This is a genomic window from Pelorhabdus rhamnosifermentans, from assembly GCF_018835585.1.
Classification (GTDB): domain Bacteria; phylum Bacillota; class Negativicutes; order UMGS1260; family UMGS1260; genus Pelorhabdus; species Pelorhabdus rhamnosifermentans.
This window is the reverse complement of the sequence record NZ_JAHGVE010000022.1, coordinates 1-81,764: the sequence shown is the minus strand read 5'-3', so window position 1 is coordinate 81,764 and position 81,764 is coordinate 1. Positions and strand designations below refer to the sequence as shown.

At 41.2% G+C, this 81,764-nt stretch carries 84 protein-coding genes and 1 riboswitch; of the genes, 75 read left to right on the top strand and 9 right to left on the bottom strand.

Going from position 1 to position 81,764, the window contains the following annotated elements; genetic code table 11:
* Positions 1 to 218 precede the first annotated feature (218 nt).
* Genes Ga0466249_RS20270 through Ga0466249_RS20260 form a run of 3 tightly spaced genes read right to left on the bottom strand, consistent with a single transcriptional unit; the run spans position 219 to position 1,558 of the window.
* Positions 219 to 899: a hypothetical protein gene (locus Ga0466249_RS20270; RefSeq protein ID WP_215831306.1), complete on the bottom strand. Its 681-nt coding sequence runs from the start codon at positions 897 to 899 to the stop codon at positions 219 to 221.
* A gap of 49 nt (positions 900 to 948) precedes the next feature.
* Positions 949 to 1,083, bottom strand: a complete 135-nt coding sequence (locus tag Ga0466249_RS20265) for a DUF1737 domain-containing protein (RefSeq protein ID WP_215831305.1) — start codon at positions 1,081 to 1,083, stop codon at positions 949 to 951.
* A gap of 34 nt (positions 1,084 to 1,117) precedes the next feature.
* A complete protein-coding gene (locus Ga0466249_RS20260) occupies positions 1,118 to 1,558 on the bottom strand; it encodes an aminoacyl-tRNA deacylase (protein WP_215831304.1) in 441 nt (146 codons plus the stop codon).
* Positions 1,559 to 2,336: 778 nt separating this feature from the next.
* Here Ga0466249_RS20260 and Ga0466249_RS20255 point away from each other — a divergent pair.
* The 26 genes from Ga0466249_RS20255 to Ga0466249_RS20130 all read left to right on the top strand — a co-directional run bounded on the left by Ga0466249_RS20255 (position 2,337) and on the right by Ga0466249_RS20130 (position 27,484).
* A complete protein-coding gene (locus tag Ga0466249_RS20255) occupies positions 2,337 to 3,872 on the top strand; it encodes a GspE/PulE family protein (protein WP_215831303.1) in 1,536 nt (511 codons plus the stop codon).
* Positions 3,873 to 3,895: 23 nt separating this feature from the next.
* Positions 3,896 to 4,951, top strand: coding sequence for a type IV pilus twitching motility protein PilT (locus tag Ga0466249_RS20250; RefSeq protein WP_215831302.1), 1,056 nt, complete (start codon positions 3,896 to 3,898; stop codon positions 4,949 to 4,951).
* A 38-nt stretch (positions 4,952 to 4,989) separates the two neighbouring features.
* The gene (locus Ga0466249_RS20245) at positions 4,990 to 6,213 is read left to right on the top strand and encodes a type II secretion system F family protein (protein WP_215831301.1); all 1,224 of its coding nucleotides are present in this window, start codon (positions 4,990 to 4,992) and stop codon (positions 6,211 to 6,213) included.
* Between the two features lie 15 nt (positions 6,214 to 6,228).
* Positions 6,229 to 6,633 carry a type II secretion system protein gene (locus tag Ga0466249_RS27295; RefSeq protein WP_215831300.1) on the top strand — a complete coding sequence of 135 codons (405 nt, stop codon included), beginning with the start codon at positions 6,229 to 6,231 and terminating at the stop codon, positions 6,631 to 6,633.
* A gap of 44 nt (positions 6,634 to 6,677) precedes the next feature.
* The gene (locus tag Ga0466249_RS20235; RefSeq protein WP_312889811.1) at positions 6,678 to 7,430 is read left to right on the top strand and encodes a prepilin peptidase; all 753 of its coding nucleotides are present in this window, start codon (positions 6,678 to 6,680) and stop codon (positions 7,428 to 7,430) included.
* 11 nt (positions 7,431 to 7,441) lie between these two features.
* Complete coding sequence (locus Ga0466249_RS20230; RefSeq protein WP_215831299.1) at positions 7,442 to 7,894, top strand: type IV pilin protein; 453 nt, start codon at positions 7,442 to 7,444, stop codon at positions 7,892 to 7,894.
* Positions 7,891 to 8,280, top strand: coding sequence for a type IV pilus modification PilV family protein (locus Ga0466249_RS20225; RefSeq protein ID WP_215831298.1), 390 nt, complete (start codon positions 7,891 to 7,893; stop codon positions 8,278 to 8,280). Before Ga0466249_RS20230 ends, Ga0466249_RS20225 begins: the two co-directional genes overlap by 4 nt.
* Positions 8,281 to 8,332: 52 nt before the next feature.
* Positions 8,333 to 8,776, top strand: coding sequence for a hypothetical protein (locus Ga0466249_RS20220; RefSeq protein ID WP_215831297.1), 444 nt, complete (start codon positions 8,333 to 8,335; stop codon positions 8,774 to 8,776).
* 23 nt (positions 8,777 to 8,799) lie between these two features.
* The gene (locus Ga0466249_RS20215) at positions 8,800 to 9,213 is read left to right on the top strand and encodes a hypothetical protein (RefSeq protein ID WP_215831296.1); all 414 of its coding nucleotides are present in this window, start codon (positions 8,800 to 8,802) and stop codon (positions 9,211 to 9,213) included.
* Between the two features lie 22 nt (positions 9,214 to 9,235).
* Positions 9,236 to 9,505, top strand: a complete 270-nt coding sequence (locus tag Ga0466249_RS20210) for a late competence development ComFB family protein (RefSeq protein ID WP_215831295.1) — start codon at positions 9,236 to 9,238, stop codon at positions 9,503 to 9,505.
* Positions 9,474 to 10,616, top strand: coding sequence for a type IV pilus assembly protein PilM (gene pilM / locus Ga0466249_RS20205; RefSeq protein WP_215831294.1), 1,143 nt, complete (start codon positions 9,474 to 9,476; stop codon positions 10,614 to 10,616). The genes Ga0466249_RS20210 and pilM overlap by 32 nt, the downstream gene beginning before the upstream one ends.
* On the top strand, positions 10,613 to 11,143 hold the full coding sequence (locus tag Ga0466249_RS20200) for a PilN domain-containing protein (protein ID WP_215831293.1): 531 nt from the start codon (positions 10,613 to 10,615) through the stop codon (positions 11,141 to 11,143). The genes pilM and Ga0466249_RS20200 overlap by 4 nt, the downstream gene beginning before the upstream one ends.
* 3 nt (positions 11,144 to 11,146) lie before the next feature.
* Positions 11,147 to 11,722, top strand: coding sequence for a type IV pilus inner membrane component PilO (locus tag Ga0466249_RS20195; RefSeq protein ID WP_215831292.1), 576 nt, complete (start codon positions 11,147 to 11,149; stop codon positions 11,720 to 11,722).
* A gap of 168 nt (positions 11,723 to 11,890) precedes the next feature.
* Positions 11,891 to 12,334, top strand: a complete 444-nt coding sequence (locus Ga0466249_RS20190; RefSeq protein ID WP_215831291.1) for a hypothetical protein — start codon at positions 11,891 to 11,893, stop codon at positions 12,332 to 12,334.
* 191 nt (positions 12,335 to 12,525) lie between these two features.
* A complete protein-coding gene (gene larE, locus Ga0466249_RS20185) occupies positions 12,526 to 13,353 on the top strand; it encodes an ATP-dependent sacrificial sulfur transferase LarE (protein WP_312889810.1) in 828 nt (275 codons plus the stop codon).
* Positions 13,353 to 14,102: a nickel pincer cofactor biosynthesis protein LarB gene (larB, locus tag Ga0466249_RS20180; RefSeq protein ID WP_215831289.1), complete on the top strand. Its 750-nt coding sequence runs from the start codon at positions 13,353 to 13,355 to the stop codon at positions 14,100 to 14,102. Before larE ends, larB begins: the two co-directional genes overlap by 1 nt.
* Before the next feature lie 4 nt (positions 14,103 to 14,106).
* Positions 14,107 to 15,312, top strand: coding sequence for a nickel pincer cofactor biosynthesis protein LarC (gene larC / locus Ga0466249_RS20175; RefSeq protein ID WP_215831288.1), 1,206 nt, complete (start codon positions 14,107 to 14,109; stop codon positions 15,310 to 15,312).
* Positions 15,313 to 15,424: 112 nt separating this feature from the next.
* Positions 15,425 to 16,552 carry an efflux RND transporter periplasmic adaptor subunit gene (locus tag Ga0466249_RS20170; protein ID WP_215831287.1) on the top strand — a complete coding sequence of 376 codons (1,128 nt, stop codon included), beginning with the start codon at positions 15,425 to 15,427 and terminating at the stop codon, positions 16,550 to 16,552.
* The gene (locus Ga0466249_RS20165) at positions 16,549 to 19,677 is read left to right on the top strand and encodes an efflux RND transporter permease subunit (RefSeq protein ID WP_215831286.1); all 3,129 of its coding nucleotides are present in this window, start codon (positions 16,549 to 16,551) and stop codon (positions 19,675 to 19,677) included. The genes Ga0466249_RS20170 and Ga0466249_RS20165 overlap by 4 nt, the downstream gene beginning before the upstream one ends.
* 324 nt (positions 19,678 to 20,001) lie before the next feature.
* Positions 20,002 to 20,685 carry a 7-cyano-7-deazaguanine synthase QueC gene (gene queC, locus Ga0466249_RS20160; RefSeq protein ID WP_215831285.1) on the top strand — a complete coding sequence of 228 codons (684 nt, stop codon included), beginning with the start codon at positions 20,002 to 20,004 and terminating at the stop codon, positions 20,683 to 20,685.
* A gap of 2 nt (positions 20,686 to 20,687) precedes the next feature.
* A complete protein-coding gene (folE2, locus tag Ga0466249_RS20155) occupies positions 20,688 to 21,476 on the top strand; it encodes a GTP cyclohydrolase FolE2 (protein WP_215831284.1) in 789 nt (262 codons plus the stop codon).
* Positions 21,477 to 21,548: 72 nt separating this feature from the next.
* Positions 21,549 to 22,421 carry a ChbG/HpnK family deacetylase gene (locus Ga0466249_RS20150; protein WP_215831283.1) on the top strand — a complete coding sequence of 291 codons (873 nt, stop codon included), beginning with the start codon at positions 21,549 to 21,551 and terminating at the stop codon, positions 22,419 to 22,421.
* On the top strand, positions 22,414 to 23,397 hold the full coding sequence (locus Ga0466249_RS20145) for a lysylphosphatidylglycerol synthase transmembrane domain-containing protein (RefSeq protein ID WP_215831282.1): 984 nt from the start codon (positions 22,414 to 22,416) through the stop codon (positions 23,395 to 23,397). Before Ga0466249_RS20150 ends, Ga0466249_RS20145 begins: the two co-directional genes overlap by 8 nt.
* Positions 23,398 to 23,409: 12 nt before the next feature.
* Positions 23,410 to 24,336, top strand: coding sequence for an NAD-dependent epimerase/dehydratase family protein (locus tag Ga0466249_RS20140; RefSeq protein ID WP_215831281.1), 927 nt, complete (start codon positions 23,410 to 23,412; stop codon positions 24,334 to 24,336).
* 1 nt (position 24,337) lies between these two features.
* Positions 24,338 to 25,873 (top strand): ArnT family glycosyltransferase, encoded by a 1,536-nt coding sequence (locus Ga0466249_RS20135; protein WP_215831280.1) that lies wholly within the window; start codon positions 24,338 to 24,340, stop codon positions 25,871 to 25,873.
* Positions 25,874 to 25,885: 12 nt separating this feature from the next.
* Positions 25,886 to 27,484, top strand: coding sequence for an ArnT family glycosyltransferase (locus tag Ga0466249_RS20130; protein WP_215831279.1), 1,599 nt, complete (start codon positions 25,886 to 25,888; stop codon positions 27,482 to 27,484).
* A gap of 66 nt (positions 27,485 to 27,550) precedes the next feature.
* On the opposite strand, the gene Ga0466249_RS20125 is transcribed toward Ga0466249_RS20130, so the two are convergent.
* Both Ga0466249_RS20125 and Ga0466249_RS20120 read right to left on the bottom strand, forming a co-directional pair.
* Positions 27,551 to 27,919: a hypothetical protein gene (locus Ga0466249_RS20125; protein ID WP_312889809.1), complete on the bottom strand. Its 369-nt coding sequence runs from the start codon at positions 27,917 to 27,919 to the stop codon at positions 27,551 to 27,553.
* Positions 27,920 to 28,041: 122 nt separating this feature from the next.
* The gene (locus tag Ga0466249_RS20120) at positions 28,042 to 29,181 is read right to left on the bottom strand and encodes a S1 family peptidase (RefSeq protein ID WP_215831278.1); all 1,140 of its coding nucleotides are present in this window, start codon (positions 29,179 to 29,181) and stop codon (positions 28,042 to 28,044) included.
* Between the two features lie 374 nt (positions 29,182 to 29,555).
* A riboswitch (cobalamin riboswitch) is annotated at positions 29,556 to 29,731 on the top strand.
* Between the two features lie 89 nt (positions 29,732 to 29,820).
* Here Ga0466249_RS20120 and cbiD point away from each other — a divergent pair.
* The 19 genes from cbiD (at position 29,821) to Ga0466249_RS20025 (ending at position 47,127) form a co-directional block, all read left to right on the top strand.
* On the top strand, positions 29,821 to 30,930 hold the full coding sequence (gene cbiD, locus Ga0466249_RS20115; RefSeq protein ID WP_215831277.1) for a cobalt-precorrin-5B (C(1))-methyltransferase CbiD: 1,110 nt from the start codon (positions 29,821 to 29,823) through the stop codon (positions 30,928 to 30,930).
* The gene (cbiE, locus tag Ga0466249_RS20110) at positions 30,909 to 31,535 is read left to right on the top strand and encodes a precorrin-6y C5,15-methyltransferase (decarboxylating) subunit CbiE (RefSeq protein ID WP_215831276.1); all 627 of its coding nucleotides are present in this window, start codon (positions 30,909 to 30,911) and stop codon (positions 31,533 to 31,535) included. The genes cbiD and cbiE overlap by 22 nt, the downstream gene beginning before the upstream one ends.
* Entirely contained in the window at positions 31,532 to 32,110 is a 579-nt protein-coding gene (gene cbiT / locus Ga0466249_RS20105) for a precorrin-6Y C5,15-methyltransferase (decarboxylating) subunit CbiT (protein ID WP_215831275.1), read from the top strand. The genes cbiE and cbiT overlap by 4 nt, the downstream gene beginning before the upstream one ends.
* 12 nt (positions 32,111 to 32,122) lie before the next feature.
* A complete protein-coding gene (cobI, locus tag Ga0466249_RS20100) occupies positions 32,123 to 32,830 on the top strand; it encodes a precorrin-2 C(20)-methyltransferase (RefSeq protein ID WP_215831274.1) in 708 nt (235 codons plus the stop codon).
* A gap of 1 nt (position 32,831) precedes the next feature.
* Positions 32,832 to 33,590, top strand: coding sequence for a precorrin-4 C(11)-methyltransferase (gene cobM / locus Ga0466249_RS20095; RefSeq protein ID WP_215831273.1), 759 nt, complete (start codon positions 32,832 to 32,834; stop codon positions 33,588 to 33,590).
* Positions 33,587 to 34,660 carry a cobalt-precorrin 5A hydrolase gene (locus Ga0466249_RS20090; RefSeq protein ID WP_215831272.1) on the top strand — a complete coding sequence of 358 codons (1,074 nt, stop codon included), beginning with the start codon at positions 33,587 to 33,589 and terminating at the stop codon, positions 34,658 to 34,660. The genes cobM and Ga0466249_RS20090 overlap by 4 nt, the downstream gene beginning before the upstream one ends.
* The gene (gene cobJ / locus Ga0466249_RS20085; RefSeq protein WP_215831271.1) at positions 34,546 to 35,370 is read left to right on the top strand and encodes a precorrin-3B C(17)-methyltransferase; all 825 of its coding nucleotides are present in this window, start codon (positions 34,546 to 34,548) and stop codon (positions 35,368 to 35,370) included. The genes Ga0466249_RS20090 and cobJ overlap by 115 nt, the downstream gene beginning before the upstream one ends.
* Positions 35,367 to 36,146, top strand: coding sequence for a precorrin-6A reductase (gene cobK, locus Ga0466249_RS20080; protein WP_215831270.1), 780 nt, complete (start codon positions 35,367 to 35,369; stop codon positions 36,144 to 36,146). Before cobJ ends, cobK begins: the two co-directional genes overlap by 4 nt.
* Before the next feature lie 78 nt (positions 36,147 to 36,224).
* A complete protein-coding gene (locus Ga0466249_RS20075) occupies positions 36,225 to 36,845 on the top strand; it encodes a precorrin-8X methylmutase (protein WP_215831269.1) in 621 nt (206 codons plus the stop codon).
* A gap of 9 nt (positions 36,846 to 36,854) precedes the next feature.
* A complete protein-coding gene (locus Ga0466249_RS20070; RefSeq protein ID WP_215831268.1) occupies positions 36,855 to 37,427 on the top strand; it encodes a cob(I)yrinic acid a,c-diamide adenosyltransferase in 573 nt (190 codons plus the stop codon).
* A 27-nt stretch (positions 37,428 to 37,454) separates the two neighbouring features.
* On the top strand, positions 37,455 to 38,837 hold the full coding sequence (locus tag Ga0466249_RS20065) for a cobyrinic acid a,c-diamide synthase CobB (RefSeq protein ID WP_215831267.1): 1,383 nt from the start codon (positions 37,455 to 37,457) through the stop codon (positions 38,835 to 38,837).
* A 1-nt stretch (position 38,838) separates the two neighbouring features.
* Positions 38,839 to 39,426 (top strand): bifunctional adenosylcobinamide kinase/adenosylcobinamide-phosphate guanylyltransferase, encoded by a 588-nt coding sequence (gene cobU, locus Ga0466249_RS20060; RefSeq protein ID WP_215831266.1) that lies wholly within the window; start codon positions 38,839 to 38,841, stop codon positions 39,424 to 39,426.
* 14 nt (positions 39,427 to 39,440) lie between these two features.
* A complete protein-coding gene (locus tag Ga0466249_RS20055; protein ID WP_215831265.1) occupies positions 39,441 to 40,964 on the top strand; it encodes a cobyric acid synthase in 1,524 nt (507 codons plus the stop codon).
* Positions 40,961 to 41,962, top strand: coding sequence for an adenosylcobinamide-phosphate synthase CbiB (gene cbiB / locus Ga0466249_RS20050; protein ID WP_246588917.1), 1,002 nt, complete (start codon positions 40,961 to 40,963; stop codon positions 41,960 to 41,962). The genes Ga0466249_RS20055 and cbiB overlap by 4 nt, the downstream gene beginning before the upstream one ends.
* Positions 41,963 to 42,010: 48 nt before the next feature.
* Positions 42,011 to 42,742 carry an adenosylcobinamide-GDP ribazoletransferase gene (gene cobS / locus Ga0466249_RS20045; protein WP_215831264.1) on the top strand — a complete coding sequence of 244 codons (732 nt, stop codon included), beginning with the start codon at positions 42,011 to 42,013 and terminating at the stop codon, positions 42,740 to 42,742.
* Positions 42,743 to 42,778: 36 nt separating this feature from the next.
* A complete protein-coding gene (locus Ga0466249_RS20040) occupies positions 42,779 to 43,681 on the top strand; it encodes a GHMP family kinase ATP-binding protein (protein WP_215831263.1) in 903 nt (300 codons plus the stop codon).
* Positions 43,671 to 44,765, top strand: a complete 1,095-nt coding sequence (gene cobD / locus Ga0466249_RS20035; protein ID WP_246588916.1) for a threonine-phosphate decarboxylase CobD — start codon at positions 43,671 to 43,673, stop codon at positions 44,763 to 44,765. Before Ga0466249_RS20040 ends, cobD begins: the two co-directional genes overlap by 11 nt.
* Positions 44,762 to 45,370 carry an alpha-ribazole phosphatase gene (gene cobC / locus Ga0466249_RS20030; protein ID WP_215831261.1) on the top strand — a complete coding sequence of 203 codons (609 nt, stop codon included), beginning with the start codon at positions 44,762 to 44,764 and terminating at the stop codon, positions 45,368 to 45,370. Before cobD ends, cobC begins: the two co-directional genes overlap by 4 nt.
* 200 nt (positions 45,371 to 45,570) lie before the next feature.
* Positions 45,571 to 47,127 carry an ATP-binding protein gene (locus Ga0466249_RS20025; protein WP_215831260.1) on the top strand — a complete coding sequence of 519 codons (1,557 nt, stop codon included), beginning with the start codon at positions 45,571 to 45,573 and terminating at the stop codon, positions 47,125 to 47,127.
* Positions 47,128 to 47,245: 118 nt separating this feature from the next.
* Here the strand turns inward: Ga0466249_RS20025 and Ga0466249_RS20020 are convergent, their stop codons facing one another.
* Entirely contained in the window at positions 47,246 to 47,494 is a 249-nt protein-coding gene (locus Ga0466249_RS20020) for a TIGR03905 family TSCPD domain-containing protein (protein ID WP_215831259.1), read from the bottom strand.
* Positions 47,495 to 47,657: 163 nt separating this feature from the next.
* On the opposite strand from Ga0466249_RS20020, the gene Ga0466249_RS20015 reads away from it, so the two are divergent.
* The 3 genes from Ga0466249_RS20015 (at position 47,658) to Ga0466249_RS20005 (ending at position 50,631) form a co-directional block, all read left to right on the top strand.
* Positions 47,658 to 48,329: a C40 family peptidase gene (locus tag Ga0466249_RS20015; RefSeq protein WP_215831258.1), complete on the top strand. Its 672-nt coding sequence runs from the start codon at positions 47,658 to 47,660 to the stop codon at positions 48,327 to 48,329.
* A 115-nt stretch (positions 48,330 to 48,444) separates the two neighbouring features.
* The gene (gene feoB / locus Ga0466249_RS20010) at positions 48,445 to 50,385 is read left to right on the top strand and encodes a ferrous iron transport protein B (protein ID WP_215831257.1); all 1,941 of its coding nucleotides are present in this window, start codon (positions 48,445 to 48,447) and stop codon (positions 50,383 to 50,385) included.
* 15 nt (positions 50,386 to 50,400) lie between these two features.
* Positions 50,401 to 50,631 carry a FeoA family protein gene (locus Ga0466249_RS20005; RefSeq protein ID WP_215831256.1) on the top strand — a complete coding sequence of 77 codons (231 nt, stop codon included), beginning with the start codon at positions 50,401 to 50,403 and terminating at the stop codon, positions 50,629 to 50,631.
* A 55-nt stretch (positions 50,632 to 50,686) separates the two neighbouring features.
* On the opposite strand, the gene Ga0466249_RS20000 is transcribed toward Ga0466249_RS20005, so the two are convergent.
* The gene (locus Ga0466249_RS20000; protein WP_215831255.1) at positions 50,687 to 50,878 is read right to left on the bottom strand and encodes a DUF1858 domain-containing protein; all 192 of its coding nucleotides are present in this window, start codon (positions 50,876 to 50,878) and stop codon (positions 50,687 to 50,689) included.
* A gap of 229 nt (positions 50,879 to 51,107) precedes the next feature.
* Between Ga0466249_RS20000 and lgt the strand changes: the two genes are divergently transcribed.
* The 18 genes from lgt to Ga0466249_RS19910 all read left to right on the top strand — a co-directional run bounded on the left by lgt (position 51,108) and on the right by Ga0466249_RS19910 (position 70,132).
* Positions 51,108 to 51,902, top strand: a complete 795-nt coding sequence (lgt, locus tag Ga0466249_RS19995; protein WP_215831254.1) for a prolipoprotein diacylglyceryl transferase — start codon at positions 51,108 to 51,110, stop codon at positions 51,900 to 51,902.
* A gap of 79 nt (positions 51,903 to 51,981) precedes the next feature.
* On the top strand, positions 51,982 to 52,800 hold the full coding sequence (locus Ga0466249_RS19990) for a polysaccharide deacetylase family protein (protein ID WP_215831310.1): 819 nt from the start codon (positions 51,982 to 51,984) through the stop codon (positions 52,798 to 52,800).
* 140 nt (positions 52,801 to 52,940) lie between these two features.
* Positions 52,941 to 53,372, top strand: coding sequence for a division/cell wall cluster transcriptional repressor MraZ (mraZ, locus tag Ga0466249_RS19985; protein ID WP_215831253.1), 432 nt, complete (start codon positions 52,941 to 52,943; stop codon positions 53,370 to 53,372).
* 13 nt (positions 53,373 to 53,385) lie between these two features.
* On the top strand, positions 53,386 to 54,333 hold the full coding sequence (gene rsmH / locus Ga0466249_RS19980; RefSeq protein WP_215831252.1) for a 16S rRNA (cytosine(1402)-N(4))-methyltransferase RsmH: 948 nt from the start codon (positions 53,386 to 53,388) through the stop codon (positions 54,331 to 54,333).
* 21 nt (positions 54,334 to 54,354) lie between these two features.
* A complete protein-coding gene (gene ftsL / locus Ga0466249_RS19975; protein ID WP_215831251.1) occupies positions 54,355 to 54,786 on the top strand; it encodes a cell division protein FtsL in 432 nt (143 codons plus the stop codon).
* A gap of 59 nt (positions 54,787 to 54,845) precedes the next feature.
* The gene (locus tag Ga0466249_RS19970) at positions 54,846 to 56,930 is read left to right on the top strand and encodes a stage V sporulation protein D (protein WP_215831250.1); all 2,085 of its coding nucleotides are present in this window, start codon (positions 54,846 to 54,848) and stop codon (positions 56,928 to 56,930) included.
* Positions 56,931 to 57,044: 114 nt separating this feature from the next.
* Entirely contained in the window at positions 57,045 to 58,535 is a 1,491-nt protein-coding gene (locus tag Ga0466249_RS19965) for a UDP-N-acetylmuramoyl-L-alanyl-D-glutamate--2,6-diaminopimelate ligase (RefSeq protein ID WP_215831249.1), read from the top strand.
* Positions 58,535 to 59,893 carry a UDP-N-acetylmuramoyl-tripeptide--D-alanyl-D-alanine ligase gene (locus Ga0466249_RS19960; RefSeq protein ID WP_215831248.1) on the top strand — a complete coding sequence of 453 codons (1,359 nt, stop codon included), beginning with the start codon at positions 58,535 to 58,537 and terminating at the stop codon, positions 59,891 to 59,893. Before Ga0466249_RS19965 ends, Ga0466249_RS19960 begins: the two co-directional genes overlap by 1 nt.
* 31 nt (positions 59,894 to 59,924) lie before the next feature.
* Positions 59,925 to 60,908 (top strand): phospho-N-acetylmuramoyl-pentapeptide-transferase, encoded by a 984-nt coding sequence (gene mraY, locus Ga0466249_RS19955; RefSeq protein WP_215831247.1) that lies wholly within the window; start codon positions 59,925 to 59,927, stop codon positions 60,906 to 60,908.
* 2 nt (positions 60,909 to 60,910) lie between these two features.
* Positions 60,911 to 62,266: a UDP-N-acetylmuramoyl-L-alanine--D-glutamate ligase gene (murD, locus tag Ga0466249_RS19950; protein ID WP_215831246.1), complete on the top strand. Its 1,356-nt coding sequence runs from the start codon at positions 60,911 to 60,913 to the stop codon at positions 62,264 to 62,266.
* A 16-nt stretch (positions 62,267 to 62,282) separates the two neighbouring features.
* The gene (gene spoVE / locus Ga0466249_RS19945; protein ID WP_246588914.1) at positions 62,283 to 63,383 is read left to right on the top strand and encodes a stage V sporulation protein E; all 1,101 of its coding nucleotides are present in this window, start codon (positions 62,283 to 62,285) and stop codon (positions 63,381 to 63,383) included.
* A gap of 15 nt (positions 63,384 to 63,398) precedes the next feature.
* Entirely contained in the window at positions 63,399 to 64,529 is a 1,131-nt protein-coding gene (gene murG / locus Ga0466249_RS19940; protein ID WP_215831244.1) for an undecaprenyldiphospho-muramoylpentapeptide beta-N-acetylglucosaminyltransferase, read from the top strand.
* A 74-nt stretch (positions 64,530 to 64,603) separates the two neighbouring features.
* On the top strand, positions 64,604 to 65,977 hold the full coding sequence (gene murC / locus Ga0466249_RS19935; protein WP_215831243.1) for a UDP-N-acetylmuramate--L-alanine ligase: 1,374 nt from the start codon (positions 64,604 to 64,606) through the stop codon (positions 65,975 to 65,977).
* Positions 65,978 to 66,015: 38 nt separating this feature from the next.
* On the top strand, positions 66,016 to 67,263 hold the full coding sequence (murA, locus tag Ga0466249_RS19930; protein WP_215831242.1) for a UDP-N-acetylglucosamine 1-carboxyvinyltransferase: 1,248 nt from the start codon (positions 66,016 to 66,018) through the stop codon (positions 67,261 to 67,263).
* A gap of 39 nt (positions 67,264 to 67,302) precedes the next feature.
* Positions 67,303 to 68,235: a D-alanine--D-alanine ligase gene (locus Ga0466249_RS19925; RefSeq protein WP_215831241.1), complete on the top strand. Its 933-nt coding sequence runs from the start codon at positions 67,303 to 67,305 to the stop codon at positions 68,233 to 68,235.
* Positions 68,236 to 68,323: 88 nt separating this feature from the next.
* Positions 68,324 to 69,082: a cell division protein FtsQ/DivIB gene (locus tag Ga0466249_RS19920; RefSeq protein WP_215831240.1), complete on the top strand. Its 759-nt coding sequence runs from the start codon at positions 68,324 to 68,326 to the stop codon at positions 69,080 to 69,082.
* Positions 69,083 to 69,110: 28 nt separating this feature from the next.
* Positions 69,111 to 69,806, top strand: a complete 696-nt coding sequence (locus tag Ga0466249_RS19915; RefSeq protein ID WP_215831239.1) for a DUF881 domain-containing protein — start codon at positions 69,111 to 69,113, stop codon at positions 69,804 to 69,806.
* Complete coding sequence (locus Ga0466249_RS19910; protein ID WP_215831238.1) at positions 69,803 to 70,132, top strand: small basic family protein; 330 nt, start codon at positions 69,803 to 69,805, stop codon at positions 70,130 to 70,132. Before Ga0466249_RS19915 ends, Ga0466249_RS19910 begins: the two co-directional genes overlap by 4 nt.
* Positions 70,133 to 70,205: 73 nt before the next feature.
* Here the strand turns inward: Ga0466249_RS19910 and Ga0466249_RS19905 are convergent, their stop codons facing one another.
* Complete coding sequence (locus Ga0466249_RS19905; protein ID WP_215831237.1) at positions 70,206 to 70,367, bottom strand: hypothetical protein; 162 nt, start codon at positions 70,365 to 70,367, stop codon at positions 70,206 to 70,208.
* A 218-nt stretch (positions 70,368 to 70,585) separates the two neighbouring features.
* Between Ga0466249_RS19905 and Ga0466249_RS19900 the strand changes: the two genes are divergently transcribed.
* The 5 genes from Ga0466249_RS19900 to aroB all read left to right on the top strand — a co-directional run bounded on the left by Ga0466249_RS19900 (position 70,586) and on the right by aroB (position 76,922).
* Entirely contained in the window at positions 70,586 to 71,782 is a 1,197-nt protein-coding gene (locus Ga0466249_RS19900) for a cell division FtsA domain-containing protein (RefSeq protein WP_215831236.1), read from the top strand.
* Between the two features lie 31 nt (positions 71,783 to 71,813).
* Positions 71,814 to 72,860, top strand: a complete 1,047-nt coding sequence (gene ftsZ / locus Ga0466249_RS19895) for a cell division protein FtsZ (RefSeq protein WP_215831235.1) — start codon at positions 71,814 to 71,816, stop codon at positions 72,858 to 72,860.
* 316 nt (positions 72,861 to 73,176) lie between these two features.
* Positions 73,177 to 74,313 carry an MFS transporter gene (locus Ga0466249_RS19890; protein WP_215831234.1) on the top strand — a complete coding sequence of 379 codons (1,137 nt, stop codon included), beginning with the start codon at positions 73,177 to 73,179 and terminating at the stop codon, positions 74,311 to 74,313.
* A 468-nt stretch (positions 74,314 to 74,781) separates the two neighbouring features.
* The gene (gene aroF / locus Ga0466249_RS19885; protein WP_215831233.1) at positions 74,782 to 75,783 is read left to right on the top strand and encodes a 3-deoxy-7-phosphoheptulonate synthase; all 1,002 of its coding nucleotides are present in this window, start codon (positions 74,782 to 74,784) and stop codon (positions 75,781 to 75,783) included.
* Between the two features lie 77 nt (positions 75,784 to 75,860).
* Positions 75,861 to 76,922, top strand: a complete 1,062-nt coding sequence (aroB, locus tag Ga0466249_RS19880) for a 3-dehydroquinate synthase (RefSeq protein ID WP_215831232.1) — start codon at positions 75,861 to 75,863, stop codon at positions 76,920 to 76,922.
* Between the two features lie 84 nt (positions 76,923 to 77,006).
* On the opposite strand, the gene Ga0466249_RS19875 is transcribed toward aroB, so the two are convergent.
* Positions 77,007 to 77,540 (bottom strand): nitroreductase family protein, encoded by a 534-nt coding sequence (locus tag Ga0466249_RS19875; RefSeq protein WP_246588913.1) that lies wholly within the window; start codon positions 77,538 to 77,540, stop codon positions 77,007 to 77,009.
* A gap of 217 nt (positions 77,541 to 77,757) precedes the next feature.
* Between Ga0466249_RS19875 and Ga0466249_RS19870 the strand changes: the two genes are divergently transcribed.
* The 4 genes from Ga0466249_RS19870 to Ga0466249_RS19855 form a co-directional block, all read left to right on the top strand.
* On the top strand, positions 77,758 to 78,660 hold the full coding sequence (locus Ga0466249_RS19870) for a LysR family transcriptional regulator (RefSeq protein ID WP_215831231.1): 903 nt from the start codon (positions 77,758 to 77,760) through the stop codon (positions 78,658 to 78,660).
* A gap of 377 nt (positions 78,661 to 79,037) precedes the next feature.
* Entirely contained in the window at positions 79,038 to 80,456 is a 1,419-nt protein-coding gene (locus Ga0466249_RS19865) for an aldehyde dehydrogenase family protein (RefSeq protein WP_215831230.1), read from the top strand.
* Between the two features lie 251 nt (positions 80,457 to 80,707).
* Complete coding sequence (locus tag Ga0466249_RS19860; RefSeq protein ID WP_246588912.1) at positions 80,708 to 81,625, top strand: hydroxymethylglutaryl-CoA lyase; 918 nt, start codon at positions 80,708 to 80,710, stop codon at positions 81,623 to 81,625.
* Positions 81,626 to 81,636: 11 nt separating this feature from the next.
* The coding region (locus Ga0466249_RS19855) for a 4Fe-4S dicluster domain-containing protein (protein ID WP_376769315.1) at positions 81,637 to 81,764 on the top strand (128 nt) is incomplete at its 3' end.

Here is an 81,764-nt window from a genome sequence, read left to right as displayed (position 1 = left end):
GCCTGTCATTCCGCCTTTGCTAAAACCGAATAGAACTCTTTTGGCACGACTAGTTCAACTTCTTATTGCAATTTAGGTCTTTTTCTTTTTCATGCATAACGTAACATCTCCTTTGTGGAGATTATTACCATTTACACACTTCTTTAGATATCCTCACTTATAGCTTTTTTATCCGTCAGTACTGAATCTGTACTTTCTAAAGTTCGCTTTAATTGGAGCTAGCGGGCAATAGATAACATCTTATTACCTCCTTTTTGGAATTCATAATCTACCAGTATTTCTGAGACTTTTAGGTGTTTATTTTGAAAGTGTTGAACTGTAGGACTATAATATTTTGAAGTAGTTAAGTTCAAATCAAGAATAGGAAATACTCTTACTTCATTCGCAATTCTCAACATTTCTTCAATGCTTTGGATATGAAAATCCAAACTTAAATTGTCGGAATATAAAAATAAAAAATGGGAGCAAAGTGCAATATCAAATTGTAAATTTTTAAAATTTAAGAACGGTAACTCACCTGGTATATATCTTTTTTCGCGAAATCCCTTATCAAAGTCATCTAAAAATAATTGCATTGCTTCCATTCTTAAATTACCTAAAGTATCAATATCTTTGATACTTTTCCAAACAAAATATTCTTTATGTATAGATGTCTCTTTGAGAACAATTTCATATGTTTCAATAATTCTTTTATGAATCTGTTCTTTTGTAAAAAAGTAAATTGGATCTATGGAGGTGACTGAATACCCCTTTTTAGTTGCCTCAAAGTTAAAACTCGCGGGGCCATCTCCGCAACTAATTATGGTTTTTTTAAAATCACTTTCTGTTAAGTCAAACATTTGGCAATATTCATCAAACTTTCTTCCCCATGGAACTACATTTTTATATTCTATTGGCATACTTCTTCCCCTTTCTAAGCCCCTAATCGTTAATTACATGTGCTAACGATCACGATTTCCCATTAAATATACAGGTATGAGAGCCGTATAATTTATAACTATCATCAAGAAATTTAGGAATTCTCTCACAAAAAATTGCATCATCTTTTCCAGGAATTAACCGATATCTAAGTTTATTTTTCATCTCAATAGCCCAATAAATTATAGTTACTACCCCTTTAATCAAATTTAGCAATTACTTGATTTACCATTTTTAAAACAGCAGGTGCAATTTTTAACGTCTTATCAACCTCACCTGTCCCTCCATAAACAAAATCATATTCAAATAACTGTTTATCTAAAATATACGGTAAGGAAAGTCCCACCAACGGTATAGTACCAACTTTATACCCCGTAATTTTTTTTACTTTATTAGGTTTTGCTAGTTTTACCTTATGACAGCCTAGTACCCTCGCCATTTCTTCCATATCTAAGCCATTGCGCCTGCCAGACACAATAACCGCAAAGTACTTATTATCCCCTTCTAATATGAGCGTAGGTGCAGTCTGCCCTATTTCAATCTGAAAATACGTTGCTCCATCTTGTGCCGAACGAATAGGCTTATCATTAAGAATAATTTCAAAATCTTGATAAGGCGCTAAAATTTCTAATAAATTCATATTGACCTCCATTTTTAAAAAAACTAGTTAATCCGCTCTAATGACAATACTTACCCCTCTACTTTGTAATTCAAAGATAATTCGTCTCCTGGCATACCTCGTATGCCCCAATTAGATTTTGGAGTCTCAAAAATAGTGATTTCTATATCTTGCGTCGAAATTTTTAATTCATGGCGAACTCTAGTGAGTAGCGTAACGGAGAATTCTTTCTCCGCTGTGGGGAACTTATACTCTTGAAAAAAGCACAATTGAGAAAATGATTCAAGAGTCGAACTTTTTAAGCCACCCATTTGCAACAAAATTTAAATATTATCCTGAAATAACTATCAAATTCTTAAAATAGCTCAGATCCAGCTAGCGGCGGGGCGCTTGTTTCACCACACGGGCAGATAATAACGTATGGGCTCAGAGCCTAAAAACTGCGGTTTTTAATGACAGGTAATGGAACAATAAAGTGGCGACGAAGCCAGTAATTATAAGAATTTTCACTTGTTACGAGACACGGACTCACTCCTGTCGTTGTTATTTTGTTGTGGTGACTTAAATTCATACCACAGTTGTGAGTCTTTTGTCTCTATTTATTTGTCTTTGGAATTGAATGGGTTTAAATTTAATTATTTTGAGCTAATCGTATAGTGTTCCGAAAAAAATAATGTCTATTTCGCTATAAATTTAGCATCTTAGATAGGAAATTGGATTAATTAATAGAATAATAGAAATAAATAGAAAATTAATTATTGTTATCGATTGCGTTTGCTGTAACACGAGAGGTGAATCTATGGATAATAATAGAAAATGCTTAGGCGATTTATTGCTTGAGGTGCCTCATATAAATTTATCTTCTATTGATGTACCGCTTGAAGTAGCGAGTCTAATTCCTATTTCTCTAGCTGAACGTTATCACGTTGTCCCCATCCGAAAAGAGGGCAAGCGGCTTACACTTGCTATGGTTGATCCGACCAATATGTTTGCTGTTGATGATGTGAGGCTAGCATCAGGTTGCCATGTGGATGTTGTTATGGCTAGTGAGTGCGATATTAAGCGGACTATTGAACAATCCTATGGTGTGCATGAACTTGTAAAAAAAGCAGTAAAGCAAGTGATCAAAGAAGATAGCGTTTCTTTGGTTGAAGTGGAAACTTCTGATGATACGCCTGTGATTAGTATTGTCAATTCTATTATTAGTGAAGCAGTCAAGGATTTGGCCAGTGATATACATATTGAACCCTTGAAAAATCATGTTCGTGTTCGTTATCGTATTGATGGTATTTTGCGTCAAGTTCTTGAGCTTCCTTTATATCTACATGCAGCGCTTATTTCGCGTATCAAAATTATGAGCGAGATGGACATTGCGGAAAAACGTATTCCTCAAGATGGTCGGATTACAATGATAGAGCCGGATAGGCAGGTTGATTTGCGTGTTTCTACCTTGCCAACCATTTGTGGTGAAAAAGTGGCTATAAGAATATTAGATAAAGCAGCGATTCGGCTAGCTATTCAGGAATTGGGTTTTTCAAAAAAAAATTTTTTCTATTATGAAAAAATTTATCGCCAGCCTTATGGGATAATTCTCATTACCGGACCAACTGGTTCAGGAAAAACAACGACCCTTTATTCTACACTCACTGAACTGAGTGTTCCAGGTAAAAATGTCATTACAGTAGAAGATCCTGTGGAGTATCAGCTCGATGGCGTTAATCAAGTGCAGGTAAATCCTAAAGCGGGATTGTCCTTTGCATCTGGCTTGCGGTCGATCTTGCGGCAAGATCCTAATATTGTCATGGTGGGAGAAATTCGTGATGCTGAAACAGCCGAACTTGCCATTCGAGCTGCTTTGACAGGTCATTTGGTTTTGAGTACACTTCATACAAATGATGCGCCGGGTGCTATTACTCGCTTGATCGATATGGGGGTTGAACCTTTTCTAATTACGGCCTCGGTTCTGGGGGTTGTAGCCCAACGACTTGTGCGTTCTATTTGTCCGGGTTGTAAAAAGACTTATGCCTTAAAGTCTGGTTTGCGAGAAGGACTTTTTCCTGATAGAAACCTTGAGGAAAATACAATACTTTATAAAGGGGAAGGCTGTGTTCGCTGTGGGCATACAGGCTATAAAGGCCGCATTGCCGTGCATGAAGTAATGATGATCTCACAGGAAATGAGAGAGGCCATTCATCGTCGAGCGTCTACGGATGAATTGGCGATGATTGCTGTAAGTCAGGGGATGATCCGGATACGTGAGGATGGCATGAGCAAAGCTCTTGCGGGCTTTACGACAGTAGAGGAAGTGATGCGTCTTACTTTTTCTGAATCCTAGGGCTGATCAAAGGAGTGATCAACATGTGTATCGATGATTTGCTAAAGGCGGCAGTAGTTAAAAAAGCTTCTGATTTACATTTGACAGAGGGAATTTCTCCGATGATTCGACTTCATGGGCAATTGATGAAATTGGAGTTTTCTGTATTGACAGCTGCCGATACAGAAAAATTTGTCGCAGATCTTATTTCTGAAGAACAACTCAAATTATTCAAAAAGCAGGGGGAGCTTGATTTTTCCTATGTCATTGAGGGCCTTAGTCGGTTTCGAGTCCATGTTTTTCAACAACGAGGAACAATAGCGCTGGCGATTCGGACAATTGATGAAAATGTTCCGACATTACATGAGCTGGGTCTTCCTGTTAGTCTGGCTAATCTAACACGACTGTCACGGGGCCTTGTGCTTGTCACGGGGCCTACTGGAAGTGGAAAATCAACGACACTTGCTGCACTTATCCATTTTATTAATACTGAGCGAGCTGTTCATATTATTACACTAGAAGATCCCATAGAATATCTTCATAAACCTTGTAGAAGTATTGTACATCAAAGGCAAATTTATCGTGATACGCCTTCGTTTCCTAGAGCTCTACGTGCTGCATTGCGTGAAGATCCCGATGTAATTTCTGTTGGTGAAATGCGTGATATGGAAACAATGACCACAGTTATGACGGCTGCGGAAACAGGTCATCTTGTATTTGCTACGCTACATACAAGTGATACATCTCAAACGCTTGATCGGATGATTGATGGGTTTCCTCCTTATCAGCAACAACAGATTCGTAACCAACTATCGCTTGTCTTGCAGGCCGTCATTTCTCAACAGTTGTTGCCGACGATTGACAAGAATGGCCGGGTGGTTGCACTGGAAATTTTATTGGCTACACCCGCTGTACGCAGTTTGATTCGTGAAGGTAAGACGCATCAAATTCTTTCGGTTATTCAGACAAGTGGCAAAACAGGGATGCAGTCTATGGATATGGATTTGGCAAGACTCTATCGCAGCGGTGTTGTGACTCTCGATGAAGTAAAAGCTAGGGCCAGTGATCCCGAAACATGGGTACGTATGTTCAACAGATAATATTCTCCTAAAGAATAATGACGAATGGAGATGTAATTTTGTCTACAAAGTTTCTTTATCGGGCGAGAGACGCACAGGGACTTGTTATTACGGGGCAGGTTATTGCTGAAACGCAAGGGGCTGCGGCGGGAACTGTTCGTGCAAAGGGTTATTATGTAACCAAAATTGTGACTGAGAAGAAATTCATTATAGTAGATAGTTTATTAAAAAATTATCATAAAGTAGGTCTCAAGGAATTGGCACTCTTTTGCCGACAGTTTTCTACTATGATTAATGCAGGACTGTCGCTTATGACGAGCCTTCAGATCTTAATGGAACAGTCGCAAAACGAGAAGTTAAAAACAGCTCTTGCCGCAATTTATCAATCTGTACAAGAAGGGGAATCCCTTTCAAGATCTATGGCTTTGCATGACCGAATTTTTCCGATTATTATGACAACTATGGTAGAAGTGGGCGAAGTCGGCGGAGTGCTTGATCAAGTTCTTGCACGTCTGGCTGTGCAGTTTGACAAGGAATATAAACTGAATGAAAAAATCAAGTCAGCCATGGTTTACCCAGTTGTTGTTCTAACTATGGCGGGGTTATCTGTCACCTTTATTTTGACCTTTGTACTGCCAACGTTTATGCGCATGTTTGATGAAATGCATATGGAATTGCCTATTTTGACAAAGGTTTTACTTGTCTTTAGCAACTTTTTATATCATGATGGAGTAGCAGTGCTGTTAGGATTTTTTATGGGGGCGATTTTACTTAGGATTTTTCTTGATATACCCCAAATTCATCTCTTCTTTGATGAATGGATGATGAAAATACCTGTATTTGGTTCATTGTGGCGTAAAGTTGCTATTGCACGTTTTACTCGTACATTAAGTACCTTGCTTAAAGGCGGTGTTCCTTTAATTACAGCTTTGGAGGTGGCAAAAAAGACGGTTCATCATGCGAGTATGCTGAGGGCTTTAAGTGATGCTCAGGTAGGAATTCGTGACGGAGTCAGTTTATCTCGGACTCTTCGTGCAAGTAAAGTTTTTATGGCCATGGAGGTGGAAATGGTTGCTGTGGGTGAAGAAACGGGAGCGCTGGACAGCTTACTGGAAAAAGTCGCTGATTTTTATGATAGTGATGTTGAGGATATGACAAATCGGTTAAGTACACTGTTGGAACCCCTCATAATTGGAGTAATTGGAGTAGTTATTGGTATGACAGTACTGGCAATTATGATTCCCATGCTTGATGTGATAACAGGTATGGGAAGTATTCATTAAAAAGGGGAAATTGTTATGCTGTTTTCATTGCGAAAAAAACAGAAAAATCAAAAAGGCTTTACCTTAATTGAATTACTTGTTGTCATTGCTATTATTGGGATATTAGCCACTATTGCAGTGCCGAAATTTGAAGCCGCTTCGAAATCAGCCAGTGTTGCAAAGATTCAGGCTGATTTATGTACTTTAGATAGTGCGAGTGTCATGTATACGGCCAATCACCCGGGTGCTATTGCCGCTGATCCGACTGTTTTGGAAACAGAGGATTTTATTGCTAAAACTCCTGTTTCTCCTACAGCATCGGCAGGTTGGACAACACCTGCCGGTACTGTTTTACCTCAGGATAACTATTCCATTGACCAATCGGGATCAACAAAAGGGCGCGCTGCATTGGGGACTTTACATGCTGAAGATATAAAATAGTTGATTCTGGTTTTTATCTTTTATGTTTCAGGTGGTGAATTTTTGTGGCAGACTATTTATGCATTTCTATTTTTGGTTTGATCATGGGGAGTTTCCTTAATGTTTGTATAGATCGACTGCCTTTGGGTCAATCCATAATTGTTCCTCCGTCGCACTGTTTTGTTTGTGGGACGCGGCTAGGGGTGTTTGATTTAGTTCCTGTGTTTAGCTATATTTTCTTGCGAGGGCGTTGTCGTGTTTGCGGCGCAGCTATCTCTATGCGCTATCCCTTGTTGGAACTTTTGACGAGCAGCTTATTTTGCCTGTGTTTCGTTATTTATGGTTGGACCGTGGAACTAACCAGTGCGTGGGTATTTACGGCTTTTTTGCTTATGATTGCTTTTATTGATTATGATTATAAACTTATTTTTGATAAGCTACTGATTCCTTTTGCTGCTGTTGCTTTAGTAGTTACTTTATTGCAGTTTTCTATTAGCAACTGGCAGGACAAGCTGCTTGGAGCTCTTTTCAGTGGTGTATTACTGTTTCTGATTGTACTTGTTACTCGGGGGGGGATGGGTATGGGGGATGCTAAATTTGCGACAGTACTAGGCCTTTGGCTGGGAATTACAGGTATGGCAGAAACGTTGTTGCTATCTTTTGTTCTCGGTGGTATTGTTGGGGCATTTTTGCTTGTTACAGGCAAAAAAAAGCCAAAAGATCCGATTCCGTTTGGTCCGTTTATTTGCCTGGCAGCACTGACGAGTTATTTGTATGGTCAGGAACTTTTGCAATGGTACATAAATTGTATTTTATGAGGTGAACGGAAGTGCGTTGCGGCTTTACTTTTATAGAGCTGATCGTCGTTTTAGCTGTTGTAGCTATTCTAGCTTCCATTTGTATTCCTTCCTATTCTCAGCAAGGCGACCTTCAACTTACTCTTATGGTTCATCAATTGGTTAGCGAAATCTATCATCTTCAATGCCTTTCTGAATGCTATGGAGTGGCGGTTTTAAACTTTTGGGATGATGAGGAAAGCGGACATTATGTAGTTTTTGTCAATAATGAACTCGTCAAAATAGTGCATTTGCCGCGTAATATATTTTTTGGCAGTGATTTAGGTGAGATTAGATATGACAATGGCTGGCCCATGACAGGCTATACGATCGCGTTGACAGGCCATAAAAGAACCCATTATATCGAATATATTATTATTGCCTTATCTACTGGACGTATTCGCACTGAGCGACAGCCATCTTTTCAGGAAGGGGCGATCCCATGATTTCGAATGAAAGAGGGTTCCTTTTCATCGATGTCATTGTAGCCATGACTATTCTTACAGTCACTGTCGCTGCGATTGGTCAATGTTTTGTTACCTTATTTCAGGTTACAAAATATTCACGATCTGCACTCATTGAAAAGTTCTTTGTCCAGCAAAAATTGGAACAAATGAAAAGCGCAACTCTGACAGCAGAAACGAATGAGTTTGATGAAATGCTTTTGCTTGATCAGCAAATTTTTGTGAGACATACGAAAATTTCTGTTCATCCGGCTTATCCGTCACTCTTTCGCGTTACTGTGACTGTTAGACAGCCAGGTTCACCAAATAGTCCCTCTGTAACCTGTTTCACTGATGTTCTCAATAAGGGCAGTGATCTTCATCCGTAAAATAGGGGGGGAATGGAGAAAAGGGCTTAAGATTGGCAGGGGCTTGACTTTGGTGGAACTTGTTGTTTATATGGCACTGATGACGGTTATTTTATCTGGAGTATTGTCCTTTGTTTATGTTTCCGTTCAAAATTATCATATGGCAAAGACGCGTCTTGATCTTGAACAGCAGGCCGTTTATGCTTTACAGTTGGTTACACGGGATTTGCGTGTGGCTGATCCGCAAACCGTGCAGATTAGTAGCAGTGATACAATTACTTTTCAGTCACGAAATTTTGTTATGACTTATATGCGCGGGTATTTGCCAGTGCTTTATCGCGATTTACATAACGGAGCAGGAGCTCAGCCTGTAACAGATCCGATCAGTGCTTCTTTACAGGAACTTCAATTCTTTTATCATCATGACACTCATCTTGTTGATGTTATGATAACTGTTACAGATCAGAACTATAGCCAATTTCTTACGCTTTCAACAAGTGTTTATCTAGAAAATTGAAGCTCTTGCAGAAAGAGGTTCGTGTGATTTCAATACAAAAATCCCGAGGATCTGTTACTTTATTTATCTTAATTGTGATCTTTTTTCTCACTTTGCTAGCAACTGGGCTGGCAGGTAAAATTCAGATTGAGATGAATCATCTCGCCTTATCAGAGCAAGAAGAGGTGGCTCATTATGCCGCAGAAGCAGGAATTAATGTCGCTCTTGCGGAAATAATGGTACATTCTCAGAATTTTCAACAGACGTTAGTAGAAAATTTGGATGATTCTGGTCAGTGCTATGCAATAGTTAAAATTGATAAACCAAGTAGTACTTATTGCATTACATCTGATGGAATTTATCACGGAATACATCAAAAACTTACTGCAACAGTCGAAAATTATCCTGGATCTCAGGCAAAAGTATGGATTAGGAATAGCTTTGCCAATGTACAGTAATGATTAAGAAAGGATTGATGGGATGATTGTTAAAAATTATATGGAAGATTTAGTTTGGCAGACTTTGGATGAAATTTTAGTCTGCTATCCGCAAGTTTGTCAGTGTGAACACTGCCGATATGATATTGCGGCCATTGCATTAAATGCGCTGCCACCACAGTATGTTGTCAGTCGTAAGGGGGAAGCATTTACGCACATTCAGATGCTTGATTCTCAATTTAAAACAGATATTGTTGCTGCGCTCAGCCGGGGCATTGCTATTGTCGAAAACAATCCAAATCATTTTAAATAGTTTGATGAAACTTTTTGATGTGATGGTAAGACAACTTGAGCATGTATTCATTCGTAAATCAGACGAAATGATTGGTTTGGACATTGGCACAGGCTTTGTGAAAGTTGCGCAAGTAAACCGCAAGGGTGGGCAACCTGTTTTGACGAATTTAGGCAGAGTGGCGATTCCCACTGGAATTATGGATGATGGCTATATTATTGATGTGAATGGGATGACACAAACTATTCGAGAGTGCCTGGCCTTGAGTTATGCTGTTGGCAAAGAGGTTGTTGTGGGACTGAGTGGATGTCACGTGTTTTCTCGTGAAATAACGATGCCCGTTATGCCGAAGCAGGAGTTAGCGGAAGCTGTAAAATGGGGCTTAGAGGAATACGTTCCTTATCCTGTCGACAGTTTTTATTATGATTTTGATATTATTGGGTCCAATGAAGATGGAAAGACGTTTGAACTGTTGCTTGTAGCTGCGCCTTATGAAATTGTTAATCCATTGATTGCAGCAGTGACAGCCGCCGGACTTGAATTGGTCGCCATTGAAACAGAAGCTCTGGCCAGCGTTCGAGTACTGCAAAAATCAAAAGATTCGGGTGCGTCAAGTGGTCATTTTTTTGTCATAGATATCGGTGCGAAGCTTTCTCAATTGACGATTTTTCAAAAAGGAGTGCCTTTTTATACGCGCATTGTTCCGGTTGGCGGGATGCACTTTACTCAAGTGATTATGCAGGTTACAGGACTTGATTTTAATGAGGCTGATATGTTAAAAAGTAAAAAAAACGCTTTTTTGCAATCCGCTGATTTTATAGGAGAATTGTCGAAAGTTAATCAAGAATTAAAGTTGCTTATTGTGCAATTGGCTTTTGAAGGAAGGCAAACACTTGATTCCTATATTACACAAAATCATCAAGTAATGATTGACCAAGTTTTTTTAATGGGTGGCGGGGCTTGTCTTAAAAATTTATTGCCTGAGCTTAGGCATCAAATGGATTTAACGATAGAGATGGTTAATCCTTTGGCATTTATGTCTGCTTCCACTGCTTTTGATCCACAGTTTTTGGAGCGTGTTATTCCGCAAATGGCTGTCGCCATTGGGTTAGCTTTGCGAGGTGACGCATGATGATTCGTATAAATTTACTGCCCTTGGCTCAACGTAAACCGACTTTTCGATTCGAATTATTTTATATAGTTATTACTTGCTGGCTGATGGTGGTTTTTGGTTTTATTTATACCTATTATGCCGTTAGGGTATTTACTGTTGAAAACGAGATTGATAAAATGCACAGACAGCTTGCATTAGAACAGCCTATACAGGAAAAAATGATATTAGCGGAACAAAAATTACAGCAAATTTCAGTAAAAAACAATGTTCTCATTTGTTTATCAACAGAACGAAGTTCTTGGGCAGCTATTTTATCTCATATAGCTGGTGTAACTGTACCTGAAGTGTGGTTTACTGAGATTACAGGGGAAAAAAATCTCCTTCACATTAAGGGCGATTCGCTAGATTATGCTTCGATTGCTCAATTTATAAAGCAATTAGATCAAGATGTGTTTGTTTCAGAACCATCCCTTGTAAATGCTGAACAAGATGACAAAGATCCTACCACAAAATTTGAAATAACAGTGAAAATAAAGGGGCTGTAATGGTTGATTGCGTTGTTGAATAAATTCAATGTTTTAACTGCGAAAAAGCAGCTGTTGATTGTAGCACTTGTGGTTACTTTGGTCAGCTATTTTTTTTATGTTTTATTTATTGTACCTCAGCGTCAACAATTGATAGAGCTTGAAGTACAACATAGTAGCGACATGCAAAAGCTGAAGCAAATCGATGAGTTTGTACTTGAGCATCCTAACCAGGAGGATTATCTAGCTGAATTAGATGAACGTATTGTTCAGATGAATGCACTTTTACCAAGTAATCCTGATATAGGGGATTTTCTAATTGAGCTTCAGCAGGCTGCGTACAGCAGTCACGTAGAAGTATTTCATGTTTCTCCTAAAACTTATCTCAATAAAAATGGTTATTATGAAATTCCCATTGAAGTGGGAGTACGAGGCTATTTTTTTAATATCGTAGAATTTATTAAGCGTTTGGAATCTTTGGCACGCTTTATGAGTATGACGACAGTGAATATTCAGGTGAAGCAAGGGTTACTGGAATGTAAAATCCCTATGGTTATTTATACTTTTGGTACCTTGCCGGAACAAGGGAGTTTCAATTAGCCGTCAGAGATAGGGTGCACGGTCATCTCTTAATAAAAGCAAGTCAATTCCTCTTCTTTTATTATAGGGATTGACTCGCTTTTTGTAATTTATCCTATCTCATGTAACCATCGCAGACAGCAGATGAATAAGATAGAATAAGCGTACACGGGGGTGATATAAGCGGAGATGCAGCAATTTAGTCAAGTTGTCAAGTTAATACAATTACAAAGTAATTATGTAGAACAAATAAATAATAGTATGCTTCTTTTGTGGTGCCAACTAAATAAGGGTACAAGTGTGCACTTTTTACACTTTGTCAATCACTTTTCTTCATTTATTCATTTTCAAGCTGGAAGTGAGGGCTATAGCCGAGCCTTAGAATTGATTCAAATTTATCATTCCATGTTTATTGAGCAATTATTAGATGGTTTTGTTGTGACAGGAGCGGAACAGTTGGAGCTGGCTATTGTGAATCTTGACGGAGTTCTTGCTGAACCAGCAGGGATGTTAAATGCTGATTTGGCTGTTCTCAATCAACATTTAGCTGCTTTAGAAGAAACAGAGTTAAAAATTATTGAAGTGCTAGAACAACTGCTTGCGCAATGTAAAACAGCTGAATTTTTAAATTAGTGGTTTGTAAAATGTTTCACTCGCAGCAGGAAGATGGCTTTAGAGAGTGAATTATACTTAGGTAATGTTATACAAGATGATAGCATGAAAATGCAGGCCGAAGCCTGGCGTGAATAATTTGTCTGAAGGCATCATATTCCAGCAGGAAGAAGATGTCTTCCTTTGTTTTTTAATATTTTTAGTGAGGGTTGGTGAATGTTACGGATAGGATTGAGCAAAAACTAACGAAGTTAAAAAATTTGCTATCAAATTATGAAAAGGCAGTAATTGCCTTTTCAGGTGGTGTGGATAGTACTTTTCTTGCTGCGGCAGCACGCGATACAATGTCTGATGTATTGCTTGTTACTGCTCGGTCGGAAAGTCTGACAAAAGAGGAGCAACAAGATTGTGTAACAATTGCCCAAAGCCTGGGGTTGCGTCATGTTTTCCTTGAAGCAGGTGAATTTGAGGACAAACATTTTGTTGCGAATACTGCAGAGCGCTGTTATTTTTGCAAGAAAAGTCGATTTTCAGCTTTAGCTGACTGGGCGAAGAGCCGGGGGTATTCGGTCATTTTTGATGGTACCAATGTGGATGATCAAGGAGATTATCGGCCCGGTTTAAAAGCTTTGGCTGAAATTGCGATGGTCAAAAGTCCTTTGCTAGAGGCAGGGTTTTACAAAAAAGATATTCGTTTTCTGTCCGAGAAGTGGCAGCTGCCTACGTGGGACAAGCCAAGTGCAGCCTGCTTAGTATCACGTCTTACATATGGGGTTCCTATTACAAAGGAACATCTAAAACAGGTGGAGCAAGCGGAAAGGATTGTCCGTCCTTTTGTGACAGGGCAGCTTCGTGTTCGTCATCATGGCAATTTAGCCCGTATTGAAGTAGAGAGTGATCAAGTGGATTTATTGCTGAAAGAACCCGCCCGTACTGCGATTGTACAGGCCCTTAAAAAATTCGGTTTTACATATGTGACTGTTGAACTTGGCGGCTATCGTACCGGAAGTATGAATGAAATGCTGGAGATGAAACCCTAATGGCAAGTCGTGAGAGAATCAGTAATATTTTAGATGAATATAAGCAGGGAGCGTTGTCGCGTGAGCAAGTGATTGCTGAGCTCAATCCTTATGAAGAATTGGGGTTCGCGAAAATTGATCATCAGCGTGCTAATCGACAGGGCTTTCCTGAAGTCGTTTATGCTGAGGGAAAGACAGTTGAACAAGTTGTCGCCATTGTCCAAACTTTGGTGCGTCGTAATAACAGTGTCCTTGCAACACGAGCTACCAAAGCCATGTATGATGCTGTTCGTGAGAGTATTTCTGAGGCTGTTTATCATGAATTAGCGCGACTTATTGTTGTAGAAAAAACACCGTTGCCGAAAGATGAGGAACGGTTTGTCTTGGTTTTAACAGCTGGAACAAGTGATTTACCTGTTGCCGAAGAAGCGGCTATTACGGCAGAAGTGATGGGCAATAAGGTAAAACGAATTTATGATGTGGGTGTGGCCGGTATTCAGCGGCTTCTTGCACAGCAAGAATGGATTGAGACAGCAAATGTTATTATTGTTGCGGCAGGCATGGAAGGGGCCTTGGCTAGTGTTGTTGGTGGGATGGCTGCCAAGCCAGTTGTAGCTGTACCGACAAGTGTCGGTTATGGTGCTAATTTTGGTGGGTTATCGGCTTTGCTTGGTATGTTAAATAGCTGTGCCGCAGGGGTAGCAGTTGTAAATATTGATAATGGATTTGGTGCGGGGCGCTTAGCGAGTTTGATTAATCATATGAGGTGATAGTATGAAAGTTCTTTATTTAGATTGTTTTGCCGGTATTAGCGGTAATATGTTACTTGGTGCTTTGATTCAAGCTGGACTCCCTGAACTGGAACTAAGAGCTGCTTGGAAGAAATTGCCCCTTTCAAATTACGAGATTGATATTCATTCCGTCAATAAGTGTGGTATCCAAGCGATTTATGTTGATGTCAAACCTGGCGAGGGACATCATCACAGGCATTTGCCGGATATTTTTCGGATTATTGATGATTCAACGTTGTCCGTACAGGTCAAACAGCAAAGTAAGCGAGTTTTTACCATCCTTGCTGAAGCAGAAGCTAAAGTTCATGGCACGACAAGCGATCATGTTCATTTTCATGAAGTGGGTGCAGTAGACTCGATTATTGATATTGTGGGGATTGTATTTGCGCTGGATTATCTGGGTATTGGGCATATTTATGCTTCTAAGGTTCAGGTGGGGAGTGGATTTGTGCGCTGCAGCCATGGTTTGATGCCTGTTCCGGCTCCGGCGACAGCAGAATTATTGAAAAGTATTCCAACTTATCAAGGGGATATCAAAAAAGAACTTACCACACCGACAGGGGCGGCTATTTTAGCTGCTTACGGACGTTCTTATGGTGAAAAGCCAGCAGGCTTTATTACAGATACTCTTGGTTATGGCGCTGGAACGCATGAACTGGATATTCCGAATGTGCTGCGCCTTCATCTTGGACACGTCCATCAGGAGAAGTCTGATGTTCAGAGTGAGGACCTATGGATGGTAGAGACGAATATCGATGATTCCACTCCGCAAGTTTTGGCATATGCTATGGAGCGATTGTTTGAAATGGGTGTTAATGATGCCTGGCTTACGCCTATTGTGATGAAGAAAAATCGCGCTGCTGTTATGCTAAGTGTATTGACACCTTACAAGCTCAAACAAAAAGTTTGTGACTTTATATTTACCGAAACGTCATCAATTGGGCTGCGGTTTTATCCGGTACAACGCACGATGGCTGAGAGAAAGATGATCCGTGTTGCTCTGTCTGGTGGTAGTTCCGTTGCCGTGAAGGTCAGTTCTTATCAAGGCCAAGTGACACAAGTCATGCCGGAATATGAGGATTGTCAGATCATAGCACGTCAATCAAAAATACCCTTAAAATGGATTCAACAGCAAGCAAGTGAGAATGCTTGGAAGTTTGTTCATAATAACGTTGAAGTAAAGGACTAGTGTTTTTTGGCAACAGCAGGATTTCTATGGCCGCTTGGCAGGATTTTCTGACTCTGTGTGGAAAATGTCAAAAAATTGCCTTACTAATTCCTAATATGAGAGGACGTACAGAGTGAAAAATAAGCGAGTCATTTATAGTATCATTGCTGTGGCCATATTATTGTTTGGCATCATAGGTTATCGGATTTACAGCAATGTTCAATCAGCCAAAATTAAGGCGGCATCTATCACAAAGGGAAGAATTGCTACGGTGGAAGTGATGCCAGTGTTTACCAAATCGGTTACACCTGTTTTGACATTCACGGCATCATTGGAACCTGGCTGGTATTCTGATATTAGCCCGAAGGTGGATGGCCGTATTGCTGCCTTAAATACAGATGAAGGTCAGTTTGTTACAGCTGGACAAGTTGTGGCGACAGTGGAAAATGCAGAATTCGCTAATCAGGCATCACAAGCTGAGGGAAGTCTCTATGCTGCACGTGCTGATTTGGCTCAAGCCAGGGCCGATTTTGACCGGGCAGCGATGCTTTTTGAGCAGGGAGCCATGTCACGGCAGCAATATGAAGCAGCTAGTTCTAAAGTAGAAAATCTCGAAGGGCAGGTACGCTCCAGTCAGGGTAATTTAGGTTATATGCAAAATCGCTTAAATAATGCCGATGTTGTCACGCCTCATTCAGGTAAAGTCATGAAGCGTTATTTGCAAGCCGGTGATTATGCCAAGGCCGGAACAGCGATTTTTAATGTGGCTGATACGAGTGTTATGTTGGCTAAAGCAACGGTTGGTGAAGGCCAAGTTACGCAGGTTAAGTTAGGGGATATGGCTCAGGTCATTATCGAAGCTTTATCTGATCAACCTCTAATTGGTAGAATTACGAAGATTTCTCCATCTGCAGCTGTTCCAGCTCGAACATTTGTTGTTGAGGTTACTTTAGATAATGCTTCAGATACACTTTTATCCGGTCTGACAGCCAAAGTTATGGCGAATGGCCGTGAACATCCCGATGCTGTTGTTGTGCCTGAATCGTCTTTAGTACTATTTGAGGATCAGCAGACTGTTTTTGTACTTAATGACGATAAAGTCGTGCAGCGAAAAGTTAAAGTTGGCTACGTGGGAGATGGCTTAGCCGAAATTTTGTCGGGCTTAAATCCGGGTGATCTGATTGTTGTAGCGGGCCAAAATGCTATCCGTGACGGTTCAAAAGTTCAAGTGACAGCCACACGGGAGGCCGGTTCGCTATGAGTTTTCTACGCGTCTTCATTAAGCGACCTGTTTTTACGACGATGCTTGTTTTTGTCCTCGTTGTTTTCGGGCTATCTGCGTTGCCTCGTCTTGGTATTGATTTATTACCTGATGTGGATTTTCCTATTGTTGCTGTTGTTGTGACCTGGGATGGGGCATCGCCAGAGGAAATGGAGAATTTAGTCGCTAAACCGATTGAGAATGCCGTTAGTGCTGTTTCGGGTATTAAGACGATTAAGTCTACTTCGCGGCCAGGCTTGGCGCAGGTTGTTATTGAATTTGTTCTTGGCACTGATCCTCGTATGGCTGCGGCCGATGTGAGGGAAAAGGTGGGTGGTATTCGCAAAGCCTTGCCTGATCAAATTGATGAACCAACTACACAGCGGTACGATATGACAGCTTCGCCGATTGTTTATTACAGCTTATATTCTGACCAGCGTCCCCGTGGTGAAATCCGTAAAATGGCCAATGATATCGTCAAAGATCGTCTGCAACAGTTAGATGGAGTTGGGAATGTAGCTATTTTAGGTGGTAGTGATCGTGAAATTCAAGTACGCATCGATCCTCGTCGTCTTGATGCCTATGGGTTGACACTTGATCAGGTTATAAGCGTTGTCAATAGCGCGAATGCCAATACGCCTGGTGGCTATGTGAAAGAAAAAGGCTATGAAATGGTTGTACGGACACTGGGACAATTCCACAATGTAGACGAAATTGGCGGTATTGCTGTTACTAATATCAATAATCAAGTGGTTTTCCTGCGTGACGTCGCCTCAGTAGAGGATTCTTTTGCTGAAGAACGCACTTATGCCGAAACAAGCGGCAGTCCCTCTGTCGTAGTATCGGTACAAAAGCAGTCGGGTACCAATACGGTTGCTGTAGCTGATGCCGTAAAAAGCGAAATGGATAAAATCGAGCAGGAACTGCCAGGTGATGTTCATATGGCAGTTGTGCGCGATGGTTCCTTATATATTAAGAGTAATGTAGAAGATGTGGAAATGTCCCTCGTTTTGGGCGGACTTTTAGCAGTTCTTATTGTTTTCTTGTTCCTGCGCGATACAAGAGCAACTTTGATTGGGGCTCTGGCCATTCCAACATCTGTTATTGCTACTTTTTCACTGATGAAAGTTGGTGGATTTACGCTTAATAATATGTCTTTAATGGGCTTAAGTTTGGCTGTCGGTATCTTAATTGACGATGCCATTGTAGTTGTAGAAAATATTCACAGACATATTGAAGAAGGAGCTACGCCAGCTGAAGGGGCTGTAGCAGGTACAGCTGAAATTTCCCTTGCTGTGCTTGCGACGACATTGTCTATTTTAGCTGTGTTTATTCCTGTCGGTTCCATGGGTGAGATTATTGGCATGTTCTTCCGACAATTTGGCTTAACTGTCGCATTTGCTGTGGCTTTTTCATTGTTTGTTGCGTTCACGCTTACGCCGATGTTATCGGCTAGATGGCTGCGAGCTGCTGGTGAAGCTGCGCCTAAACGTCCTGCTTTTATTGAGGCCATCAGCCGTCAGGTGGAGCGATTGCTGAATAAATGGGAAAGTGGCTTTGAAGCACTGCGCGATTTTTATCGGAAATTTTTGCAGTGGTCCTTACGGCGGCCAGTACTTATTGTCAGTGTTGCCGTGGTTTCTTTACTTGTCAATTTCTTTTTTGTTCCTTTTTTAGGATTTGAATTTCAGCCTACATATGATTCAGGTGAATTTAATATTAATATTACAGCTCCGCCTGGTACGTCGATTGAGCAGATGCGTGAACTATCCAGGCCTATTGAACAGGAAGTTCTTGCCATGCCAGAAACACGGGTAGCTTTTTTAAATGTCGGCTATAGTCATAATCCCGTGAATAAGGCGTTAGTTGGCGTAAAACTTACGGATGCAAGTGACAGGCAGCGTACAATGATGGATATTATGGATCAATTGCGAATGAAATTCCGGAATTATACGGGGCTGAAGATTTCGATTATGTCGGCATCAAGCATGGGGGGCGGTGGCGATAATCGCCCCGTACAAGTGGGTTTTCAAGGCGATGATATGCACATTTTGCTAAATTTGTCGCAAGAATTGGCGGAAAGGTTGCGCCATGTCGAGGGAGCTACTGATGTGGATACGTCAGCAAATGATTTTGAACCGGAAGTACAGGTTATTCTCGACAGGGCAAAAGCTGGTCAGGCCGGTGTGAACGCCGATACAGTGGGCTATGTTGTTCAAACCGCTTTTGCTGGTAACACAACGGCCAACCGTTATCGTGTCGGTGATAAGGATTATGATATTCGCATTCGTCTGCACGATAATTTGAGATTAAAACCCGATGATGTTGCAAATATTCGTGTTACAACAAAAACCGGTAGTCAAGTGCGGCTTGGCGATATTGCTCATGTCAATTTCACATCAGGTCCGACAGAGATAGACCGAGAAGATCGTCAAAGAGAAGTGATTGTCTATGCCAATAATATTGGTGTTTCCGCAGGCGATATTATTAATGCGACTAAAAATGAAATTAGCCAAATGAATATTCCTTTTGGTTATCACTATAAGTTTGTTGGTCAGACGCGTACAATGAATGACTCATTTAAAGAAATAGGTCATGCTCTGATTCTTGCTGTTATTTTAATTTATATGGTTCTTGCGGCCCAGTTTGAGAGCTTTATTCATCCCTTAACAATCATGCTATCCTTACCATTCGCTTTGATTGGCGCAATTCTGGGATTGCTTGTGAGTGCTAAAACCATTAATATTATGAGTCTCATTGGGATTATTATGTTGATGGGCTTAGTCGCCAAGAATGCTATCTTACTTGTAGATTATACGAATACCTTAAGAGAGCGCGACGGACTATCACGTGAAGAAGCCTTGCTTGAAGCAGGTACCGTTCGGTTACGTCCGATTTTGATGACAACAGCAGCCATGATCTTGGGCATGATTCCTATTGCATTGGGCTGGGGAGCGGGTGCCGAACTGCGTTCTTCCATGGGCGTTGTTGTTGTGGGAGGACTTATTACATCGACTATTTTGACCTTAGTTGTTGTACCTCAAATGTATATATTTATGGATAAATTGCAGACTTGGTGGAAAAATCACGGTTCCCATAACCAATCGTCAGGGAAAACAATGTAACATTATCGTGTCCTAGCCGCCTTAGTAAAAGCAAACCTAAGGCGGTTTTGTTATGAAAATGTTGACTTTGGGCAGGAAGTGGACTTTTCTTGTACAATTATTAAAGAGGACTCAGTAGGACTCAGTTTTTATCTATTCACTAGAAGTTCTCATTGCCCAAATGAATGAATTGGTTCATAATAGTATAGCAAAGTGAGTTGATTCACTTTGTTATCAAGTTGCGTGTTATGTGCAGAACACATTATGATCAAGAATATTCGTATGTTTAATGTGTCAACGTGTAAAATAATAAGTGATTATGATTTATCATAGGGAGTTGGTAGAATGAAAGCAGTTATCTTATTGTCAGGTGGTTTAGATTCTACTGTTTGTATGTCAGTGGCAAAGAAAAAAGGTTATGAATTGTATCCCATGAGCTTTCGTTATGGGCAAAGGCATAGCAGGGAACTTACAAGTGCACAGCAAGTTGCGGATCATTATGGTGTGAAAAAGCATTTGATCATCGATACAAATATGCAAGATATTGGTGGCAGTGCTTTGACAGATGAACATATCGCTGTACCTGAGGGCGATGTACAGCGGACAGGCATTCCTATTACCTATGTGCCTGCGCGCAATCTGATTTTTTTAAGCTATGCCTTGGCTTATGCTGAAGTGGTAGGAGCCGAAAAAATTTTTATTGGCGTCAATGCCCTCGATTTTTCGGGATATCCCGATTGTCGACCAGAGTTTATCGAGAAGTTTCAGAAGTTGGCTGATTATTCTACGAAGGCTGTTACGCAGGACCAGCGTCATATTACGATTCAAACACCCTTGCAATATTTATCAAAGAAAGAAATCGTATTACTAGGTACTAAGAATGAAGCACCTCTTCATTTGACAACGAGTTGCTATAATGGCGGCGACGAGGCTTGTGGTGTATGTGATAGCTGCTTGTTAAGATTGAAAGGATTTGCTGAAGCAGGTTTAACTGATCCCATTGCTTATCAACACGGCAGGAGTGAATAAGATTGAAAGATGTCCAGAACCTCACAGATACGCGCGGTATTGCTATTCAAAAAGTGGGTGTTAGTGAAGTCCATTTGCCCTTTTTGATTCAAACCAAAGCAGGAGATTTTCAAAGTGTACTAGCTAAAATAAAATTGACAGTGAGTCTGCCTGAAGAGTTTAAGGGAACTCACATGAGCCGTTTCATTGAAATTTTAAGTGAATGGAGCCAGCATCCCCTCTCGAATGGCGAAATGGAAAGTATTTTACGTGATACTTTATCTAAACTCCATGCTCAAAGTGCGGAACTCGTTATTCGCTTTAAATATTTTTTAGAAAAAACGGCACCGGTCAGTGGATTGAAGAGTATGCTTGATTATGATTGCTCTTTTTGTGGGAGAATGCAGCTTGGTGGAAAGATGGAGTTTACCATGGGAATTGTTGTCCCTTTCACCTCTCTATGTCCATGCAGTAAGGAAATATCAGCTTATGGGGCACATAATCAACGCGGTATGATGCGCGTTCAAATTCGACAGCAAGGGGAAGCTTTTACATGGATTGAAGATTTAGCCGTTCTACTCGAACAGCAGGGAAGCTGCCCTGTCTATCCTTTGTTGAAACGGGAAGATGAAAAATTTGTTACTGAAAAGGCTTATGAAAATCCGAAATTTGTGGAAGATGTACTGCGTGATTTGGTGCTTGAGTTAAGAAAATTGCCGCAAATTGAGTGGTTCCAAGTAGAGTGTGAAAACTACGAATCCATACATAATCATAGTGCCTATGCATCTCATATTGAACAGATTGACGGGTAGGTTTGAACATGAAATGCAGCTTGACTTGGCATGGTAACATAGAATAAGTGACAGCAGTTTGGAGCGAAAAGAATGATAGCTACTCATTTAAGACAACTTATCGTTAATGCTGACGATTTTGGACTACATCCTCTCGTTAATGCGGGAATTCTCGAAGGGCATCGGCATGGTTGTATTTCAAGTACATCGCTGATGGCGAGTGGGGGAGCTTTTTTAGAGGCCGTATCACTTGCAAAGCAAACGCCCACGTTAGGCGTGGGGATTCATTTGACACTTGTTGGGGCAGAGCGTACGGTTTGCTTGCCGGAAAGTGTACCCACTCTTGTCAATGAGCAAGGAGAACTTGCCAAGAGCTATGGTCAGTTTTTATCACGATATGTAGCAGGTCGCATCTGTTTAACGGAAATTCGTCGTGAATTGACTGCTCAAATTGAAAAAGTATTGGAAACGGGTTTAGCGATTACTCATTTGGATAGCCATCAACATATGCATGTTGTGCCAGGCATTGATGAAATTGTCCTGGATTTGGCCCAAAATTATCATATTTCAGCTGTACGCATTCCGGCTGAACCTTATTTTTTTGTTGGTGGTTTTCCGGGAACTCTGCCACGATTTATTGGACGGGGTGGACTGACTTTTTTAGCAAAAAGGGCTAGACGAAAATTTGAGCGGGCAGGTCTTCGGACAACGGATCAGTTTTATGGGATGTTAGCTGGCGGCACCATGCTTCCTGAATATTTTTCTAAAATAATCCGAATGTTGCCTGTAGGAAGTTCAGAGATTATGGTTCATCCTGGTAAAGAAAATCAAGCATTAAATGTTCATTATCCTTGGTGTTATCACTGGCAGGATGAATTGGCGGCTGTCATGCAGCCTGACGTGAAGGAAGAAATGCTGCACCAGTCTATTGAGCTTATTTCTTTTAAGGAGTTGTCTTATGTCTAAACTGTACCAGCGTTTGGCCTTTTTGATCTTACTTGTTGCTATTATATCTGGCACAGTCATTTATTTTACAGTAGATATTCATACCTTAAGCAGCTTGAATTTTTTTAAACCTTGGGCTTTGTTACTTGTACTGATATGCTTAGCGGTTGGAATGTTTTTTGATGGGTCGCGGTTGATGCATCTTGTACGTATTTCAGGGGAGTCCATTAATTTTATGCAGGCTGTTCAAGTTGTTTTTGGAAATTATTTTCTAGCTCTTTTAACACCAGGGGCAGCTGGCGGCGCTTTTGCACAAGTAATGTTTTTACGACATGCAGGTGTGCCCATTGGCAAGGCTACGGTACTTGTCATTGTTCGGACTTTATTGTCGATCTTTTTTTTAGTGCTGTGTATGCCTGTTGTTTTTATGGCTGAAAGCGATCATTTGCCATGGGTTTCACCAGAAATGTTGCTCAGCATTTCAGCGGGGATGTTTATCTTGGCTGGTGTTACTTTATGGTTGATTCGGACGAATTTACTCATTGTTTTTCTTCGTCCCTTATTAAAGAATGCCAGTCATTCCATTCGACGCAAAGTATTTGCTTTATATAAAGATGTACGAGGCGGTGTCATTTTACTGTCTTCGGCGCCATTGAGTATGATCCGGGTATTTGGTGAGTCGGCGCTCAGTCTGCTTGCCTTATATAGTATGGTTCCTGTCCTGTTTTTAGGGCTAGGTGTTCCTGTTGACCTAGGACATGTGATGGGAAGAATGATTTTTTTGAATTTCTTGCTTTATTTTGCACCGACTCCAGGTGGTTCTGGTATCGCGGAGGGAACATTCGTGTTGCTATTTGCGAGCGATTTACCTTCCGGTACGGTGGGAATTCTTGCAGTTGCATGGCGGGCATTTGCTGAATATCTGCCTTTTATTGTTGGTATGTATTTTACCATTCGTACATTTGGTCAGGATTTTTTGGCTCATCATATCAAATAGGGGGGAGTTTTTGTGAAAGTATTTTTATCAGGTGGGGCAGGTTTTATTGGTTCCCATGTCGCAGAGGCATTAATTGCGCAAAGTCATGATGTCATGATTTTTGATAATTTAAGTACTGGTTTACGGGAAAATGTTCATCCCAAAGCGAGATTTATTGAAGGCGATATTCGGAATCAGAACGTTCAGCAGCTTTTTGAACAGGAACATTTCGATGCGGTTATTCATTTGGCTGCACAGACGGGCGTGCCAGCTTCTATTGATTCGCCTGGCTATGATTGTGATGTTAATATTCTAGGAACAGTCAATTTGCTTGAAGCTTGCCGGAAGACAAATGTTAGGCGCTTTGTTTTTGCTTCAACAGCAGCTGTCTATGGCAACACGAATGAAGTCCCTGTGACAGAGTTGTTTCAGCCTGGTCCTACTTCTTTTTATGGGTTGAGTAAATTAACGGTTGAAAAGTATTTAGCCTTATATCACACCCAATTTGGGATAGACTATGTAGTATTACGTTATGCCAATGTCTATGGCGAGCGTCAGGGCGAGGGTGGTGAAGGCGGTGTCGTAAGCATTTTTGTTCGCAAGATTTTTAACCATGAACCTGTAACTATTTTTGGCGATGGTGGGCAAACACGTGATTTTATTTATGTTGGCGATGTGGCTGCCGCTAATTGTCAGGCCATTGTAACTAAGCGGCCTAATCAGGTATATAATATTAGTACGCAAACAGAAATATCGGTCAATACTATGCTGAAGTTACTTGAAAAGATTAGTGGTGGAAGGGCAAATGTGACGTATGGGCCCGCTCGTCAAGGTGATATTTATCAGTCTTTTCTGTCCCATGCTAGGGCGAAAGAAAAATTACCCTGGCTGCCAGCCATCTCATTAGAAACAGGTCTTGCACGGACTTATCACTATTTAACAACCAAGAGGGGGAGCTAAAGTGAAACGACTTCTGCCTGGACTATGGGTGATTATTGTTATTAGCCTGTTTGTGGTCTTTTTTCAACTAGGCTATGTGCCGCTTATAGATCCTGATGAACCCGTATATGCAGAAACCCCATTGGAAATGTTACAGACGCACGATTGGATTTCACCACGTATTTATGGGGAGTTTTGGTATGATAAACCACCCCTTTATTATTGGTTCGTTGCAACAAGTTTTTCCATATTTGGCAGAAGTGACTTTGCTGCTCGTTTGCCATCAGCTCTGATGGCAACGTTCACGGCGATTCTCGTTTATCAAGCGGGAGTGAGGCTGTTTGACCGCCGGGTTGGATTATTTTCTGGCCTTATTCTTGTCACGTCTTTTGAGTTCTTTTATATAGCCAAGGGTGCCGTGACAGATATGACCTTAACTTTTTGTTTAACAGCGGCATTACTTGCTTTTTTGTTTAAACGCTATACTTGGATTTATGTATTTGCTGCCTTGGCCACTGTAGCCAAAGGCCCGATTGGGCTAGCCTTTCCCGGAATTATTATTCTATTGTATTTGGCGGCAGGCAAAAGATGGTCCTTTTTACGGGAGATGAAAGTGCCGCAGGGAATTGTTCTTTATCTCGTCATTGCGGCACCCTGGTACGGTATTATGACTTATTATCATGGCAGCGATTTTATTAATACCTTTATTGGCTTTCATAATATTACACGCTTTACAACACCAGAGCATCCTGAAGGAGTGCTGTGGTACTATTATCTGCCTGTCGTGATCATTGGCTTTTTTCCATGGACGGCAGTACTTGTACAGTCTGTCAAGGCTTCACTTTATACATATGGGCAAACTTTTGCTAAACTACAATTTTTAAATATTTGGGCTTTTTTTATCTTATTGTTTTTTACTATGTCGCAAACCAAATTGGTATCTTATATTTTGCCCATGTATCCGCCAATGGCATTGATTATTGGCTGGTATCTCAGTCGCCTATGGGAAAATCGCCTGAGGGGCAAATATTTATCCTGGCCTATTACTGCGACTTTATTATTTGGTGGTTTCATAAGTGCATTAGTCTGGGCGGGACAGAAGTATCCAGAAATTTCACTTGGCATAACGCTGGCGGTAGGATTGCTTTTGGTCTGCCTGATCGGTGTTTGGTATGCTTATCGTCACCGTGATGTGACTAGCATGATCTATGTTCAAGTCGCAGCTATGGTAGTATTCAGTGCCTTATTTGTCACGCTCCTTATTGGCCCTCTTGCTGCTAATTTGAGCTGCCTAGGGATTTCTAAGGAATTTGTTCAGCATTATGATGGGCAAACGCCTGTTTACGTAGCAAAATTTTTACGCCCCGGATTTGCCTATTATAGTCGTGTTTATGGAAAAGAATTGAAGACGCCGGCTGATATGAACGAAGCTTTTGTTCAGCCTAAAGCCTATTTAGTACTCAAACAAGATGATTTAGATATTTTGCCTATGGAATGCAAACAGCAACTGGTGCTTGTGGCACAATCAGCAGATAAATTGCTCATGTTAAAGCAATAGGAGAGAAGTCTATTGAAGAAAAATATGATGAGTGTAACGTTGTTTTTTGTGTCGCTCCTGTTCTATTTGGCGTTTAATCAACATGTGCCTATTACGGATCCTGTAGAGTCCAATTATGCTTTGACTGCCAAAGAAATGGTACTGTCAGGAAACTTTTTATCGCCGCAAATTTATGGCCAGTATTGGTATGATAAGCCGATTATGATTTATTGGCTTATTGCAGGTTCTTTTCAGTTGTTTGGTCTGACTGAATTTGCTGCACGGTTTCCGGCGGCACTATTTAGTGCATTGAGTGTGACTGTTCTTTACCGCTTTACATATAGTTTATCAGGACGCCGGCATGCCTTGTTAAGCGCACTTATTTTAGGCACATCGCTGGAATATTGGTTACTAGCCAGGTTCGTCATTACAGATAGCGTTCTGTTTTTTTTCTCCAGTCTGTCATTAGCTTGGTTGTATCAGGGCATGATAGGCAAAGGAATATTTTATTATTACGGTGCTTATGCGGCAGCAGGTCTGGCTGTTTTAACCAAAGGCCCAGTAGGTCTTGTTTTGCCTGGTTTGATTGTACTATTGTTTATTACTGTGCGGCGCGAATGGAGAATTTTAACTGAATTATGTTGGGGGCGGGGGCTGACCATTTTTTTCGGTGTTGCTGCTCCCTGGTATTATCTGATGTATCTTCAGCATGGCATGGACTTTATTAATACTTTTTTGGGTCTGCATAATTATTTGCGGGCCACTGTTTCTGAACATCCGAAAGATAATGTTTTTTATTATTATTTGGTGTTATTTCCATTTAGCTTGTTGCCTTGGACGGGCCTTTTGTTTCCAGCAGTTTGGCAGGCTGTCAAAAAAACGAGCAGGCTTCATTGTTATCTGTTGACTTGGTTTGTGACTATTCTTGTTTTTTATACACTGATGGCTACGAAATATCCGACTTACGTTTTTCCAGCAGCTTTTCCAGCGGCCATTTTGATGGGCGAGTATTTGGAAAAAATGCTTGCCGAGGGAAGTAAAAAGTTTGGTCTTATCATCACATTCCCGACTCTTTTGCTGTTGTTGCTATTTGCTGCAGCTGGGCGTTTTGTTCCGCACAGCTTAACAGTTACAGGGATGCAACTAATTTGTTTGTGTATGATAGGGTGTCTCATTTTTATTCATATAAAAACCAATCGGGCTTTTCTTGTGGTTTCTGTGATTGCCATGACGTTGTGCAGTAGTTTACTTCTTATGAATGCAGCCTTAGTACCACTTGCTCACTATCGGTCAGCTAAGGAAGTGATGCGCAGCATACCTGAAAATGGGGCACTTGTTGGCATGTATGGTGAATATATGACTTCCGCTGACTATTATAGCGGCTATGTTATACCGAGACTTACAGCGATGCCTGAGGTGCGTGCTACTGACAGTGTCTGGTCAGGAAAATATACCATGCCAATACAAACACTGGCCGATTTTTTGAGTCAGAAACAGCCGGGCCAGCGTGTATTTGTGTTGATGAAAAATCAGGAGGCAGTTGATTTTACGGCTTTGTCTGATGCGGTGAATTTTCTCAAAATAGATGAACAACAAGGAATGAGTCTGTATGAATGGATTCCCTCCAAATAGGCTAGTTGTTGTACAAAAGAGGCTGTCCTCCATTGGACAGCCTCTTTGTATTAAATATATATTCACTTAATTTTCCAAGCTAGGGTTTTCTAAAGTTTCATCTTTTAACATATGTGGTGGACTGGGATAAAAGAAATGACACATAGCAGGTGAAAAATTCAGCTGTGCAAGTTCCTTATGGAGCAAATTGGATAAGTCTGTTTCAAATGGAACAAGCTGATCGTCGCTGACGGCAGCGTCTTCGACAAGTACTAAGACATAAGAATCGACAACAGGCGCATTTTCAGGAACTTCTGATCGTTCCAGCGGCATTGTTGGCACAAGCTTTACTGTTGCAATAGGTTCATCAGCTGTATTAGTTATTTTGGCACGGTACGTATTGAACCAAAGCGTGCGGGCTAAAGTTAATTTTAATTTCATATCCGGTGAATACACAAGTATCAGACAACCTTTCTAAATAGTGAGATTGTTTTATTATAACATGGAAATTTATAATAGTGAAACACTGCTATGAATGGATAAGTTATTGATATTATGGATTTACAAATGTATTGATGTTATTTAACGACTATTTGTACTACCGAGTTTTTGGCAAGATCCATAATTTGGGCAGGCGTTAGGTTATTTTCAGTTTGTTTGACAGGTAATGGTATTTCATCTGGAAGTGTGCTAAGTAGATTATTTATATAATTAATTTTCATGGAAAAATTAACATTCTGCGGAAATGATCCACTTAGTGCAAGCGACTTGAGGGGGTCCATCGTGGAACAGACGACACCTAAAACTTGTCCTTTCGTATTAAATAACGGGCTGCCGCTGTTTCCTGGTTGAATGGGTATGCTAATTTGGTACATTCGTACATCGTCCTGAAAGCCTGTTGTACTGTTAATAATTCCTTCACTCAGTTTCGCTTTTGCGCCTAATACAGTGGGCATGGGAAATCCGACGGTATATACAGTGTCGCCATTTTTAGATTCTGAGACATTGCCTAGACTTAAGGGGGTCACGGAGCTTTCCGGTTCTTTAACTTTTAAAATGGCTAAATCGTTTGCAGGATCTTTTGCTACAACAGTGGCGGATGTCAATTGTTCATTTCGATCTTTAATTTCAATTGTTTTAGCTGTTTTGACAACATGATAATTTGTTACAATGAGATGCGGTGTAACGAAGAATCCTGTACCGGAACCACTAAAGGTATTGCTGTTATTCTTACTTGTTTCGCTTGTTGGATATATTCTTATAAACATTTTTCTTTCTTTTTTATTGTTAGTGTATTGCAGCATATTATTGCCCATGAGATGAAAGGAAGTTCCCAATACTTGTTTTTCAGTAAAAATTAAAAGCTGCTGTGAATATTCGTATAACGATCCGACAAATAATTTATCCATAGTTGTTTTTTTTAACGCCAGCTTTATTTCGCCGGGTTTCCAGTTATGTGGAGTTGCTTCGGTGATGAATCCAATATAATCATGTCCTGAACATACTGAAAAAGTATTTTTAACAATAGCAAGTTCATAACTGTCGTCGTCGGTCAGCCAAATTCCTTCAATAGGGTCAAGGGTTTTATCTTTAAAGAACGTATCTATGGCTTGCTGGCGATTGAACTGACTTGTTGGCAGGGGGGCGGCAAAACAGGAGGCGGCAATAACGAAAGATACCAGTAGTATAAAAATAAAAAATAACCATTTCTTAGACATAAAAATTCTCCTTTGGCATGAAAAAATATGCATTATATTTTTTTGCCCCAAAATAACAGATAAATCAATAAGATCATGAATAAGATCATGAATAAGACATCTTCATAGCTGAAGCAGCGCTAAAATAAGCTATTAGTTGTGATGTACATGTTTAAATATAATAATTGCTTTTATATAATGAATATTATTTGTTTACGATTAACATTCTTCATTGCAGGAAGAATTTCCTTTTTTATTGTGTATAGATTAGATTTTATTTTAACATGCCTCATTGTTTATTGAATTTAAATTTTGTTTCTATTTCGAATTAAGCAGGAATCTGGCGTTATTGATGGAATATAACGCAATATAAATAAATATGTAGTATAAATAAATATTGAATTTTGGGAATAGGTGCATTTTGCTTAATTGGGAAGTCCGGTGTAATCCCGGCGCGGTCCCGCCACTGTATTGGAGAGCTTGTCTAATGAAAGCCACTGGTTAAACACTGGGAAGGCCTAGGCAAGCAATGAACCAGAGTCAGGAGACCGACCTGTTCTAACACACGCCGTTATGACCTACGAGAGATGGGCAGGTGGGTAATTGAACAGGTTTTATTCTGTCGCTGTTACCCCCCTTGCTCGTGAAGGGGGTATTTTCATGTCTGGAGAGTTGTTAAGAGAAGGCTATACAACAGGATCCTGTGCGGCAGCCGCGGCAAAAGCCGCTGCGCGCGCAATACAAGGTGAAATGATTACGACTACCGTGATTTTATCCCCCCAGGGACAAGCTATTACTGTGCCGATTGATTCAGTCCAAGTCACGCCAGAAGGCGGCTATGCCTGCGTTATTAAAGACGGTGGCGATGATCCTGATATTACGCATGGTACGAAAATTATTGTTCATGTGAAATTAACCAATCAGATAGATATTTGTTTACAAGCAGGTAGTGGAGTGGGCATTGTTACTAAGCCTGGCTTATCTGTTCCGGTAGGTCAGCCTGCCATTAATCCGGGACCTCGTTTAATGATTGAACGTGCTCTGCGTGAAGTACTTCCACGAGATCAGGGAGCGATTGTGACGATTTCAGTACCTAATGGCAAAGAACTTGCCAAGAAAACGCTTAATCCTACGCTTGGTATTGAAGGCGGTATTTCCATTATTGGCACAACAGGCATTGTGAAACCTATGAGTGAAGAAGCTTTTAAAAATTCTCTGACGCCCCAAATTAGTGTTGTCAGAGCCCTTGGATATGAGGACATTGTTTTTGTACCCGGTCGGATTGGTCAGGATGTGGCCATAGAGAAATTGAAATTGCCTGCGGAGCTTGTTGTGCAGACAAGCAACTTTATTGGTCACATGCTGGAACAGGCTGTACGTTTAGGGATGAAGAGGGTTCTTTTGATTGGCCATTTAGGTAAACTCGCGAAAGTTGCCGCTGGTGTTTTTCATACCCATAATCGTGTGGCTGATGCCAGAATGGAAACGTTAGGCGCTTATGCGGCAGCTTGTGGCGCATCGCAAGCTGCCGTGAAAGCAATCTTGGCTTGTACTACGACAGAAGCGGCTATAACGATTATCGCGCAATATAAACTGCAGTCTGTTTATCAGGTTATCGCCAGCCGGGCCAGCATTCGGGCACAGCGCTATGTTTTTGGTGACCTCACTGTGGGCACAGTCGTTGTCACGCTAGCAGGTGAGATTTTGGCTGCCGATGAAATCGCGCAGGATATTGGGGGAGCATTAGGATGGAACATAAAATCATTGTAGTAGGGATTGGACCGGGGTCAGCCGATTATTTGCTGCCCATTGCGAAACGTAAAATCGAGCAAGCCCAGGTGTTAATTGGCAGTCGGCGCGCTCTTAACGATTATAGTCAAAGCGGTCAGATTATTCGGGTCATTGACAAGGAACTCGATTCTTTAATGGTGTTTATTCGAAATCAACTGGCCTTGTTTGATGTGATTGTACTTGTTTCAGGTGATCCTGGCTATTACAGTTTATTACCTGCACTGCGCCAGAATTTTGCGGACTGTGAATTTGAAGTCATTCCAGGTATTAGTTCTTTTCAATTGGCTTTTGCCAAAATCGGTGAGCCTTGGCAGAATGCCACGCTGCTCAGTATGCATGGCAGAGAAGTAACGGATGAAAGCCTTTTTTATCAACAAGGACGTGTAGTGTCTTTTTTAACAGATAGTTGTCATACGCCTCAAGTGATTGCTCAAAAATTGATTAAACAGGGGTGGCCCAACACTGTTCAGGCCTATTTAAGTGAAAAATTGTCTTATAATCAGGAAAAAACAGTATCTCTTTCTTTGGCTGAAGTTACGGCAACAGCGGGATTTGAGCATTCTGTGATGGTGGTGAAGGCATGAATCATTTTCCAGGAATTGATGATGACCAATTTATTCGCGGTCCGATTCCCATGACGAAACAGGAAATTCGGATGGTTGTGTTGTGTAAAGCTAAAATTGCCTCTCACGATATTGTCATTGATATTGGCGCAGGTACAGGCTCTCTTTCGATTGAAGCAGGATTGCTTGCACCTGAGGGGAAAGTATATGCCATTGAGCGAGAACCCGAAGGTATCGAGCTCATTAAGCAAAATGCCAGTAAATTTGGTATACATAATATTGAAATGATCAATCAGTCGGCGCCAGAGGCCCTTACTGATTTACCAAAGGCCAATGTCATTTTCGTGGGTGGCAGTGGCGGAAAGCTAGCGTCTATTTTGACGGTATGCAATGGGCTGCTAGAAGTAGGGGGTCGCTTGCTGATTACTGCCGTTACTGCTGAAACGCTAACAAATAGTCTTACAGTTGTTCAAGAACAAAACTATGTTGTTGATTGTTCGCAAATACAGGTCAGCCGTCTGAAAAAAGTGGGTAAAAGTCATATGTTTCAGGCCCTAAATCCCATATTTATTATTGCTTGTACGAAACAAGCCTGAGAGGAGAATAAGATGACAGGAAAATTTTATGGAATTGGCGTGGGGCCTGGAGCAGCTGATTTACTCACTGTTCGCGCAGTAAATATCCTTAAGGCAGTAGATGTAGTATGCATTCCTCGCTCAAGTGCCGAGAAGAAAAGTGTAGCTTTGACTGTGGCTCAGGCTTATATTGAAACAGCTGAAATTTTAGAAGTTTCAACACCTATGACTCGCGATGCAGCTGTCCTTGATGCAAGTTGGAACAAAGGGGCAGAGGAAATTGCCAATCTTTTGCGGCAGGGAAAGAATGTTGCTTTTATTACCATTGGTGACTCCATGCTGTATAGTACCTATACTTATCTTATGAAGAAAGTGCAGCGACTTGTGCCTGATGTAGATATTGTCAGTGTTCCTGGTATTACTTCTTATTCCGCAAGTGCCGCTTATCTTAACCTTCCCCTGGCAGAGGGGGCAGAAAAATTTGTGGTCATTCCAGCCTTAGATGATCCGAGTGAATTAAATACCATTTTGAAGATTTTCCCGAATGTGATTCTTATGAAAGTAGCGGGTCAATTTGACCAAATTGTTGATGTACTAGAAAAACTTGGGAAGATTGATAAGACAGTCTATATTAGTAGGCTTGGTTATGCAGAACAATTTGTAACCTATGATCTTCGTGCGTTAAAAAATAAAAAACTCGATTATTTATCATTAATTATCGTGAAACAGGGAGGTTTTTAAGGTGTCAGTATATATTGTAGGAGCCGGTCCAGGTGATCCGGAACTCATCACAGTCAAAGGGCAGAATTTATTACGTCAGGCCGATGTGATTATTTATGCGGGGTCATTGGTCAATCCGGCTTTATTGGAAGTGGCGAAGACGGGATCTGCTATTTATAATAGCGCTACCATGACGCTTGATGAAGTCATTGCTGTCATAGAACAGGCAGACAAAGAGGGCAAGCTTGTTGTGCGTCTTCATACGGGTGATCCGGCTATTTATGGTGCCATTCAAGAGCAACTGGATTGCCTCAAGACGAAAAATATTGCCGTTACCATTGTTCCTGGTGTAAGTTCTTTTTTGGCAACTGCTGCCGCTTTAAAACAGGAATATACTTTGCCAGGCGTATCACAAACCGTCATTATTACACGTCTGGAAGGGCGCACGCCTGTGCCTGATAAGGAAAAGTTAGCTGCTCTTGCGGCACATGAGGCAACAATGTGCATATTTTTAAGTGTTCATTTACTTGAAAATGTTGTGGCAGAACTTATCGCAGGCGGTTATGCACCGGATACGCCTGTAGCCATTGTTCAAAAGGCTTCTTGGCCGGAACAGAAAATTTTACGGGGCCGTTTAACAACAATTGCTCAGATTGTTGCGGCTGAAAAAATTGATCGTACAGCCATGATTGTTGTCGGTAAGGTGCTAGATAGTGATTATGATTTATCCTGCTTGTATTCGCCCAATTTTGCTCATATGTACAGAGACGTAAAGAAATGAGACTGGCCATTCTTTCGGTTACAAATAAAGGGGCCCTTTTGGCTGACAAGTTGGCTGACAAGTTAGACGAAGATGTCACTGTCTATGCGAAAGCAGGGCGTACAGTCAATGAATCACATCATACCTATGAGTCTCTCAGTGCTTTAGTAAACGATATTTTTTCTGTTTTTGACGGGCTGATCTTTATTATGGCTACAGGCATTGTCGTTCGAACGATTGCCCCACATATTGTGAGCAAGCAATTTGATCCGGCTGTTGTAGGTATCGATGATGGGGGTCATCATGCCATTAGTTTGTTATCCGGCCATTTAGGTGGCGCCAATGATTTGACACGGCGCGTGGCAACGGTTTTAGGGGCTGATCCTGTTATTACGACAGCAACGGATGTAGCGCACAAAGTGGCGGCTGATGTGATTGCTGTAAAACTTAATTTAGCTATTGAACCTTTTGACCAATTGAAGGCCGTCAATGCAGCCATTGTGAATGAAGAACGTGTGATTTTTTGTATTGATTCTGATTTATGTTATGTTGAATATTACATTGCTCAGGTCCGTGAGCTGGGGATTGAGCTTGAAAACATAGACAGGCTAAAAGAAACAGCTACTTATGACGTTGCTGTTGTGATTACCGATAAAGATCTTTACATGGTCAAGCCGCATTTGTATCTGCGTCCTTATACACTGGCCGTCGGCATTGGTTGCCGGCGCGATACACCGAGTACAATGATTTTTGAGGCGCTGAGTCTGGCTTGTAAAAAAATTGGTCGCAGTATGAAAAGCATTGCTGTCATGGCAAGCGCTGAAATAAAGAAAGATGAAATTGGTTTGCTTGCAGCAGGACAACAGCTTGTTGTACCTGTTTACTATTATGAGAATGAAGAGCTTCGACAGTGTATTTGTAAGCATCAACTAGCAGAATCTGATTTTGTAAAAAAACAAATAGGAGTGGGAAATGTATGCGAAGCAGCAGCACTACTGGCAGGGAAGAGTTACAAGCTTCTGTTGCCGAAAACGAAATATCCCCAAGTAACCATTGCCATAGCAGAGGCAAACTTTTTGTCGTTGGAATAGGTCCGGGCAGTTTTGATGATTTAACACCTAGGGCAAAAAATGCGATTATGAATGCTCAAGTCGTTGTGGGCTATAAAACTTATTTAAAGTTAATTACGGAGCTTATTGGGGACAAGGAAGCATTTGGCACGGGTATGATGCAGGAAGTGGATCGCTGTCAGGCAGCCGTTGATTTGGCAGCAGGCGGCAAAATGGTTGCTGTTGTGTCAAGCGGAGATCCGGGAATTTATGGTATGGCCGGATTGGTATTGGAATTGGCGATGAAACTGGATGACTCTTGTCGTCCTGAAGTGGAAGTTATTGCCGGAATTAGTGCAGTAGGGGCATCGGCAGCTGTGCTTGGCGCTCCTTTAATGCATGATTTTGCCGTGATTAGTTTAAGTGATTTGCTTACTCCCTGGCCACTGATTGAAAAACGGGCGGAAATGGCAGCTCAAGGAGACTTTGTCATTGCTTTGTACAACCCGCGCAGTACCAAGCGGGTGCAGCAAATCGAAATTGTTCGCGAAATTTTACTGAAGTATCGTCCGGCATCAACGCCTGTTGGCATTGTGCGGCAAGCCAGCCGCAATGGACAGAAGACGGCGATTTCTGATTTAGAACATTTTACACAGCAAGAAATCGATATGTTTTCTATGGTCATTATTGGGAATAGTCAAACCTATGTCGAAGCGGGACGCATGATTACACCGCGCGGGTACAAACTGTGATTTGGGTATTGGCAGGTACACAAGACGGGCGGGAAATTGCGTCGGTTTTGGCAACTGAACGGAAAGAAACGGTACTTGTGACGGTTGTCAGTGAATATGGAAAAAGACTGGCAGAACTACCTAACGTCAAAGTACTTGTGGGTTCCTTAGATGGAGCTGCTATGCGGGATGTTATAAAGCAGTATCAGATTACGCTTCTTGTAGATGCCAGTCATCCCTATGCTCGTCAAGTGACAGAGACGGTCCGACAGGTTTGTGTGGAACTTGCGACTACTTATGTTCGTTATGAACGGCCGCCTGTTCCTCTGCCTGATTATGATAAACTTGTTGTTGTTTCTTCAGCGGAGGCTGCAGCAAAGGCTGCTTCGACTTTAGGCAAGGTAGTGTTTCTAACGACAGGAAGCCGCACACTGGCGGCTTTTGCTCAATCACCGACATTAAGAAATCATCGACTTATTGCCCGTGTGCTGCCTGATGCTGCTGTGATAGGCCAATGTGAAGCCTTGGGGTTTACACCCAAAGACATTGTGGCACTGCAAGGTCCCTTTAGTGAAGAGTTAAATTGTGCTTTATTTCAGCAGTATGAAGCTGATGTGATTGTTATGAAAAACAGCGGTGTGATTGGCGGCAGCGACAGTAAGCTGGCAGCTGCCATGAAGCTTCAATTGGCTGTTGTCGTTATTGAACGGCAAATGACGTCTGTTAAGGAAAATTCATCCGTTTTCTCGGAAATAGAACCTTTAGTTGCCTATATAAATCAGTGTAAGAAAAATTAGGTTTTGCTGCTTTATGCCATGGTTGCAGATCAACGAATTGCTGATATTTTAGTTGAACGACTTAGGGAGGCTTTATAAATGGACTTTATTAGAAATCCTCAGGCCATTGAGAAAAAAAGTATGGAACTTATTGCGCCTTATCTTGAAAAATTCACATTAACTCCTGAGGCTGTGAAGGTTTATTCTCGTATGATTCATGCGTCAGGTGATGTGGATTATGCCAATCATATTATGATTCATGAAGGGGCCATTGCTGCGGCATCTGCCGCACTCAAAGCGGGTTGTGATATCTTTTGTGATGTGGAAATGGTTCGAACAGGTATAAATAAGAAGAAACTAGCATCCTTTGGCGGTCAGGTACATTGTCTCATTGCGGACGAACGCATTGCAGCGGAGGCTAAAAAGCAGGATATTACGCGTTCGATGGCTGCCATGCGTTCTTTTGGACATCAACTGGATGGGGCAATCATAGCTATTGGCAATGCGCCAACGGCTTTATTTGAAGTCATGAGACTTGTGAGAGAAGAAGCCTTGAAACCAGCTGTAATTATTGGCGTACCTGTAGGCTTTGTGGGTGCAAAAGAGTCCAAAGATGTTTTAGCAGCTCAGTCAACTGTGCCTTTTATTACAGTAAAAGGCAATAAAGGTGGCAGTCCTATTGCTGCTTCAGCTGTTAATGCACTGCTTTATATGTTGTAGGTGAAAGAAATGGAACATTCAAAGCTTTATGTAATTACTGGCAGTGGGAAGGGCAAAACGACAGCTGCTTTAGGTTATGCCTTGCGGGAGGTACTTCATGGAAATAAAGTGACTGTTATCCAATTTTTAAAAGGCGGCGGTTATACAGGGGAACTTTTTTCGACGGCAGCTTTTGGCGGCTTATTTACAATCAAACAGTTTGGCTATGGCTGTTTCATGGCTGATGATATTCGGTCAGGTCGACAGAAATGTACCAAATGCGGGGTGTGTTTTCGCGAAAACCGGAAAGCTTGTCATAATTTCGCCCCTAAGGCGCTTGCGTGTGCCTGGCAAGAGGTGACAAACGGAGCCAATAAGGTCGTTATACTTGATGAAATTAGTCATGCCCTGCGTCATGAATTGATTGATCTTGCTGAGATTGTTAAACTCGTCCAGAGTCGTCCGGCTGGGACAGATGTGGTGCTCACAGGACGGAATATGCCAGAAGAACTTATTCAGCTGGCACAGCTTGCAACAAGCTGTGAAGCAGTCAAACATCCCATGGCAAGTGGTATTGATGCCAGATGGGGCATTGAATATTAGGAAAGAGAACTAAAGGCGGGGAAGCATATGAATAAGGTTACCATACCACGCATTGTTATTGCAGGAACGCAAAGCGGCGTTGGCAAAACGACTATTGTGACAGGTCTGCTAGCTGCTTTAAAACAGCAAGGCCTTAAAGTGCAGTCGTATAAAGTGGGGCCCGATTATATTGATCCGGGCTATCATGCCCTGGCAAGTGGTCAGGCTGCTCATAATTTGGATACTTGGCTGATTCCGCCGGAGAAAATTCAGTCTGTATTTATTCAAACGGCTAGAGGGAACGATATCGCTCTGATTGAAGGTGTCATGGGGCTTTATGATGGCGGAAAAAACGGCATAAGCAGTACGGCGGCCATTGCGAAATTGCTTGATGCGCCTGTTATTCTGGTTATTGATGCCAAATCCATGGGTGAGAGTGCAGCAGCTCTTGTATTAGGTTTTAAACAGTATGATCCGGAACTGAAACTGGCAGGTGTGATTGTCAATCGCTTAGGTTCTGATTCGCACGGAATGATTGTGGAAGAAGCGCTCAATAGAATCGGTGTGCCTGTCTTAGGCAAGATTCGCCGGAGTGATGAACTGGTAACACCTGAACGGCATTTGGGGCTTACGCCTACTAGTGAAACAGACAGCATAGCGATTGTTGAAAAAATGGGCTTTCATATGAGAAGGCAGATTGAACTGCCGAAAATTTCGGCTATTGCCCGTTCGGCTGCACCACTTTGGTATGAGACTCCCAATAAAAATATCGACAAGGCGCGTACACGTATTGGCATAGCATTTGATGAGGCCTTTTCTTTTTATTACCCCGCAAGTTTGGCTGTATTGGAACGGTTGGGAGCGGAACTGGTCTATTTTAGCCCACTTCGTGATCGTTCGCTGCCTTTAGTAGATGGGCTGTTCTTTGGCGGCGGTTTTCCAGAAATGTTTGTACGTGAGCTAGCGGAAAATCAGACTATGCTTCAGCAAATCAGTGATGCAGGTCGGCAGGGCATGCCGATTGTGGCTGAATGCGGTGGTTTCATGTACCTCACGCGAGAGATGGTTGATTTTTCTGGGCAGTCCTTCCCGCTCGTGGGATTAATTCCTGGTGTATGTGCAATGGAACGGAAGCTCCAGACTGTGGGCTATGTGGAAGCCACAGCAAAGAGTGATAATGTTGTGTGTGCGAGAGGACAGACGCTCAGGGGACATGAATTTCATTTTTCAACTTTTATTCCAGATGCTGCTTATGATAAATACTGGGCCTTTCAATTTAAAAAGATGCGTACAGGTAAGTGTTATAACGGAGGTTTTGTCTGTGGCAATACTGTCGCGTCTTATTTGCATATGCATTTTTTAGGTTGTCCAACAGCGGCGCAGCGATTTGTTGATCGTTGTGCTACCTTTTGCGTAAGTAGAGGAGTATGATATGATAGAGAAGGCGAAGTTAATTTTAATTACAGGCGGAGCGCGAAGTGGTAAAAGTGAATTTGCCGAACGTCTTGCCCAAACGCTTGCAGGACAAAATTTGTCTGCGCCTTATTTGGCATATATTGCAACGGCGCAGATTCTTGATGATGAAATGGCTGATCGCGTTAAGCATCATCAGGCGCGGCGCTCCGAGATCTGGCTGACGAAGGAAGCGCCTTATGAGGCGCATTTAGCTATTGCTGAGGCAGCTCAAGAGGTCGATGTGATTTTATTTGACTGTTTGACTCTTTATTTAACAAATCTTTTGTTGGCAGCAGATGAATCGGCCTGTGATGAGGAGCAGTTAATGCACATATTCGATCAAATTGATAAACTTCTTGCTGCCTGTCGTGAAGGCAATAAGACGGTGATCCTAGTCACAAACGAAGTAGGCATGGGGATTGTTCCAGAGAATGCCTTGGCTCGTAAATACCGCGATTGGGCGGGCTGGGTCAATCAAAAAGTGGCTCAAGCGGCAGATGAAGTATATTTTGTTGTGAGTGGGATTCCCGTTGAAATAAAAAGTTTGGGGCGAAAACTGAATTAAGGAGAGAAGAGCAAATGGCAAAAACCATTATGTTGCAAGGGACAAGTTCTCATGTAGGAAAAAGTATTTTGACGACAGCCTTGTGCCGTATTTTTCTTCAGGACGGTAAAAAGGTTGTTCCCTTTAAGGCTCAAAATATGGCGCTCAATTCTTATGTAACGAAAGATGGCAAAGAAATGGGGCGGGCCCAAGTGGCTCAGGCTGAAGCAGCGGGTCTTGAGCCGCAGGTGGAGATGAATCCTGTACTATTAAAGCCTACAGGAAATGCTTGTTCGCAAGTTATTGTCATGGGGCAGTCTATAGGTAATCTGTCTGCAGCTGAATATCATTCAGGCTACAGTCTTAAAGCCTTAGGTGTTGTGAAAGATTGCTTGGAACGCTTAAATCATGACTATGATGTGATTGTTATTGAGGGAGCAGGCAGTCCTGCTGAAGTCAACTTAAAAGCCAATGATATTGTGAATATGCGTGTGGCGAAAATGCTTCAGGCTCCTGTACTTCTTGTTGCTGATATTGATCGTGGCGGTGCTCTGGCATCACTTGTAGGAACACTGGAATTACTCGATCCGGATGAACGTGCGCTTGTGAAGGGACTTGTGATTAATAAATTTCGTGGTGACATTGAGTTGCTTAAACCGGCGCTTACCTTTTTAGAAGAAAAGACAGGTAAACCGATTGTCGGTGTGGTACCTTATGTGACAGAAATGGGCATTGATGATGAAGATTCTGTCAGTTTAGATGACAAACAGGTTGATGCTGTTAAAGAACTGGATATTGCTGTTATGCGACTGCCTAAGATATCTAATTTTACCGATTTTGAGGCTTTGGCTGAAGAAGAGGATGTTTCACTTCGCTATATTCGCCAAGGTGAAGAACTGGGACAGCCTGATCTGATTATCTTGCCAGGCAGTAAAAATACGACAGAAGATATGCTTTATTTAATGGAACATGGTTATAAAGACAAAATTAAACATTTGGCAAAGTCAGGTGTTCCTGTCGTAGGTATTTGTGGTGGCTATCAGATGCTCGGGGAAATGCTTTATGATCCTCATCATACAGAATCACAGCTAGATAGTATGGAAGGTTTGGGACTTCTTCCCATTCACACGACATTTGAGCCTAATAAGGTTACCCATCAAGTCCAAGCAGTAGCGATGAAACCTGGTTTTTTAGGGATTACACCAGGCCAAGAAGTCTTGTCAGGCTATGAAATTCATATGGGTCGGACGAACTTTTTAACGAAAGTACAGTCTGCATTTACCCTTATCAAGCGTTCGGAACAGACGGTTTCGCTGACTGATGGAGTCATTCGCAGTGATGGACAGATTATGGGGACTTATTTGCATGGTATTTTTGATAATGATACCTTTCGTCGCCAAGTTCTTGACGCTTTAAGGGTAAAAAAAGGCCTGGAACCACTCGGGAAAATCATTAATCGTTCTAAGGCTAAGGAAGCGGCTTATGACCGTTTGGCTCAAATTGTGCGCAGCAGCCTTGATATGACACTGATTAAAAAACTCATGGAGAACAAGGCATGACCTATGCAATGCTTAATGCTTATAGTGTCTCTTTTTGCCTGCTTCCCCTTGGTGCGCTGTTATTTGATATCCTAATTGGTGATCCCCGTACATCTTTTCATCCAGTTGCACTCATCGGCCGCATGATTTCTTTATTTGAAAAATCACTGCTTAAACCGCATGCATCGTCTTTTATGAAAAAGACTTCAGGAGGTCTACTTGTTTTTTTAGTGTTAACATTGACTTATGAAATCATCTGGTATGTTTGCACTTGTTTAGATAAGCTGGATACTTGGGAGGCTGTAGTGGGACGGGCCCTGCTATTGTCACTGGCGATTAGTCCCCGCAGTTTGGCTGAAGCGGGTTTTGAAATTCGCCATTACTTGGTGAAAAAAAATATTAAAGAAGCTCGCCGCAAAGTTGGGTGGATTGTGGGACGTGACACAGGCCACCTTTCAGCAGGTGAAGTGACGCGTGCTACAGTGGAGACAGTGGCCGAAAATATTGTTGATGGAGTTATTGCACCCCTGTTTTTTGCAGCTTTAGGTGGTGTGCCATTGGCATTTCTTTATCGCGCAGTTAATACGCTTGATTCCATGGTTGGCTATAAGAATGAAAAATACAGTGATTTTGGCATGATAGCGGCTCGGACTGATGACATATTCAATTATATCCCGGCACGGATAACAGGCTTATTGCTACTTGGAGCGGTTTGCTTGCTGCGGTTAGACATTGTATCCGCCGTAAAAACGTTCTGGCATGATGCAAGTAAGCATCCTAGCCCCAATAGCGGTATTCCTGAGTCTATTGTGGCCGGAGCCCTTCATATTCAGTTAGGTGGGGTCAATTATTACGGTGGCATTCCATCTCATCGTGCCACGATGGGGCAAGCTGATGAGGCGCTTACAAGTGACCATATTAAAAAGACTGTTTGGCTCATGTATGTGACGACTTTATTGTTTGTACTTATTTATGCCGGGGGTTCTTTTTATTTATATTATTCATCTGGTTCATTTTAACAGCATGTCACGAGTTAAGGAGGCAGGCGGCTTAAACGTCTGATAGTTATGCGATATTTTGTTACGGCCCTGCAATTTTTGACAAGAATTCATCTATTCAAAGAATCGGAATGGTCAGCGAAGCGGTTTGGCCGGAGTGTCGTTTTTTTCCCATTAGTTGGTATGGTTATTGGCATTATACTCCTCATGATTAATCATTTTGTGGGAAGCTATCTATCTGCCCATTTGACAGCTATTTTACTTGTCATAACGAGCTTTATTGTGACAGGAGCCTTGCATTGTGATGGTTTAATGGATACGGCTGATGGGTTGCTATCGGGGCGGAGTCGGGAGCGCATGCTGGAAATTATGAAAGACAGTCGCGTGGGTTCGGCTGGTGTGACTACTTTTGTATTGCTTGTGGCAGTGAAATGGGCTTTGTTGGAAGATATTTCTGCTAATCTCTTGCCTTTAGCTTTAGTTGTTGCACCTGTTCTAGCGCGTCTTGTCATGGTGATGGCCATTACCCTATTTCCTTATGCCCGCCCGGAAGGGATTGGCAAGCTGTTTGCCCAATATACAGGGCGGCGTGATTTTGTTTATGCCAGTTGTCTTACCGCTTTTTTACTATTTCCCTTGGCATTTTATTCGTCTCGTGTCTTTGTTAGTTTATTTTCGGGGCTGTTGTTTGGCAGTTTATTTTGTCGTTATACAGTAACTAAACTGGGAGGTTTAACAGGGGATGTCTATGGTGCAGCAACGGAATTAACAGAAATCGTGGCTTTGATGGCTTTTTTATAAATAATGCATCAAGGGTGAATTAATAGGAGAAAAGATATGAGTTTGACAATTAAAAGTCCAGGGTCTTGTGGCGAACTTGTCCAGGGGACACTGGATGGACAGCCTTTTTTGATTACTTGTCCGATTGATCTATATTCGGAGATTCGGTATAAGCTACCCGGCTTTCGAACGAATTTGCGCGGCGACAAATCTCGGGAGATTTTGACGCGGACCCTTCATTATATACAATCGCAATATACGCTTGAAGAATATTTAGTGCACTTTCCTTTTCATCAGTATTCCACCTTGCCCATCGGCAAGGGCATGGCTTCTAGTAGTGCCGATTTGAGTTGTCTTTGCCAAGCAGTTGCATTATCGTTAGGCATGCAGCTTTCTGCTGATGAAGTGGCTGATTTATGTCTGTCCATTGAACCGACAGATGGCATTTTTTATTCAGGCATTATGCTTTTTGATCATGTGGGTGGAAAAATTCGTCGGAATCTGGGTCAGCCGCCTCAAATGATGATTGCTGTTTTTGATGCAGGCGGGGAAGTGGATACTTTGTCCTTTAATAAGCGCAGTGATCTGACTGCTCTCAATAAGGCCAAGGAAAAGCAGGTTCGTGAAGCCATGGAACTTGTCATGACAGGCATAGCCAAGCAGGATGTGTCACTGATTGGTCAGGGAGCAACGATAAGTGCTTTGGCCAATCAATTGATTTTAGCCAATTCCTGCTTAGAATCGATTATCAAATTAAGTAGCCAGTATGGTGCCTGCGGCGTGAATGCGGCGCATAGTGGTACTGTTCTTGGTGTGCTTTTTGCACCCCAGCATGTCCACAAAATTGGCGACTGTGTAACAGCTATAACAGAAAATTGTCCGAAAGTAAAATATCTACAAACGGTGCATTTAATTTCAGGTGGAATCAGGACTGACAGGGGGGATGAACATGAAAGCTGAACATGGCGGCAATATTTATGCAGCCAGCCGAGATTCTCAACAAAAAGAAGCAATCTGGCTGGATTACAGTGCAAATATTAACCCATTAGGATTAGCTCCTTCAGTAAAAGCAGCCATGCTGCAGGCAATCGATTCGGTCATTCATTATCCAGATGCAGATGCATATGATTTAAAGCGGGCTATTTGTCGTGCCTATGGTATTTCGTCTGAGCTTATTACAGTAGGAAACGGGGCAGTAGAACTTTTGTATGTGCTGTCTCATATTATTCAGCCCCACAAGGTTTTGGTTATGGCGCCGACTTTCAGTGAATATGAACGAGCAGCTTGTTCATCAGGAGCACAAGTTTCTTATTATGTTTTGCATGCTCATGACGATTTTAAGGTGAAGAGTACGGTTTTAATTAATCAAATCGAGATGAGTCAGCCCGAACTAGTATTTTTATGTAATCCTAATAATCCCACAGGCGTACTGATGCCGCCGGCGGAGATTGCGGAAGTAATTGCAGCTGCTGTGAAAATCAAGTCGTTTGTTGTTGTTGATGAGTCCTTTTTGGATTTTTTACACTGGAATGTTTGGACTTGTCAGCCTCTGCTATCGAAATTTCCCAACCTGATTATTGCGCATTCTCTAACTAAGTTCTATGCCATTCCCGGTCTCCGCCTCGGTTTTGTTCTTGCCAGTGAAATCATGACGAGAAAACTGCATTTAAGTAAAGATCCTTGGAATGTCAATTCTATTGCCCAAGCAGCAGGTGTTGCTGCCCTTGGCGATGAGGTGTATGCCGAGCAAAGTCGAACGTATATTACGCAGGAGAAAAAGTTTTTTTATCAGTCTTTGGGGAAAATTTCCGGCTTAAAACCTTATGAACCTGCTGCAAATTATATTCTTGTTGATATTCGTCAGTCCCCTTGGACAGCCAGTGCCTTACGTCAGAAAATGATGGAACAGAAGATTTTAATTCGTGACTGTAGCAATTACGAGGGACTGGGCGACGATTATATTCGCCTTGCAGTAAAAAGTCATGAACAAAATGAACAGGTGCTTCAAGTGCTACAGAATATCATGAAGGGAGAGTTGTTATGACAAAGATTATTTACGTACGTCACGGTCAAACAGCTTGGAATCTGGAAATGAAATATCAAGGTCAAACAGATATTTTTCTTAATTCCTTGGGTCTTGAACAAGCTGAAGCTGTGGCAATGCGGTTAGCATCTGAAGATATTCATGCTGTTTATGCCAGCGATTTAAAGCGGGCTTATGCGACAGCAGAGGCTATTGCTGATAAACATCATCTTACGGTTCAGTCCGAACCGGCTTTCCGTGAGATACACTTCGGTGAATGGGAAGGACTGACGTACGACAGTATTTGTAAACAATGGCCGGATGTGATGAATCATTTGTATTCACGTCCTGATGAGATTAGCATTCCAGGCGGTGAGTCTTTTCGCGATTTGAAAAAACGCGCCGTGGTTGCTATTGAACGATTGGTGAAAAAACATCCTGATGAAACCATCGTTGTGGCCTCGCACGGCGGGACGATACGTACGATTTTATGTGCAGCACTGAATATTCATCTCAATTATGTATGGAATATTAAACAAGATAATACGGCAGTGAATGTCGTCGAATATTATCCTGAACGTACCATTGTTTGTTTGATGAATGACACTTGTCATTTAGGACGATAAGAAGGTTTAAGACCCTTAACAGGGATTCTTAAATCCTTTTTTATTAGAATATTCCGTCGAAATATTTTCGCGGCATGCCTATAAAAAAATATATTTATTAGCAGGTATTTAATAGAGTAGTAGCGAAACTTATTAACTGAGATGTTAATATATGCCAATTATTCTCCGAATCTTCCGGAACTTTGGGAGGAGTACTGCAGATGACAAGTGAATTAAGCGCTTTTTTAGAAAGTATTCTCGATGCCTGCGTGCTTAGTGATTCAACTGGAAAGATTGTTCAAGTAAACAGCCAGGCTGAAAGATTATTTAAGCGCAGTCGTAATGAATTGGTTCAAGTAAAAGTTATTGATTTACTTCCAGCAAGTTTTCTTTGTGATTTTTTAGTACATTGGCAGAAGGTTGTTCATAGTGATCAGGCTTTTCAATTTCAAAAAGCTATTATGGCAGATGAATATTGGATAAAAATTTTTTTGTCACCTTATGATGAAGGTGTTGCTGTTTTTTTTCGTAATGTTACGACCGATGTCCTAAAATATAAGAATATAGAAAAAAATCAATGCAGATTACAAAAGATATTGGAGAAACAGACACTTCAATTAGCAGAAACAAATAAACAACTTATGCATAAAGAAAACGGTAATGATGCCATGAAACGTGAATTAAGGCAAGCCAATCATAAATTCTTTAAGACTTTTTATACGAGTCTTTGTATGATGACACTTCATAGCTTGGATGGGAAAATTATCAATGCGAATAGTCGGTTTTTAGCTGGGACTGGTTTTAACAGAGCTGAGGTACTTGGGCGGACTGTAACGGAGCTTCACCTCTGTTCTAGCCAATCTTTTCATAATCTTATATTAACGTTGCGCCAGAATCATGCAACAAATAAATTCAAGCTGTCTTTTTGCACCAAACAGGGTGAGCTGCGATTGGCATTTGTCTTTCTTGAAACCATCCGGCTTCATGGTCAGCGCGTCATATTAGCGCAAATTGAAGATATTACTGAGGATCGGCGGCTGCAAAGTGAAATGTATCGTTTGGATTGTTTAAGTCTCGTTGGTGAAATGGCCGCGGGAGTTAGTCATGAAGTTCGTAATCCCATGACAACTGTACGGGGCTTTTTACAAATGATGATGAAAAAGGAAGATTGTAGTCGTTATAAGGGATTTTACGAACTTATGATTCATGAGCTTGATCGAGCTAATTCTCTCATTAGCGAGTTCTTGACAATGGCGCGCAATAAGCCAACTCACTTTGTCCAGCAAGATTTAAATGCGGTTGTTGGTGCTTTAGAGCCTCTCCTTTATGCTCAGGCGTTGGGAATGGGAAAAAATATTAAATTTATTCCTGGTCCTTTGCCTATAGCCGAATTTGATGGTAAAGAAATTCGTCAATTAATCTTGAATTTAGTTGGTAATGCTTTGGACGCCATGTCGGCAGGGGGGACAGTTACGATTAAAACTTGCGCTACAGAGGAAACAATCCTGCTCGTTGTAGCGGATGAGGGAAGCGGCATTACGCCGGATGTATTGAAAAAGATGGGAACCCCTTTTTTTACGACGAAAGATAAAGGAACGGGCTTGGGACTTTCCGTATGTTATCGAATCGCCAAGCATCACGGAGCGACCATTGATGTAGCGACGAGTTCAGTAGGAACTACCTTTACAATTGCTTTCCCTTTGATAAACGAAATGCCAAGGCTTACCGTTTTGTCGGAGAACGAAAAGAATTTTGATGAGCAAATGTTATTAGGTTAGTGTAGTTCAAAATACTTATATAGGTGAGTAATTTCTTTGCTACGAAAACCAGGTGTCTTTCGCTTAGATAAACGAAAGACACCTGGTTCTTTATAAAAAGTAGTGTTGTTTTAGCAGGTTAAGATTTCTTTGTGAATTCTTCTAGTGCGGTAGCAAGCTGATCGGGACAGGACGTTGGTTTTGTCCCACACTGAATTCCTTTTAATCGTGCAATGACTTCATTTATAGGCAAACCTTCTACAAGTTTACTGATGCCTTGTAAATTGCCGCTGCATCCGCCATGAAATATCACATTTTTAACAATGCTGTTTTGTACATCAAAAGTAATTTGTTTTGAGCAAGTGCCTGAAGTGGCATAAGTATGCATGAGTCATTCCCCCTGAGATAGCAACAAACGTATTTAATAAGTATTCAACACTTTTAGGGAAAGTCCTTGATTGTTGTAAGGAAATAATGAATTTTAAGTAGAAAAGCAGGAAAATTTGTTCAAAGAGAGAAAATAATAGCAAAACTGTTTAGGAGTGATGACAATGGCCCGACTGTTTCGTGCTTTTCTGATTGGACTTTTGTTTACCGCTTGGACTTTTCCTGTTTTGGCTTCTGGCATGTATTATACTGTCGGTGATAAAGGCTCGAATGTATCACTGATTCAGACAAAATTAAAAGAGCGCGGTTACTATAGTGATGTTATTGATGGTGTGTTTAGTTACAAAATGAAAGCCGCTGTTCAGAAATTTCAGCGTAGTTATAAACTTCCTGATGATGGTATTGTCAATAGTGATACTTACTGTGAGCTTGTCGGGCGAGAAATGCCGAGTACTGCAGCAAGCAAGCAAGTGAAAGGCGTTTTGAATACAGCAAAAAGGTATTTGGGAGTGCCTTATGTATTTGGTGGAACAACGCCTAAAGGTTTTGACTGTTCCGGATTTACGCAGTATGTTTATAAACAACAAGGACATCAATTGCCAAGAATGGCTGACCAGCAATACTTATCAGGTAAACAGGTGACTTATAACGATTTGCAACCTGGCGATTTAGTTTTTTTTACGACCTATGCCAAAGGCGCTTCTCATGAAGGCATTTATTTGGGGGAAGGAAAATTTATTCATGCCTCAAGTAGTCGTGGTGTCATGATTAGTAAGTTAGCAGAACAATATTGGCATACCCGCTATATTGGTGCCAGACGTGTATTATATCGTTAACACATGTTTTTATTTAAAAAGCGTTAACAGCGCACGTTTTTTTATTTTCATAAATTAGCGTTTACTTGAATAAAAAATAACAACGATTGTGTCTGCTTGGGCAGGAGGCGTTGTTATGAGTGGTAGTGGTGGCAAACGGTTATTATTAATCGGTTCACCTAACGTGGGGAAGAGTGTGATTTTTAATGCCCTTACAGGGGCTTATGCCGCCGTTTCCAATTATCCTGGGACAACTGTTGAACTTGCTACAGGAACTTGCCAGATTGAAGGCCAGAACTATGAAGTGATTGATACACCCGGGGTATATTCTTTGCTACCAGTTACTGAAGAAGAGCGGGTTACAAGACGAATCTTGTTTACTCGAAAATCCACTCTGGTTTTGCATGTCCTTGATGCAAAAAATATTCGGCGAATGTTACCTCTGTCATTTGAATTACTTGACGGTGGCTTTCCTGTTATTTTAGTACTCAATATGATGGATGAAGCGTGGCGTCAAGGGCTAACTTTTGATATGAAGAAACTAGCAGCAGAGTTGGATGTGCCTGTTATTGCATTGTCAGCCATTAAGCAGCAAGGGATGGATCAATTAAAGCGATTGATTGGCAGTTATCATGTGAAGCAGAGTAAATTGATGTTGTTTTCCATTGAAGCGGAGGAAGCTTTAGCAAACATTGCTAGGATATTACCTGAGCATTCTGTCTTGAGTCGTCGGCTTATTGCCTATCTGCTATTGCAACAGGATAAAGAAATTCTCGGTGTTTACAGTTTTTCTAAACAGTTAAAATCAGTGTGGTCTGTTGTGCAGAATCAAAGGGAGTATTTACAAGGAAAAATGGGTTCTACCTTTAGTCAACAGCTTATGACACAGCGGCAACAGCATGCTGATCAACTGATTCATAAGGTTCTTTCTATTTCAAAGGTCAGGCATTCGCAGCGTATTGCCAGGGGATTAGGAAGAATGACCAGACAGCCCTTAACAGGTATTCCCATTTTATGCTTGGTGCTTTATTTTGGTTTGTATCAGCTTGTGGGTCACTTTGGAGCCGGATTTTTAGTCGACTATCTTGATGAAGCGGTTTTTCAACGTTATTTAATTCCCTTGGCGCAGGAAATCCTCAGGATTGTGAATGTTACGCCCCTTATTCAATCTTTATTTATTGGCGAATATGGATTTTTTACATTAGGAGTTCGCTATGCTGTTGTCATTGTGCTGCCTATTGTTAGTTCGTTTTTTTTTGTTTTTGCAATTTTAGAAGATTGTGGTTATCTGCCGCGGCTTGCTTTATTGACAGATGGACTGTTTCGACGCATGGGGTTGAATGGTCGGGCCGTTATTCCCATGATGCTAGGACTGGGCTGCGGAACCATGGCCGTTATGGCTACAAGAACATTAGAATCGAAGCGAGAACGACTACTTGCCACTTTCTTACTCGCTTTGACGATACCTTGTTCAGCGCAGCTTGGAATTGTTCTTGCCGTACTTTCACATCATGCAGGTTTTCTTAGCTTGTGGTGTGCCTATCTGTTTGGTATATTTATTGTTAGCGGTTATGTAAGCGACAAGGTTTTGCCGGGAAAACGCCGCCCCTTTTTTATGGAACTACCGCCCTTTCGCTGTCCGCATCTTTCTAATGTCGTGATGAAAGCCTATACACGCATGATATGGTATTTTAGTGAAATTTTGCCTGTTTTTCTGTTGATAAGCTTTTTGTTGTGGCTTAGTGATTTCATGGGGATATTACCGCGACTTATTACAGCATTTATACCTATTATGCATTTATTAGGACTGCCGCCAGAAGCTGCAAAGGCTTTTCTTATGGGATTTATTCGCCGCGATTATGGGGCTGCTGGCATGTATGACTTGTATTTAAACGGCCAGTTAAATGATTGTGAATTATTTGTGGCCTGTGTGACATTTACCTTGTTTATGCCTTGTTTGGCGCAGTTTATGGTGATGCTTAAAGAACGGGGAATTTTGGCAACAATGGCGATTGTTAGTATAATTATTGTAATTTCCTTTGGCTCAGGAGGATTCATCCATTGGCTTTTGTTATAAAGGAAGGCGATCACAATGAAAAAAGAGCAGCCTCTTACTTGTTTTTATGTAGGTAGTCATATTGTTGTGAGTAAAATCTGTACTTCACGTGATGATAGTCGTAAACTTATGATTTTTGGGTTAATTGTTGGGACAGCAGTTACCTTATTACAACTGCAACCTGTCGTAGTTCTACAAATTGACTATACGGAGGTTGCGCTTGATCGGGTTCTTGCTGGTAATATTTTAGGTGTGGCCAAAAACTAAAAGAGAGCAATCCTGTAAGGGATTACTCTCTTTTAGTTTTTAATGAGGGATTTCTTTATTTCGTGACTTTATTTAAATCGCTGATCAAGGCTTCAATGTTAATACCATGCGCAGCTGCACCTTGGTCAATGTTTTCAAAATGTGCAGCTGCACAACCTAAACAACCCATGCCGTGTTGTTGGAAAACAGCAGCTGTTTGAGGATATTTTTCAACCACTTCCATAATGCTCATTTCTTTGGTAATCATGGTTAGCGAGACCTCCTTTATGTACAAATGAAATAATTTATTTACTAATCATAACACTTTGTTTAAAACCTGACAAGCGAGAAGTGACAAAGAAACGTTTAATCGTATTAACTAGTCGGGGAGTGTTTATCATACAAATTTAGTCTAGACCTTTCGGTTATAGAGCAGTACAATAAAATAGTTATCATAGCACTTTATTCTACTAATTATTGTGATAAGGAGTTTATTTATGAATTATGGAAGTCTTGTTGTAGGTCCTTGGCATTTTCATTGGTATGGTCTGATTATGTCTGGTGCAATTTTATGTTGTATTCTTACTTGTTATTGTCAGATTTTGTATCGAAGATTACCTGTTCAGCCACTTCTGGATATGGCGGTGCTAGCCATTCCCGCTGGAATTTTGGGTGCTCGCTTATATTATGTGATCATTAATTGGCCTTATTATAGTTATCATTTGGGGGAAATTTTCTGTTTCAGTCAAGGCGGTTTTGCTATGCACGGGGCTATGCTGGGTGTCATTCTTGTGCTAGTTGGCTATGCCAAATATCATAGTCTGCCTTTTGGTCTGTATGCTGACGCGGTGGCACCAGGCTTAGCATTGGGGCAGTCCCTTGGTCAATGGGCGAATTTAGTTAATCAGGAAGCCATCGGTTACCCCACGTATTTATCATGGGGCATTTATATTGATTATGCTCATCGGCCTGTTGGGTATGAAGAGTATGACTTTTTCCATCCTGTTTTTATGTATCAGTCTGGTGCGGATTTTGGCGTATTTTTAATCCTCCTCGTTGTTGGCTGGCTGTTTCGCAATCGGTTTGGACTCAAATCGGGCTGGCTGTTTTTTCTTTATCTTATTTTACAGTCTATAGGACGCATCATAGTGGAATTTACTCGCTTAGATGGTGAAATCTTATATGGCGTCAATATAGCACAACTAGGAAGTCTTATTTTTATAGTTGTCGCGAGTATATTACTGATTTTACGCCAGAGAAACTATAGCAATTTGTGGAGGAAAAGACAATGAATGATTGGTTACAGACTGTCTATGGTTGTCTTTCTTGCATGAATGACAGAATTTGCAGGAAGGAGGTGGGAAACAATTGATGCATCGTTATCATAAGTCTGTTGTAGGCATTCTTTTAGTGTTCATGTTTTTATTTATTGCAACAACGATGGCTGGAACGAATGCCGTCGTAACAGAGGCTAATCTGGAGCCGCCTACAGTCTGTCCTGAAGTGCCTGTCTTAAATTATCATAAAATTGATACCATGCAAATTGCTTTGTCTGTGGCTCCGGAAGAATTTGATAAGCAAATGCGGTATCTTAGTGAAAACGGCTATCATACAGTTACACCTGATCAGCTTTTTAAGGCTCTCAAAAAGGGGATTCCGCTTCCGGACAAACCGATATTGATTACTTTTGATGATGGTTATGAAGACAATTATGTCAATGCCTATCCCATTTTAAAAAAATATAATTTCACAGCGACTTTCTTTGTGATTACAGATTTTATTAGTCATGATCCGCGGTTTATGACATGGGATCAAGTCAAAGAAATGGCGGAAAGCGGTTTTACCATTGGTTCCCATACGGTCAATCATGTACCGCTGACAGAGCTTAATGCCGATCAGATTACTACAGAACTGACTGTTTCCAGTCAGAAATTGGAGCAAGAACTCGGTGCAAGGCCGCGTTATTTTGCTTATCCAACAGGAACCTATAATGATGAGATTCGTCATTTAGTTCAGAAGGCTGGCTATAAGATGGCGTTTACTGTCCGTTATGGTCAAGCGGATTCAGACAGCAATTTCTATTCTATTGAAAGAATTCCTATTTTTCGAACACAGCATACTTTTCGCTCCTTTTTTATCAGAGTCAAGGCCGCTCCTATATTAGAACGTTTAGGTCTCATTCGGAACTAGGACTTTTATCTTAAATATTACTTTTTGAAAAATCCTTCAATTTTTTGAAGGATTTTTTTATTTTTATTCGAATTAGACTATAAAGTGGTGTAAAGTGGTGTAAAGTGGTGTAAAAATCCTATTTAGTGATGGTGAAAGCCGTGTTTATGGGTGAGTATAATCATACGATTGATGCCAAAGGACGGTTGATTTTGCCAGCAAGATTTCGTGAATTGCTTGGCTTTACGTTTATTGCTACAAAAGGATTGGAAAATTGTTTATTTGTGTATACCGTAGAAGAATGGGCCATACTAGAAAATAAATTGCGCCAGTTGCCCTTGTCTAAGCCGGAAGCCCGTGCTTTTGTGCGTTTTTTCTTTGCTGGAGCCGCTGAAGTAGGTTTTGATAAGCAGGGACGTGTATTGTTACCAGGTAATTTAAGAGATTATGCCCATCTTACGAAAGATGTCGTTGTTATCGGTGTTTCGAACCGAATTGAAATATGGAATCAAGAGAATTGGGATGAGTATAATACCACGATTGCCCCGACAGTTGCTCAAATTGCTGAGCATCTTGCGGATTTTGGTATTTGACGGAGTGAAACAGATGAATTTTGAACATAAAAGCGTTTTGCTTGAAGAAAGTGTGAATAACTTAGTAGTCAATCCAGCAGGCATTTACGTGGATTGCACACTAGGTGGAGCCGGACATGGACAAGCCATTGTGAGTAAACTTGCTGCTTCTGGCACTTATATTGGTTTAGATCAGGACCCAGCAGCCATTGCGGCTGGTAAAGAACGTTTGGCGAGTGCTAAATGCACCGTACATATTATTCGAAGTAATTTTGAACAACTTAAAGAGGTGTTACAGGACCTAGCTATTGATGCTGTTGATGGTGTACTTTATGATCTAGGCGTCTCATCTTATCAGCTTGATACAGCGGAGCGTGGATTTTCTTATATGCAAGATGCCCCGCTTGATATGCGCATGGATCCTAGAAATATCTTGTCAGCAAAAGAAGTTGTGAATGAATATAGTGCCGAGAAACTTACTAAAATCATGTATGATTATGGTGAAGAACGCTGGGCGAAGCGTATTGCTGATTTTATTGTAGCTGAGCGAAAAACGAAACCGATTATTTCAACAGGCAATTTGGTAGATATTGTTAAAAAAGCCATTCCCAAGGGAGCGCGTCAAGAAGGTCCTCATCCGGCGAAACGAACCTTTCAAGCCATTCGTATTGAAGTGAATCGTGAACTTGCGATTTTGCAACAATCTTTTTCTGATGCCATTGGGCTACTTAAGCCAGGCGGGCGGATTTGTATTATTACCTTTCATTCTTTAGAAGATCGTATAGCTAAACAAGTTTTGCAGGAACAATCAAAAGGTTGTATTTGTCCGCCACAGTTTCCTATTTGTACCTGCCATCATCAGCCAGTCATTAAGATCCTAGGTAAACCTCGTAAACCGTCAGTGGTTGAATTAGCAGAAAATCCACGAGCGAGAAGTGCTAAATTGCGGATCGGTCAAAAATTACCGGGTGAGTCGTTCTAGAATCCAAGGAGGGTCAGTAAGATGTTAGTGAGCAAAAAGCAAGAGTGGGAACTTATTGAACAACCAGATGAACAAATAGTCCCTTCTTTGCCGCGAACTCGACTTGATGTGCAGCGAAGAAGAAAATATTTCGTTTTTGTTACTGTTCTTGCATTGATGGCAGTGATATTGACTATGCAAAGTGAATTTGTAGTTCGTTCAGGCTATGAACTTGTGAAAATGAAAACACAAGTAGCATCTTTAGAGAAGGAAAATGAAGTTCTTCATCTTGATGTAGCCAAACTAAAATCGCCGGCAAGAATTGAGCGCATAGCAAAAAAGGAACTCGGCATGGTTTTACCCTCGGTCGTTTATCATGCACAAGCCTCATCAGAGGGCAATCTCAGTCAAACTAATATGACTGCTACTGCTGCTAAGAACAATAAGACTACTCCTGCGCTTGGAATGAATTAAGAAGAGTCTGGTGTGAGAGGGTCACTCTAGCTTCTTCTTAAGTGATGGGGGAATGCATAGTGGCTTCGGCTTCACATGGCACGATTCGAAAACGGGTCATTTTTTTGTTTCTCTTTATGGCAGTTGCTATGGGAGGATTAGTTGTGCGGTTAGGCTATTTACAGCTTTTTCACAGTACGTGGCTTGCGGAAAATGCGACAGATCAACGGATTCGCGATATTCCAGTAGAAGCGAAACGGGGGATTATTTTTGATCGGACAGGTAAAGAATTAGCTGTGAGTATGAGTACGGAGTCTATTTACGCAATTCCCGCTGAAATTAAAAATGTACAAGAGACAGCAGCCAAATTGGCTGCTATTTTGGCATTAAATGAGGAACATTTGTCCAAATTATTGCAACGACATCAGGCTTTTACTTGGGTGAAACGTAAAGTAGACAGTAATGTGGCGCGGCAAATTCAAGCGCTAGGCTTTGACGGTATTGGCATCACGCAAGAAAGTCGGCGCTATTATCCACAGGAAGATTTAGCTTCACATATTTTAGGCTTTACCGGGATTGATAGCCAAGGTCTAGATGGAGTAGAAATTACTTTTGACAGTTATTTGCGTGGTCGGCCAGGCAGCATTATGGTTGAATATGATGCAAGAGGGCGGGAAATACCTTATGCCAATCATCGTTTTGTACCACCTGTCGAAGGAAATGATATTTATTTGACTATTGATATGGTGATTCAGCAAGTTGCGGAACGTGAACTGGGGCGTGTCATGCAAGAAACACAAGCCAAGGGAGCTACGATTGTGGCTATGGACCCGAATACGGGTGAAATCTTGGCTCTTGCTAATCGCCCAGACTATAACCCGAATCATTTTGCTGATTATTCACCAAAGTTATGGCGTAATATTGCCGTATCCAATGCCTATGAACCAGGATCTACCTTTAAAATTATTACATCATCCGCTGCATTAAGTGAAAAAGTAGTGACGCTGACGGATCGGTTTTATGATCCGGGTTATATTGACGTACAGGGACGGAAAATTCATTGCTGGAAAAATGGCGGCCATGGCAGTGAAACATTTGAAGAAGTAGTGGAAAATTCCTGTAATGTCGGATTTGTCAATGTTGGACTTCGTCTAGGGCGAGATCCTTTTTATACCTATCTTGATAAACTGGGCTTCGGACGGCCTACAGGTATTGATTTACCTGGGGAGGCCAAGGGAATTGTCATTGACAAGCGACAAGTTAAGCCTATTAATATTGCTACGATGGCTATGGGGCAGGGAATTGCTGTAACGCCGATTCAACTTCTTACGGCAGTGAGTGCTGTTGTCAATGGCGGTACTTGGCTGAGACCGCAGATAGTTAAGACGATTCAAGATAAAAATGGTCAAACCATTCGCAGTTTTCAGCCTGATGTTGTTCAGGAAGCAATAAATTCTGAAACAAGTAATCAAGTAAGAGGAATTCTGGAAAAAGTTGTAGAAATCGGTACAGGTAAAAATGCTTTTATTGACGGCTTTAAAATTGGGGGGAAAACAGGAACTGCCCAAAAGGTTGGGGCAGGTGGTTATTTGCCTGATAAGTATGTTGCTTCCTTTATTGGCTTTGCGCCTAGCGATCATCCCAAGATTGTCATGCTTGTCATTGTTGACGAACCTGTGGGCATTTATTATGGCAGCCAGGTTGCAGCTCCCGTTTTTGCAGCAGTTATGAAGGATGTTTTGCCTTATTTACAAGTGACGAATGTTCCGACCAAGACGGCTGAAAATGTGCAGAGTCATGTGCTTGTGCCGAATTTACTTAATGAGTCTGTCTCAGATGCCATGAAAGATTTACAGGCGGCAGGTTTAGCTGCGCGAATTGAAGAAACAGGGGAGCGCATCGCAGATCAGATTCCGCGGCCAGGCAGTCGCGTTCCTGTTGGTTCACAGGTGCTACTTTATACCTTAACAACGGCCCGCCCAGGAACAGGTGAAGTGACTGTGCCTGATTGCAGTGGTCGTAGTGAAAAAGAAGTGATGGAGCTCTTGGGACAGCTAGGTCTAACTTATAAACAAGCAAATCAAGGGACGCAGGCTGTGAAACAAGATCCGCCAGCAGGCAGTCAAGTGTCGTCTGGAACAACCATTGAGGTATATTTTGAATAAAAAAGCCAAACATATCCTGTTTATTTGTGTAAGATACTAGTAAGTCGGCAATATTAGCAGTAAGATAAGAAATGGATTGGTTATTATTATGATAAGTTGGAGGATTTATTTTCTATGACAAAAAATTTGCAGGAACTACTTCATCTCATTCCACAGGCAAGTGTAACAGGCAATCAAGACTGTTTGATTGCCGATATGGCTTATGATTCAAGAAAAGTGAAACAAGGCAGTTTGTTTGTTTGTCTTCACGGCGCTCATGTCGATGGACATGACTATATTGATGAGGCCAAGCAAAAAGGGGCTATGGCTGTTCTTGTTGATCAAGCTATTCCGCCTTGTAGTAGTGATTTGACGGTCATTAAAGTAGCTGATACACGGGCAGCCATGCAAATTCTGGCACCCTTTTTCTATGACTATCCCGCACGAAAATTGCGGATGATTGGGATTACAGGCACAAATGGCAAGACAACAACGTCCTATCTTTTGGCAGGAATTTTAAAAGCAGCAGGATTTAAAGTCGGCATTAGCGGTACTATTCAGACGCTTGTGGGAGATAAAGTTCTGCCTGTCAAGAATACGACACCCGATGTCATTGATTTACAGCAAATTTTGGTACAAATGGTTGAGGCGGGCATGGATTATGTTGTGATGGAAGTGTCTTCGCATTCTCTTGCCATGCAGCGCATTGCTGGCTGTGAATTTGATGGTGCTATTTTTACAAACTTGACACAAGATCATTTAGATTATCATAAAACGCTGGAAAACTATCGTAATGCCAAATCCCTTTTATTTCAATCATTAGGAAAAGATGTAACGAAAAGCAATAAGTGGGCTGTAGTTAACAAAGATGACGAAGCAAGTCAAACGATGATTGATTGTGCGAGTGGTGATATTTATACCTATTCACTTCATGGTAAAGGCAATATTCAAGCTGACAATATTCATGTGGCGGCAAGAAATTCAGCATTTACTGTTCACAGTGAGGCAGGCGAACTGGCGCTTTCTTTAAAAATTACCGGACTATTTAATGTTTATAATTCTTTAGCCGCTATTGGGGCGGCTTTGGCGGAGAAGATTGCCCCCGCTGTCATTAAGGGGGCAATGGAAGAGTTTACGACTGTGCCTGGCCGCTTTGAGCTTGTGGACGCTGACCAGGATTTTACCGTTATTGTTGATTATGCTCATACGCCTGACGGTTTGGAAAATATTCTAAAGACAGCGCAAGAAGTGGCAAGTGGTCGAATTATTACAGTCTTTGGATGCGGAGGTGACCGTGATCGGACTAAACGGCCGATTATGGGGAAAATTGCGGCTTCTTATTCTGATGTCGTCATTGCTACTTCTGATAATCCACGCAGTGAAGATCCACTGATTATTTTAAAAGAAGTAGAAGTTGGTATTCTTGCGGCTTTGACGCCGAAGAAGCAGTATGAAATGATTCCGGATCGTCGTCAGGCCATTGCTGCGGCGCTCCGAATAGCTCAGCACGATGATATTGTTATGATTGCTGGAAAAGGTCATGAAACCTATCAGATTTTAAAGGATAAGACCATTGATTTTGATGATCGCCAAGTTGTGCGTGAAGTGATTGGAGAACTTAAATAATGGCTAAATTTACGTTAAATGAAATTTGTCTTGCCACAGGTGGTCAACTTGTTGCTGGAAGTGATTGCAATTTTTCTGGTATTTGTACCGATAGCAGGAAAATAAAATCGGGTCAGCTTTTTATTGCTCTTATGGGTGAAAATTTTGATGGTCATCAATTTACTTCTGCTGTTGTCCAACAGGGGGCAGCAGGGGTACTTGTCAGCCAAAATGTTGTTGTACCGGATTCTTTGCCTGTGATCAAGTGTGATGACACTCTTAAGGCTTTACAAGATATTGCGGCTTATCACCGTCAGCGATTTACTCTCCCTGTTATTGCCATTACAGGATCTAATGGCAAAACAACAACGAAAGATATGCTGGCGGCTATCTTAAGCAAGCAGTTTAAGGTATTGAAGACGCAGGCTAATTTTAACAATGAAATTGGGTTGCCTTTTACACTTCTGTCACTGCAGCCAGAACATGAAGTCGCTGTGGTGGAAATGGGAATGCGAGGGCTTGGGCAAATTACGGCACTTACGCGTATTGCCCGGCCAACAGCAGGTATTGTAACAACTGTTGGTGAAACGCATATGGAACTGCTCGGTTCACGAGAAAATATTGCCAAAGCTAAGGCGGAATTAGTTGAGGCCATTGATCCGCAGGGATTTGTCGTCTTGAATGCCGATAATCCTTATGTGGCCGCTATGGCCAGTAAAGCACGTTGTGCTGTCATTACTTTTGGACTCCGCGCGGCCAGTGATGTGCAGGGGAAAAATGTGCGAAGTTCAGTAGACGGCGTATCTTTTGACTGTACTTATGATGGACGGTGTTTCGCTGTTCATATTCCGGCATTGGGTGAACACAATGTGATGAATGCCTTGGCGGCACTTGCTGCTGGCTTTAAGCTTGGCATGAATGAAAAGGACATGGTTGTTGGCTTAAAACAATTTGCACCTAGTGGTATGCGCATGGCCATTGAAAAGGTTGGCCCCTATCAAATAATTAATGACGCCTATAACGCCAGTCCGGCATCCATGGTGAGCGCTTTACAGACGCTTGTTTGCTTACGTTCCGGCCGAACGGTTGCTGTGCTGGGAGATATGTTTGAACTGGGCGAATTGGCTGAACAGGCCCATGGGGATATAGGCAAGACTGCGGCTCAATTAGGCGTTGATCTTATTGTTACAGTAGGAAAACTGGGACAGTTAATTGCCGATGGGGCTCAGCTTCATGGCCACAAGGCCGTTTTTGCTTGTCAAAATCAGGCTGAAGCATTGCTTGTTTTACATGAGAAGCTTGTGAGTGGCGATGTTATTTTAATCAAAGGTTCACGGGGCATGAAAATGGAACAACTTATTCCACAGTTGGTGAAGTAAATGATTGGAAGCGTTTAGGAGGTAGCATTTTATGTACGCACAGGTTCAAACCATATTTTATTCCGGGATTCTTGCTTTGATTGTGGCACTTGTGCTTGGTCCGCTACTGATTCCCGTATTGCACAGATTAAAATTTGGACAAAGCATTCGTCAGGAGGGTCCTAAGAGTCATCAGGCCAAAGCCGGTACTCCCACCATGGGAGGAATTATTATCTTAGTGGCACTTTGTGTGCCCATGTTGTTGTTTTTTTTCGATAAACCGGCTATTTGGCTGGCTTTATTTGTTACGTTGGGTCATGGACTGTTAGGATTTCTTGATGATTTCATTAAGGTCGTATTAAAACGCAATTTAGGTCTTACTGCGAAACAGAAATTGCTTGGCCAAATTATTATGGCCGTTGCTTTGGCTTATGTTGTTACGTCGTATTTTGGTTTGGGCACAGATATATGGATTCCCTTTTTCAATCAATCCATTGATTTTGGTTCCTTATATTTTATTGTCATTTTTTTCGTATTAGTGGGAACGACAAATGCCGTCAACTTGACGGATGGGTTGGACGGACTTGCTGCAGGAACAACGGTAATTTCTGCCGGGACTTATGCGCTCATTAGCTATTATTTTGGCAATATAGAGCTTGCTGCGTTTTCTCTTGCTACAGCAGGTGCTTGTCTGGGGTTTTTAGTCTATAATATTCATCCTGCCAAAGTGTTTATGGGGGATACGGGGTCGTTGGCTTTAGGTGGCGTATTGGCAACTGTGGCCGTGATGACGAAAACCGAATTTTTATTAATCATCGTTGGTGGCGTTTATGTTGTGGAAACACTATCCGTCATGATTCAGGTGGTTTCGTTTAAAACAACAGGAAAGCGCGTATTTAAAATGAGCCCTATTCATCATCATTTTGAATTGTCTGGTTGGTCTGAGCAAAAAGTTGTCGGCGTGTTTTGGTCAGCAAGTTTGCTATTAAGCATATTTGCTTTGAGTATACTTATTATGAATCAGGGAGGTAGATGAACATGCAATTTAATGGTAAAAAAGTGATCGTTTTGGGATCTGGTATTAGTGGTATTTCTGTAGCTCTGGTGCTGAAAAATCTTGGGGCCTATGTTACACTGAGTGATAATAAGCCACTAAATCAATTAAAAAAAGACCCCTCTTTTCTCCTGGAAAAGGGTATTAAGCTGGCGTTAGGAAATCAGGAGGCAGCTCTCCTTGATGGGGTGGATTATGTTATTTTATCGCCTGGCGTATCTATTTATACAGATTTTGTTCAGCAGGCTCTGGCTAAAAATATCCTTGTCATGAGTGAAGTGGAAGTTGCTTATCAGCTTTGTCCGGCACCGATTGTGGCCATAACAGGTACAAATGGTAAAACAACGACAACAACTTTAATTGGTGAAATGATTGCGTGCCATAACAAGGAGGTTGTGGTGGGGGGGAATATTGGACAAGCCCTATCCGATGAAGTGAAGGATATTACGGATAAGGGGATTGTTGTTGCGGAAATATCCAGTTTTCAAATGGAAAGTGCCCGTGATTTTAAGCCTCATATTGCAGCTGTTTTGAATATTACACCTGATCATATTGATCGTCATAAGACATTCGAAAACTATGTTGCCATGAAAGAGCGTGTTTTTGCTAAACAGACGTCAGATGATTTCCTAGTGCTAAATTATGACGATCCTACGCTGAGACCTATGGCTGATAGAGCTAAGTCACAAGTCCTGTTTTTTAGCCGTAAAGAAACCTTACAGCAAGGCGCTTATATCAAAAAAGATCAGATTTGGATTTCCTGGAAAGATCAGGAACTTCCTGTCTGTCCTGTGAGTGTTATGAAGATTCCGGGCGCTCATAATGTTGAAAATGCTCTTGCTGCTGCGGCTGTTTCTTTTTTAGCAGGTGTGGCCATCACAGATATTGCGAAGGTGCTGGAAAATTTTGAAGGCGTTGAACATCGTATTGAACCTGTGACCACTCTTCATGGAGTACCTTATTATAATGATTCAAAGGCTACCAATCCTGAATCTTCGATTAAGGCATTAGAAGCTTTTGCTGGGCATATTGTGCTTATTGCGGGCGGCAGAGATAAAAATACGGATCTCACTGAAATGATGTTACTTATTAAAGAAAAAGTGGATCATCTGATTTTGCTTGGTGAGGCCAGTGCGCGGTTTAAAGAAGCAGCTTTACTTCACGAAATTGCTAATATTCATGAGGCTAAAACCTTTGCAGATGCCGTAAACTTGGCGTATAAAATAGCTACTCCGCCGCATATTGTATTATTATCACCAGCCTGCGCAAGCTATGATATGTTTAAGAGCTATGAAGAGCGCGGGACGGTATTTAAGAAGCTCGTACGTTTGCTCAGTTAAGGAGGTTGTTGCCGCTTTGGATAATGGATATAAATCGCCTGATTACATTCTGTTTTTTACAGTCATGTTTTTATTGGGTGTGGGGATTATCATGGTATATAGTTCGAGTGCTGTAGCCGCTTATGCGAATTATCATGATAGTTACTATTTTCTTAAACGGCAAATTATCTGGGCCTCCTTGGGTGTTATAACCCTACTTGTTACTATGCATATTGATTATCATGTGTGGCGTAAATTGGCAAAGCCTATCCTCTTCGTTACCTTGTTTTTATTAATTCTCGTACTGATTCCTGGCTTGGGCCGCGTTGTCAATGGTGCGAGGCGCTGGCTCGGTTTTGGCTCCATTTATTTACAGCCATCTGAAATTGCCAAACTGGGGATGGTTTTCTTTGTGAGCCATGGTTTGGCACAGGCTCAGACGAAAATATTGAGTTTTCGAAAGGGACTCTTGCCACAGCTACTTATGTTGTTGTTGGTTTTTGGTTTGATTTTAAAAGAGCCTGATCTTGGTACGGCGCTCTCCATTGCTGGTACTGTATTTATTTTGCTTTTTGCCGCTGGTGCGAAAGTTTTCCATTTAGGTGCAATGGGAGCTGTTGGTGTATTAGGCATTGTTGCGGCCATCATTGTTGAGCCATACCGGATGAAACGACTGTTAGCTTTTAGTAATCCATGGTCTGATCCACTTGACACAGGCTATCATATTATTCAATCCTTATATGCTATAGGGTCAGGGGGGTTATTTGGTGTTGGACTGGGACGGAGCCGAGAAAAATTTCTTTATTTGCCTGAGCCTCATACAGACTTTATCTTCGCTATTCTGGGGGAAGAATTGGGCCTTATTGGAACAGTGACAGTTATTGTTTTATTTTTCTTGTTTGCCTGGCGGGGATTTCGCATCGCTATAGCTGCACCCGACATTTATGGCAGTTTACTTGCTACAGGCATTACAACCATGATCATGCTGCAGGCGTTGATGAATATCGCTGTTGTCACAGCCTCGATGCCTGTTACAGGGATTCCGCTGCCTTTTATTAGTTTTGGCGGTTCGGCGCTGATTTTTACTTTAGCAGGTGTTGGAGTGTTATTAAATATATCAAGATATGTAAGTTTATAAAGCAGGAGTGAGACCATGCGAATTATACTATCAGGCGGGGGAACTGGCGGTCATATTTACCCAGCTATTACGATTGCCCGCGTTTTGGAAAAAAAATTGCTTGAAGCCAAAGAACCTGTCGAAATTTTGTTTGTTGGGACAAAGGTTGGACTCGAAGCAGATATTGTTCCTAAGGAAGGCTATGAGCTCCAAACAATTGACGTACAAGGTTTTAAGCGGCAGTTATCTGTTAAAAATGTACAAACTGTTTTTAAAATTTTCGGCAGTTTATGGCAATCGATTAAAATCATAAGAAATTTCAAGCCAGATATTGTTATTGGAACAGGTGGTTATGTCTGTGGGCCTGTCTTGCTTGCTGCTAGTTTATTGAAAAAACCAACGCTCGTTCAAGAACAAAATGTGATTGCTGGTATTACAAATAAAACATTAGCCCGTTTTGTTGATTGTGTTGCTGTAGGTTATGAAGAAGCAAAACCCTATTTTTCTCCATTTACAAAGGTTGTTATCAGCGGAAATCCCATTCGGCCTGATGTCCTAACAGCCCAGCGGGAACAAGCAATAGTTGATTTAGGTCTTGATATAAATAAAAAGACACTACTTGTGTCAGGCGGCAGTCGTGGCGCCCGCAGTATCAATTTGGCCATGGTTGCTGTTCATCAAGCCTTTCAGGATCACAAAGATATCCAAATCTTGCACATCACGGGTCAAAGCGAGTATAATAGCATAGTTGGAAAATTGCATGAAAAGGGTATATACCCGGAAAAGAGTGGAAATCTTAAGATTGTGCCTTATCTGTATAACATGCCACAAGCGCTTGCTTGCGCTGATTTAGCAGTATTTCGGGCAGGGGCCATCGGACTTGCTGAATTAACTGTCCGGGCTGTACCATCCGTATTAATTCCTTATCCTTATGCTGCCGAAAATCATCAAGAACATAATGCGCGAGTCTTGGCAGAACATGGAGCGGCACGGGTTATTCGCGACTCTGATTTGACTGGGGAAAAGCTTGTTACGGTCATTCGTGCATTATTTGATGATCCAGAAAAACTTGCAGCAATGGCTACTGCAAGTAAAAAGCTAGGGCATCCCCTTGCTGCAGACTGTATTGCTGATGCAGCGATTGCTCTTACGGGCAATCGAGAATAGGAAAGTAACACCTAAATTGAACAGCGCATATAATGAGGTATCGGTAAGATGCGCAAGAAGGGGGAGAATTTTATTTGTTTACTTCTATAAAAAAAATCCATTTTGTTGGCATAGGCGGAGCTGGCATGAGCGCAATTGCCCGAGTTATGCTGGAATTAGGCTATGAGATTACAGGATCTGATATTAGTAAATCCAGTGTGTCAGCTAAATTAGAACAACTTGGCGCTAAAATATATTATGGCCATGATGCAAGCAACATTGAACAGGCTGAAGCGATTGTGACTTCAACAGCCATTCGTGAAACGAATCCTGAAATTCAAGCGGCTCATGCTAAAAATATTCCCGTTTTTCATCGATCAGAAGCCGTTGCTTTCTTGATGGATCAGCGTCAGGGAATTGCAGTTGCTGGAGCTCACGGTAAAACAACGACGACATCTATGATTGCCTTAATGCTTGAAAAGGCAGGTGTCGATCCGACTATTATTATTGGTGGTGAGCTGGAATACATAGGCGGTAATGCTAAACTCGGTAAGGGCCCGTATCTTGTAGCTGAGGCAGATGAAAGTGATGGTTCGTTCCTAAACTTATCACCCAAAATTGCTGTTGTTACGAATATTGAGAACGATCACATGGATTATTATGGTACAATGGAGAATATTTTGCAGACGTTTCATAAATTTTTGCTCCGTTTACCTGCTGATAATGGTTTTGCAGTACTTTGTTTTGATAATGCCTATATCCGTGATATGGCGGACTCCCTAGGACGAACTTTCATGAGTTATGCCATTGATCATCCTGCTGATCTTATGGCACGCAACATTCGAACAGAAGGAGCTGTTACGCATTATGATCTGTATCAATGTGAGGAGTATATTGGCTCTATTACACTGAATGTGCCAGGAAAACATAATATTCGTAATTCTTTAGCGGCTGTTGCAGTGGGACTCAAAATTGGTCTGGATTTTTCCGCCATTGCTGCGGGATTAGTCGAATTTCGCGGTGCGAAACGTCGGTTTCAGACCAAGGCCAGAATTAACGGGGTATGGATTGTCGATGATTATGCCCATCATCCAACTGAGATTACGACGACCCTTCTTGCTGCGCGCCAGACTGAGCCGAAACGCTTGATTTGTGTGTTTCAACCGCATCGTTTTTCGCGGACCAAGCTGCTTCGCTCTGAGTATGGCATGGCTTTTAAGCCTGCTGATGTATTAATTCTGACAGATATCTATGCAGCTGGTGAAGATGCTATCGACGGGATTAATGGTGAGGTTATTAAAGAGGAAGTTGAACAAAAAGCCAAACAACAAGTGACTTATATTGCTGATTTGGCTAAAATTGCCCGCTATTTAGCCGAAATTGTGGAACCAGGTGATTTGGTTATTACAATGGGGGCTGGGAATATTTATAAAGCTGGCGAAGAACTCGTCGAGCGACTTGTGAAATGATTTGAAGGGGGATTGTACTTTTTCCAGGAGGGAAGACGATGGAGAAATTTATCGTCACAGGAGGAGTACAACTCAACGGTTGTGTACAAGTTAGCGGGGCTAAGAATGCTGCTCTACCTATCATGGCAGCAACACTTTTAAGTCACGGACTGACTGTCCTTCATGATGTACCTGAGCTTCGCGATATTGCGATGATGCAAAATATTATGAAGCTCCTTGGAGCTTCGGTTGTCCGGGAAGGTCATACCCTTGTGATTGATACAGTTGCGGTTACGGGTACTGATATTCCCGAGGCTTTGATGCGTGAAATGCGCGCTTCGGTGTTTTTGCTGGGACCTTTGCTAGGCAGATTTCATCAAGTTCGCCTGTCTTATCCCGGCGGCTGTGCTATTGGACCGCGCCCGATTAATCTTCATATTAAGGCGTTAGAAAAGTTAGGCGCCCATATCAAGGAAGGGTCAGGATATATTGATGCTGAAGCAAAGAAACTTGTCGGTAACGAGATTACTTTCGATTTTCCCAGTGTTGGTGCAACAGAGAATGCCATGATGGCCGCTGTTCTTGCCGAAGGAACGACAGTGATTCGTAATGCTGCCCGCGAGCCGGAAATTGTTGATCTACAGAACTTTTTTAATAGTATGGGGGGCCGTGTAGGCGGAGCTGGCACAGACTGTATTTTTATTCGTGGTGTGAAAAGCTTGCATTCTACAGAGTATCAAATCATGCCCGACCGGATTGAAGCAGGCACACTCTTAATTGCTACAGCGATGACGGGTGGCAATGTTATTATTGGAAATATCAATCACGCTTGTCTATTTTCGGTGATGGATAAATTGCAGGAAATTGGTTCCGTTATTGAATGTCGTGGTAATGCTATTCGTATTAAAGCAGAAAATTTAAGGCGGGGTGTAGACATTAAGACGTTGCCTTATCCCGGTTTCCCTACAGATTTGCAGGCTCCCATGCTTTCATTGCTTACGATCGCTAAAGGAACAAGTATTATTTCTGAAACGATTTTTGAAAACCGTTTTAAACATGTGGATGAATTGACTCGTATGGGAGCTAAAATTAAGGTTGAAGGACGTACAGCTGTCATTCGTGGTGTAGATGCTCTTTCAGGTACTTGTGTTGCCGCACCTGATCTTCGGGCGGGTGGAGCCCTTGTTTTAGCCGGACTGGTGGCAGCAGGAACAACGATTGTTGATGAGGTCTATCATATTGACCGCGGCTACGAACGATTGGAAGAAAAACTGAACAGCCTTGGCGCTATCATTCTTCGTAAATAAATGTTAAATACTTACTGACAGTTTATGATGGAGGTTATAATGAAGAATAAAAAGATTGCTGTTGTTATGGGAGGACCTTCTGCAGAACGCGAGGTGTCGTTAAATACGGGCAATGCTATTTTAAAGGCACTCCAGGAAAAGGGCTATAAAGCTGTTGGGATCGATATGGATCCAAAACAGATTGCCAGTCAACTTCAGGAAGAAAAAATTGATATTGTTTTTAATGCAATACATGGAAAATTTGGTGAAGATGGGGCTTTGCAAGGCGCACTCGATATGCTTGGCATTCCTTACACAGGTTCTGGTGTTATGGCAAGTGCTATTACTATGGATAAGAGCATTTCAAAGCGATTGTTCGTTGCGGCGGGATTGCCGACAGCACCTGCTGAAATTTACGATCAATATAGTCTGGGTCTGGATGACATTTGTCAGGACATTAGGAAAAAATTCACTTTTCCACTTGTTGTAAAAGCGGCTGAACAAGGTTCAAGTATCGGTGTCTATATTTTGGAAGATGAATCAGGTCTTCAAGATGCTGTAAGAAATGCTTTTGGCTATTGCCGCCATATCGTTGTGGAAGCTTTTATTACAGGCAGTGAACTTACTGTGGCTGTTATGGGGAATAAGGAAGCGCATGCCTTTCCTGTTATCGAAATCGTTCCCCATTCCGGTCGCTATGATTATCATTCAAAATATACTAGTGGTGCCACAGAATATATTGTACCTGCACGTCTTGATGAACAAACAACGCACAAATTGCAGCAACTTGCAGAAGAAACCTATCGCCTCGTCGGTTGCAAGGGCATAGCTCGTGTTGACTTTATGATGGATAAGGAGAAACACCCCTATATTTTAGAGATCAATACCATTCCTGGAATGACTGCTACCAGTCTGGTACCCAAGGCTGCCGCAGCGACAGGTCTTCTTTTCGCTGATTTATGTGAAAAACTGTTACTTATGGCTGTAGAATAAAAAAAGGCAGCTGCGCTGCCTTTTTTTATTTATCTTCAGTAAACACTGTTGTATAATACATGCAGGGACCTTATACAGGGGGAATTTTATGGGGACAACAGAACGGCTGAAAGATGCCCGTGATGAACGTAAAGCTTTGGCTGTGAAGCGACTTTTATCGGTAATAATGGTGTTTGTTGTACTCATTGCTTGTTATTTATTTATTAATTCTTCTTTTTTTTCAGTAGGGACAGTTATTATACAAGGTAATAAGTACATCAGTAATGAAGAAGTTTTGGCTATTGTTGGTATACCCGGTAAAATAAATATTTTTCGTCTTGATACACGCGATGCGAAAAGCCGCTTAGTAAAAGATTTACGTGTTGCTGATGCTGAGGTGGTTCGCAAGTTTCCAGCGACTGTTGTTATTTCAGTAAAGGAACGTCAGCCTTATGCTTATGCTGCTACTAGCTATGGATTTGCCGAGTTAGATGAAAAAGGAATTGTTTTAGCTGCTTTTAAGACATTAAAACAATTAAATGTTCCCATTATTACGGGGGTAAATTTAGGTAATGCTTATATTGGTGACTGTGTGGACAACCCAGCATTACAAGCGACACTCTCCTATCTTGCCGGACTATCTGAAAACAGTTTAAATCAATTGTCTGAGGTCAATATTAGCGATCCCTTGCAAATACGAGCTTTAACAATCAATTCGGTGCAAATTCGTTTAGGAACGCAAGATCATTTATTTGACAAGGCTGTGAAGACAAATCAGATCATGGGAGAAATTGGAGATAAAAAAAGTCTTGCTGAATCCATCGATATGCGTTATGCTACGCCATATATAAAGTTCAAATCAAATTAATTAAAGATTGTGAAGGGAGAGAATTACATTGTTGGCCATACGACAGGGCCAAGTGGCGATTGCAATGGTCTGCGTCGTTCTTGGTGTGATGCTTGCGTTGCAGTTCCGTACTACGCAGGATATTCGGTCTTCTGTTCCTTTTCAAAGGATTGAGGATCTTTCACAGCGGCTGAATCAGACGGAAAAAGAACGTGATGCTTTATTAAAGCAAGTACATGAATTATCGCAGGCCAGTGAAGGTGAAACAGCTGTGAAGGAGAATATGAATGTCCGCATGGGAGCAGGAGTTGTTGCTTTGAAAGGTCCCGGCGTGGTGATTACTATTGACGATAGTAAGCGAGCGGCCAAACCAGGGGAGAATGCCAATTTATACCTGATTCATGATGATGATATTCTAAAGGTAATCAATGAGATGTGGGCTGCTGGGGCAGAGGCTATTTCTATTAATGAACAACGACTTGTAGCCAGTTCGGAGATTCGTTGTGCTGGGCCGACTTTATCAGTCAATAATACGCGTTATTCGCCGCCCTATGAAATACGTGCCATCGGTGATCAGACGACACTGGAAAATGCACTGAAAATGCGGGGTGGTGTTGTGGAAACTCTGCAATTTTGGGGGATTCAGGTGAGTATTAAGAAGCAGGATCTTGTTGACATTCCCGCTTATAAGGGGCCTTTTCATTTTGAATATGCCCAACCAGTAAAGGAGGCTGGCAAGTCATGATGCTGCCTTTTTTGGGTCTCGTCTTCGGTATTCTTATTGGGTCTTTTTTCCCATTTAGTATTCCAGTGGAATATGCTAAGTTTATGTCTGTAGCTTTACTTGCTTCTTTGGATAGTGTGTTTGGTGGTTGGCGTTCGGCATTAGAAGAAAAATTTGATAATACCGTTTTTATTACGGGATTTTTTACGAACGCTCTTCTTGCTGCAGCATTAGTTTATGTGGGTGATCGCTTGGGCATTGATTTGTATTATGTTGCAACGCTTGCTTTTGGACTACGGGTTTTTCAGAATCTTGCTATTATACGACGTTATTTTTTAAAGAAATAAATTTTTATAATGATGGATCATAAAAGCCAAGAAAAAAGACTTAAACGTCTTTTTCTTGGCTCATTTAAAATTATTAGGTTTCGTCTGTATTCATTGTTTCACTACTTAGTATACATGGAAAATCTTCTTTGTCATTTTCTTCAATCATTGTGGTTAGAGTGGTAAATGACTTTTCATCATCAGCCAGATTTTTGCCATTCCAAAAGTGATAAACGGGATGATTGAAAATTTCCATAAGTTGTTCACCTCCATTACTAAATAATCATAGTATTTCCTATTTACATTTGGAAAATAACAAGAAAAGCCGCTTTTTTATTAAAAAAAAAAGGGAAAACGCCAATTGTGTTGAAACATTATGAAAGGAAACATAATCATAGTTGCAGTGGATAAGTCTTTTTAAGTATAGATAGTGAAAAGAAACATAATCATGTTGCAGTGGGGGCCTCAAGCGTCATGAAGCAAGTTTTAGCAATTGATATTGGTACAAGCTGTATAAAGGTGTTGGCAGCTCAAGTGACTTCTGCGCAGATAGAGATTTTAGGCAGTGGCTCTGCTCCAACAAGTGGATATCGTCATGGTAAAGTTGAGCAGGTAGATTCGTTGGTGTCCTCGATACGTCAAGCCATAGATTGTGTGATGACAGCTGTTTCTGGATCATTTGACCTAATCTATATGGGGATCGGTTCACTTGATGTAAAGGCTGTAAATTTGTTTGGGACAGTTGCGCCACAACGTCCACAATCTTTATCAGCGGAAGATGGAGAAAGAGCTTGTCGTGCTTCGATTGCAGCTTTACCACTTGATGAGGCTATTGTACATTTAATTCCTTCTCAATATTTTGTAGATGATCGTCCAGTGGCTTTATTACCAGTTGGACAGCCTTGTCATTCTCTTAAAGTCAATACACACGTTATTTCTATACCGAAAGCATTGAAAAGTCAGTTAAATGCTGAATTAGCTCGAAATTCCATTCCAGCAATTAGTTTGGTTGCCACTAGCTATGCTGATGCCTTGGCGCTTACCGATCAAACTCAAAGTAAAACAAACTTTTTTATTATGGATATTGGTGCTGGAACTGTAGATGTGAGTTTTTATAATGAGGGAAAACGGGTATTTTCTGAGGCTTTGCCGTTTGGGGGAGAATATATTACCAGTGATATTATGCAAGCATTTAGTGTAAATCGCAATCACGCAGAAGGAATTAAGAAGTATTATGCGAAATTAGATAATAATCTACATCATCAAGAAGTAATCTTAGATTGCAATGATTACGGTACGACAGATAAAAATATTGCCTATGATTTTTTATATGATATTATTGAAAGTCGTACGGAAGAGCTTGTTGCTTTAATTTACCAAGGAGTGAAGGATTCAATTCCGTTAGATTTAGTCGAACGGCAAGCGTGTGAAGTTTATCTAACTGGCGGTTCATCTAAACTTCCAAGTTTTGTACGAGCTATTCATGATCGTTTTGGGCTTTCAGTAAAAACGGTTATGCCAACAAAGTTAGACAAAGAATACTTATGTCCAGAAAATACAGCTGGATACGGAATTTTGTTGTTTGCAGCCAGCCATTTGCCAGCTAAACAAGAAACATCAAGTGGCTGTCATATGTTTTTTCAAAAAATAAAAAATATGTTTGGTTCTTAACCACGCGAGGATATAAGGAGGAACAGGATCCATGCTTGAATTCGATATGGATTTAGATCAGTTTGCCAAGATTAAGGTTATTGGAGTAGGTGGCGGCGGTAGTAATGCCGTGAACCGTATGATCACTGCCGGATTGAAAGGTGTTGAATTTTTGACAGTCAATACGGATGCGCAGGCTTTACTATTATCGCAAGCTCAGAATCGCATTCAGATTGGTGAAAAGCTTACGAAAGGTCTTGGCGCTGGGGCAAATCCCGATGTCGGTGAAAAGGCGGCGCAAGAAAGCCGCGATGAGATTATTAAGGCCTTGCGCGGTGCAGACATGGTATTTGTTACGGCAGGCATGGGTGGCGGAACAGGTACAGGGGCAGCTCCCATTGTTGCTGAATGTGCTAAAGAAGTGGGGGCTTTAACGGTAGGTGTTGTAACCAAACCTTTCTCTTTTGAAGGGCGTCGTCGTCAAACTCAAGCAGAACGTGGTACAGCAAAATTAAAGGAAAAAGTGGATACGCTGATTACTATTCCGAATAATCGTCTCATGCAGGTTGCTGATAAAAAAACATCTATTATGGATGCTTTCCGAATGGCTGATGATGTACTTCGTCAAGGTGTTCAAGGTATATCTGATTTGATTGCTGTTCCAGGACTGATTAATCTGGATTTTGCTGATGTCAAAACCATTATGCTTGAGACAGGATCTGCTTTGATGGGTATTGGTGTTGGTACAGGCGAAGATCGTGCTGAAGCAGCTGCTGAAGCAGCCATTCGTAGTCCGCTATTGGAAACTTCTATTGAAGGAGCCAAGGGGGTACTCTTAAATATCACCGGTGGTGCTAGTCTGGGACTTTTTGAAGTCAATGCGGCTGCCGAAATTATTGCCGATGCGGCTGATCCGGAAGCGAATATTATTTTTGGTGCGGTCATTGATGAAGCCCTTGATGATGAGGTTCGGGTTACAGTTATTGCAACAGGTTTTGATCCTAAAGTAGAAAAAGTAGTACCAGGTAAAGTGGAAGCAGCACCTGTTTTGGAGTTTAAGGGTCGTGATCTTGAAATACCGACATTTATGAGACGCTAAATTTTTCTTTGAGAGTTACTTAGAAGCCAAGTTCCTGTTTATGCGGAACTTGGCTTTTATTATTGAAAAACTATTTTCGAAGAATGCTGTAACCGCATTCTTCGAAAATTTTGTAAAAATAAGCTCCGTGCATCTTTTTGGGAATATACATTTTAAAATGCCCTGAAAAAGAGTTATTATAATTAACGATTTATTTTGTTGTAATTATCGATTGCATATAAAAAATGAAAATCATAGAATTTAATTAGAAAATTGTTAGTTTGTGTTTTTTTAGTAATTCATTTTGTAATATTTTATAACCTGTGGAGGGACTGCGATGAATACAGGCGCTAAAAAAATTTTAATTGTTGTCACTGCTTTTTTTTGGTTTTCTATGTATACCTATGTGCCTATTCTGGCACCCTATGCACAAAGCTTAGGTGCTACTTATGATATGGTAGGACTTATTATTGGCTCTTATGGTTTGACACAGCTATTGTTACGCATACCTATTGGCGTGTTATCTGATGCCTGGGGCAATCGTAAATTTTTTGTTGTGATCGGTATTATACTTGCATCCTTAAGCAGCTTGGGTATGTGGCTATTTCCTATGGCTGGAGCATTGCTTCTGTTTCGGGGGTTGGCAGGTGTGGCGGCTTCAACATGGGTAGATTATACGGTACTTTATGCGAGTTATTTTCCCCAAAAAGAAGCTCCTAAGGCCATGGGCTATATTAATGCCGTCAATAATTTTGGACAAGTGGCAGCTATGTTATCAGGAGGGTACATTGCACAGCACATAGGAATGAATTCATCATTTATCCTTGGTGCTGTTGCTGGCAGCATTGGCATTGTGCTGAGCTTATTTGTGCGAGACAAGCATATGTCTCCAAAAGCAATCAAGGTGGACATCCTTATGGAAACATTGCATAATCGTCAATTGCTTTATCTTTCAGGGCTAGGAATTGTGTTACAGACCATTACGTTTGTTACTGTTTTCGGATTTTTGCCTATTGTGGCTCAATACTTAGGCGCTAGCATCTTTGAATTAGGCATTGTTACGACAATGACACTGGTTCCGTCGATTGTTTCTGCTGCATTGAGTGGTGCTTTTTTTAGCAAACGTTTTGGTGAGCGAGCGACACTTGTGTGCGGTTTGTTGATTACAGCGATGTCGTGTATTGTCATTCCTTTTATCAGCAATTTATCCTTATTATATATTAGCCAGGCTATTGGTGGTTTTGCCCGTGGATTGGTTTTACCATTACTGATGGGTTTAAGTATCAAGAATTTTTCCGGTGACAAGCGGTCGACAGCTATGAGCGTGTTTCAAGCTATTTATGGTCTCGGTATGTTTGGCGGACCTGTATTGGCCGGTGTATTGAGTAATATCTTTGGATTAACTATCGGCTTTGTTGTCATTGGTCTAATCGGGTTTATCGGTGCTGCGCTGGCAGGTTGGCACAAAGAATAATCATAATAATACTTAAACCTATGTTCTTCCTGGAAAGACATTATTGACAATGCCGCTTCTATTTACAATAATTTTACTTAGAATGATAAAAATAGCTTGACAAGACTCATTTATTTACATATAATAAAACCTATAAAATTTATTCTTCTTCCGTATATAGGAGGGTATTATGATAACTGCTCACTTAAAACAAATTATTGAAAAACAATATTATTACTTTTTTAGCTGGGGCTACTTTTTTAGCGCTGGCTATTTTGGTTGGAAAAAATTGAATAGGTTGTTTTTAAGTGAGAGCTTGGTGATATGTTGTTAGCGAAAGCATAACAAAATAGAAATTTTATCCCTAAGAGACTCATGTGAGTCTTATTTTTTTTATCCTTTTACAAGTTTTAACTTTCAAATCACATAGCTTTTTTTGATTGTAAATTTTGTATAAAAAATATTTTAAATTTAAAGGAGGAAGAAATTATGTTAGTTGTGATGAAACCAGGTACTGTAGCAGAGGAGATTGAAAAAATGCATAAGAAGTTGGGAACATTAAAAATGGATGTTACCCTTGTCGTAGGGGAGCAACAAAGTGTTTTTGCATTGGGAGGAGATACGTCAAAACTTGATTTAGAATCTCTTCAAGCCAATATTCAGGTTGAAAAAATTGTGCGTATTCAGCAGCCTTACAAGTTGGCCAGCCGTACTTTTCATCCAGAGGATACCATTGTCGATGTTAGAGGATGTAAAATTGGTGGTGGTCATATTGCCGTGATTGCGGGTCCCTGTTCTGTTGAAAGTGAAGAACAAATGATTCATACGGCGGAGCTTGTTAAGCAATATGGTGCTACTTTGCTTAGAGGGGGAGCTTATAAACCACGTTCTTCTCCTTATAGTTTTCAGGGATTAGGTGTGGATGGATTAAAAATGCTGGTGAAAGCTCGGGAAGCAACAGGATTGCCGATTGTTACGGAAGCCATGTCCATAGAGACCTTTGATGCCATAGAAGAAAGTGCTGATCTTATTCAGATTGGGGCCCGGAACATGCAGAACTTTCCATTACTTAAACGTGCAGGGAAAAGTGCTAAGCCAATCTTGCTCAAACGCGGGCTAAGTGCAACGCTGGAAGAGTTTCTGATGTCAGCTGAATACATTTTGGCTGGCGGTAATGCCAACGTTATCCTATGTGAACGGGGAATACGTACGTTCGATACTTATACTAGAAATACCTTGGATATTAGTCTGATACCAGCAGTGAAAGAACTTAGTCATTTGCCCATTATCGTTGATCCCAGTCATGCTTGTGGCAAGTGGTCACTCGTGGAGCCTCTGGCTAAAGCGGCCATTGCTGTTGGCGCCGATGGACTAATTATTGAAGTGCATCATAATCCGGAGCAAGCGCTTTGTGACGGAGCTCAGTCGCTAAAACCAGAGAAGTTTGGTCATTTAATGTCTTCTGTGCAAAAAATCATTGCCGCAGTTTAGAACTAGTAGGTGTATACTGATGAAAGTGTTTCATAGTAGGATCATTCCGAACTGATGGTTTATAGGAGGTAGAGTCGATGGAAACAGTTGCAGTTGATTTAGGTGAGAAAAGCTATCCTATTTATATAGGAGAAGGCATACTGTCAGACCTTACCGTACTGCTCAGTAAAGCGGACAAGTGGTTAGTTATTACTGATGAGAATGTTGATCACTTATACAGTGAACAGTTGGCTAAAGCTTTAGGCGAGCTTCCGTATAAAAAGCTGACTCTAGTGCCAGGTGAATCTTCCAAAAGTTTTCAAACAGTTGAGCGGATTATCGGTGCCATGGTTGAAGCCCGACTTACCCGTCATTCGGCCGTAATTGCTTTTGGTGGTGGGGTTATTGGTGATTTAGCTGGTTTTTGTTCTTCTATCTATATGAGAGGTATTTCTTATGTTCAAATACCAACGACCCTGTTAGCTCAAGTTGATAGCAGTGTGGGCGGAAAAACCGGCGTGAATGTACAAGCGGGGAAAAATATGGCGGGAACTTTCTATCAGCCTCAAGTGGTTATTATTGATACAGCACTGCTCGAAACGTTGCCGATAAGAGAGCTTACCGCCGGATTAGGTGAGGTAATTAAGTACGGTATTATATATGACTATGAACTATTAAATTTTATTGAACATCACTTTTCGGACTTTTATACTTGCAGCTTTACTCCTTTAAATGAGCTTATTAGACGGTGCTGTGAAATTAAAGCGGACGTAGTGGCAAAGGATGAATGTGAGAATGGCCTACGTAAAATATTGAATTTTGGTCATACCTTGGGGCATGCCATTGAAACTTTAACAGGTTATCGGCGTTATTTACATGGCGAGGCGGTGCTCATTGGTATGTATTACGAAACGCTGCTGGCACAGAAGATGGGATTAATAAGTGAAGAGTACGGACAAAAAATCAACACACTTATCAGCAGAACGGGGTTATCCATGGACATATCCGATATACCTGCTGATGATATTGCAAGGCAAATGACAGCCGACAAAAAGAATAGTGATGGAGTCATTTCTTTTATTCTGCCGACGGGGCAGGGGCAGGTTGCGGAATATACCTTGACTTCAGAGCAAGCATTGGCATTTGTTTATGAATTATAAGAGGTTTTTATTGTTTCATGAAAATTGACTTTTAATAAATGAAAAAGAAAGCCTAGAATTTTGGCTTTCTTTTTTATTTGTATTTCACCAATTTTCATAATGAATAATTTCTTCAAGACTTTTTCGTGGTCTAGCGGTTGGCATTTCAGCTGCATAACCAATCGTCACAATACCAACTACAAACTTATTAAGAGGTATATGTAGGATGGGTCTAATTTCTTCTTGAGTAAACCAGGCAACCCAACAAGTTCCTAAGCCTAAGTGAGTAGCTTCAAGTAGAATGTGTTCTGTTGCAATTGCCGTATCTCTTATCATTCGCTTAACTTCCCCTTGCGGACTATGTTCATCTAATATAATTTGATCGTTTTCCATTATAGAAGATATATCTGCAACACAAACAATGAAGAGTGGAGCGGAAATCATCCATTTTTGATCATGAGCTACTTTAGCTAATTTTTGCTTAATCAATTCGGATTTTACAATAATAAAATGCCATGGTTGTGTATTACTGCCAGATGGAGCCAGTCTGGCACTCTCAAGTAATTGAATAATTTTTTCGTCTTCTACTGGTTTATCAAGATATTTTCTGATACTTCGACGCATTTTAATTTGTTCCATAATATTCTATTTCCCCTTCTTAATAATATTTTACTACATTACAAAAAGGATCAATTAAACTTATCATTTTATTACGACTGATAGACAAGAATTCCTGCACACGAATTTTATTTCGATATTTAAAACGGGATAGGGTAGGGAACAGTAATGGAAGACGAATATTTTTACCAAGAGCTTGTCTTGTTACGTTATAATAAGTTAGGGAGGGGTGTGATTCATGGAAATACATCAATTGCAGTATATTGTTGAAGTTGCCAAACAACGTAATTTTACTCGAGCTGCCGATGCCATTTGTGTAAGTCAGTCTACGCTTTCACATCAGATTGCTAAGTTAGAAGACGAGTTAGGAATCAAGTTGTTTGATCGTAATTCACGAATGGTTTATCCAACACAGGCGGGGGAAAAATTTATTAGCCATGTTCGAATCTTATTAGCCAATTTGGAATTTGCTAAACAAGATCTTCAGGCTTATATTGGTTTACTAAAAGGGACATTACGTATTGGTGTTATCGCATCATTAGGCAAAATTGATTATGCGGGAATGCTGGCGAATTTTTATAAAAAGTATCCAGGTCTTAATTTTGAGATTGTACAAGATGGAACATATCGTTTACTTGAAAAAATTGGGACAGGCGAATTGGATGTGGCTTTTGTTGCTATGCCAGTAGTATCTGATTATAGTGAAATAGATTTTTATCATCTTGCTTATGATGATTATATCCTGGTCATTCCCGAGGAGCATCACTTTGCTAGCAGAAAGTCGATTGATCTTGCAGAGGCGTCGGATGAGAAATTTATTTTTCATCCATCTTCTGATCGTATGCACTATATTTGTTTAGAGGCTTGTCTTCAGGCGGGATTTAAACCCAATATTGTTTGCCAAAGTAGTCATTCTCCTACTTGTCTAGCTTTGATTCATGCTGGTATGGGTATTGGTTTTTTTCCGCAAGAAAAAGTTAGAAATCAAAATTTTAATATTACCATGATTAAATTGAAGCAGCCCATTAAGAAAGATATTGCTTTGGCAGTTTCGAAACGTTCTTCTTCAGTGCCTGCAGTTAAAATCTTTTATCAGTTTGTCTTAGACTGGGTTAAGAATATTAGTACTGCAGGAGCTTGAATAATGAAATACAATAAAATACAAACAAGAAGTCAAGTACTCTGTATTTGTTATATAATGCAGAGTACTTTTTGTTGTCTTCATTTACAGAAAGGCTTTAACGATTTATATAAAAAATAAGTATTTTGAATATTTTTAATCAACTATCGATGAAATCAATCGTTGGTATGCATAAGATGATTTGCGCTTCTTACAGTAAAGTAATAAAATTCAGATAAAGGAACTTCAGCTAAACGGGCAATTTTAGTGTAGCGATTTGGTCATCAAGCCCGCGTTTATTTTGTTCCATTACCAATACTGCAGGTTGGTTAACTAACAGAATAGCTGAGTCAATATTAGTAATATTTTAAATCATATTAGAGGAGGCTTTTTTGACAATGGCTAGTGAAAAAGTAATTACAGAAGAACAGAAAAAAGAACTTGATATTGCAATGGATAAAGCAAGAGCCGCTTTGGCAATTATTGAAACTTATGATCAGGCTAGAGTAGATCGTCTGTGTCAGGCTGTGGCTTGGGCCGTGGCCAACAAGAAGACGTTTAATCATCTTGTCGAAATGGGAATTAAAGAAAGCGGACTGGGCGATCATGTCAGCCGGATGAATAAACGTTTTAAGATTAGAGGCGTTTTACGTGATGCCCTACGTCAGAAAAGTGTGGGAATTATTGAGGAAATTCCGGAAAAAGGAATTACAAAGTATGGTAAACCCGCTGGTGTTATCGCTTCAGTTGTACCGACAACGAACCCTGATTTAACTCCTGCCGGTAATGCAATTTACGCCATTAAGGCCAGAGACACCATTATTTTTTCTGCCCATCCCCGGTCTAAAAATACAACGAATGAGACTGTCCAATTGATCCGTGATGCTCTTGAACGTGAAGGTGCACCGGCAGATATTGTACAATGTCTGCAGACTGCAAGTGTTCCAATGGCTAAAGCACTCATGGCAGCGGCCGATCTTGTTATTGCAACAGGTGGTCAGCCGATGGTACGTTCGGCCTATAGTTCAGGAACACCTGCTTATGGTGTCGGCGCAGGAAATGCCACGATGATTTTTGATGAGACAACGAATGTTGAAGAAGCTGCTCATAATACCATGTTGAGTAAGACTTCTGATTTTGGTTCAGGATGCTCAGCGGATGGTAATCTTGTGATTCATGAAAGTGTTTATGATGCCATGCTTAAAGCGCTTGTTAAAGAAGGCGGCTATCTCGCGAATGATGATGAAAAAGCAAAATTAAAGGAAGCTATGTGGGATGAAACAGGTCATCGCCGGTCAGATACGGTAGCCATTGCTCCGCAACAAGTGGCTAAAATTGCTGGCTTTAGTATTCCTGATGATCGTAAATTTATCATTGTTATTGGCGATGGCATTGGAAAAGACCATCCATTCTCTGGCGAAAAACTCACTACTTTGTTGGCAGTTCATAAATATGAAGGTGGGTTTGAAAATGCAATCAAGATGATGCATGCTATTTACAATGTAGGCGGTAAAGGTCATTCCTGTGGACTTTATTCTTTTAATGATGAACATATTCATCAATTAGCTTTGGAAGCACCCGTAAGTCGTATGATGATTCGTCAGCCACAATCGAAGGCGAATGCCGGAGCATTTAATAACGGCATGCCAATGACATCCAGTATGGGATGCGGTACTTGGGGTGGCAATATTATATCAGAGAATGTGAATTTGAAACATTATATGAATGTTACGTGGGTATCCCGTCCGATTCCCGAAGATAGACCTCCAGATGAAGAATTGTTTGGTGAGTTTTACGATCCTGAAATGGAAAAATAAAATAGCTCTATAATCAAATTTCTGTAAAAATAAGCCCAGTATACCTCTTCAGGGAAACTGGGCTTATTCATAATAACCTTTAGATAAAAAAATCATTATAATAAACGATCAATTTCATTGTAATTATCGATTGCATATATAAAATAAAAGCCATAAAATTTAATTAGAAAATTTATTTAATAATGAACATTTTGTTAATAAACGGTTTTTAGTAATTAATTTTGTAATATTTTATAACATGTGGAGGGACTATGATGAATTGGCCTGATAAAATTGTTATTTGTGAAGTTGGACCGCGCGATGGCTTGCAAAATGAAAAGAGCTTGTTTACGGTTCAGCAGAAAGTAGATTTGATTGAAAAAACAGTGCAGGCAGGAGCAAAGATTATTGAAATTGGTTCATTTGTTCACCCCAAAGCAATACCGCAAATGGCAGACACCGATGAAGTTGCCAAAAAGATGAAACGTGTTGATGGAGTGGAATATCGGGCTTTAGTGATGAATGTGCGCGGTTTGGAAAGGGCCGAGGCGGCTGGGATTAGCAAAGCAAAGCTTACTGTATCCGCTAGTAGGGCTCATTCGATGAGTAACTCGAAACGGACGCCGGAAGAAGTTGTGCAGGGGTTTGCCAAATGCGCTGCCTATGCTGCGAATCATGGTATTGTTCTTTCTGGGGCCATTTCTACGGCTTTCGGTTATCCTGTAGAAGGCAGGATTCCACTTGAACAAATTTATTCTGTCATTGCAGCTTTTCGTGAAATTGGTGTTCATGAGTTGTCTTTATCAGATACGACAGGTATGGCGAATCCTCAGCAGGTCTATGAATATGGACGCATGGTCAAAGAAAAATTTCCAGATGTTAGTTGGTTCCTTCATTTTCATAATACGCGCGGCATGGGCTTGGCAAATGTCGTCAGCGGTATGTTAGCTGGTATTGATCGTTATGACGCTTGTTTTGCGGGATTAGGCGGCTGCCCATTTGCACCTGGTGCTTCAGGCAATATTGCTACAGAAGATGTCATTCATATGTGCCATGAAATGGGAATTCATACTGACTATGATTTGGATGCTATGATTTCTATTGGAAGATCTGTTCAGAATATGATTGGGCACGATACAGATAGTTCTATTCTTAGAGCGGGTAAATGCAGTGATATCACTTGCTCTTAAATTGTGAGAGAATGGGTTATGAGAACAAACAGGCTAAAAGAGGTGAAAGTATGAGCTTAAAGATCGAAACAAAACGCTGCAAAGGCTGCGGCATCTGCGTAACCTTTTGCCCCAAAGCAGTACTCAAAGTAAACGAAAT

Bases quoted from the DNA above. Each gene is read 5' to 3' on its own strand.
- Ga0466249_RS20270 (WP_215831306.1), bottom strand. From the start codon at position 899: ATGCCAATAGAATATAAAAATGTAGTTCCATGGGGAAGAAAGTTTGAT.
- Ga0466249_RS20265 (WP_215831305.1), bottom strand. From the start codon at position 1,083: ATGAAAAATAAACTTAGATATCGGTTAATTCCTGGAAAAGATGATGCA.
- Ga0466249_RS20260 (WP_215831304.1), bottom strand. From the start codon at position 1,558: ATGAATTTATTAGAAATTTTAGCGCCTTATCAAGATTTTGAAATTATT.
- Ga0466249_RS20255 (WP_215831303.1), top strand. From the start codon at position 2,337: ATGGATAATAATAGAAAATGCTTAGGCGATTTATTGCTTGAGGTGCCT.
- Ga0466249_RS20250 (WP_215831302.1), top strand. From the start codon at position 3,896: ATGTGTATCGATGATTTGCTAAAGGCGGCAGTAGTTAAAAAAGCTTCT.
- Ga0466249_RS27295 (WP_215831300.1), top strand. From the start codon at position 6,229: ATGCTGTTTTCATTGCGAAAAAAACAGAAAAATCAAAAAGGCTTTACC.
- Ga0466249_RS20225 (WP_215831298.1), top strand. From the start codon at position 7,891: ATGATTTCGAATGAAAGAGGGTTCCTTTTCATCGATGTCATTGTAGCC.
- Ga0466249_RS20210 (WP_215831295.1), top strand. From the start codon at position 9,236: ATGATTGTTAAAAATTATATGGAAGATTTAGTTTGGCAGACTTTGGAT.
- Ga0466249_RS20200 (WP_215831293.1), top strand. From the start codon at position 10,613: ATGATGATTCGTATAAATTTACTGCCCTTGGCTCAACGTAAACCGACT.
- Ga0466249_RS20190 (WP_215831291.1), top strand. From the start codon at position 11,891: ATGCAGCAATTTAGTCAAGTTGTCAAGTTAATACAATTACAAAGTAAT.
- larB (WP_215831289.1), top strand. From the start codon at position 13,353: ATGGCAAGTCGTGAGAGAATCAGTAATATTTTAGATGAATATAAGCAG.
- larC (WP_215831288.1), top strand. From the start codon at position 14,107: ATGAAAGTTCTTTATTTAGATTGTTTTGCCGGTATTAGCGGTAATATG.
- Ga0466249_RS20165 (WP_215831286.1), top strand. From the start codon at position 16,549: ATGAGTTTTCTACGCGTCTTCATTAAGCGACCTGTTTTTACGACGATG.
- queC (WP_215831285.1), top strand. From the start codon at position 20,002: ATGAAAGCAGTTATCTTATTGTCAGGTGGTTTAGATTCTACTGTTTGT.
- Ga0466249_RS20150 (WP_215831283.1), top strand. From the start codon at position 21,549: ATGATAGCTACTCATTTAAGACAACTTATCGTTAATGCTGACGATTTT.
- Ga0466249_RS20145 (WP_215831282.1), top strand. From the start codon at position 22,414: ATGTCTAAACTGTACCAGCGTTTGGCCTTTTTGATCTTACTTGTTGCT.
- Ga0466249_RS20120 (WP_215831278.1), bottom strand. From the start codon at position 29,181: ATGTCTAAGAAATGGTTATTTTTTATTTTTATACTACTGGTATCTTTC.
- cbiD (WP_215831277.1), top strand. From the start codon at position 29,821: ATGTCTGGAGAGTTGTTAAGAGAAGGCTATACAACAGGATCCTGTGCG.
- cbiE (WP_215831276.1), top strand. From the start codon at position 30,909: ATGGAACATAAAATCATTGTAGTAGGGATTGGACCGGGGTCAGCCGAT.
- cbiT (WP_215831275.1), top strand. From the start codon at position 31,532: ATGAATCATTTTCCAGGAATTGATGATGACCAATTTATTCGCGGTCCG.
- cobI (WP_215831274.1), top strand. From the start codon at position 32,123: ATGACAGGAAAATTTTATGGAATTGGCGTGGGGCCTGGAGCAGCTGAT.
- Ga0466249_RS20090 (WP_215831272.1), top strand. From the start codon at position 33,587: ATGAGACTGGCCATTCTTTCGGTTACAAATAAAGGGGCCCTTTTGGCT.
- cobJ (WP_215831271.1), top strand. From the start codon at position 34,546: ATGCGAAGCAGCAGCACTACTGGCAGGGAAGAGTTACAAGCTTCTGTT.
- Ga0466249_RS20075 (WP_215831269.1), top strand. From the start codon at position 36,225: ATGGACTTTATTAGAAATCCTCAGGCCATTGAGAAAAAAAGTATGGAA.
- Ga0466249_RS20070 (WP_215831268.1), top strand. From the start codon at position 36,855: ATGGAACATTCAAAGCTTTATGTAATTACTGGCAGTGGGAAGGGCAAA.
- Ga0466249_RS20065 (WP_215831267.1), top strand. From the start codon at position 37,455: ATGAATAAGGTTACCATACCACGCATTGTTATTGCAGGAACGCAAAGC.
- cobU (WP_215831266.1), top strand. From the start codon at position 38,839: ATGATAGAGAAGGCGAAGTTAATTTTAATTACAGGCGGAGCGCGAAGT.
- Ga0466249_RS20055 (WP_215831265.1), top strand. From the start codon at position 39,441: ATGGCAAAAACCATTATGTTGCAAGGGACAAGTTCTCATGTAGGAAAA.
- cbiB (WP_246588917.1), top strand. From the start codon at position 40,961: ATGACCTATGCAATGCTTAATGCTTATAGTGTCTCTTTTTGCCTGCTT.
- cobS (WP_215831264.1), top strand. From the start codon at position 42,011: ATGCGATATTTTGTTACGGCCCTGCAATTTTTGACAAGAATTCATCTA.
- Ga0466249_RS20040 (WP_215831263.1), top strand. From the start codon at position 42,779: ATGAGTTTGACAATTAAAAGTCCAGGGTCTTGTGGCGAACTTGTCCAG.
- cobD (WP_246588916.1), top strand. From the start codon at position 43,671: ATGAAAGCTGAACATGGCGGCAATATTTATGCAGCCAGCCGAGATTCT.
- cobC (WP_215831261.1), top strand. From the start codon at position 44,762: ATGACAAAGATTATTTACGTACGTCACGGTCAAACAGCTTGGAATCTG.
- Ga0466249_RS20025 (WP_215831260.1), top strand. From the start codon at position 45,571: ATGACAAGTGAATTAAGCGCTTTTTTAGAAAGTATTCTCGATGCCTGC.
- Ga0466249_RS20020 (WP_215831259.1), bottom strand. From the start codon at position 47,494: ATGCATACTTATGCCACTTCAGGCACTTGCTCAAAACAAATTACTTTT.
- Ga0466249_RS20015 (WP_215831258.1), top strand. From the start codon at position 47,658: ATGGCCCGACTGTTTCGTGCTTTTCTGATTGGACTTTTGTTTACCGCT.
- feoB (WP_215831257.1), top strand. From the start codon at position 48,445: ATGAGTGGTAGTGGTGGCAAACGGTTATTATTAATCGGTTCACCTAAC.
- Ga0466249_RS20005 (WP_215831256.1), top strand. From the start codon at position 50,401: ATGAAAAAAGAGCAGCCTCTTACTTGTTTTTATGTAGGTAGTCATATT.
- Ga0466249_RS20000 (WP_215831255.1), bottom strand. From the start codon at position 50,878: ATGATTACCAAAGAAATGAGCATTATGGAAGTGGTTGAAAAATATCCT.
- lgt (WP_215831254.1), top strand. From the start codon at position 51,108: ATGAATTATGGAAGTCTTGTTGTAGGTCCTTGGCATTTTCATTGGTAT.
- Ga0466249_RS19990 (WP_215831310.1), top strand. From the start codon at position 51,982: ATGCATCGTTATCATAAGTCTGTTGTAGGCATTCTTTTAGTGTTCATG.
- rsmH (WP_215831252.1), top strand. From the start codon at position 53,386: ATGAATTTTGAACATAAAAGCGTTTTGCTTGAAGAAAGTGTGAATAAC.
- ftsL (WP_215831251.1), top strand. From the start codon at position 54,355: ATGTTAGTGAGCAAAAAGCAAGAGTGGGAACTTATTGAACAACCAGAT.
- Ga0466249_RS19965 (WP_215831249.1), top strand. From the start codon at position 57,045: ATGACAAAAAATTTGCAGGAACTACTTCATCTCATTCCACAGGCAAGT.
- Ga0466249_RS19960 (WP_215831248.1), top strand. From the start codon at position 58,535: ATGGCTAAATTTACGTTAAATGAAATTTGTCTTGCCACAGGTGGTCAA.
- mraY (WP_215831247.1), top strand. From the start codon at position 59,925: ATGTACGCACAGGTTCAAACCATATTTTATTCCGGGATTCTTGCTTTG.
- murD (WP_215831246.1), top strand. From the start codon at position 60,911: ATGCAATTTAATGGTAAAAAAGTGATCGTTTTGGGATCTGGTATTAGT.
- murG (WP_215831244.1), top strand. From the start codon at position 63,399: ATGCGAATTATACTATCAGGCGGGGGAACTGGCGGTCATATTTACCCA.
- murA (WP_215831242.1), top strand. From the start codon at position 66,016: ATGGAGAAATTTATCGTCACAGGAGGAGTACAACTCAACGGTTGTGTA.
- Ga0466249_RS19925 (WP_215831241.1), top strand. From the start codon at position 67,303: ATGAAGAATAAAAAGATTGCTGTTGTTATGGGAGGACCTTCTGCAGAA.
- Ga0466249_RS19920 (WP_215831240.1), top strand. From the start codon at position 68,324: ATGGGGACAACAGAACGGCTGAAAGATGCCCGTGATGAACGTAAAGCT.
- Ga0466249_RS19910 (WP_215831238.1), top strand. From the start codon at position 69,803: ATGATGCTGCCTTTTTTGGGTCTCGTCTTCGGTATTCTTATTGGGTCT.
- Ga0466249_RS19905 (WP_215831237.1), bottom strand. From the start codon at position 70,367: ATGGAAATTTTCAATCATCCCGTTTATCACTTTTGGAATGGCAAAAAT.
- Ga0466249_RS19900 (WP_215831236.1), top strand. From the start codon at position 70,586: ATGAAGCAAGTTTTAGCAATTGATATTGGTACAAGCTGTATAAAGGTG.
- ftsZ (WP_215831235.1), top strand. From the start codon at position 71,814: ATGCTTGAATTCGATATGGATTTAGATCAGTTTGCCAAGATTAAGGTT.
- Ga0466249_RS19890 (WP_215831234.1), top strand. From the start codon at position 73,177: ATGAATACAGGCGCTAAAAAAATTTTAATTGTTGTCACTGCTTTTTTT.
- aroF (WP_215831233.1), top strand. From the start codon at position 74,782: ATGTTAGTTGTGATGAAACCAGGTACTGTAGCAGAGGAGATTGAAAAA.
- aroB (WP_215831232.1), top strand. From the start codon at position 75,861: ATGGAAACAGTTGCAGTTGATTTAGGTGAGAAAAGCTATCCTATTTAT.
- Ga0466249_RS19875 (WP_246588913.1), bottom strand. From the start codon at position 77,540: ATGGAACAAATTAAAATGCGTCGAAGTATCAGAAAATATCTTGATAAA.
- Ga0466249_RS19870 (WP_215831231.1), top strand. From the start codon at position 77,758: ATGGAAATACATCAATTGCAGTATATTGTTGAAGTTGCCAAACAACGT.
- Ga0466249_RS19865 (WP_215831230.1), top strand. From the start codon at position 79,038: ATGGCTAGTGAAAAAGTAATTACAGAAGAACAGAAAAAAGAACTTGAT.
- Ga0466249_RS19860 (WP_246588912.1), top strand. From the start codon at position 80,708: ATGATGAATTGGCCTGATAAAATTGTTATTTGTGAAGTTGGACCGCGC.